104 protein-coding genes, 2 tRNA genes, 2 pseudogenes and 1 riboswitch (2 of these 109 running past the window's edge) are annotated in these 113784 nt (G+C 71.7%); of the genes and pseudogenes, 73 read left to right on the top strand and 35 right to left on the bottom strand.

Annotated elements, in window-relative coordinates; all coding sequences use genetic code 11:
- Both H295_RS0111170 and H295_RS44980 read left to right on the top strand, forming a co-directional pair.
- Nucleotides 1-789: the 3' portion of an amino acid permease gene (locus H295_RS0111170; RefSeq protein WP_020135447.1), read on the top strand. The gene continues 678 nt to the left of window position 1, outside the view; 789 of the gene's 1467 nt are visible here — the last part of the coding sequence; its start codon lies beyond the left edge, outside the window; it ends in the stop codon at nucleotides 787-789.
- Between the two features lie 86 nt (nucleotides 790-875).
- Nucleotides 876-1254: pseudogene (locus tag H295_RS44980) on the top strand (Appr-1-p processing protein).
- 181 nt (nucleotides 1255-1435) lie between these two features.
- Here H295_RS44980 and H295_RS0111160 read toward each other — a convergent pair.
- On the bottom strand, nucleotides 1436-2929 hold the full coding sequence (locus H295_RS0111160) for a M1 family metallopeptidase (RefSeq protein ID WP_020135445.1): 1494 nt from the start codon (nucleotides 2927-2929) through the stop codon (nucleotides 1436-1438).
- 161 nt (nucleotides 2930-3090) lie between these two features.
- Here H295_RS0111160 and H295_RS0111155 point away from each other — a divergent pair, with 161 nt between their 5' ends.
- The 4 genes from H295_RS0111155 (at nucleotide 3091) to abc-f (ending at nucleotide 9865) form a co-directional block, all read left to right on the top strand.
- Nucleotides 3091-5064, top strand: a complete 1974-nt coding sequence (locus H295_RS0111155) for a Xaa-Pro dipeptidyl-peptidase (protein WP_020135444.1) — start codon at nucleotides 3091-3093, stop codon at nucleotides 5062-5064.
- A 130-nt stretch (nucleotides 5065-5194) separates the two neighbouring features.
- Entirely contained in the window at nucleotides 5195-6895 is a 1701-nt protein-coding gene (locus H295_RS0111150) for a BCCT family transporter (RefSeq protein WP_043217353.1), read from the top strand.
- 211 nt (nucleotides 6896-7106) lie between these two features.
- On the top strand, nucleotides 7107-8129 hold the full coding sequence (locus H295_RS0111145; protein WP_020135442.1) for a hypothetical protein: 1023 nt from the start codon (nucleotides 7107-7109) through the stop codon (nucleotides 8127-8129).
- Between the two features lie 95 nt (nucleotides 8130-8224).
- Complete coding sequence (gene abc-f, locus H295_RS0111140) at nucleotides 8225-9865, top strand: ribosomal protection-like ABC-F family protein (protein WP_020135441.1); 1641 nt, start codon at nucleotides 8225-8227, stop codon at nucleotides 9863-9865.
- Here the strand turns inward: abc-f and H295_RS0111135 are convergent.
- From H295_RS0111135 to H295_RS0111120, 4 genes are all read right to left on the bottom strand, one after another.
- Nucleotides 9862-10452, bottom strand: a complete 591-nt coding sequence (locus tag H295_RS0111135; protein ID WP_020135440.1) for a putative glycolipid-binding domain-containing protein — start codon at nucleotides 10450-10452, stop codon at nucleotides 9862-9864. The genes abc-f and H295_RS0111135 overlap by 4 nt on opposite strands.
- 89 nt (nucleotides 10453-10541) lie before the next feature.
- Nucleotides 10542-12914 (bottom strand): Tex family protein, encoded by a 2373-nt coding sequence (locus H295_RS0111130; RefSeq protein WP_020135439.1) that lies wholly within the window; start codon nucleotides 12912-12914, stop codon nucleotides 10542-10544.
- A 95-nt stretch (nucleotides 12915-13009) separates the two neighbouring features.
- Nucleotides 13010-13141, bottom strand: coding sequence for an LPFR motif small protein (locus H295_RS48370; RefSeq protein ID WP_020129452.1), 132 nt, complete (start codon nucleotides 13139-13141; stop codon nucleotides 13010-13012).
- A 139-nt stretch (nucleotides 13142-13280) separates the two neighbouring features.
- Entirely contained in the window at nucleotides 13281-14150 is an 870-nt protein-coding gene (locus H295_RS0111120; RefSeq protein WP_020135438.1) for an SCO6745 family protein, read from the bottom strand.
- A gap of 113 nt (nucleotides 14151-14263) precedes the next feature.
- On the opposite strand from H295_RS0111120, the gene H295_RS0111115 reads away from it, so the two are divergent.
- The gene (locus tag H295_RS0111115) at nucleotides 14264-15217 is read left to right on the top strand and encodes a GlxA family transcriptional regulator (protein ID WP_020135437.1); all 954 of its coding nucleotides are present in this window, start codon (nucleotides 14264-14266) and stop codon (nucleotides 15215-15217) included.
- Nucleotides 15218-15228: 11 nt separating this feature from the next.
- Nucleotides 15229-15879: pseudogene (locus H295_RS43125) on the top strand (DJ-1/PfpI family protein).
- Here the strand turns inward: H295_RS43125 and H295_RS0111105 are convergent.
- Nucleotides 15851-16615 carry an enoyl-CoA hydratase/isomerase family protein gene (locus H295_RS0111105; protein WP_020135434.1) on the bottom strand — a complete coding sequence of 255 codons (765 nt, stop codon included), beginning with the start codon at nucleotides 16613-16615 and terminating at the stop codon, nucleotides 15851-15853. The pseudogene H295_RS43125 and the gene H295_RS0111105 sit on opposite strands and share 29 nt — an antisense overlap.
- A 69-nt stretch (nucleotides 16616-16684) precedes the next feature.
- On the opposite strand from H295_RS0111105, the gene H295_RS0111100 reads away from it, so the two are divergent.
- The gene (locus H295_RS0111100) at nucleotides 16685-17290 is read left to right on the top strand and encodes an HdeD family acid-resistance protein (protein ID WP_020135433.1); all 606 of its coding nucleotides are present in this window, start codon (nucleotides 16685-16687) and stop codon (nucleotides 17288-17290) included.
- A 126-nt stretch (nucleotides 17291-17416) separates the two neighbouring features.
- On the top strand, nucleotides 17417-18043 hold the full coding sequence (locus tag H295_RS0111095) for an ATP-binding protein (RefSeq protein ID WP_078616625.1): 627 nt from the start codon (nucleotides 17417-17419) through the stop codon (nucleotides 18041-18043).
- A gap of 111 nt (nucleotides 18044-18154) precedes the next feature.
- Here the strand turns inward: H295_RS0111095 and idi are convergent, their stop codons facing one another.
- The 3 genes from idi to galE all read right to left on the bottom strand — a co-directional run bounded on the left by idi (nucleotide 18155) and on the right by galE (nucleotide 21012).
- A complete protein-coding gene (gene idi, locus H295_RS0111090; protein ID WP_020135431.1) occupies nucleotides 18155-18748 on the bottom strand; it encodes an isopentenyl-diphosphate Delta-isomerase in 594 nt (197 codons plus the stop codon).
- Nucleotides 18749-18960: 212 nt separating this feature from the next.
- On the bottom strand, nucleotides 18961-19902 hold the full coding sequence (locus tag H295_RS0111085; protein ID WP_020135430.1) for a cation diffusion facilitator family transporter: 942 nt from the start codon (nucleotides 19900-19902) through the stop codon (nucleotides 18961-18963).
- Between the two features lie 141 nt (nucleotides 19903-20043).
- Entirely contained in the window at nucleotides 20044-21012 is a 969-nt protein-coding gene (gene galE / locus H295_RS0111080; RefSeq protein ID WP_028809253.1) for a UDP-glucose 4-epimerase GalE, read from the bottom strand.
- A gap of 447 nt (nucleotides 21013-21459) precedes the next feature.
- Between galE and H295_RS0111075 the strand changes: the two genes are divergently transcribed.
- The 20 genes from H295_RS0111075 (at nucleotide 21460) to H295_RS43120 (ending at nucleotide 42520) form a co-directional block, all read left to right on the top strand.
- Entirely contained in the window at nucleotides 21460-23247 is a 1788-nt protein-coding gene (locus tag H295_RS0111075; protein ID WP_020135428.1) for a DUF5941 domain-containing protein, read from the top strand.
- Entirely contained in the window at nucleotides 23244-23996 is a 753-nt protein-coding gene (locus H295_RS0111070) for a sugar phosphate nucleotidyltransferase (RefSeq protein WP_020135427.1), read from the top strand. The genes H295_RS0111075 and H295_RS0111070 overlap by 4 nt, the downstream gene beginning before the upstream one ends.
- Nucleotides 23984-25045, top strand: coding sequence for an iron-containing alcohol dehydrogenase family protein (locus tag H295_RS0111065; protein ID WP_028809252.1), 1062 nt, complete (start codon nucleotides 23984-23986; stop codon nucleotides 25043-25045). The genes H295_RS0111070 and H295_RS0111065 overlap by 13 nt, the downstream gene beginning before the upstream one ends.
- Complete coding sequence (locus tag H295_RS0111060) at nucleotides 25023-25802, top strand: CDP-alcohol phosphatidyltransferase family protein (protein WP_078616624.1); 780 nt, start codon at nucleotides 25023-25025, stop codon at nucleotides 25800-25802. The genes H295_RS0111065 and H295_RS0111060 overlap by 23 nt, the downstream gene beginning before the upstream one ends.
- A gap of 8 nt (nucleotides 25803-25810) precedes the next feature.
- Nucleotides 25811-26683 carry a glycosyltransferase gene (locus H295_RS0111055; protein WP_020135424.1) on the top strand — a complete coding sequence of 291 codons (873 nt, stop codon included), beginning with the start codon at nucleotides 25811-25813 and terminating at the stop codon, nucleotides 26681-26683.
- Between the two features lie 97 nt (nucleotides 26684-26780).
- Nucleotides 26781-27710 (top strand): ABC transporter permease, encoded by a 930-nt coding sequence (locus tag H295_RS0111050; RefSeq protein ID WP_020135423.1) that lies wholly within the window; start codon nucleotides 26781-26783, stop codon nucleotides 27708-27710.
- A gap of 19 nt (nucleotides 27711-27729) precedes the next feature.
- A complete protein-coding gene (locus tag H295_RS0111045; protein WP_028809250.1) occupies nucleotides 27730-28509 on the top strand; it encodes an ABC transporter ATP-binding protein in 780 nt (259 codons plus the stop codon).
- 387 nt (nucleotides 28510-28896) lie between these two features.
- A complete protein-coding gene (gene hpnC, locus H295_RS0111040; protein ID WP_020135421.1) occupies nucleotides 28897-29799 on the top strand; it encodes a squalene synthase HpnC in 903 nt (300 codons plus the stop codon).
- Nucleotides 29796-30746 carry a presqualene diphosphate synthase HpnD gene (gene hpnD, locus H295_RS0111035; RefSeq protein ID WP_020135420.1) on the top strand — a complete coding sequence of 317 codons (951 nt, stop codon included), beginning with the start codon at nucleotides 29796-29798 and terminating at the stop codon, nucleotides 30744-30746. The genes hpnC and hpnD overlap by 4 nt, the downstream gene beginning before the upstream one ends.
- Nucleotides 30746-30895, top strand: coding sequence for a DUF6380 family protein (locus tag H295_RS47875; RefSeq protein ID WP_234021591.1), 150 nt, complete (start codon nucleotides 30746-30748; stop codon nucleotides 30893-30895). Before hpnD ends, H295_RS47875 begins: the two co-directional genes overlap by 1 nt.
- Nucleotides 30892-32286, top strand: a complete 1395-nt coding sequence (hpnE, locus tag H295_RS0111030; RefSeq protein WP_020135419.1) for a hydroxysqualene dehydroxylase HpnE — start codon at nucleotides 30892-30894, stop codon at nucleotides 32284-32286. Before H295_RS47875 ends, hpnE begins: the two co-directional genes overlap by 4 nt.
- A 71-nt stretch (nucleotides 32287-32357) precedes the next feature.
- Nucleotides 32358-33422 (top strand): polyprenyl synthetase family protein, encoded by a 1065-nt coding sequence (locus tag H295_RS0111025; RefSeq protein WP_028809249.1) that lies wholly within the window; start codon nucleotides 32358-32360, stop codon nucleotides 33420-33422.
- A 121-nt stretch (nucleotides 33423-33543) separates the two neighbouring features.
- The gene (shc, locus tag H295_RS0111020; RefSeq protein WP_020135417.1) at nucleotides 33544-35535 is read left to right on the top strand and encodes a squalene--hopene cyclase; all 1992 of its coding nucleotides are present in this window, start codon (nucleotides 33544-33546) and stop codon (nucleotides 35533-35535) included.
- Nucleotides 35535-36176, top strand: coding sequence for a hypothetical protein (locus H295_RS0111015; protein WP_020135416.1), 642 nt, complete (start codon nucleotides 35535-35537; stop codon nucleotides 36174-36176). The genes shc and H295_RS0111015 overlap by 1 nt, the downstream gene beginning before the upstream one ends.
- 5 nt (nucleotides 36177-36181) lie before the next feature.
- Nucleotides 36182-37204 (top strand): adenosyl-hopene transferase HpnH, encoded by a 1023-nt coding sequence (gene hpnH, locus H295_RS0111010; protein WP_020116602.1) that lies wholly within the window; start codon nucleotides 36182-36184, stop codon nucleotides 37202-37204.
- Nucleotides 37205-37208: 4 nt separating this feature from the next.
- Nucleotides 37209-38363 carry a flavodoxin-dependent (E)-4-hydroxy-3-methylbut-2-enyl-diphosphate synthase gene (ispG, locus tag H295_RS0111005; RefSeq protein WP_020135415.1) on the top strand — a complete coding sequence of 385 codons (1155 nt, stop codon included), beginning with the start codon at nucleotides 37209-37211 and terminating at the stop codon, nucleotides 38361-38363.
- A gap of 27 nt (nucleotides 38364-38390) precedes the next feature.
- The gene (dxs, locus tag H295_RS0111000; RefSeq protein WP_020135414.1) at nucleotides 38391-40310 is read left to right on the top strand and encodes a 1-deoxy-D-xylulose-5-phosphate synthase; all 1920 of its coding nucleotides are present in this window, start codon (nucleotides 38391-38393) and stop codon (nucleotides 40308-40310) included.
- Nucleotides 40307-41692 (top strand): aspartate aminotransferase family protein, encoded by a 1386-nt coding sequence (locus H295_RS0110995; protein WP_020135413.1) that lies wholly within the window; start codon nucleotides 40307-40309, stop codon nucleotides 41690-41692. The genes dxs and H295_RS0110995 overlap by 4 nt, the downstream gene beginning before the upstream one ends.
- Before the next feature lie 103 nt (nucleotides 41693-41795).
- Nucleotides 41796-42401: a helix-turn-helix domain-containing protein gene (locus tag H295_RS0110990; protein WP_020135412.1), complete on the top strand. Its 606-nt coding sequence runs from the start codon at nucleotides 41796-41798 to the stop codon at nucleotides 42399-42401.
- Entirely contained in the window at nucleotides 42398-42520 is a 123-nt protein-coding gene (locus H295_RS43120; protein WP_020135411.1) for a DUF6126 family protein, read from the top strand. The genes H295_RS0110990 and H295_RS43120 overlap by 4 nt, the downstream gene beginning before the upstream one ends.
- Nucleotides 42521-42532: 12 nt before the next feature.
- On the opposite strand, the gene H295_RS0110980 is transcribed toward H295_RS43120, so the two are convergent.
- Entirely contained in the window at nucleotides 42533-43330 is a 798-nt protein-coding gene (locus H295_RS0110980; RefSeq protein ID WP_020135410.1) for a tyrosine-protein phosphatase, read from the bottom strand.
- A 209-nt stretch (nucleotides 43331-43539) separates the two neighbouring features.
- On the opposite strand from H295_RS0110980, the gene H295_RS0110975 reads away from it, so the two are divergent.
- From H295_RS0110975 to H295_RS0110965, 3 genes are all read left to right on the top strand, one after another.
- Nucleotides 43540-45615 carry an alpha-galactosidase gene (locus H295_RS0110975; protein ID WP_020135409.1) on the top strand — a complete coding sequence of 692 codons (2076 nt, stop codon included), beginning with the start codon at nucleotides 43540-43542 and terminating at the stop codon, nucleotides 45613-45615.
- Nucleotides 45616-45917: 302 nt separating this feature from the next.
- A riboswitch (cyclic di-AMP (ydaO/yuaA leader) is annotated at nucleotides 45918-46079 on the top strand.
- A gap of 4 nt (nucleotides 46080-46083) precedes the next feature.
- Nucleotides 46084-47019 (top strand): M23 family metallopeptidase, encoded by a 936-nt coding sequence (locus H295_RS0110970; RefSeq protein ID WP_020135408.1) that lies wholly within the window; start codon nucleotides 46084-46086, stop codon nucleotides 47017-47019.
- A gap of 249 nt (nucleotides 47020-47268) precedes the next feature.
- Nucleotides 47269-48054: an SGNH/GDSL hydrolase family protein gene (locus H295_RS0110965; protein WP_020135407.1), complete on the top strand. Its 786-nt coding sequence runs from the start codon at nucleotides 47269-47271 to the stop codon at nucleotides 48052-48054.
- 168 nt (nucleotides 48055-48222) lie between these two features.
- Here H295_RS0110965 and H295_RS0110960 read toward each other — a convergent pair whose 3' ends face one another.
- Nucleotides 48223-48834 (bottom strand): TetR/AcrR family transcriptional regulator, encoded by a 612-nt coding sequence (locus tag H295_RS0110960; RefSeq protein ID WP_028809248.1) that lies wholly within the window; start codon nucleotides 48832-48834, stop codon nucleotides 48223-48225.
- 51 nt (nucleotides 48835-48885) lie between these two features.
- The gene (locus H295_RS0110955; protein WP_020135405.1) at nucleotides 48886-50064 is read right to left on the bottom strand and encodes a glutamate dehydrogenase; all 1179 of its coding nucleotides are present in this window, start codon (nucleotides 50062-50064) and stop codon (nucleotides 48886-48888) included.
- A 199-nt stretch (nucleotides 50065-50263) separates the two neighbouring features.
- Between H295_RS0110955 and H295_RS0110950 the strand changes: the two genes are divergently transcribed.
- The 6 genes from H295_RS0110950 (at nucleotide 50264) to H295_RS0110925 (ending at nucleotide 57135) form a co-directional block, all read left to right on the top strand.
- Nucleotides 50264-51442: an MBL fold metallo-hydrolase gene (locus H295_RS0110950; protein WP_020135404.1), complete on the top strand. Its 1179-nt coding sequence runs from the start codon at nucleotides 50264-50266 to the stop codon at nucleotides 51440-51442.
- A gap of 726 nt (nucleotides 51443-52168) precedes the next feature.
- Nucleotides 52169-55003, top strand: coding sequence for an ATP-binding protein (locus H295_RS0110945; RefSeq protein WP_020135403.1), 2835 nt, complete (start codon nucleotides 52169-52171; stop codon nucleotides 55001-55003).
- A 68-nt stretch (nucleotides 55004-55071) separates the two neighbouring features.
- Nucleotides 55072-55506: a roadblock/LC7 domain-containing protein gene (locus tag H295_RS0110940; RefSeq protein WP_020135402.1), complete on the top strand. Its 435-nt coding sequence runs from the start codon at nucleotides 55072-55074 to the stop codon at nucleotides 55504-55506.
- A gap of 2 nt (nucleotides 55507-55508) precedes the next feature.
- Nucleotides 55509-55880, top strand: a complete 372-nt coding sequence (locus H295_RS0110935; RefSeq protein WP_020135401.1) for a DUF742 domain-containing protein — start codon at nucleotides 55509-55511, stop codon at nucleotides 55878-55880.
- Entirely contained in the window at nucleotides 55858-56457 is a 600-nt protein-coding gene (locus H295_RS0110930; RefSeq protein ID WP_007386183.1) for a GTP-binding protein, read from the top strand. The genes H295_RS0110935 and H295_RS0110930 overlap by 23 nt, the downstream gene beginning before the upstream one ends.
- A 96-nt stretch (nucleotides 56458-56553) precedes the next feature.
- Entirely contained in the window at nucleotides 56554-57135 is a 582-nt protein-coding gene (locus H295_RS0110925) for a GAF domain-containing protein (RefSeq protein ID WP_020135400.1), read from the top strand.
- A 36-nt stretch (nucleotides 57136-57171) separates the two neighbouring features.
- On the opposite strand, the gene H295_RS0110920 is transcribed toward H295_RS0110925, so the two are convergent.
- Nucleotides 57172-57780, bottom strand: a complete 609-nt coding sequence (locus H295_RS0110920; protein ID WP_020135399.1) for a GOLPH3/VPS74 family protein — start codon at nucleotides 57778-57780, stop codon at nucleotides 57172-57174.
- 549 nt (nucleotides 57781-58329) lie between these two features.
- On the opposite strand from H295_RS0110920, the gene tdh reads away from it, so the two are divergent.
- The 7 genes from tdh to H295_RS0110885 all read left to right on the top strand — a co-directional run bounded on the left by tdh (nucleotide 58330) and on the right by H295_RS0110885 (nucleotide 63394).
- Nucleotides 58330-59358, top strand: coding sequence for an L-threonine 3-dehydrogenase (gene tdh / locus H295_RS0110915; RefSeq protein WP_020135398.1), 1029 nt, complete (start codon nucleotides 58330-58332; stop codon nucleotides 59356-59358).
- A 14-nt stretch (nucleotides 59359-59372) separates the two neighbouring features.
- Nucleotides 59373-60566 carry a glycine C-acetyltransferase gene (locus H295_RS0110910; protein WP_020135397.1) on the top strand — a complete coding sequence of 398 codons (1194 nt, stop codon included), beginning with the start codon at nucleotides 59373-59375 and terminating at the stop codon, nucleotides 60564-60566.
- 54 nt (nucleotides 60567-60620) lie between these two features.
- Entirely contained in the window at nucleotides 60621-61523 is a 903-nt protein-coding gene (locus tag H295_RS0110905) for a LysR family transcriptional regulator (protein WP_020135396.1), read from the top strand.
- 71 nt (nucleotides 61524-61594) lie between these two features.
- Nucleotides 61595-62179 carry a helix-turn-helix domain-containing protein gene (locus tag H295_RS0110900; protein ID WP_028809247.1) on the top strand — a complete coding sequence of 195 codons (585 nt, stop codon included), beginning with the start codon at nucleotides 61595-61597 and terminating at the stop codon, nucleotides 62177-62179.
- Complete coding sequence (locus tag H295_RS0110895; protein ID WP_020135394.1) at nucleotides 62176-62709, top strand: GNAT family N-acetyltransferase; 534 nt, start codon at nucleotides 62176-62178, stop codon at nucleotides 62707-62709. Before H295_RS0110900 ends, H295_RS0110895 begins: the two co-directional genes overlap by 4 nt.
- Nucleotides 62710-62834: 125 nt before the next feature.
- Nucleotides 62835-63200: an MmcQ/YjbR family DNA-binding protein gene (locus H295_RS0110890; protein WP_020135393.1), complete on the top strand. Its 366-nt coding sequence runs from the start codon at nucleotides 62835-62837 to the stop codon at nucleotides 63198-63200.
- Nucleotides 63201-63317: 117 nt separating this feature from the next.
- Nucleotides 63318-63394, top strand: a tRNA-Pro gene (locus H295_RS0110885).
- 107 nt (nucleotides 63395-63501) lie between these two features.
- On the opposite strand, the gene glyA is transcribed toward H295_RS0110885, so the two are convergent.
- Nucleotides 63502-64803, bottom strand: coding sequence for a serine hydroxymethyltransferase (gene glyA / locus H295_RS0110880; RefSeq protein ID WP_020135392.1), 1302 nt, complete (start codon nucleotides 64801-64803; stop codon nucleotides 63502-63504).
- Between the two features lie 96 nt (nucleotides 64804-64899).
- On the opposite strand from glyA, the gene H295_RS0110875 reads away from it, so the two are divergent.
- Entirely contained in the window at nucleotides 64900-65556 is a 657-nt protein-coding gene (locus H295_RS0110875; RefSeq protein ID WP_020135391.1) for a GntR family transcriptional regulator, read from the top strand.
- 23 nt (nucleotides 65557-65579) lie between these two features.
- On the opposite strand, the gene H295_RS0110870 is transcribed toward H295_RS0110875, so the two are convergent.
- The 3 genes from H295_RS0110870 to H295_RS0110860 all read right to left on the bottom strand — a co-directional run bounded on the left by H295_RS0110870 (nucleotide 65580) and on the right by H295_RS0110860 (nucleotide 67638).
- The gene (locus H295_RS0110870) at nucleotides 65580-66575 is read right to left on the bottom strand and encodes a glycoside hydrolase family 43 protein (protein WP_078616629.1); all 996 of its coding nucleotides are present in this window, start codon (nucleotides 66573-66575) and stop codon (nucleotides 65580-65582) included.
- A gap of 76 nt (nucleotides 66576-66651) precedes the next feature.
- Nucleotides 66652-66954, bottom strand: a complete 303-nt coding sequence (locus H295_RS0110865) for a DUF1905 domain-containing protein (RefSeq protein WP_020135389.1) — start codon at nucleotides 66952-66954, stop codon at nucleotides 66652-66654.
- A gap of 24 nt (nucleotides 66955-66978) precedes the next feature.
- Nucleotides 66979-67638: a TetR/AcrR family transcriptional regulator gene (locus tag H295_RS0110860; protein ID WP_020135388.1), complete on the bottom strand. Its 660-nt coding sequence runs from the start codon at nucleotides 67636-67638 to the stop codon at nucleotides 66979-66981.
- A gap of 58 nt (nucleotides 67639-67696) precedes the next feature.
- Between H295_RS0110860 and H295_RS0110855 the strand changes: the two genes are divergently transcribed.
- The 3 genes from H295_RS0110855 (at nucleotide 67697) to H295_RS0110845 (ending at nucleotide 69727) form a co-directional block, all read left to right on the top strand.
- Nucleotides 67697-68374, top strand: coding sequence for a class II aldolase/adducin family protein (locus H295_RS0110855; RefSeq protein ID WP_020135387.1), 678 nt, complete (start codon nucleotides 67697-67699; stop codon nucleotides 68372-68374).
- Nucleotides 68371-69300: a carbohydrate kinase family protein gene (locus H295_RS0110850; protein ID WP_020135386.1), complete on the top strand. Its 930-nt coding sequence runs from the start codon at nucleotides 68371-68373 to the stop codon at nucleotides 69298-69300. The genes H295_RS0110855 and H295_RS0110850 overlap by 4 nt, the downstream gene beginning before the upstream one ends.
- A gap of 97 nt (nucleotides 69301-69397) precedes the next feature.
- Nucleotides 69398-69727 carry a DUF2218 domain-containing protein gene (locus H295_RS0110845; protein WP_020135385.1) on the top strand — a complete coding sequence of 110 codons (330 nt, stop codon included), beginning with the start codon at nucleotides 69398-69400 and terminating at the stop codon, nucleotides 69725-69727.
- Between the two features lie 5 nt (nucleotides 69728-69732).
- On the opposite strand, the gene H295_RS0110840 is transcribed toward H295_RS0110845, so the two are convergent.
- Genes H295_RS0110840 through H295_RS0110825 form a run of 4 tightly spaced genes read right to left on the bottom strand, consistent with a single transcriptional unit; the run spans nucleotide 69733 to nucleotide 73738 of the window.
- Complete coding sequence (locus tag H295_RS0110840; RefSeq protein ID WP_106960812.1) at nucleotides 69733-70269, bottom strand: NUDIX hydrolase family protein; 537 nt, start codon at nucleotides 70267-70269, stop codon at nucleotides 69733-69735.
- 2 nt (nucleotides 70270-70271) lie between these two features.
- Nucleotides 70272-71480: an amidohydrolase family protein gene (locus H295_RS43115; RefSeq protein ID WP_234021590.1), complete on the bottom strand. Its 1209-nt coding sequence runs from the start codon at nucleotides 71478-71480 to the stop codon at nucleotides 70272-70274.
- 2 nt (nucleotides 71481-71482) lie between these two features.
- Nucleotides 71483-72886, bottom strand: a complete 1404-nt coding sequence (locus H295_RS0110830; protein WP_020135382.1) for a glutamine synthetase family protein — start codon at nucleotides 72884-72886, stop codon at nucleotides 71483-71485.
- Nucleotides 72887-72925: 39 nt separating this feature from the next.
- Entirely contained in the window at nucleotides 72926-73738 is an 813-nt protein-coding gene (locus H295_RS0110825) for an SAM-dependent methyltransferase (RefSeq protein ID WP_020135381.1), read from the bottom strand.
- A 169-nt stretch (nucleotides 73739-73907) separates the two neighbouring features.
- Between H295_RS0110825 and H295_RS0110820 the strand changes: the two genes are divergently transcribed.
- Entirely contained in the window at nucleotides 73908-74363 is a 456-nt protein-coding gene (locus H295_RS0110820) for a potassium channel family protein (RefSeq protein ID WP_020135380.1), read from the top strand.
- Between the two features lie 23 nt (nucleotides 74364-74386).
- On the opposite strand, the gene H295_RS0110815 is transcribed toward H295_RS0110820, so the two are convergent.
- The 3 genes from H295_RS0110815 to H295_RS0110805 form a co-directional block, all read right to left on the bottom strand.
- Complete coding sequence (locus H295_RS0110815; RefSeq protein ID WP_020135379.1) at nucleotides 74387-75181, bottom strand: SAM-dependent methyltransferase; 795 nt, start codon at nucleotides 75179-75181, stop codon at nucleotides 74387-74389.
- 166 nt (nucleotides 75182-75347) lie between these two features.
- Nucleotides 75348-75680 carry a DUF3140 domain-containing protein gene (locus tag H295_RS0110810; RefSeq protein ID WP_020135378.1) on the bottom strand — a complete coding sequence of 111 codons (333 nt, stop codon included), beginning with the start codon at nucleotides 75678-75680 and terminating at the stop codon, nucleotides 75348-75350.
- Nucleotides 75681-75726: 46 nt separating this feature from the next.
- Complete coding sequence (locus tag H295_RS0110805; RefSeq protein ID WP_020135377.1) at nucleotides 75727-76206, bottom strand: Dps family protein; 480 nt, start codon at nucleotides 76204-76206, stop codon at nucleotides 75727-75729.
- Nucleotides 76207-76503: 297 nt separating this feature from the next.
- On the opposite strand from H295_RS0110805, the gene H295_RS0110800 reads away from it, so the two are divergent.
- A complete protein-coding gene (locus H295_RS0110800; RefSeq protein ID WP_028809246.1) occupies nucleotides 76504-77277 on the top strand; it encodes a sulfite exporter TauE/SafE family protein in 774 nt (257 codons plus the stop codon).
- A 35-nt stretch (nucleotides 77278-77312) separates the two neighbouring features.
- Entirely contained in the window at nucleotides 77313-78059 is a 747-nt protein-coding gene (locus H295_RS0110795) for a cobalt-precorrin-6A reductase (protein WP_020135375.1), read from the top strand.
- Here the strand turns inward: H295_RS0110795 and H295_RS0110790 are convergent.
- From H295_RS0110790 to H295_RS43110, 4 genes are all read right to left on the bottom strand, one after another.
- On the bottom strand, nucleotides 78046-78507 hold the full coding sequence (locus tag H295_RS0110790; RefSeq protein ID WP_020135374.1) for a hypothetical protein: 462 nt from the start codon (nucleotides 78505-78507) through the stop codon (nucleotides 78046-78048). The genes H295_RS0110795 and H295_RS0110790 overlap by 14 nt on opposite strands.
- A gap of 43 nt (nucleotides 78508-78550) precedes the next feature.
- Complete coding sequence (locus H295_RS0110785; protein ID WP_106960811.1) at nucleotides 78551-80683, bottom strand: MDR family MFS transporter; 2133 nt, start codon at nucleotides 80681-80683, stop codon at nucleotides 78551-78553.
- A 60-nt stretch (nucleotides 80684-80743) separates the two neighbouring features.
- The gene (gene cobF, locus H295_RS0110780) at nucleotides 80744-81517 is read right to left on the bottom strand and encodes a precorrin-6A synthase (deacetylating) (protein WP_020135372.1); all 774 of its coding nucleotides are present in this window, start codon (nucleotides 81515-81517) and stop codon (nucleotides 80744-80746) included.
- A 214-nt stretch (nucleotides 81518-81731) separates the two neighbouring features.
- Nucleotides 81732-82355 carry a DUF309 domain-containing protein gene (locus tag H295_RS43110; RefSeq protein WP_078616622.1) on the bottom strand — a complete coding sequence of 208 codons (624 nt, stop codon included), beginning with the start codon at nucleotides 82353-82355 and terminating at the stop codon, nucleotides 81732-81734.
- 99 nt (nucleotides 82356-82454) lie between these two features.
- Between H295_RS43110 and H295_RS0110770 the strand changes: the two genes are divergently transcribed.
- The 3 genes from H295_RS0110770 (at nucleotide 82455) to H295_RS0110760 (ending at nucleotide 84451) form a co-directional block, all read left to right on the top strand.
- Nucleotides 82455-82528, top strand: a tRNA-Pro gene (locus tag H295_RS0110770).
- A gap of 177 nt (nucleotides 82529-82705) precedes the next feature.
- Complete coding sequence (locus H295_RS0110765; RefSeq protein ID WP_020135370.1) at nucleotides 82706-83368, top strand: NUDIX domain-containing protein; 663 nt, start codon at nucleotides 82706-82708, stop codon at nucleotides 83366-83368.
- A 96-nt stretch (nucleotides 83369-83464) separates the two neighbouring features.
- Nucleotides 83465-84451: an aldo/keto reductase gene (locus H295_RS0110760; RefSeq protein WP_020135369.1), complete on the top strand. Its 987-nt coding sequence runs from the start codon at nucleotides 83465-83467 to the stop codon at nucleotides 84449-84451.
- A gap of 9 nt (nucleotides 84452-84460) precedes the next feature.
- Here H295_RS0110760 and H295_RS0110755 read toward each other — a convergent pair whose 3' ends face one another.
- The gene (locus H295_RS0110755) at nucleotides 84461-85201 is read right to left on the bottom strand and encodes a TetR/AcrR family transcriptional regulator (protein ID WP_020135368.1); all 741 of its coding nucleotides are present in this window, start codon (nucleotides 85199-85201) and stop codon (nucleotides 84461-84463) included.
- Nucleotides 85202-85371: 170 nt separating this feature from the next.
- Here H295_RS0110755 and H295_RS44730 point away from each other — a divergent pair, with 170 nt between their 5' ends.
- From H295_RS44730 to H295_RS0110725, 6 genes are all read left to right on the top strand, one after another.
- Nucleotides 85372-88104: a DegT/DnrJ/EryC1/StrS family aminotransferase gene (locus tag H295_RS44730; RefSeq protein ID WP_020135367.1), complete on the top strand. Its 2733-nt coding sequence runs from the start codon at nucleotides 85372-85374 to the stop codon at nucleotides 88102-88104.
- 44 nt (nucleotides 88105-88148) lie between these two features.
- A complete protein-coding gene (locus H295_RS0110745) occupies nucleotides 88149-89156 on the top strand; it encodes an LCP family protein (RefSeq protein ID WP_020135366.1) in 1008 nt (335 codons plus the stop codon).
- Between the two features lie 4 nt (nucleotides 89157-89160).
- Nucleotides 89161-90330 carry a hypothetical protein gene (locus H295_RS0110740; RefSeq protein WP_020135365.1) on the top strand — a complete coding sequence of 390 codons (1170 nt, stop codon included), beginning with the start codon at nucleotides 89161-89163 and terminating at the stop codon, nucleotides 90328-90330.
- The gene (locus H295_RS0110735; RefSeq protein WP_020135364.1) at nucleotides 90321-91799 is read left to right on the top strand and encodes a polysaccharide biosynthesis tyrosine autokinase; all 1479 of its coding nucleotides are present in this window, start codon (nucleotides 90321-90323) and stop codon (nucleotides 91797-91799) included. The genes H295_RS0110740 and H295_RS0110735 overlap by 10 nt, the downstream gene beginning before the upstream one ends.
- A gap of 79 nt (nucleotides 91800-91878) precedes the next feature.
- Nucleotides 91879-93108, top strand: coding sequence for an O-antigen ligase family protein (locus H295_RS0110730; protein WP_020135363.1), 1230 nt, complete (start codon nucleotides 91879-91881; stop codon nucleotides 93106-93108).
- Between the two features lie 4 nt (nucleotides 93109-93112).
- Nucleotides 93113-93871, top strand: a complete 759-nt coding sequence (locus H295_RS0110725; protein ID WP_020135362.1) for a TylF/MycF/NovP-related O-methyltransferase — start codon at nucleotides 93113-93115, stop codon at nucleotides 93869-93871.
- Between the two features lie 27 nt (nucleotides 93872-93898).
- Here H295_RS0110725 and H295_RS0110720 read toward each other — a convergent pair whose 3' ends face one another.
- Entirely contained in the window at nucleotides 93899-95392 is a 1494-nt protein-coding gene (locus tag H295_RS0110720; protein WP_020135361.1) for an oligosaccharide flippase family protein, read from the bottom strand.
- Nucleotides 95393-95399: 7 nt separating this feature from the next.
- Nucleotides 95400-96401, bottom strand: coding sequence for a hypothetical protein (locus tag H295_RS0110715; protein ID WP_020135360.1), 1002 nt, complete (start codon nucleotides 96399-96401; stop codon nucleotides 95400-95402).
- Between the two features lie 187 nt (nucleotides 96402-96588).
- On the opposite strand from H295_RS0110715, the gene H295_RS0110710 reads away from it, so the two are divergent.
- The 5 genes from H295_RS0110710 to H295_RS43085 all read left to right on the top strand — a co-directional run bounded on the left by H295_RS0110710 (nucleotide 96589) and on the right by H295_RS43085 (nucleotide 101593).
- Nucleotides 96589-97707: a right-handed parallel beta-helix repeat-containing protein gene (locus H295_RS0110710; protein ID WP_078616621.1), complete on the top strand. Its 1119-nt coding sequence runs from the start codon at nucleotides 96589-96591 to the stop codon at nucleotides 97705-97707.
- A gap of 107 nt (nucleotides 97708-97814) precedes the next feature.
- Nucleotides 97815-98879 carry a glycosyltransferase gene (locus tag H295_RS0110705; RefSeq protein WP_020135358.1) on the top strand — a complete coding sequence of 355 codons (1065 nt, stop codon included), beginning with the start codon at nucleotides 97815-97817 and terminating at the stop codon, nucleotides 98877-98879.
- A 17-nt stretch (nucleotides 98880-98896) separates the two neighbouring features.
- Nucleotides 98897-99937 (top strand): glycosyltransferase family 2 protein, encoded by a 1041-nt coding sequence (locus tag H295_RS43095; RefSeq protein ID WP_158691039.1) that lies wholly within the window; start codon nucleotides 98897-98899, stop codon nucleotides 99935-99937.
- Nucleotides 99924-100613, top strand: a complete 690-nt coding sequence (locus tag H295_RS43090; RefSeq protein WP_020135356.1) for a sugar transferase — start codon at nucleotides 99924-99926, stop codon at nucleotides 100611-100613. Before H295_RS43095 ends, H295_RS43090 begins: the two co-directional genes overlap by 14 nt.
- Entirely contained in the window at nucleotides 100613-101593 is a 981-nt protein-coding gene (locus tag H295_RS43085) for an NAD-dependent epimerase/dehydratase family protein (protein ID WP_020135355.1), read from the top strand. Before H295_RS43090 ends, H295_RS43085 begins: the two co-directional genes overlap by 1 nt.
- Here the strand turns inward: H295_RS43085 and H295_RS0110685 are convergent.
- Entirely contained in the window at nucleotides 101556-102557 is a 1002-nt protein-coding gene (locus H295_RS0110685; protein WP_020135354.1) for a class I SAM-dependent methyltransferase, read from the bottom strand. The two genes, H295_RS43085 and H295_RS0110685, sit on opposite strands and share 38 nt — an antisense overlap.
- A 162-nt stretch (nucleotides 102558-102719) precedes the next feature.
- Here H295_RS0110685 and H295_RS0110680 point away from each other — a divergent pair, with 162 nt between their 5' ends.
- The 4 genes from H295_RS0110680 (at nucleotide 102720) to H295_RS0110665 (ending at nucleotide 108370) form a co-directional block, all read left to right on the top strand.
- Nucleotides 102720-103985 carry a glycosyltransferase gene (locus H295_RS0110680; RefSeq protein ID WP_020135353.1) on the top strand — a complete coding sequence of 422 codons (1266 nt, stop codon included), beginning with the start codon at nucleotides 102720-102722 and terminating at the stop codon, nucleotides 103983-103985.
- A gap of 56 nt (nucleotides 103986-104041) precedes the next feature.
- Nucleotides 104042-105382, top strand: a complete 1341-nt coding sequence (locus H295_RS0110675; protein ID WP_028809243.1) for a UDP-glucose dehydrogenase family protein — start codon at nucleotides 104042-104044, stop codon at nucleotides 105380-105382.
- Between the two features lie 118 nt (nucleotides 105383-105500).
- Entirely contained in the window at nucleotides 105501-106520 is a 1020-nt protein-coding gene (locus H295_RS0110670) for a dTDP-glucose 4,6-dehydratase (protein WP_020135350.1), read from the top strand.
- An 8-nt stretch (nucleotides 106521-106528) separates the two neighbouring features.
- Nucleotides 106529-108370: a glycoside hydrolase family 15 protein gene (locus H295_RS0110665; protein WP_020135349.1), complete on the top strand. Its 1842-nt coding sequence runs from the start codon at nucleotides 106529-106531 to the stop codon at nucleotides 108368-108370.
- Here the strand turns inward: H295_RS0110665 and H295_RS0110660 are convergent.
- The 3 genes from H295_RS0110660 to H295_RS43080 are packed head-to-tail and all read right to left on the bottom strand — an operon-like array spanning nucleotide 108319 to nucleotide 111942.
- Complete coding sequence (locus H295_RS0110660) at nucleotides 108319-109104, bottom strand: GntR family transcriptional regulator (protein ID WP_020135348.1); 786 nt, start codon at nucleotides 109102-109104, stop codon at nucleotides 108319-108321. The genes H295_RS0110665 and H295_RS0110660 overlap by 52 nt on opposite strands.
- A 35-nt stretch (nucleotides 109105-109139) precedes the next feature.
- The gene (gene iolD, locus H295_RS0110655; protein WP_020135347.1) at nucleotides 109140-111014 is read right to left on the bottom strand and encodes a 3D-(3,5/4)-trihydroxycyclohexane-1,2-dione acylhydrolase (decyclizing); all 1875 of its coding nucleotides are present in this window, start codon (nucleotides 111012-111014) and stop codon (nucleotides 109140-109142) included.
- A gap of 58 nt (nucleotides 111015-111072) precedes the next feature.
- A complete protein-coding gene (locus tag H295_RS43080; protein WP_051135532.1) occupies nucleotides 111073-111942 on the bottom strand; it encodes a PfkB family carbohydrate kinase in 870 nt (289 codons plus the stop codon).
- Nucleotides 111943-112201: 259 nt separating this feature from the next.
- On the opposite strand from H295_RS43080, the gene H295_RS0110645 reads away from it, so the two are divergent.
- Together H295_RS0110645 and H295_RS0110640 are read left to right on the top strand one after the other, a co-directional pair.
- Nucleotides 112202-113221: a sugar ABC transporter substrate-binding protein gene (locus tag H295_RS0110645; RefSeq protein WP_028809242.1), complete on the top strand. Its 1020-nt coding sequence runs from the start codon at nucleotides 112202-112204 to the stop codon at nucleotides 113219-113221.
- Nucleotides 113221-113784, top strand: partial view of an ABC transporter permease gene (locus H295_RS0110640; RefSeq protein ID WP_028809241.1) — the 5' portion only. 516 nt of this gene lie beyond the right edge of the window; 564 of the gene's 1080 nt are visible here — the first part of the coding sequence; it begins with the start codon at nucleotides 113221-113223; its stop codon lies beyond the right edge, outside the window. The genes H295_RS0110645 and H295_RS0110640 overlap by 1 nt, the downstream gene beginning before the upstream one ends.

The following is a 113784-nucleotide window of genomic DNA, read 5'->3' as shown; positions in this document are numbered from 1 at the left end:
CTCGTCATGCAGGGCGTGATCTTCGCGTACGCCGCCCTCGAACTGGTCGGTGTCGCGGCGGGCGAGACCGCGGAGCCGGAGAAGGTCGTCCCGCGCGCGGTGAACTCGATCATGTGGCGGGTGGGCCTGTTCTACGTCGGCTCGGTCGTTCTCCTGGCCCTGCTCCTGCCGGGCTCGGTCTACTCCGCCGACGAGAGCCCCTTCGTCACGGTCCTGTCGAAGATCGGCGTCCCGGCGGCCGGTGACGTGATGAACCTGGTCGTCCTGACGGCCGCGATGTCCTCGCTGAACTCGGGCCTCTACTCGACCGGCCGCATCCTCCGCTCCATGGCGACGGCGGGCTCGGCCCCGAAGTTCACGGCCCGGATGAACCGCAGCCAGGTCCCCTACGGCGGCATCCTCCTCACCTGCGCGGTCTGCGTCCTGGGTGTGGTTCTCAACTACCTCATGCCGAGCCAGGCCTTCGAGATCGTGCTGAACGTCGCCTCCCTCGGCGTCATCAGCACCTGGGTGATCATCATGATCTGCCACCTGGTCTTCGTCCGCCGCGCACGCTCGGGCCTGGTCACCCGCCCCTCCTTCCGGCTCCCGTTCAGCCCGGTCACCGAGCTCACCACGGTCGCCTTCCTCCTGGCCTGCCTGGGGATGATGTGGAACGACCCCGAGGTCGGCCGCAAGACGCTCCTGCTGATCCCGCTGATCGCGGTCCTCCTGGTGGCCGGCTGGTTCGGCGTCCGCCGCAGGGTGCGGCGGACCACGGACCGGGAACTGACCGACCTCACGGACTGAGGAGGGGCCACTGTCAGTGGTGGCCTCTACGGTGGCGTCATGGGGGAGATCACGTACATCCGGGGGGCTGGGGCAAGGGCTTCGTCGTGGCGGTGTCACGGCGATGGCCGGAACCGGAAGCCGCCTACCGGGCCTGGCACCGGGGGCGCGCCTCGAACGACTTCGGGCTGGGCGCCGCGCAGTTCGTGCAGGTCGAGCGGTATGTCTGGGTGGCCAACCTGGTGGGACAGCGGGGCATCCGGACGGGCAGCAAAGGCGTCCCGGTCCGCTACGAGGCCATCGACGAGGCCCTGAGCCGGGGTGGCCGACAAGGCCGTGGAACTCGGCGCGTCCGTGCACATGCCGCGGATAGGGTGCGGTCTGGCCGGAGGCAGGTGGCCCCGTGTCGAGCCGCTGATCGTCGAGCGGCTGGTGCGGCGGGGCATCGAGGTCACCGTGTACGACCACGGGGAGGCCGGGAGCTGACCAAGAACCCCCTGCACCGCGACCACGGCATCTCGCTCACCGCCGTACCCCGGCCCGCCGGCACCCACGCCTCCACCGTGCCGTCGACCGAGACGGACGCGGTCACCAGGGACACACTCCGCACCCGCCCGGCCGCTCCCGCCCAACCACTCCCGCCGAGAGGCAGACCGCCGGACAGGCCCTATCCGCCGTGCACGTCGTTCGTCGCCGCGATCCTCTTCCACGACCTCGGCTGCGCCGGAGCCTCCGCGGACCGCGCGATCGCCGCACCCCGCGCCGCAGGCGTCCCCGGCTTCGACGGCTGGAACAGCCATGTGTCGAACAGCGCGGCCAGCGGCCGACCCGACACCTCCTCGGCGTACTTCTGGAAGTCGGCCACCGAGGCGTTGCCGTAGGCATGCTTCTGCGGCCACCCCTTCAGCACCGTGAAGAACGCCTCGTCACCGATCTCGTTCCGCAGCGCCTGGATGGCCAGCGCACCCCGGTCGTAGACCGCGATGTCGAACTGGTTCTCCGGCCCCGGATCACCCGGCCGCACGGTCCAGAACGCGTCGTCGGCCGGGTGCGAGGCGTACACGTAGTCGGCGAGTTCCTGTGCCGTGCCCTCGTCCTCGTGCTCGGACCACAGCCACTGCGCGTACCGCGCGAAGCCCTCGTTGATCCAGATGTCCTTCCAGCCGCTCACCGACACCAGGTCGCCGTACCACTGGTGGGCCAGCTCGTGCACGACCACCGAGGTGTTGGAGCCGTTCGCGAACTGGCGCGGGCTGTAGAAGGGCCGGGTCTGGGTCTCCAGCGCGTACCCGGTGTTCGTGTTCGGCACGTACCCGCCGAGCGCGTCGAAGGGATACGGCCCGAAGTACGAGCTCAGCCAGTCGGCGATCTCCCCGGTCCGCTCGACACTGGCCCGCGCGGCACCGTCGTTCGCCCCCAGGTCCTTGCTGTAGGCGTTGACGATCGGGATCCCGCCGTCGGTCGTGCCGGTCGTGAGGTCGAAGCGGCCGACGGCCAGCGTCGCCAGATACGTGGCCTGCGGTTTGTCGGAGCGCCAGTTCCAGCGCGTCCAGCCGAGGCGCGAACTCGTCGACTGGAGCGTGCCGTTGGAGATGGCCTGGCTGCCGTCCGGGACCAGCACCGACACGTCGTAGGTGGCCTTGTCGAGCGGATGATCATTGCTCGGGAACCACCACCAGGCGGCCTCGGGCTCGTTCGCCCCGACCCCGCCGTCCGGAGTGCGGTGCCAGCTGGTGAAGCCGTACGCCTGCTTCGACGAGGGCACTCCGCTGTAGCGGACCACGACCGTGATCGCGGTGCCCTTGGCCAGCGGCGACTTGGGCGTGATCTCCAGTTCGTGCTCGCCCGACGTGGTGAAGGACGCCTTCGTGCCGTTGACCCGCACCTCGCTCACATCGAGGAGGAAGTCCAGGTCGAAGCGGGACAGATCCTGCGTGGTGCGCGCGAGGAGGGTCGCCGTGCCCTCCAACTCGTCCGTCGACGGCTGGTACTTGAGCCGCAGGTCGTAGTGCGAGACGTCGTAGCCGCCGTTGCCGTAGTCCGGGTAGTAGGGGTCGCCGATGCCCGGCGCGCCGGGGGAGAAGCTCGCCGCCGACGCCGGGACCGCCAGCATCAGGGAGGCCGCCGCGAGGGCGCCCGGTGCGATGAGTCTGCGGTGCACGAGAACTCCAAGTCGTGGGGGGACCAAGTCGGTTCGCAGCCTATTCACCACCTGTGAGCTGGATGTGTCCACGACCACCCCTGTCACACGATCGCCATTCGGCCGACATGGTCTCAAGGGGCCCTCTTTTGCACGGGAGTTGACCGCAGTACCGTCCGCGCATGCCGAAAAGCACGCGCTTCATGATCTGGAGACCGCTCGCGACCGCCCTCGCGGCCACCGCCGCCCTGCTGGCGACCTTCCTCGCACCCGCGACCGCACAGGCGCAGACCCACCCGGCCCCGCGGGAGAGCCAACCGATCTACTCGTACGAGAACGCCGTCCGCGAGTCCGTCTGGGTGGACACCCGGCTCGACGGCGACGGTGACGGAAAGACCGACCGCGTCGCCGTCGACATCGTCCGGCCCCGCGAAGCAGCCCAGAGGGGCCGCAAGGTCCCGGTCATCATGGACGCGAGCCCCTACTACTCCTGCTGCGGGCGCGGCAACGAGAGCCAGTTGAAGACGTACGACGCGAACGGCCGTGTCGTCCAGATGCCGCTGTTCTACGACAACTACTTCGTGCCCCGCGGCTACGCCTTCGTCGGCGTCGACCTGGCCGGAACCAACCGCTCCGACGGCTGCGTGGATGTCGGCGGGCGCTCCGACATCCAGTCCGCGAAGGCCGTCGTCGACTGGCTGAACGGCCGGGCCACCGCCTACACGACCCGCACCGGAACCCAGCAGACCAAGGCCGGCTGGACCAACGGCCGCACCGGCATGATCGGCAAGAGCTGGGACGGCACCATCGCCAACGGCGTCGCCGCCACCGGCGTGAAGGGTCTGAAGACCATCGTCCCGATCAGCGCCATCTCCACCTGGTACGACTACTACTTCTCCCAGGGTGCCCCCCTCTACGACTCCGGGCCCGACTGGCTCTCGGACTACGTCGACAGCCCCGACGCCCGCGCCAAGTGCGCCGCCGTCCAGCAGAAGCTCGTCGACCAGGCGCCCCGCACCGGCGACCTGACCCCGCTGTGGACCGAGCGCGACTACGTGAAGGACGCGCGCAAGGTGAAGGCCAGCGTCTTCCTCGTGCACGGCATGCAGGACCTCAACGTCCGTCTCCAGCACGTCGGTCCGTGGTGGGACGCCCTCGCGAAGAACGGCGTCCAGCGCAAGATCTGGCTCTCCCAGACCGGCCACGTCGACCCCTTCGACTTCCGCCGCGCGCAGTGGGTCGACACCCTGCACCGCTGGTTCGACCACGAACTCCTCGGCTACGACAACGGCATCGACCGCGAGCCCATGGCCGACATCGAACGCCACCCCGACCAGTGGGTCACCTCCACGTCCTGGCCCCCGCGCGGCACGTCGGCCACCACTCTGCGTCCGGCGAAGGGCGCTCAGCCGGGCGTCGGAACCCTCGGCCTCACCAAGGACAAGGGCACCGAGACCTTCACCGACGACCCCGCGCTGAGCGAGACCGACTGGGCCGCCCGGATCGACACCTCGACGCCGGGAAAGGCCGGCTTCACCACCGGCACTCTCACCGGCGACCTCCGCCTGTCCGGCGCCTCGAAGGTGACCGTCACCGCGACCCCCACCACCTCGACGGCCCACCTCTCCGCCGTCCTCGTGGACCTGGGCCCCGACACCATCCGTGACTACGCGGCGAGCGGGGAAGGCATCAGCACCCTGGCCGACCGCACCTGCTGGGGCCTGAGCACCACCGGTGACAGCGCCTGCTTCAAGGAGACCCGGGCCAGGACCGCCGCCGTCGACTACACGGTAGTCAGCCGCGGCTGGGCCGACCTCGGCACCTACGCCGACGCCGGGAAGGGCGTCCCGCTCACCCCGGGCAAGGCCTACACCATCACCCTCGACCTCGGGGCCACCGACCACGTCGTACCGGCGGGCCACCGGCTCGCCCTGATCGTCGCGGGCACCGACAAGGACCTCATCGACCCGCCGTCCACCCGGCCCACCCTGACGATCGACCTGGCCCGCACCTCGGCCCGGGTCCCGCTGGTCGGCGGCGCCGCCGCCTTCGCGCACGCGACGAAGGCCGCCCGGACCGCCGTACCGCAGGAGGCCGGAGCGCTCGACGGGCTCCGGGCTCCGCGCACCGCCCACCGTGTCCCGGAGGGCGGATGAGCCGTCGCGCAGCCGGTGCGGGAGCCCGACACCGGCTGGTGAATCGGCTCTGATCTGCGGCATCTGTGGTAGGTCCTGGGGAACTGTGTGAAAACAGGCGTACCCGCCACCCCAGGGGAAGGTGCCGCAGATGACTGAAGACCTGAAGAAGAGAGGTGGCCGGGAAGGTCCCTTGGGCGTTCTCGGCCACCGCACCGACCGGGTGGTGTTCGGCGTCACCGCCGTCATCACTCTGGCCTTCGTGATCTGGGGCTGGGCGGCGACGGACTCCCTGGAGGACGTCTCCACCACCCTGCTGAACGGCCTGATCCACAACGGCGGCTGGGCCTTCATGCTGGCCGCCTCGTGCTTCGTGGTGTTCGCCCTGTGGCTCGCGATGAGCCGTTACGGCCGTATCCACCTGGGCGCCGAGGGCGAGGAGCCCGAGTTCAGGACCGTCTCCTGGGTCGCCATGATGTTCAGCGCCGGCATGGGCATCGGCCTGATGTTCTACGGCGTCAGCGAGCCGCTCTCCCACTACACGACCCCGCCGCCGGGCACGGATCCCGCCAACTCCGGGGAACGCATGGAGACGGCGATGGCCACCACCCTCTTCCACTGGACCCTGCACCCGTGGGCGATCTACGCGGTGGTCGGCCTCGGCATCGCCTACAGCACCTTCCGCAAGCGCAGGCGCCAGACCATCAGCGCCGTCTTCACCCCCCTCATCGGAGAGCGGCACGCCAACGGCGCCTTCGGCCGGGTGATCGACATCCTCGCGATCATCGCCACCGTGTTCGGCTCCGCCGCCTCCCTCGGCCTCGGCGCCCTCCAGATCGGCTCCGGCTTCCAGGAGCTGGACTGGATGAGCCACGTCAGCACCGGACTGCTCGTCGCGATCATCGCCGTACTGACCCTGGCCTTCGTGCTCTCGGCGGTCTCCGGCATCGAGCGGGGCATCCAGTGGCTGTCCAACACCAACATGGTGCTGGCCCTGGTCCTCGCGGTCTTCGTGTTCGTCGCGGGGCCCACGATCATCGTCCTCGACCTGCTGCCCACCTCGGTCTTCTCCTACCTCGGCGACCTGCCCCAGCTGGCCGGCCGCACCGAGGCGAGCGGCGGCAAGGGCGTCGCGGACTGGCTCGGCAGCTGGACCGTCTTCTACTGGGCCTGGTGGATCTCCTGGACGCCCTTCGTGGGCATGTTCATCGCCCGCATCAGCCGTGGCCGTACCGTCCGCCAGTTCGTCGGCGGGGTCATCCTGGTGCCCAGCACGGTCAGCCTGGTCTGGTTCGCGATCTTCGGCGGCACGGCCATGAAGCTGAAGGAGGGCGGCGCGCTCGGCGGCGAGGACACCCCCGAGGGCCAACTCTTCGCGGTGCTCCAGCAGTTCCCCATGGCCACCGTCACCAGCCTGCTCGTGATGATCCTGGTCGGCATCTTCTTCGTGTCGGGCGCCGACGCCGCGTCCATCGTGATGGGCACCCTCTCCCAGAAGGGCGCCCTCGAACCCGGCCGATTCGTCGTCGTGTTCTGGGGCGTGGTCACCGGAGCGGTCGCCGCCATCATGCTGCTCGTCGGCAGCGGCCAGGGCGACGCCCTCACCGGCCTCCAGAACCTCACCATCCTGGCCGCCGCCCCCTTCGTCCTCGTCATGATCGGCATGTGTGTCGCCCTCATGCGCGACCTGCGCCGCGACCCGGTCATCGTGCGCGGCGAGATGGGCTCCGAGGCCGTCGAACTCGCCGTGATCGAGGGTCACCGCAAGTACGACGGCGACTTCGGGATCCAGATCGGCCCCGGCCCCGGCACCGAGACGGAGGGCGACCCGCTGGGCCACGACCACGCCTGAGACCGGCCGACGCGCGGAGGGGAAGGGCACGACCGCCTCCTCCGCGCACCGATGTCAGGCCCTCTCCCTCCGCTCCCCCTTCGACCACGCGTACGCCGCCCGGGCCCGGTCGAGCCCCCGACTCCTCCTCGTCGGGCGGCCCGGCGGCCCGGCCGTAGCGGAATGCCCCATGCCGTGCGCAGACCTGCCCGAAGCCGGGAATACTCACACCATGTCTGCCGCCTACGCGACCTTCGGCCTGGCACCGGCGATGCGTGCCGGTGGAGTCCTCGCCAACGGTGACTTCCAACTGCACCGGGACTTCGTGGACTTCATCGTCGACAGCCGCCCGCTCCTCTTCCAGCTCTCCGACCTCGACGCCGTCTCCCCCCTTGCCTCCGACGTGCCGCCCGCGATCTTCACGGCTCACGTCCGCAGCCTCCTGGGCGAGACGGACGCCCCGCTGCCGGGCGGCCGTCACGTCATCTACGGCTGCCCCGAGTGCGCGGACCTGGCCTGCGGGGCCGTCACCGCCGTCATCGAGCGGGACGGCGACGACTTCATCTGGCGCGACTTCGCCTGGCAGACCGAGGAGACCGTGGACCTCCGCCTCAACGGCTACCACGGCATCGGCCCCTTCCGCTTCCAGGGCGCCGAGTACCGCGCGGAACTGGACTCCCTCCTCCAGGAGGAGACCCAGCGGGCCCGTCGCCGCGTCCTGCTCATCGGTGCCCGCGTCGCCGTTCTCGCCAAACTGGCCGCCGCCCTGCGCTCCATCGGCATCGGCGCCGACATCACCCACGGCGTGGGCGGGGTCCCCGCCGACGAACTGCGCGGCTACGGCGCCGTCGCCTTCGGCCGTGCGATCAGCGAGGAGGAACGTGCCGCCGTGCGCCGGTCCTTCGCCCGCGCGGGCATCGAGGTGGCCTACGTCGACGGCCTGGCCCCGATCGTCCCGCTGCTCGTGGCCCAGATAGAGCACGCCCTCGACCGCAGCCCCGTCGCACAGCGCCGGCTGATCAAGCTGGTCGCCGCCGACGGCGAGGCGGGCGTCGAGGTCACCTCGCCGTGCCGGGTGCGGCTGACGGCGTACCGCCTCGACCGGCTCTACCGCACCCACGCCCAGGAGGTCTTCGACGGCGTCCTGGAAGCGGGCCGGCACCGGATCGCCCTGGACGCCAGGGCAGTGAAGGGAGAGTCGTTCGTGGTGGCACGGACCTCGGGAAGCGTCCTGGTGGAGGCGATGGCCCGCTGAGGAGTGGGGGCCATGGCCCGGTGAGGAGGGGAGGCGGCGGGCGCTGAAAACCCGAGCACCGGCCGTCCCGTACGGCCATTAGGATCGGCGGTCTGATGACTGCCACCCTCGTCGCCAAGAACCTCGCCGCCGGCCACGGCGACCGCTCCCTGTTCAGCGGGCTCGACCTCGTCGTCGCGCCCGGAGACGTCATCGGCCTGGTCGGGGCCAACGGCGCGGGCAAGTCCACGCTTCTCAGGATGCTCGCGGGCCTGCTCGCACCCGAGGAGGGCGAGCTCAGGCTCTCCCCGCCGACGGCGACCGTCGGTCACCTCCCGCAGGAGCCGGAGCGCCGCCCGGGCGAGACCGTCCGGGAGTTCCTCGCCCGCCGCACCGGGGTCGCCGAGGCCCAGCAGGTGATGGACGACGCGACCCAGGCCCTGGTCGACGGGGCCCCGGGCGCGGACGACGCCTACGCCACCAGCCTGGAGCGCTGGCTCGACCTGGGCGGTGCCGACCTGGACGAACGCGCCGAGGAGGTCGCCGACTCGCTCGGCCTCGCGGTCGACCTGGACCAGCCGATGACCTCCCTCTCGGGCGGCCAGGCGGCCCGCGCCGGCCTCGCCTCCCTCCTGCTCTCCCGCTACGACGTCTTCCTCCTCGACGAACCGACCAACGACCTCGACCTGGACGGCCTGGAGCGTCTGGAGAAGTTCGTGAAGGGCCTGCGGGCCGGCACCGTCGTCGTCAGCCACGACCGCGAGTTCCTCACCCGCACGGTCACCAAGGTCCTCGAACTCGACCTGGCCCAGCAGCAGATCACCCTGTACGGCGGCGGCTACGAGGCCTACCTGGAGGAGCGCGAGGTCGCCCGCCGGCACGCCCGGGACGACTACGAGGAGTACGCCGACAAGCGGGCCTCCCTCCAGGACCGGGCGCAGATGCAGCGCTCCTGGATGGACAAGGGCGTCAAGAACGCCCGCCGCAAGGCGAACAACGACAACGACAAGATCGGCCGGAAGTTCCGCAGTGAGGCCAGCGAGAAGCAGGCCGCGAAGGCCCGCCAGACCCAGCGCATGATCGAACGGCTCGACGTCGTCGAGGAACCGCGCAAGGAGTGGGACCTGCGCATGGAGATCGCGGCGGCACCCCGCTCGGGCGCGGTGGTCGCCACGCTGCGGGACGCCGAGGTGCGCCAGGGCGACTTCGTGCTCGGCCCGGTCTCCCTCCAGATCGACTGGGCGGACCGGGTGGCGGTCACCGGAGCGAACGGCGCCGGCAAGTCGACGCTGCTGGCCGCCCTGCTCGGCCGGGCCGAGCTGTCCGCCGGCCAGGCCGCCCTCGGCTCCGGCGTCCTGATCGGCGAGGTCGACCAGGCCCGCCGGCTGTTCCACGGCGAGGAGTCGCTGCTCGACGCCTTCTGCGCGGCCGTCCCCGACACCGAGCCCGTGGAGATCCGGACCCTCCTGGCCAAGTTCGGCCTGAAGTCCGACCACGTCATGCGTTCGGCGGCGACCCTGTCACCGGGGGAGCGGACGCGCTCCGCGCTCGCGCTGTTGCAGGCCCGCGGGGTGAACCTGCTGGTCCTGGACGAGCCGACGAACCACCTCGACCTGCCGGCGATCGAGCAGCTGGAGTCGGCCCTGGACGCCTACGAGGGCACGCTGCTCCTCGTCACCCACGACCGCCGCATGCTGGACGCGGTGCGGGTGAACCGCCGCCTGGAGGTCACCGACGGCAAGGTGACCGAGCGCTAGTCCTGCCCGGCGGAGGTGCCCTGGGCCGTGATTCGCCGGGCGAGCGAGGGATAGTCGACGACGAGTCCGTCCTCGTCGAACAGGAGGTCGCTGCGGAAGTCGCCGGAGGCGAACCGCACCCGTCCGCCCGTGTCCGTCCGCTCCAGATGGGTGTAGACCTGCGGCGAGGGCCGTACGGACAGCTCGGGCACCGACACCCACGCCATCACGAACTCCCGCTCCCCGGGCGCCCGGTGGAGCCCGTGCCGCAGCACGGGCATGGTGTTGGTGAGCGGGCACAGCCCCAGATCGCAGTCGAGCGCCCCGTCGAGACCGGGCAGCGGCCGTCCGTCGGCGGCCCACCGGCCGTGTCCGTCGTGGGCCAGGTCCAGGGTGCGGGTCCCCGGCCCGGTCTCCGCCGTGACCACCAGCCGGCGGGTCACGAAGTCGTCGCCGGTCTCGAGCTCGTACGAGATCCAGTACGGCTCGGGCGCCACCCCGACCGCTCTGCCCCGCGCCCGCAGCGAGCCCTCGCCGAACTCCGCCCAGGCGGTCTCGTAGCCCCGGCTCTCGAACACTTCCCAGGTGACGGTGCGCGAAGTGACCATGCCCTTCACCCTAGGCGCCCTCGACCCTGGCGCCCTTCACCCTCGGCGTGCGGGAGGCGGTGTGCGCCTCCCGCACCTGCTGGTTCGGGTCAGCGGCGGCCGTTCTTCGGATCGACGATGCCGGCCCGGCGCAGGGCATCGGCCATCGCGCTGTTGGCCGGAGCGGGCGCCGACCGCTGCTGCTGGCGCGGCTGCTGCTGCCGCTGCTGGGGCGGCCGCCCGCCCCGCTGCTGACGGCGCTCCCCACCGGAGGGCTTCGCCGCCGCCTCGTCGTCGAGCCGCAGCGTCAACGAGATCCGCTTCCGCGGGATGTCGACCTCCAGCACCTTCACCCTGACGATGTCACCCGGCTTCACGACGTCCCGGGGATCCTTCACGAACGTCTTCGACAGCGCGGAGACATGCGCCAGACCGTCCTGGTGGACACCGACGTCGATGAACGCCCCGAAGGCCGCCACGTTGGTCACGACGCCCTCCAGCACCATCCCGGCCACCAGGTCGGAGATCTTCTCGACGCCCTCCTTGAAGGTCGCCGTCTTGAACGCGGGACGGGGGTCGCGCCCCGGCTTCTCCAGCTCCCTGAGAATGTCGGTCACGGTCGGCAGGCCGAACGTCTCGTCCACGAAGTCCTGCGGCCTGAGCGACCGCAGCACGCCGGTGTTCCCGACGAGGGACGCGACCTCCTGCCCCGCGGTCTTCACCATCCTGCGCACCACCGGGTACGCCTCGGGGTGCACGCTGGAAGAGTCCAGCGGGTCGGACCCACCGCGGATCCGCAGGAACCCCGCGCACTGCTCGTACGCCTTCGGGCCCAGCCGGGCCACCTTCTTCAGCTCGGTGCGGGAGGTGAACGGTCCGTTGGTGTCCCGGTGCGCCACGATGTTCTCGGCGAGCCCGGAGGTGATCCCGGAGACCCGGGCCAGCAGGGGAGCGGACGCGGTGTTGACGTCGACCCCGACGCCGTTCACACAGTCCTCCACCACCGCGTCCAGCGAGCGCGACAGCTTCACCTCGGACAGGTCGTGCTGGTACTGGCCGACGCCGATCGACTTCGGGTCGATCTTCACCAGCTCCGCGAGCGGGTCCTGGAGCCGGCGCGCGATGGAGACCGCGCCGCGCAGCGACACGTCCATGTCCGGCAGCTCCTGCGAGGCGAACGCGGAGGCCGAGTACACGGACGCGCCGGCCTCGGACACCATCACCTTGGTGAGCTTCAGCTCCGGGTGCCTGGTGATGAGTTCACCGGCGAGCTTGTCGGTCTCGCGGGACGCCGTGCCATTGCCGATCGCGATCAGCTCGACGGCGTGCTCCTTCGCCAGCCGGGCCAGCTTGGCGATCGCCTCGTCCCACCGGTTGGCCGGGACGTGCGGGTGGATGACGTCGGTGGCGACGACCTTGCCGGTGGCGTCGACCACGGCGACCTTCACGCCGGTACGGAAGCCCGGGTCCAGGCCGAGCGTCGCGCGCGTGCCGGCCGGGGCGGCGAGCAGCAGGTCGCGGAGGTTCTTCGCGAAGACGTCGACCGCCTCGTCCTCGGCGGCCGTGCGCAGCCGCAGCCGCAGGTCGATGCCGAGGTGTACGAGGACGCGGGTCCGCCAGGCCCAGCGGACGGTGTCCTTCAGCCACTTGTCGGCGGGGCGGCCACGGTCGGCGATGCCGAACCTGTGGGCGACGATCCCCTCGTACGACGAAGGACCCTCCGTGGGCTCCTCCGGCTCCAGGACGAGGTCGAGGACGTCCTCCTTCTCGCCGCGCAGCATCGCCAGGACGCGGTGCGAGGGGAGCTCCTTGAAGGGCTCGGAGAAGTCGAAGTAGTCGGCGAACTTGGCGCCCGCCTCCTCCTTGCCGTCCTTCACCTTCGCGACCAGGCGCCCGCGCACCCACATGCGCTCGCGGAGTTCACCGATCAGGTCGGCGTCCTCGGAGAAGCGCTCCGTGAGGATCGCGCGGGCGCCGTCGAGGGCGGCCTGCGGGTCGGCGACGCCCTTGTCGGCGTCGACGAACGCGGCGGCAGCGGCGACCGGGTCGACCGTCGGGTCACCGAGCAGGCCCTCCGCGAGCGGTTCGAGACCGGCCTCGCGCGCGATCTGCGCCTTGGTGCGCCGCTTCGGCTTGAACGGGAGGTAGATGTCCTCGAGACGCGCCTTGGTCTCCGCGCCCCGGATCTGCGCCTCCAGCTCGCCGGTGAGCTTGCCCTGCTCCCGCACCGAGTCGAGGATCGCGGTCCGCCGCTCCTCCAGCTCCCGCAGATAGCGCAGCCGCTCCTCGAGCGTGCGCAGCTGCGCGTCGTCGAGCATCTCGGTCGCTTCCTTGCGGTAGCGGGCGATGAAGGGAACCGTGGAACCGCCGTCGAGCAGTTCCACGGCCGCCTTGACCTGCCGCTCCCGTACGCCGAGTTCCTCGGCGATCCTGCCTTCGATGGATCCGAGGTGGGTGGACCCGCTGGACCCGGGTGTCGTCACGATCCCGTACCGCCTTCTCACTGAGGTTGCGCGGCAATTGTGGCAGGCGGCACCGACAGTCGGGGATCAGGGCGCGGCCGTCCCGGCCGCGGTCGTCAGGCCCTGCGGCTCCTCGTCGAGCCGGACGCACCGCCGAAGAGCCGGGCCAGCGCCCGGAAGGGCAGCGTCACGACGGTGGCGACGGCGCCACCGATCTGGCGCAGTACGTCTGCGATCGCGCGGAACATGTGCAATCCCCTTTCCTCTCCCGGCCACCGCGACCGGGAGAAGAACGGGTACCTCCGGGACGCTCCGGCAATCTTCGTCACCGGCAATCTTCGCCGTCCGGAAGTCCGGAAGTCCGGAAGTCTCCGGCACTCCGGAAGCTCAGCGTTTGCCGATCAGATCCGCCGGATACGCGCCCGCGGCCACCGCGGTCCGTGCGAACCCGCCCGCGAGCTCCGTCAGCCGCCGCACGCCCTCGGCCCCGAGGTGCTCGTACGGGGCCAGGTCCAGCCGGTCCGTCTCCGCCTCGATCTCCTCGCGCAGGGCGGCCCCCCGTTCCGTCAGCTCGCCGTCGGCGTCGAGGAGTCCGCGCTCCTGGAGCCGCCCGACGGCCGCGTCCCACTCCGCCCGGCTCCAGCCACGCGTGGTGAACACCCAGGACGGTGTCATGCCCCGGCCCGTCGCGGTGTGGGTGACCAGAGCCTCCAGGCCGTCGAGTTCCGCGGACATCAGGGCGGCGAGATGCCCGTCGCCCCGGTGCTCGCGCAGCAGCGTCGCCGCGTGCCAGAACGCCAGATGCGGTTCCTGGGGCACCGGCAGGTCGGCGTGCGCGGAGTACAGCGGACGGGCGGCCCGCGAGCAGCCCTCGGCGGCGCGCAGCGCGAGCCGTGCGGCCTCGGCCATCTCGTCGCAGGTCAGCGCCTCCTCGCCCAGCAGACGGCGCAGTGTCGTGTCGACGGCACGCGCGCGTGCGGCCAGGACCTGTTCCGGCGCGGCGGTCCGCCACACCGCGGGCACGTGCTCGGCGACCAGGTCGTGCTTGTAGTTGTAGAACGCCGCCGTCACCGCCCCCGCGCCGACCGGTCCCAGCGCGGCGGCCCGCACCGCGAAGTTCACGGCCCTCGGATGGGTGACGCCGACCGAGGCCAGCTCCTTTCCCAGGTCGGGGGAGAAGTAGTGCGTGGCGTGCACCGAGTTGAGCGCGTTGTGACAGCGGCGACCGGCACGGGGTTCCAGGGCGGCAGTAGTCATGCCCCGCAGGTTACCGACCGCTTGGTATCCGCCCGTCGGGGGAGTGGGGCATGGCAGGAAAGGTGGGCAACTCGTCATTGCGGCCATCAGGGGCCGCCCCAAGAATCGGAGGCATGGCCCAGCGATCCGTTCTCTTCGTCCTCTTCGACGGGGTGCAGAGCCTCGACGTCACCGGCCCCCTGGAGGTCTTCGCCGGTGCCGAGCAGCACACCCCGGGCAGCTACCGCATCCGCACGGCCTCCCTTGACGGCGCTGCCGTGCGCACCTCCAGCGGCCTGACCGTCGTACCGGACGAGGCGCTCGCACGAGCCGACACCCCGCACACCCTCGTCGTGCCCGGCGGCCAGGGCACCCGGCGGCCAGACGCGCGCCTCGCCGACTGGCTGCGGGAGCACGGGCCGCGGGCCGAGCGCCTGGTCTCGGTGTGCACCGGCGCGATCCGGCTGGCCGAGGCGGGACTGCTGGACGGCCGCCGCGTCACCACCCACTGGGCGTACTGCGACAAGCTCGCCCGCGACCACCCGGCCGTCGAGGTGGACCCCGATCCCATCTACGTGCGCGACGGGCACGTCTCGACGTCCGCCGGCGTCACCTCGGGCATCGACCTGGCCCTCGCCCTCGTCGAGGAGGACCTCGGCAGGGACGCCGCCCTCACCATCGCCCGCCACCTGGTCGTCTTCCTGCGCAGACCCGGCAACCAGGCCCAGTTCAGCGCCCAGCTCGCCGCGCAGACCGCGCAGCGCGAACCGCTGCGCGAGGTCCAGCAGTGGATCACCGAGCACCCGGACGGTGACCTGAGCGTCGAGAGCCTCGCCGCCCGGGCCCGCCTCTCGCCCCGCCACTTCGCCCGCGCCTTCCAGACCGAGACCGGCATGACCCCCGGCCGCTACGTCGACCGGGTCCGCCTCGAACACGCCCGCCGCCTGCTGGAGGACACCTCCGACGGCGTCGAGGAGATCTCCCGCGCCAGCGGCTACGGCACCCCCGAGGGCATGCGCCGCGCCTTCGTCAGAGCCCTCGGCACGGCCCCGTCCGAATACCGCCGCCGCTTCCACCCGGCCCAGTGAAAGGCCCCGCCATGCAGATCGCCATCGTCCTCTTCGACCGCTTCACCGCCCTGGACGCGATCGGCCCGTACGAGACCCTGGGCCGTCTTCCGGACTCCGAGGTCGTCTTCGTCGCCTAGGAGACCGGCCCCGTCCGCACCGACAACGGCAGGCTCGCCCTGGTCGCCGACAGGAGCCTGGCCGAGGTGCCGGACCCCGACATCGTGGTGGTCCCGGGCGGCCCCGGACAGACCCCGCAGATGACCAACGACGTGCTCCTGGACTGGATCCGCACGGCCGATGCCACCAGCACCTGGACCACGTCCGTCTGCACGGGCTCCCTGCTGCTCGCCGCGGCGGGCCTCCTTGAGGGCCGCCGGGCCACCTCGCACTGGCTGGCCCTCGACGAGCTGAGGACGTACGGCGTCGAACCGACCGGCGAGCGGGTCGTGGTGGACGGCAAGTACGTGACCGCGGCCGGTGTCTCGTCCGGCATCGACATGGGGCTCGACCTGATCGGACGAACGGCGGGAGACTTCGTCGCCCAGGCCGTGCAGCTGGGCATCGAGTACGACCCGCAGCCGCCCTACGACGCCGGGGCCCCGCAGAAGGCTCCCGCGGACGTCGTGGAACTGCTCCGCTCCAGCAGCCGTTTCATCCTCGGTCAGGAACCGGCCATGTGAACCGCGGTGCCCTGCGCTCCAGGAACGCGGCGACGCCCTCGGCGGTGTCGCCGCTGCCCCGCGCCTGTCCGGCCCAGTGCGCGTCCCGGTCCGTGCGCCCGGTCGCGAACTCCTTCGCCGCGGCCTGCGTCAGCTGCGACCGGGAGGCCAGGATCCGGGTGAACTCACCGACCCGCTTGGCGAGTTCGCCCTCCGGCAGCACCTCGTCGACGAGACCGGTGCGCAGTGCCCGTTCCGCGTCGATCAACTCACCCGAGAACAGCAGGTACTTGGCCGTCGCCGGACCGACCAGCGACACCAGCCGCCGTGTCGAGGAGGCCGTGTACACGATCCCGAGCTTCGCCGGCGTCACCCCGAACAGCGCGCCCTCCTCCGCGAAGCGCAGATCGCACGCCGCCGCCAGCTGTGCCCCGCCGCCCACGCAGTGTCCCCGGATCGCCGCCAGCGTGGGCTTGGGAAAGGCCGCCAGCGCCTCCTCGGCCCGCACCGCGAGCTCCTGCGCCTCCTCGGGCCCCTCGCGCAGCGTGGAGATGTCGGCGCCCGCACAGAACGTCCCGCCCTCCCCGGTCAGCACTAGCGCCCGCACCCCCGGATCGGCGGCCAGCGTGTCGAGCAGCGGCGGCAGCGCCCGCCACATCGCGGCCGTCATGGCGTTGCGCTTGGCCGGATGGTGGACCACGACGGTGGCTACCGCGTCGGTGACGGTGTGCAGCAGCTGCGGCTCCGGGTACTCCATACCTCGGATGCTAGCCGTACCCCCCGACCGTACGATCAAGCCGGGGGCCGCAGCGCGAGGAGGCCCCGGATGGCAGTGAAGAGGGTGGACAGGACCGAACCGGCACAGTTGAGCCGCGAGTTCGGATGGGTGGCGGCACTGGGCGTGATCCTGGTGATCGCGGGGCTGGTCGGGCTGGTCTACACCGGGGTGGCCACGCTCACCTCGATGTTCCTGTTCGGCTGGCTCCTGCTGATCGGCGGTGTGGTCGGGCTGCTCCACGCGGTCCAGGCCCGCGGCTCCAGTTTCTTCTGGCTCGGTGTGGTGGTCGCCGCCCTGAACATCGCGGCCGGCGTCGTCGTCATCGCCCGTCCGGAGGCGGCGGCCGCGGCCCTGACCATGTTCGCCGCGCTGCTCTTCCTGACCGGCGGGGTGTTCCGGCTGGTCGGCAGTCTCGTGGTGCGCGGACCGCAGTTCGGCTGGACGCTCGTGCAGGGCGCGTTCGGCCTGCTGCTCGGCATCCTGGTGCTGGCCTCGTGGCCGAGCAGCAGCAAGTACGTGATCGGCTGCTTCTTCTCGCTCGCCCTGCTCTTCGACGGCCTCGGTCTCGTCGCGACCGGCTTCGGCGGCCGCAAGATCGTCGGAATGGTCGCCGAGCGACAGGAAACGCCAACCGGTCCGACAGAAGCCGAGTAGTTCCGCGCGGAAACGGTCGCAGACACTCGATATGCGCTGACTTCTGTTCAGTACGGCGGGCCGGAGTGACGCCCTGCCAACACTCGACGTGTGGTGACAATCGAGCGCAAGGGTGGCGACCGAAGAATGGACGACCATGGGCGTGGGTCCGGCCCTCGTCCAACGGACAGCGGAGACGCCGGCAGAGAAGCGGACCACGGGGCGGACCCCCTCGCACCGGATCCCCACGGACCGGTCGGCGCGGGACCTGCCCCTCTCGGACCAGCCCCACTCGGACCGGGACCTCTCGGACCGGACCTCTTCGCACCGGCTCCTCCGGATCCGCTGCCGTACGAGGGCGTGTGGCGGTTCACCGCTCCCGCGGTCGACGCCTCCGTCCCGCAGGCGCGGCACGCCGTGCGGGACCTGCTGCACCGGCAGGGCGTACCCGTCTCGCAGGACCTCGTCCAGGGCCTCCTGCTGATCGTGTCCGAGCTCGTCACGAACGCCGTCCGGCACGCGGCGCTGCTCTCGCCGATGCTCGCCGTGGAGGTGGCCGTGGGCGCCGAGTGGGTGCGGGTGTCCGTCGAGGACAACCACCCCTACCGGCCGACCGCCCTGGAGGCCGCCCACAGCGAGACCGGGGGCCGCGGCCTGCTGCTGGTGCGCGAGATCACCCGGGAGGCGGGCGGTGCCTGCGACGTCGAGCACACGGCCGGCGGCGGCAAGGTGATCTGGGCCGCCCTGCCGCTCAAGACCGCACCGGTCTCCTGAGGCCGGTCCGGCGGACCGGGCCTGCGTCGCGAGGACCCCGCTCACCCCTGCCGGTCGGCACAGTGCCCCGCAGCCGGCCTGATCCTCGGTCCGGCCCCGGGGCGACGGCCGTCACCAGCCGGCCGACGGGCCCGTCAGCTCCCGCACCGCGGGCCGGGCCGCGTCGAGGACCGTCATGAACCACGACGAGAAGGTGTCCTTCGCGTGCCGCTCCGCCAGCTCGGCCGGGGTCACGAAGGCGGTCGCGCCGACCTCCTCGGCGTCCGGGTCGAGCGGCGACTGCACCAGGCCGACGAAGAGATGGTTGTACTCCTGCTCGACCAGGCCCGAGTCGGGGTCCGGGTGGTTGTAGCGGACCGTGCCCGCCTCCGCGAGCAGCGAAGGGGAGACCCCCAGCTCCTCGTACGTCCGCCGGGCCGCCGCCGCGAAGGGCGCCTCGCCGGGGTAGGGGTGGCCGCAGCAGGTGTTGGACCACACGCCGGGGGAGTGGTACTTGCCGAGCGCCCGCTGCTGGAGCAGCAGCCGGCCGCGCTCGTCGAAGAGGAACACCGAGAAGGCGCGGTGCAGCTGCCCAGGCGGTTGGTGGGCGGCGAGCTTCTCCGCGGTGCCGATCGTCACACCGTGCTCGTCGACCAGTTCCAGCAGGATCGCGTTCGCGGCGCCGTTCGACGGAGTGTGCGTCGTGGTCGCAGGTGTGGTCGGCATACCCATCCTTCACATCGGTCTTCGCGCCCCAAGTGTGCCGCACCGATCCGGCACTCCCGGCAGTTGATCGTGCCCGGCGCGGCGGGCGGGGAACCGCCCGGGCGGGGCTGTGGAGTGGAGGACGCAAAGGTGCACCGGATCGCTGCGTTCCGTCAGAACAGGCGTTTCATGCACCGTACACGTGTGTCAGTGGCAGAGGTGACGCACGCGGCTCAGTGGCACAGATGCGCCTCATGCTCCGCGTGCCCGACCGGCTCCAGCTGGAAGGTGCAGTGCTCCACGTCGAAGTGGTCGCCGAGGCAGTTCTGGAGCTCGTGCAGCATCTTCTCGTGGCCGATCGCGCTGAGCACGTCGGAACGCACCACCACGTGTGCGGACAGCACCGGCATGCCCGAGGTGATCGTCCAGGCGTGCAGGTCGTGGACGTCCTCCACGCCGTCCAGGGCCAGGATGTGCGTGCGCACCTCCGTCATGTCGACGTCCTTGGGCGCCGACTCCAGCAGGACGTCGAGGGTCTCGCGCAGCAGCTTGAAGGTGCGCGGCACGATCATCAGGCCAATGACGAGCGAGGCGATCGGGTCGGCGGCCTGCCAGCCCGTGGTCAGGATCACCACGGCCGAGACGATCACCGCGAACGAACCCAGCGCGTCCGCCGCGACCTCCAGGAACGCCCCGCGCACGTTGAGGCTCTCCTTCTGGCCGCGCATCAGCAGGGTCAGCGAGACCATGTTCGCGACCAGACCGATCGCACCGAACACGATGGTCAGCCCGCCCTCGGTGTCGGCCGGCGTGACGAACCGCTGGATCGCCTCGTACAGGACGTAGCCGCCGACGACGAGCAGCAGCAGGCAGTTCGCGAGGGCGGCGAGGATCTCCGCGCGGGCGTACCCGAAGGTGCGGTTGCCGGTCGGCGGGCGGTTCGCGAAGTGGATCGCGAGGAGGGCCATGCCGAGGCCCAGCCCGTCCGTCGCCATGTGCGCCGCGTCCGCGACCAGGGCGAGGGAGTCCGCGACGACACCGCCGACGATCTCGACCACCATGACGGTGAGCGTGATCGACAACGCCACCCGCAGCCTGCCGACGTACGCCGAGGTCGCCGTACCGCCGGCCGGCGCATGCGAGTGCGCGTGGCCGTGATCGTGCCCTGCCCCCATGGAAGCCGCCTCCCGTGTCGATCCCGGGCGATCCGCCCGGGATCACAGTGAACTACGGGCGGGGGGTATCGGGCAACGCGGCACTGAACACCGTTGTCATGTGCCCTGACCTGGGCAAACGATCCGCAGGTCAGGGGAGCCTCACTGGTGGTGCAGCTGCCAGCCGCGCCAGGCGGAATCGATCATCTCGTGCACCCCACGGCGGGCGCTCCAGCCCAGCGCCTCGGTGGCCCGGGCGGCGGAGGCCACCGACACGGGGGCGTCCCCGGGGCGCCTCGGCTCCACAAGGGCGGGCCGGCGGTCCCCGGTCACCTCGCCGATCACCGTGACCATCTCGCGCACGGAAACGCCCTCGCCGCGACCGATGTTGACCGTCAGGTCACCGCTCAGGTCCCCCTCGGACAACCGCCGGGCCGCCGCCAGATGGGCCTCGGCGAGGTCGGACACATGGATGTAGTCACGGATGCAGGTGCCGTCCGGGGTCGGGTAGTCGTCGCCGAAGATGCGCGGGGCCTCACCACGGGTGAGCCGGTCGAAGACCATCGGGACGATGTTGAACACCCCGGTGTCCGCGAGCTCCGGCGCGGCCGCCCCGGCGACGTTGAAGTAGCGCAGGCAGACCGTGGAGATCCCGTGCGCCTGTCCCGCCGCCCGCACCAGCCACTCCCCGGCGAGCTTCGTCTCGCCGTACGGGTTCACGGGGGCACAGGGCGTCTCCTCCGTGATCAGTCCCACAGCGGGGTTGCCGTAGACGGCCGCCGACGAGGAGAAGAGGAAGCGTTCGATCCCGGCCTCCGCGACCGCCTCCAGCAGCGTCGCGAGGCCCCCGACGTTCTCCTGGTAGTAGCGGGTGGGCTGCGCCACCGACTCGGCGACCTGCTTGCGCGCCGCGAGATGCACCACACCTGTCACCGCGTGCTCGGCCAGCACTCGCTTCAGCAGGTCCCCGTCCAGTGACGAGCCCCGGACCAGCGGCACCTCGGCGGGCAGCCGCGCGGGCACCCCGGCCGAAAGGTCGTCCAGGACGAGCACCCGCTCACCGGCCCCCGTCATGGCCCGCGCCACATGCGCTCCTATGTACCCGGCACCGCCGGTGATCAGCCACGTCATGGTCGCCCACCCTATGCCGACACCCCTGGGACCCGCCGCGCCCTCGGTGACCGTGACCTCCGTGGCCCCCGGCGTGAACTCCGTGACCGTGGCCGCCGTGGACCCGCGTACGCCCGGTGGCCATGGCCTCCGTGGACCCGCGTACAGCCGGTGGCCATGGCCTCTTGGGCCCGTGTGCCCCCGTCGGCCGTGGCCTCCGTCACCTGCGATGTCCCGGATGTCCGCTCTGGGGGGCGCGGTTTGTGGGCGGGGGCCCGGATCACCGATGATGATCGCGGCAAAGGCCGGGGGAGGCGGTGTTGATCGACCCGTTAACGGGCGGTGAACGCAGCCTTCTTGTCATCCGATAGCCTCTGCCGACATGCCGCCCGCCTGGTCCAGCCAAGGGGCGCCCCCATCGTGCACATGACCGGCGCCCGCGCGTCGGCACCCAGGGAGTGAGTTCGGTTGTCGACCGCCATCCTCACCGGTCAGCCGGTCCCCGGATCGTCGATCGAGGGTGATCTGCGGTCCCTCGGCTTCGACGTGCTGATCGCCGCGGACGCCGCCGACGCCGAGCGACTGGTCGCCGAAGCGCCGTGCGAGCAGCGCATCGCCCTCGTCGACGCCCGCTTCGTCGGCCACCTGCACGCGCTGCGCCTCGGCCTGACCGACCCCCGCTTCTCCCTCGCGGCCGTCCCCGGCGCCGTCACCGCGCAGCCCGACGGCATCGTGACGCTCACCCGGGCGCTGGCCCGCGAGAACTCCGTCGGCGGCGGTACGGCGATCGCGGTGGACAGCCTCCCCGACCGCATCGTGAGCGCCCTGGCCGAGGACGGCGCCGACGTGCACCGCCCCGAGCTCGGCAGCCTGGTCGCCGCCGTCCCGGCGGACCCGCAGGCCCGCAACGAGGCACGGCAGGCCGTCGCGGAGGTCGACGACGAGGCCGTGCGCCTGAAGTCGGCCGTGAAGTCCCGCGACGGCTTCTTCACCACGTACTTCATCAGCCCCTACTCCCGCTACATCGCGCGCTGGTGCGCCCGCCGGGGCCTGACCCCGAACCAGGTCACCACGGCGTCCCTGATCACCGCCCTGATCGCGGCGGCCTGCGCGGCCACGGGTACGCGCGGCGGGTTCATCGCGGCCGGCGTCCTGCTGATCGCCTCGTTCGTCCTGGACTGCACCGACGGCCAGCTCGCCCGCTACTCCCTCCAGTACTCCACGCTCGGCGCCTGGCTCGACGCCACCTTCGACCGCGCCAAGGAGTACGCCTACTACGCCGGCCTCGCCCTGGGCGCCGCCCGCGGCGGCGACGACGTCTGGGCTCTCGCCCTGGGCGCGATGATCCTCCAGACCTGCCGGCACGTCGTCGACTTCTCCTTCAACGAGGCGAACCACGACGCCACCGCCAACACCAGCCCCACGGCCGCCCTTTCGGGCCGGCTCGACAGCGTCGGCTGGACGGTGTGGGTCCGGCGGATGATCGTCCTGCCGATCGGCGAGCGCTGGGCGATGATCGCGGTGCTGACTGCGGTGACGACCCCCCGGATCACCTTCTACGTGCTGCTCATCGGCTGCGCGTTCGCGGCGACCTACACGACCGCGGGCCGGGTGCTGCGGTCGCTGACGCGGAAGGCACAGCGGACGGACCGGGCGGCGGGGGCGCTGGCGGACCTGGCGGACAACGGACCGCTGGCCTCCTTCGTGGCCCGCGTGAACCCCGGACGCTTCGGATCCCCGCTCGTCATTGCGCTCGCCGGTACCGCCGTTCTCGCGGTGTCCCTCTTCTCCGGGGTCACCTGGGCGCCCGTCGCCGGCGCCTTCGTCTACGCGATCGCCGCCGGTCAAGCTCTGTACCGCCCCCTCAAGGGCGCCCTCGACTGGCTCGTCCCCCCGCTCTTCCGCGCCGCCGAATACTGCACCGTCCTGATCCTGGCGGCCAAGGCGGACGTTAACGGAGCCCTACCGGCAGCTTTCGGGCTGGTGGGCGCCGTCGCCTACCATCACTACGACACGGTGTACCGCATCCGCGGCAACGCCGGAGCGCCCCCGGCCTGGCTGGTGCGTGCCGTCGGGGGGCAGGAAGGGCGGACGCTCCTCGTCACCGTGCTGGCCGCGGCCCTCACCGCCGCGCAGTTCACGGTCGCGCTCACGGTCCTGGCCGTGGCAGTGGCCCTGGTGGTGCTCCTGGAGAGCATCCGCTTCTGGGTGTCCGCAGGGGCACCCGCCGTACACGACGAAGGAGAACCCGCATGATCGGCCTCGTGCTGGCGGCCGGCGCCGGACGCCGACTGCGCCCCTACACCGACAGCCTCCCGAAGGCTCTGGTGCCGGTGGGCCCCGCGGGCATAGAGGGCGAACCGACGGTTCTCGACCTGACCCTCGCCAACTTCGCGGAGATCGGCCTGACCGAGGTCGCGGTCATCGTCGGCTACCGCAAGGAGGCCGTGTACGAGCGCAAGGCGGCCCTGGAGGCCAAGTACGGCCTCAAGCTCACCCTGATCGACAACGACAAGGCCGAGGAGTGGAACAACGCCTACTCCCTGTGGTGCGGCCGTGACGCCCTCAAGGACGGCGTGATCCTCGCCAACGGCGACACCGTGCACCCGGTCTCGGTCGAGAAGACGCTGCTCGCCGCGCGCGGTGAGGGCAAGCGGATCATCCTGGCCCTGGACACCGTGAAGTCCCTCGCGGACGAGGAGATGAAGGTCGTCGTCGACCCCGAGCGGGGCATGACGAAGATCACCAAGCTGATGGACCCCGCCGAGGCCACCGGCGAGTACATCGGCGTCACCCTGATCGAGGGCGACGCCGCCCCCGAACTGGCCGACGCGCTGAAGACGGTCTGGGAGACCGACCCGCAGCAGTTCTACGAGCACGGCTACCAGGAGCTCGTGAACCGCGGCTTCCGGATCGACGTGGCGCCGATCGGCGACGTCCAGTGGGTGGAGATCGACAACCACGACGATCTCGCCCGCGGACGGGAGATCGCGTGCCAGTACTGACGAGGCTGATTCCGTCACCCGTCGTCGTGGACATCCGCCCGGGTGCCCTCGACGACCTGGCCTGCGTGCTCGCCGACGAGCGGATCTCGCACTCCGGCAAGCTGGCCGTCGCGGTCAGCGGCGGCTCGGGCGCGAGGCTGCGCGAGCGGCTGGAACCCTCACTGCCCGGGGCCACCTGGTACGAGGTCGACGGCGGCACCCTGGACGACGCGATCCGGCTGGCCGGCGACATGAAGGCCGGTCACTACGACGCGGTCGTCGGACTCGGCGGCGGCAAGATCATCGACTGCGCCAAGTTCGCCGCCGCACGCGTCGGCCTGCCCCTGGTCGCCGTGCCGACCAACCTCGCGCACGACGGCCTGTGCTCGCCCGTCGCGACCCTCGACAACGACGCGGGCCGTGGCTCCTACGGCGTGCCCAACCCGATAGCGGCCGTCATCGACCTCGACGTCATCCGTGAGGCCCCGGTGCGCTTCGTGCGCGCGGGCATCGGCGACGCGGTCTCCAACATCAACGCGATCGCCGACTGGGAGCTGGCGAACCGCGTCAAGGGCGAGAAGATCGACGGACTCGCGGCCGCCATGGCCCGCCAGGCCGGCGAGGCCGTGCTGCGGCACCCGGGGGGCGTCGGGGACAACGACTTCCTCCAGGTGCTCGCCGAGGCCCTGGTCCTCACCGGCGTCGCGATGTCGATCTCGGGCGACTCACGTCCCGCGTCCGGCTCGTGCCACGAGATCAACCACGCGTTCGACCTGCTCTACCCCAAGCGTGCCGCCGCCCACGGCGAGCAGTGCGGCCTGGGCGCGGCCTTCGCGATGTACCTGCGCGGAGCCCATGAGGAAGCGGCCAACATGGCGCAGGTGCTGCGCCGGCACGGACTGCCGGTGCTGCCGGAGGAGATCGGCTTCACGCCCGCGGAGTTCGTGCGCGCCGTGGAGTTCGCTCCGCAGACCCGCCCCGGCCGCTACACCATCCTCGAACACCTCGACCTCAAGACCGACCAGATCAAGGACATCTACACCGACTATGTCAAGGCCATCGGTAGCTGAACTCCGTCCGGTCGTCCACCCCGCTGGGGTCAAGGACCGGCGCAGCGGTGAGCACTGGATGGGACGCCTCTACATGCGTGAGGTGTCCCTGCGGGTGGACCGCTACCTGGTGAACACCAGGGTCACGCCCAACCAGCTCACGTACCTGATGACCGTCTTCGGTGTCCTCGCGGCCCCGGCACTGCTGGTGCCGGGGATCCCGGGCGCCGTGCTCGGCGTGGTGTGCGTCCAGATGTACCTGCTGCTGGACTGCGTGGACGGCGAGATCGCGCGCTGGAAGAAGCAGTACTCGCTCAACGGCGTCTACATGGACCGCGTCGGCGCGTACCTGACGGACGCGGCCGTGCTCGTCGGCTTCGGTCTGCGCGCCTCCGACCTGTTCGGGAGCGGCCGTATCGACTGGCTGTGGGCCTTCCTCGGCACGCTCGCCGCACTCGGCGCGATCCTCATCAAGTCGGAGACCGACCTGGTGGCCGTTGCCCGGCACCAGACCGGAAAGCCGCCCGTGCAGGAGGCCGCCTCCGAGATGCGCTCCTCCGGCATGGCGCTGGCCCGCCGGGCCGCCTCCCTGCTGAAGTTCCACCGCCTGATCCTCGGCATCGAGGCGTCCCTGCTGATCCTGGTCCTCGCGATCGTCGACCAGGTGCGCGACGACCTGTTCTTCTCCCGGCTCGGTGTCGCCGTGCTGGCCGGCATCGCGCTGCTGCAGACCCTGCTGCACCTCGTGTCGATCCTCGCCTCCAGCAGGCTGAAGTGAGCACCGGCATGAAGGTCGGCGCGGTGATCATCACCATGGGCAACCGGCCCGATGAACTGCGCGCCCTGCTCGACTCGGTCGCCAAGCAGGACGGCGACCCGGTCGAGGTGGTCGTGGTCGGCAACGGCTCGCCCGTCCCGGACGTCCCCGAGGGCGTCCGCACGATCGAGCTGCCCGAGAACCTCGGCATCCCCGGTGGCCGCAACGTCGGCATCGAGGCCTTCGGACCCAGCGGTCGAGAAGTCGACATACTGATGTTCCTCGACGACGACGGCCTGCTGCCGAACCACGACACCGCGGCACTGTGCCGCGAGGCGTTCACCGAGGACCCGAAGCTCGGCATCGTCAGCTTCCGCATCGCCGACCCCGAGACCGGAGTCACCCAGCGCCGGCACGTCCCGCGGCTGCGCGCCTCCGACCCGATGCGTTCCTCCCGGGTCACGACCTTCCTCGGTGGCGCCAACGCCGTACGCACCCAGGTCCTCGCCGAGGTCGGCGGCCTGCCGGACGCGTTCTTCTACGCCCACGAGGAGACCGACCTCGCTTGGCGGGCCCTCGACGCGGGCTGGATGATCGACTACCGGTCCGACATGGTGCTGTACCACCCCACGACCGCGCCCTCCCGGCACGCGGTCTACCACCGCATGGTCGCCCGCAACCGCGTCTGGCTGGCCCGCCGGAACCTGCCCGCCCCGCTGGTCCCCGTCTACCTCGGTGTCTGGCTGCTGCTGACCCTGCTGCGCCGCCCGTCCCGGCCCGCCCTGAAGGCTTGGTTCGGCGGTTTCCGGGAAGGCTGGAGCACATCTTGCGGTCCGCGCCGGCCCATGAAGTGGCGTACGGTGTGGCGGCTCACCCGTCTGGGCCGTCCACCGGTCATCTGACAAGCTCGTATCCGAGAGCAGCCGGGCCGCACCGCGGCCCCACGCTCATGCCCTGCCTGTCCAGGCCGCGCATCTCGAAGACGAAAGTTACCCACCATTGAGTGAGACAACGCACGACGGCAAGGTCGCGACCAGCGCGCCCGTGTCGCCCGACCAGGGCCTCACGGCGGCACAGCTCGCCGCGAAGTACGACCTGGCGGTGAGCGGCGCTCGACCCTCGCTCGTCGAGTACGTACGCCAGCTCTGGGACCGGCGTCACTTCATCCTCGCGTTCTCGCGGGCGAAGCTGACCGCCCAGTACAGCCAGGCCAAGCTCGGCCAGCTGTGGCAGGTGGCGACCCCGCTGCTGAACGCCGGTGTGTACTTCGTCATCTTCGGCGTCATCCTCGACGCCAGCCGGGGCATGACGAAGGACGTCTACATCCCGTTCCTGGTCACGGGTGTCTTCGTGTTCACCTTCACGCAGAGCTCGGTCATGGCGGGAGTGCGTGCCATCTCCGGCAACCTCGGCCTGGTCCGCGCGCTGCACTTCCCGCGCGCCTCCCTGCCGATCTCCTTCGCGCTCCAGCAGCTCCAGCAGCTGCTGTTCTCGATGCTCGTGCTGTTCGCGGTGGCGGTCGGCTTCGGGCACTACCCGGACCTGTCCTGGGCGCTGATCGTGCCGGTGCTGGCTCTTCAGTTCCTGTTCAACACCGGCCTGGCGCTGATCATGGCCCGTGCCGGCGCCAAGACGCCCGACCTGGCCCAGCTGATGCCGTTCGTGATGCGCACCTGGATGTACGCGTCCGGCGTGATGTTCTCCATCCCGATCATGCTGGCCGACAAGCCCCAGTGGGTCGCCACGGTGCTCCAGTGGAACCCCGCGGCCCTCTACATGGACCTGATGCGCTTCGCGCTGATCGACGACTACGGCGCCGAGAACCTGCCCGACCACGTCTGGGCGGCGGCGGGCGGCTGGGCCGCGCTGTTCGCGCTCGGCGGCTTCGTGTACTTCTGGAAGGCGGAGGAAAGGTACGGCCGTGGCTGACGACATCCGGGACGAGCAGATGACCATGGCCGTCGCGGACGCGCAGACCCCGACGGTGATCGCCGACGAGCTGCACATCGTCTACCGCGTCAACGGCGCCAAGACCGGCAAGGGCAGCGCGACCGCGGCCCTGAGCCGCATCCTCAAGCGCGGCGAGGAGCGGGGCGTGCGCAAGGTGCACGCCGTGCGGGGCGTCTCCTTCGTCGCGTACAAGGGCGAGGCCATCGGCCTGATCGGCTCCAACGGCTCCGGCAAGTCGACCCTGCTGCGGGCCATCGCAGGTCTGCTGCCCGCCGAGAAGGGCCGCGTCTACACGCACGGCCAGCCCTCGCTGCTCGGCGTCAACGCGGCCCTGATGAACGACCTCACGGGGGAGCGGAACGTCATCCTGGGCGGTCTCGCCATGGGCATGTCCCGGGAGCAGATCAAGGAGCGCTACCAGGAGATCGTCGACTTCTCCGGGATCAACGAGAAGGGCGACTTCATCACCCTTCCGATGCGCACGTACTCCTCGGGCATGGCGGCCCGGCTGCGCTTCTCCATCGCCGCCGCCAAGGACCACGACGTCCTCATGATCGACGAGGCCCTGGCCACCGGTGACCGCAAGTTCCAGAAGCGCTCCGAGGAACGCATCCGGGAACTGCGCAAAGAGGCCGGCACGGTGTTTCTCGTCAGTCACAACAACAAGTCGATCCGTGACACCTGCGACCGGGTGCTGTGGCTGGAGCGCGGTGAGCTGCGCATGGACGGCCCGACCGAAGAGGTCATCAAGGAGTACGAGAAGTTCACGGGCAAGTAGTCCACCCCGCCCCGGACGAAAACGACCCCTCCGCTTGACCGGGCCCCGCCGGAACTGTTCCGGCGGGGCCCCGCGTCTGCAAAGGAAACGTCAACTTCCGGCCCCCTTAGGAATCTTGGGGCCAATCGGTGTGTTGTTGTGATGCGCAGGACACCCCGACGATCCTCGGCGCGTTGTACAACGTAAGCTGTACCGGTGCCCAATCGCGGCAAGTGGGGCGATAATGCGCGACACCCGCGCACAGGGACACCGTGCGGAAGGCCGGGCGGCGTGTCCGAAATAGTGTGTATTGGGTCGGCGGTGTAGAACGGGAGATGTGACGGCAATGGCTTCGGAAACTCCCCAGCTCAGCGCAGCACGTGCCGTCCCCGCCCCAGGCAGGCAGCGATGACGGAGACCGGCACGACGCGCCCCGGAGCGACGGAGCGCGGAACGCTCGACAAGGCCGCGGCGGAGAACTTCCCCGTGGCCCCCTTCTTCCTGCCCAGGGACTGGCGCGCCGACCTCATGGCGGTCTACGGCTTCGCGCGCCTCGTCGACGACATCGGTGACGGCGATCTCGCCCCCGGCGGCGCCGACGCCCGGCTGCTCGGCGTGTCGCCCGAGGAGGCCGAGGACCGGCTGCTCCTGCTCGACGCCTTCGAGGCCGACCTGAACCGGGTCTTCGACGGCACCCCGCACCACCCCCTGCTGCGCCGCCTCCAGCCCACGGTCCGCCGCTGCGCGCTGAGCCCCGAGCCCTTCCTCGGCCTGATCGCCGCCAACCGCCAGGACCAGCTCGTCACCCGCTACGAGACCTACGACGACCTGCTCGCCTACTGCGAGCTCTCCGCCAACCCCGTCGGCCGTCTCGTGCTCGCCGTCACCGGCACCTCGACCCCCGAGAGGGTCCGCCTCTCCGACGCGATCTGCACCGCCCTCCAGATCGTCGAACACCTCCAGGACGTCGCCGAGGACCTCGGCCGCGACCGGATCTATCTGCCCGCCGCGGACATGAAGCGCTTTCATGTCCAGGAGGCGGATCTCGCCCCGAAAAGCGCAGGCGCATCGGTGCGCGCTCTGGTTGCATACGAAGCACAACGCGCCCGCGAACTCCTGAATGAAGGCGCCCCCCTGGTGGGTAGCGTCCACGGCAGACTGAAGCTGCTGCTCGCAGGGTTCGTGGCGGGGGGAAGGGCGGCGCTCCGCGCGATCGCCGCCGCAGAACACGACGTACTTCCCGGCCCGCCCAAGCCCGGCAAGCTCCAGCTGCTGCGCGAGGTGGGCGTCGCTCTGCGAGGAGAGGGGTGATCCGGACCGTGGAGTCACCGTCGCACGTGTCCGCACCGGTACTCGCCGCCTACAGCTACTGCGAGGCAGTGACCGGACAGCAGGCGCGCAACTTCGCGTACGGCATCAGGCTGCTGCCGACGTCCAAGCGGCGCGCGATGTCGGCGCTCTACGCGTTCTCGCGGCGCGTCGACGACATCGGCGACGGCGCGCTGGCGCACGACGTCAAGGCCGCGAGACTCGAGGACACCCGGGCGATGCTGACCCGGGTGCGCGAGGGTTCGGTCGACGAGGACGACACCGACCCGGTGGCCGTCGCCCTCGCCCATGCCGCGGAGACCTTCCCGATCCCGCTCGGCGGCCTCGACGAACTGATCGACGGCGTCCTGATGGACGTACGCGGCGAGACCTACGAGACCTGGGACGACCTGAAGGTGTACTGCCGCTGTGTGGCGGGCGCCATCGGGCGGCTCTCGCTCGGCGTCTTCGGCACCGAACCCGGGGCGCGCGCCGCCGAACGCGCGCCGGAGTATGCCGACACGCTCGGTCTCGCGCTCCAGCTCACCAACATCCTCAGAGACGTCCGTGAGGACGCCGAGGGCGGCCGCACCTATCTCCCGGCCGACGACCTCGCGAAGTTCGGCTGCTCGGCCGGCTTCAAGGGGTCGCAACCACCCGAGGGAGCCGACTTCGCGGGCCTCGTGCACTTCGAAGTGCGTCGGGCCCGCGCCCTTTTCGCCGAGGGCTACCGGCTGCTCCCCATGCTGGACCGGCGCAGCGGTGCCTGTGTCGCCGCGATGGCCGGCATCTACCGCCGGCTGCTCGACCGCATCGAGCGCGACCCCGAGGCGGTGCTGCGCGGCCGGGTCTCGCTCCCCGGACGCGAGAAGGCGTTCGTCGCGGTTCGCGGCCTGTCGGGGCTGGACGCCCGGCACGTGACGCGACAGACCGTCAGGAGGCGCGCCTGATGGGAGATGTGGACAATCCGGTCCAAGGTGATGCCGCAGGAGGAAAGCGGCACGCAACCCTCCGCTCCAGGACGGCGTCCCTGACTGCGACGGTCGGCCGTGCGCCGTTCCCGCAGCACGGCGGCCGCGCAGGGGAGGGTGTGCGATGACCGACGGGCAGCAGCCGGCGCGGGACGCCGTCGTGATCGGCGGCGGGCTCGCCGGGATCACCGCCGCGCTCGCGCTCGCCGACGCCGGAGTCCGCGTCACCCTGCTCGAAGGACGGCCCCGCCTCGGCGGACTCGCCTTCTCCTTCCAGCGCGGCGACCTGACCGTCGACAACGGCCAGCATGTCTACCTGCGGTGCTGCACCGCCTACCGCTGGTTTCTCGACCGCATCGAGGGCACGGCGCTGGCACCCTTGCAGGATCGTCTCGACGTGCCCGTTCTCGACGCGGACCGGCCCGCGGGCCGACGGCTCGGCAGACTACGGCGCGACGCGCTGCCGGTGCCCCTGCATCTGGGGCGTAGCCTCGCCACGTACCCGCATCTCTCGCTCGCCGAGCGCGCCAAAGTGGGGCGTGCCGCGCTAGCGCTCAAGGGACTCGACCTCGCCGATCCGAGCCTGGACGCACAGGACTTCGGCAGCTGGCTGACCGCGCACGGTCAGTCGGCGCGTGCCGTCGAGGCCCTGTGGGACCTGGTCGGGGTCGCCACCCTCAACGCGGTCGCGGGCGACGCCTCGCTGGGGCTCGCCGCGATGGTGTTCAAGACCGGTCTGCTGTCCGACCCGGGCGCGGCCGACATCGGCTGGGCTCACGTCCCGCTGGGTGAACTGCACGACCGGCTGGCCCGCAAGGCGCTCGACTCCGCGGGCGTGCGTACCGAGGTCCGTACACGCGTCACCTCCATCTCCACTGACGACAACGGCACTTGGAGCGTCCAGGTTCCCGGGGAGACGCTCCGCGCGGACGCGGTCGTGCTCGCCGTGGCCCAGGGCGAGGCCGCTGACCTGCTGCCCGAGGGTGCGCTCGACGCCCCGGAAAATCTTCGGGCGATCGGCACCGCGCCGATCCTGAACGTCCATGTCGTCTATGACCGCAAGGTGCTCGACACACCGTTCTTCGCCGCCCTCGGCAGCCCCGTGCAGTGGGTCTTCGACCGCACAGACGCCTCCGGACTGCGTGCGGGCCAGTACCTCGCCCTGTCCCAGTCGGCCGCGCAGGACGAGATCGACTCACCGGTGGCCGAGCTGCGCGAGCGGTACCTGCCCGAGCTGGAGCGGCTGCTCCCGCTCACGCGCGGCGCCGAGGTCAAGGACTTCTTCGTGACCAGGGAGCGCACGGCCACGTTCGCCCCGACCCCCGGCGTCGGACGGCTCAGGCCCGGCGCCCGTACCAGAGCCCCCGGCCTCTACCTGGCCGGCGCGTGGACCGCCACAGGGTGGCCCGCGACCATGGAGAGTGCGGTCCGCAGCGGTGTGAGTGCGGCGGACGCCGTACTGAGCACCCTGGGCCGGCCCCGCCCCGCCCGCCTCTTCGACGTCGAGGAGGCCGCGTGATGCTCGACCAGCACGGCGTATCCGGCCCCAGCACCTCCGGTACCGCAACAAGAGGAGAGACTGTGCCCACTGTGCCCCCCGCCGAGACGGCTGCTCGGAGGACCGCGGTGGACGTGACCGCGCTCCTGGAGCGCGGCCGGACCCTGGCCACACCGGTGCTGAAGGCGGCCGTCGACCGTCTCGCGCCCCCGATGGACACCGTTTCCGCCTACCACTTCGGCTGGATCGACGCCCAGGGCAACCCCGCGGACGGCGACGGCGGCAAGGCCGTGCGCCCCGCCCTCGCCGTGCTCTCGGCCGAGGTCACCGGCGCGGCTCCGGAGACCGGCATCCCCGGCGCGGTCGCCGTCGAACTGGTCCACAACTTCTCGCTGCTGCACGACGACCTGATGGACGGCGACGAGCAGCGCCGCCACCGCGACACCGTGTGGAAGGTGCACGGACCCGCCCAGGCCATCCTGGTCGGCGACGCGCTGTTCGCCCTCGCCAACGAGGTCCTGCTGGAGCTCGGCACCGTCGAGGCCGGCCGCGCCACCCGCCGCCTCACCACCGCCACCCGCGCCCTCATCGACGGCCAGGCCCAGGACATCTCCTACGAGCACCGCGACCGCGTCAGCGTCGAGGAGTGCCTGGAGATGGAGGGCAACAAGACCGGCGCCCTGCTCGCCTGCGCCTGCTCCATCGGCGCTGTCCTCGGCGGCGCCGACGACCGCACCGCCGACGTCCTGGAGAAGTACGGCTACCACCTCGGCCTCGCCTTCCAGGCCGTCGACGACCTCCTCGGCATCTGGGGCGACCCGGTCTCCACCGGCAAGCAGACCTGGAGCGACCTGCGTCAGCGCAAGAAGTCCCTGCCGGTCGTGGCCGCGCTCGCGGCGGGCGGTGCCGCCTCCGAGCGGCTCGGCGAGATCCTCGCCGCCGACGCCAAGAGCAGCGACTTCGAGAACTTCTCCGAGGAGGAGTTCGCGGCCCGTGCCGCCCTCATCGAGGAAGCGGGCGGCCGCGAGTGGACGGCGGCGGAAGCCCGCCGTCAGCACACCATCGCCATCGAAGCCCTCGACGCCGTCGACATGCCCGAGCGGGTGCGGGCGCAGTTCACGGCGCTGGCCGACTTCGTCGTCGTACGAAAGAGATGATCATTATCGGCCGAATAGCCCTCGCGTAGTCGCCGGCCGGTGCTGCGAGGAAAGGAAAGGCACCGGCCGACGGCGGACCCACAGCAGAGCACCACATTGCACACTGCACGAAGGGGAAGCCATGACAGCGACGACCGACGGAAGCACCGGGGCCCTGCCGCCCCGGGCTGCCGCGGCCAGCGAAACCCGTCTCGACACTCCCGTGGCGGCCGGGGTACAAGAAGCCGCCGTGCGCGCCGTCCAGCGCGCCACCGACCACCTGCTCGCCCGGCAGGACGCCGAGGGCTGGTGGAAGGGCGACCTCGAGACCAACGTCACCATGGACGCCGAGGACCTGCTGCTCCGTCAGTTCCTCGGCATCCGCGACGAGTCGACCACCCGGGCCGCCGCGAAGTTCATCCGTGGCGAGCAGCGCGAGGACGGCACCTGGGCCAGTTTCTACGGCGGTCCCGGCGAACTCTCCACCACCGTCGAGGCGTACGTCGCCCTTCGCATGGACGGCGACGCTCCGGACGCCCCGCACATGGCGAAGGCCTCCGCGTGGATCCGCGCCCAGGGCGGGATCGCCTCCGCCCGGGTGTTCACGCGGATCTGGCTCGCCCTGTTCGGCTGGTGGAAGTGGGAGGACCTGCCCGAACTCCCGCCGGAGCTCATCTACTTCCCCAAGTGGGTTCCTCTCAACATCTACGACTTCGGCTGCTGGGCCCGCCAGACCATCGTCCCGCTGACGATCGTCTCCGCGAAGCGCCCGGTGCGGCCCGCGCCCTTCCCGCTCGACGAACTGCACGCCGACCCGGCCGACCCCAACCCGGCCAAGCCGCTCGCCCCGGTGGCGAGTTGGGACGGAGCCTTCCAGCGGCTCGACAAGGCCCTGCACCAGCTGCGCAAGGTCGCCCCGCGCAGACTCCGCAGAGCCGCGATGAACTCCGCGGCTCGCTGGATCATCGAGCGGCAGGAGAACGACGGCTGCTGGGGCGGCATCCAGCCCCCCGCCGTGTACTCGGTGATCGCCCTGCACCTGCTCGGCTACGACCTCGAACACCCGGTCATGCGGGCCGGGTTGGAGTCCCTGGACCGCTTCGCCATCTGGCGCGAGGACGGGTCCCGGATGATCGAAGCCTGTCAGTCGCCGGTGTGGGACACCTGCCTCGCCACCATCGCCCTCGTCGACGCGGGAGTGCCCGCCGACCATCCGCAGCTCCTCCGGGCGGCCGACTGGATGCTCGGCGAGGAGATCGTCCGGCCCGGCGACTGGGCCGTCAAGCGTCCCCAACTCCCGCCGGGAGGATGGGCGTTCGAGTTCCACAACGACAACTACCCCGACATCGACGACACCGCCGAGGTCGTCCTCGCGCTGCGCCGGGTCCGGCACCACGACCCCGAGCGGGTCGAGCGGGCCATCGGGCGCGGGGTGCGCTGGAACCTCGGGATGCAGTCGAAGAACGGCGCCTGGGGCGCCTTCGACGTCGACAACACCAGCCCGTTCCCCAACCGCCTGCCGTTCTGCGACTTCGGCGAGGTCATCGACCCGCCGTCCGCCGACGTCACCGCCCACGTGGTGGAGATGCTGGCAATCGAGGGCCTCTCGCACGACCCGCGCACGCGGCGCGGCATCGACTGGCTGCTCGCCGAACAGGAGCCGGACGGCTCGTGGTTCGGACGCTGGGGCGTCAACTACATCTACGGCACCGGGTCGGTGGTGCCCGCGCTCACGGCCGCCGGACTGCCCGCCGCGCACCCGGCGATCCGCCGGGCCGTCGCCTGGCTGGAGACGGTGCAGAACGACGACGGCGGCTGGGGCGAGGACCTGCGCTCCTACCGGTACGTCAAGGAGTGGAGCGGCCGCGGCGCCTCCACGGCCTCCCAGACCGCCTGGGCGCTGATGGCGCTGCTCGCGGCGGGGGAGAGGGAATCCAAGGCCGTCGAGCGCGGCATCGCATGGCTCGCGAGCACCCAGCGTGAGGACGGCTCCTGGGACGAACCCTACTTCACCGGAACCGGCTTCCCCTGGGACTTCTCCATCAACTACCACCTCTACCGGCAGGTCTTCCCGCTCACCGCGCTGGGCCGTTACGTCCATGGAGAACCGTTCTCCCGGACCGAGGCCCTCTGATGAGCGCCGGGCCCGCCACCGCCCCCCTGCTGATCGCCTGCGCCCTCGGCATCGAGCACCTCGCCCTGCGCACCGGTGACCGCGGCGGGGCCGGCGGGCCGGTCACCGTGCTCCGGACCGGCATGGGGCCGAGGGCGGCCGAACGGGCCGTCACCGAGGCCCTCGCGAACCCCGCGCTCGACGGGGCCGCCGTTCTCGCCACCGGCTTCTGTGCGGGCCTCGCCCCCGGGATGCACCCCGGCGACCTGGTGGTCGCCGAGGAGACCCGGGATCCGGACGGAACCGTTCCCTGTATGCAGACCGACCTACTCGTCAAGGAGCTCGTACAGGCCGTACCGGGACGTACGGTGCACACCGGACCTCTCACCGGCTCCGATCACGTCGTCCGCGGTCACGAGCGGTCGGAGCTGCTCGCGACCGGCGCGATCGCGGTCGACATGGAGTCCGCGGCCACGCTCCTGAGCGCCGTGCGCGCGGGCGAGCGCCCCGTTGCGGCCGTCCGGGTGGTCGTGGACGCTCCACAACATGAACTCGTCCGGATCGGCACGGTACGCGGTGGAATATCGGCCTTCCGCGTCCTTCGTTCCGTCCTTCCCGCTTTCTACGAATGGCACCGTTCCTTGCTGCTCCCCCGGAGGTGAGCCAGATGGCCATGCCGCTGCGTCAGTCCATCAAGGTCGCTACATACTTGGCCGAACAGAAGCTCCGCAAGCGGGACAAGTTCCCTCTGATCGTGGAGCTGGAACCTCTCTTCGCATGCAACCTGAAGTGTGAGGGCTGCGGCAAGATCCAGCATCCGGCGGGGGTGCTCAAGCAGCGCATGCCGGTGGCCCAGGCAGTCGGGGCGGTGTTGGAGTCCGGTGCGCCGATGGTGTCCATCGCCGGCGGTGAGCCGCTGATGCACCCTCAGATCGACGAGATCGTGCGGCAGTTGGTGGCGAAGAAGAAGTATGTCTTCCTCTGCACCAACGCGATGCTGCTGCGCAAGAAGATGGACAAGTTCACGCCCTCCCCCTATTTCGCCTTCGCGGTGCACATCGACGGGCTGCGCGAGCGGCACGACGAGTCCGTGGCGAAGGAGGGCGTGTTCGACGAGGCCGTGGAGGCGATCAAGGAGGCCAAGCGGCGCGGCTTCCGGGTCACCACCAACTCGACCTTCTTCAACACCGACACCCCGCAGACCATCATCGAGGTGCTCAACTTCCTCAACGACGACCTCAAGGTCGACGAGATGATGATCTCGCCCGCCTACGCCTACGAGAAGGCGCCCGACCAGGAGCACTTCCTGGGCGTGGAGCAGACCCGCGAGCTGTTCAAGAAGGCCTTCGCGGGCGGCAACCGCAAGAAGTGGCGGCTCAACCACTCCCCGCTCTTCCTGGACTTCCTGGAGGGCAAGGTCGACTTCCCGTGCACGGCCTGGGCGATCCCCAACTACTCCCTGTTCGGCTGGCAGCGCCCCTGCTACCTGATGAGCGACGGGTACGTGCCGACGTACCGCGAACTCATCGAGGAGACCGACTGGGACAAGTACGGCCGCGGCAAGGACCCGCGCTGCGCCAACTGCATGGCGCACTGCGGCTACGAGCCCACCGCCGTCCTCGCCACCATGGGCTCGCTCAAGGAGTCGCTGCGCGCCATGCGCGAGACGGTCTCCGGAAACCGCGAGTAGTGCCATGACCGCCATTCCCTTGGGCGTCCCCGAGGTACCGGTCCGGCCGATCGCCGAGCGGCGCGTGTCGCGGCAGATCATGGTCGGGCCGGTGGCGGTCGGGGGCGGGGCCCCGGTGTCGGTGCAGTCGATGACGACGACCCGTACGTCGGACATCGGCGCCACGCTCCAGCAGATCGCCGAACTCACCGCGTCCGGCTGCCAGATCGTCCGCGTCGCCTGTCCCACGCAGGACGACGCGGACGCGCTGGCGACCATCGCGCGCAAGTCGCAGATCCCCGTGATCGCGGACATCCACTTCCAGCCGAAGTACGTGTTCGCGGCGATCGAGGCCGGCTGCGCGGCCGTACGCGTCAATCCGGGCAACATCAAGCAGTTCGACGACAAGGTCAAGGAGATCGCGCGGGCCGCGAAGGACCACGGCACGCCGATCCGGATCGGGGTCAACGCCGGGTCGCTGGACCGCCGGCTGCTCCAGAAGTACGGCAGGGCGACGCCGGAGGCGCTGGTGGAGAGCGCGCTGTGGGAGGCGTCGCTCTTCGAGGAGCACGGGTTCCGGGACATCAAGATCTCGGTGAAGCACAACGACCCCGTGGTGATGGTCAGCGCGTACCAGCAGCTGGCCGAGCAGTGCGACTATCCGCTCCACCTGGGGGTCACGGAGGCCGGGCCCGCGTTCCAGGGGACGATCAAGTCGGCCGTGGCCTTCGGGGCGCTGCTGTCCCGGGGCATCGGCGACACCATCCGGGTGTCCCTGAGCGCCCCGCCCGCCGAGGAGGTCAAGGTCGGCATCCAGATCCTGGAGTCGCTGGGGCTCAGGCAGCGGCGCCTGGAGATCGTGTCGTGTCCGTCCTGCGGGCGGGCGCAGGTCGACGTCTACAAGCTGGCCGACGAGGTCACGGCGGGTCTGGAGGGCATGGAAGTGCCCTTGCGGGTCGCGGTGATGGGGTGTGTGGTCAACGGTCCCGGCGAGGCGCGGGAGGCGGACCTGGGGGTCGCCTCCGGCAACGGCAAGGGGCAGATCTTCGTGAAGGGCGAGGTCGTCAAGACCGTCCCGGAGTCGAAGATCGTGGAGACCCTCATCGAGGAGGCGATGAAGATCGCCGAACAGATGGAGAAGGACGGCGCCTCGGGGGAGCCCGCCGTCACCGTGAGCTGAACAGCACGGACCGAAGGGGGCCCGAGCGTGACCATTCTGGAGAACATCCGGGGACCACGCGACCTGAAGGCGCTGTCCGAATCGGATCTCGGTGAACTGTCCGAAGAGATCAGGGAGTTCCTGGTGCACGCGGTCGCCAGGACCGGCGGCCACCTCGGGCCCAACCTGGGGGTGGTGGAACTGACCATCGCGCTCCACCGGGTCTTCGAGTCGCCGGTCGACCGCATCGTCTGGGACACCGGCCATCAGAGCTATGTGCACAAGATCCTGACAGGGCGTCAGGACTTCTCCAAGCTGCGCGGCAAGGGCGGTCTGTCGGGCTACCCCTCGCGGGAGGAGTCCGAGCACGACATCGTCGAGAACAGCCACGCCTCCACCGCGCTCGGGTGGGCCGACGGGCTCGCCAAGGCCCGCCAGGTGCAGGGCGAGAAGGGGCATGTCGTCGCGGTCATCGGCGACGGGGCGCTGACCGGCGGCATGGCCTGGGAGGCGCTGAACAACATCGCGGCCGCCAAGGACCGGCCGCTGATCATCGTCGTCAACGACAACGAGCGCTCCTACTCGCCGACCATCGGCGGCCTCGCCAACCACCTGGCCACCCTGCGCACCACCGACGGCTACGAGAAGGTGCTGGCCTGGGGCAAGGACGTACTCCTGAGGACCCCGCTGGTGGGCGGCACCATCTACGAGTCCCTGCACGGGGCGAAGAAGGGCTTCAAGGACGCCTTCGCCCCGCAGGGCATGTTCGAGGACCTCGGGCTGAAGTACGTCGGCCCGATCGACGGACACGACATCGGGGCCGTGGAGTCGGCGCTCCGGCGGGCGAAGCGGTTCCACGGGCCAGTGCTCGTGCACTGCCTGACCGAGAAGGGTCGGGGCTACGAGCCCGCCCTCGCCCACGAGGAGGACCACTTCCACACCGTCGGTGTGATGGACCCCCTCACCTGCGAGCCGCTGGCGCCCTCGGGCGGGCCTTCCTGGACCTCGGTGTTCGGCGACGAGATCGTCGCGATCGGGGAGGAGCGCGAGGACGTCGTGGCGATCACGGCGGCCATGCTGCACCCGGTCGGCCTCGGCAAGTTCGCCGCCCGGTTCCCGGACCGGGTCTGGGACGTCGGCATCGCCGAGCAGCATGCGGCGGTCTCCGCGGCCGGCCTCGCGACGGGCGGACTGCACCCCGTCGTCGCCGTCTACGCGACCTTCCTGAACCGCGCCTTCGACCAGCTCCTGATGGATGTCGCCCTGCACCGCTGCGGGGTCACGTTCGTCCTGGACCGGGCCGGGGTCACGGGGGTCGACGGGGCCTCGCACAACGGCATGTGGGACATGTCGATCCTCCAGGTCGTGCCCGGCCTCAGGATCGCCGCGCCCCGCGACGCCGACCAGCTGCGGGCGCAGCTCAGGGAAGCGGTCGCCGTGGACGACGCGCCGACGCTGGTGCGGTTCCCGAAGGAGTCGGTGGGGCCCGCGGTCCCGGCCGTGGACCACGTGGGCGGCATGGACGTGCTCCGTCGCGGGGCACGGCCCGAGGTGCTTCTCGTCGCCGTCGGCGTCATGGCGCCCGTCTGCCTCCAGGCGGCCGAGCTGCTGGAGGGGCGCGGCATCGACTGCACGGTCGTGGACCCCCGGTGGGTCAAGCCCGTCGACCCCGCGCTGCCGGGCCTCGCTGCCGAGCACCGGCTGGTGGCCGTCGTCGAGGACAACAGCCGGGCCGCCGGGGTCGGAGCCGCGGTCGCGCTGGCTCTCGGGGACGCCGAAGTCGACGTGCCGGTACGGCGGTTCGGGATCCCGGAGCAGTTCCTCGCGCACGCCAAGCGCGGCGAGGTGCTCGCCGACATCGGGCTGACGCCGGTCGAGGTGGCGGGGCGGATCAGCGCGAGCCTTGCCGTCAAGGACCAGGTCGGAGCCGTCGGGCGGCAACAGGGCGAAGTCAAGGAGAAGGAATGAGCACGGAGTTCGACCTCGGCAGACTCCTGGCCGAGCGCGGAGCCGAGCGGTACGAGCTGCACGGGAAGTACCTGAACCACCAACTCCCTCGCATGCTGCACACCATCGGCTTCGACAAGGTCTACGAGCGCGGCGAGGGCGCGTACTTCTGGGACGCGGACGGCAACGAGTACCTCGACATGCTCGCCGGGTTCGGGGTGATGGGCCTCGGGCGTCACCACCCCGTCGTCCGCAAGGCACTGCACGACGTCCTCGACGCCCAGCTCGCCGACCTCACCCGCTTCGACTGCCAGCCGCTGCCCGGGCTGCTGGCCGAGAAGCTCCTCGCCCACAGCCCGCACCTGGACCGGGTGTTCTTCGGCAACAGCGGTACGGAGGCGGTGGAGACCGCGCTGAAGTTCGCCCGGTACGCCACCGGCAGGCCGCGGGTCCTGTACTGCGACCACGCCTTCCACGGACTGACCACCGGCTCGCTCTCGGTCAACGGCGAGTCCGGCTTCCGGGACGGCTTCGCACCCCTGCTGCCCGACACGGCGGTACCGCTCGGTGATCTCGACGCCCTGGCCCGGGAGTTGAAGAAGGGCGACGTGGCCGCCCTGGTCGTCGAGCCGATCCAGGGCAAGGGGGTGCACGAGGCCCCGCCCGGCTATCTGCGGTCCGCGCAGGAACTGCTGCGCCGGCACAAGGCGTTGCTCATCGCGGACGAGGTGCAGACCGGGCTCGGGCGCACCGGGGACTTCTACGCCTACCAGCACGAGGACGGGGTCGAGCCCGACCTGGTCTGCGTGGCCAAGGCGCTCTCCGGCGGCTATGTGCCGGTCGGGGCCACGCTCGGCAAGGACTGGATCTTCAAGAAGGTCTACTCGTCCATGGACCGGGTGCTGGTGCACTCGGCGAGCTTCGGCTCCAACGCACAGGCCATGGCGGCGGGGCTCGCGGTCCTGTCGGTCATGGAGAACGAGCAGATCGTCGCCAACGCCCGCGCGACGGGCGAACTGCTGAGGTCCCGGCTCGCGGCGCTCGTCGACAAGTACGAGCTGCTCGCCGACGTCCGCGGCCGGGGCCTGATGATCGGCATCGAGTTCGGCAAGCCCAGGTCGCTCAAGCTGCGCGGTCGCTGGACCATGCTCCAGGCCGCCCGCAAGGGCCTGTTCGCGCAGATGGTCGTCGTACCGCTGCTCCAGCGGCACCGCATCCTCACCCAGGTCTCCGGCGACCACCTGGAGGTCATCAAGCTGATCCCGCCGCTCGTCGTCGGCGAGAAGGAAGTGGACCGGTTCGTCGACGCTTTCACCGATGTCATGGACGACGCGCACAGCGGCAGCGGGCTGATGTGGGACTTCGGCAGGACACTGGTGAAGCAGGCGGTGGCCAACCGGTGACGCCGTAACAGGCGGTGGCCCTCCGCTGAGGCTGGACTGTGAACGTCTTTGCCTCTGAGGCAAGAAATTTGCCGCGGAGGCAAAGGTGCGGCTGAATGGAGACATGAGCTCCCCGGAAGCCTTCACGGAGCTGCCCTCGGTGGCTCCCCAGCTTCGCGCGCTGCGCCGCCGCGCCTCCCTCACCCTGGAGGCCGCGGCCGCCGCCGCGGGGCTGTCGGCCGCCCACCTCTCCCGCCTGGAGACCGGGCAGCGCCAGCCCTCGCTGCCGATGCTGCTCGCGCTCGCCCGCATCTACGGTACGACGGTGTCGGAACTCCTCGGCGAGACGGTCGTCGACCGGGACGCCGTGGTGCGCGCCGCAGACATGGAGCCCACCGCGGCCGGCGGCTGGACCTACTTCCAGGCCGGCGCCTCCGGACGCGGCATGCAGGCCCTGCGGGTGCGCGTACCGCACGGCTCCCAGGGCGACATCGTGCGGGTGCACCCCGGCGAGGAATGGCTGTACGTCCTGCGCGGACGGTTGCGCCTGCGCCTCGGCGACGCCACGCACGGACTCGGGCCCGGCGACAGCGCGCACTTCGACTCGCTGACCCCGCACCGCATCGCCGCCCAGGATCCCGAGGGAGTCGAGCTCCTGTTCGTCCACACCCTGTTGCAGAGTCCCACGGCCACCCTGTGCCTGGGCCCCACCCCTGGAGAGACACCATGAGCGACATGGAGGAGAAGTTTCCCCGCGCCCTGTGGGTACGCCTTCTCATCTACCTGGCGGCCGGACACGTCTTCGCCGCCTTCCTCTACCTGCTCTTCGAGGTCGGAGCCGGACAGTAGGGGCCGTACGACTCAGTCGAGCAGGCGCTCCCGCAGCCGCTCGCGGATCTCGGGGGTGAGGCCGAGACCTTCCTCCAGGTAGGTGTCGACATCGCCCCAGCTCTCCTCGATGGTCTCGAATGCGGCCTCCAGATATGCGGCGCGCGCTTCGAACAGCGGGCTGAGCAGCTCCATGACCTCGGGGGAGTACGCGTCGGCGGAGGTGCTGGTGCGGCGGACCTTGTAGCGGCGGTGCTTGGCGTTCGACTCCAGGTAGTCGGCCACGATCGCCTCGCGCTCCACGCCCAGGGCGAGCAGGGTCACCGCCACGGCCAGGCCCGCGCGGTCCTTGCCGGCCGCGCAGTGCATGAGGGCGGGGACGCTGTCCTCGGCGAGGGAGCGCACCACCTGGGAGTGCTCGGCGGTGCGCTCCTTGATCATCGTGCGGTAGGAGCCGGTCATCCGCGCCGCGGCCTTGCCGTCGCCGAGCAGCTCCCGCAGCTGCTCGATGTCCCCGTCCCGGACCATCTTCCAGAACCAGGTGCCCTCCGCCGGGTCGCTCAGCGGCAGATTCACATTGGTGACGCCCGGCAGCTCGACGTCGGGGCCCTCCAGCTTCTGGTCCGCCGCGTTGCGGAAGTCGAAGATCGTGTGCAGGCCGAGCGAGGACAGGAAGGCGGCGTCGTCCTCCGTCGCGTGCGCGAGGTGGCCACTGCGGAACAGCACCCCGTACCGCACCCGACGTCCGTCCACCGTCCGCAGTCCGCCCACGTCACGGAAGTTGCGGACTCCGGCGAGCTCGGGTTCGGTCGACGGGATCTGCTGCGTCACGGGGGCTCCTCCCAGCCGGGCACCGTCGGCGCTGCTCGTCGACGGGCACGCTCTCGACCATACGACATGGCTTCCTGGGGCAATGAGTTGTCCACAGGCCTGGCAATCGGGTTGTCCACAGGCGTTGCAGCAGGGGCCCCCGGCCATTGATGATGTTGCTGCCTGAGCGCACCTGTTGGCACCTGTTCGAATCTGTGAGGGGCACCACCATGCTGGAGATCGCCGAGAACGGCCGTACGTGGATTCTGTCCGGGCCGGCCAGCAGTTACGCCCTGCACCTCACCCCCGAGGACGAGCTGCTGCATCTGCACTGGGGGCCCCGGATCGCCCTCGCCGACGCCGAGGCGCTCGCGGTGCGCCCGCTGCCGGAGTACTGGCCCTTCGAGTCCCGGCTCGACGGGCGCGAGGAGTACCCGGTCGAGGGCGGCCCCCGCTTCACCCGCCCCGCGCTGTCCGTGCGCACCGCCGAGCGCCGCGGCACCGAATGGACCTTCGAGGCCCATGACACCGAGGGCGACGAGCTGCGGCTGCGGTTCCGCGACGGCGGCCTGGCCATCACCCTGCACTACCGGATGCGCCACGACGTCCTGGAGCGCTGGGTGACCCTGGTCAACCAGGGCCCGGACCCCGTCGAGCTGCTGCGCGCCGACTCCGCGACCTGGACCCTGCCCGACCGCGAGGACGGCTGGCGGCTCTCCCAGCTGCACGGCCGCTGGGCCGCCGAGTCCCTGCTCACCCAGACCCCGCTCACCTACGGCGAGAAGGTCATCGGCAGCCGCCGCGGCCACACCGGCCATCAGCACCTGCCCTGGGTCGCGCTCGACACCGACGCCACCGAGGAGCGCGGCGAGGTCTACGGGGCCGCCCTCGGCTGGTCGGGGTCCTGGCGCATCGCCGTCGCCCAACTCCCCGACGCGCGCGTGCAGATAACCGGCGGTGCCGGCTACGACGAGTCCGGCCTGCTCAGCCTGGGCGGGGGCGAGTCCTTCACGACGCCCGTCTTCGCCGGACTCTGGAGCGACGGCGGTTTCGGCGGCGCGAGCCGGGCCTGGCACGCCTACCAGCGGGCGTTCGTCATCCCGGACGCCGACCAGGACCGGCCGGTGCTGTTCAACTCCTGGGAGGCCACCAACTTCGACATCTCCGAGGAGCAGCAGGGCGCCCTGGCCCGCCGGGCCGCCGCGGCCGGGATCGAGCTGTTCGTGGTCGACGACGGCTGGTTCGGCACCCGCACCAGCGACCGGGCCGGGCTCGGCGACTGGAGCCCCAACCCCGACCGCTTCCCTGCCGGTCTCAAGCCCCTCGGCGACTCCGTGCACGCGCTCGGCATGCAGTTCGGCATCTGGGTCGAGCCGGAGATGGTCAACCCGGACAGCGAGCTGTACCGCGCCCACCCGGACTGGGTGCAGTACCAAGAGGGACGAAAGCGGACGGAGTTCCGCAATCAGCTCGTACTGAACCTCGCGCGCGAGGACGTCCAGGAGTACCTCTGGGAGCAGCTCGACACCCTGCTGTCGAGCGCCCCGATCGACTACGTCAAGTGGGACTTCAACCGCTGCTTCACCGACGCCGGCTGGCCCGGGGACCCCTACCCGCAGCGCCTGTGGGTGGACCATGTGCACGGCTTCTACGCCCTGCTGGACCGGCTGCGTGCCGCCCACCCCGGCGTCGCCTTCGAGTCCTGCTCGGGCGGCGGCGGCCGGATCGACCTCGGGGTGCTCAGCCGGACCGACCAGGTGTGGACCTCGGACAACACCGACCCGCTCGACCGTCTCGCCATCCAGCACGGCTTCAGCCAGATCCACCCCGCGCGCGTGATGGCCGCCTGGGTCACCGACAGCCCCAACACCCAGCTCAACGACCGTGTGAGCTCGCTGAGGTTCCGGTTCGTCAGCTCCATGGCCGGGGTGCTCGGGGTTGGGGGCGACCTCACGGAGTGGTCCGAGGAGGAGCTCGCCGAGGCCCGCCGCTGGGTGGACCTCTACAAGGAGATCCGGCCCGTGGTCCAGCGTGGCGACCAGTACCGGCTGCGTCCTCCGCGGGGCGGGCTGAGCGCGGTGCAGTACGTCCTCGGCGAGGAGACGGTCGTGCTCGCCTGGCTTCAGGCCCAGCACTACGGGGAACCCGTGCCGGCGGTGCGGCTGCGCGGGCTCGACCCGACGGCGTCGTACGAATGCCTCGAAACGGGCGAAGTTCACCGAGGGGCCGTATTGCTGCATCACGGACTTCGCACCGGTCTGCGGGGTGACCTCGATGCGGCAGTTTTCCGGCTGCGCCGCATCTAGGGCTTCTGTCCGAATTGCTGGGTTCTTTCCAACTCCTTCCGAAGTGCGGGATCTTGGGAATTCGTGACGTGAGGAGCGTCATATCCGTGACGGTGTGTCGCACGGCATGTTCACGTAATCCGCATAATTCCCAAGGGGGTTTGCGTGGGTGACGGGCTTCCGATTGACGCAGGGTGACCGGTAATCCCCATAAGGGATCAAGGGGAACGCATTCCCGCGGAACCCCTCACTTGTCCCTTTGCGTCTTGCTCGTTTACGTTCGCCACCGATCCGGTCGGACGCCCAATCCTGCCGCCGAACGGATTCCGCACACACTCACCCGTGACGGCAGGAGCGGGGGACCCACAGGCAGTACCGCCTGTTCCGGTCTCCGGAACAGGCTTGGGGTTTAGCCGCGTCCCGACGCGGCCGGGCATCTCCAGCTCGCACCCGACAGCTCACCTCGCAGGCGCCGGAGAGGAATTCGTCATGCCCGCGAAGGGTAAGCACCGCCGCCCGAAGTCCCAGCGCTTCACCCGCTCGATAGCCGTCGCCGGCACCGGAGGCGCCGCGCTCGCGCTGCCGCTGATGGGAGCCACCGGCGCCCACGCCGCCACCTCGCAGTCGGTGCCGGAAAAGGCAGTTCAGTCGCTTCCGGTCACGCAGAAGACCGCCGAGAAGTCGGCCGAGAGGACCGCCGCCAGGAAAGACACCGCGAAGGCCTCGACCGTGCGCACCTATTCGGTGCGCGTCGGCGACTGCCTCTCGGAGATCGCGGACGAGCAGAATGTCGCCGGTGGCTGGAAGAAGCTCTATGCCGACAACCGCGAGGCCGTCGGCGACGACCCCTCGCTGATCCACCCCGGCCTGAAGCTGTCGATCGGCAAGAAGGCGGCCCCGGGCGCGACGAAGACCGGATCCCCGGCCAAGTCGTCCGCCCCGAAGGCATCTTCCCCGAAGCCGGAGAAGGCGGAGGCGAAGCCGGCGGCCGCGACCCAGAGCTCCGGCAGCTCCAGCGGCTACACCCTGCCGGTCACCGGCGCCACCATCGGCACCGGGTACCACGTGGCGGGTGCCATGTGGTCCAGCGGCTACCACACCGGCGTCGACTTCGTCGTGCCCACCGGCACCCCGCTCAAGGCCGTCGCCGCGGGCACGGTCGTCTCCGCGGGCTGGGGCGGTGCCTACGGCAACCAGGTCGTCATCAAGCTGAACGACGGCTACTACGCCCAGTACGCCCACCTCTCGCAGCTCTCGGTGTCGGCCGGTCAGACCGTGTCCGAGGGGCAGCAGATCGGTCTCTCCGGCGCCACCGGCAACGTGACGGGACCGCACCTGCACTTCGAGATCCGCACCACGCCGGACTACGGCTCGGACGTGGACCCGGTCGCCTACCTCCGCTCGAAGGGCGTCGCCGTCGGCTGACCCCGCCCCTGTGCCACCGAAGGCCGGACCCCGATCCCCGGGTCCGGCCTTCGGTGTTCGGTAACGACTTCCGGGTGTGGCGGTCGCATCGCCAACAGTGGTGATCAGGGACCTATTCCTGGTTTGGCCAACACTTTAGGAGTGGCTTATCTCACCGCACGTCAAGGTCTTCCTACGGTCGCGTAGGTCACATTCGAAGGTGAATCATGAACCGCTGTGGCAGACGATTCGAAGAATGACAGCAGATCAGTGATCGGGTCGTACGTGGCGGTGGGGGACAGCTTCACCGAGGGCGTCGGCGACCCCGGCCCCGACGGGGCGTTCGTCGGCTGGGCCGACCGGTTCGCGGTGCTCCTCGCCGACCGGCGGCCCGAGGGCGAATTCAGGTACAGCAATCTCGCCGTGCGCGGAAAGCTGCTCGACCAGATCGTCGAGGACCAGCTTCCGCAGGCCGTCGAACTGGCACCGGACCTGGTGTCGTTCTGCGCCGGCGGCAACGACATCATCCGGCCCGGCACCGACCCCGACGAGGTCGCCGAGCGCTTCGAGCGGGCCGTCGCCCGGCTCACCGAGGCGTGCGGCACCGTCATGGTGACCACAGGCTTCGACACCCGTGGCGTGCCCGTGCTCAAGCACCTGCGCGGCAAGATCGCCACGTACAACGGCCATGTGCGGGCCGTCGCCGACCGGTACGGGTGCCCGGTGCTCGATCTGTGGTCCCTGAAGACGATCCAGGACCGGCGGGCCTGGGACCACGACCGGCTGCACCTGTCCGCGGAGGGGCACACGCGTGTGGCGCTCCGTGCGGGGCAGGTCCTCGGCCTGGAGGTCCCGGCCGACCCCGACCAGCCATGGCCACCGCTGCCGCCCCGCGGCCCACTGGACGTGCGGCGCGACGACGTCCACTGGGCACGGGAGTTCCTGGTGCCGTGGATCGGCCGCCGACTGCGCGGGGAGTCCTCCGGCGACCATGTGACGGCCAAGGGCGTGCTCTCCCCGGACGACATCAAGACACGGATCGCTTCGGTGGCCTGAGTGCAAGAGCACGGGGCGGGTTAGCTGGGACAACCGGGCTACGGCGTAGGGGCCGGGCGACGGGAGTTCCAGCGCTCCGTTGGCCGTCCGGCGCCGGGAGTTGTCCGGCGGCCGGGCCGGCCGGCGGCGGCGACGGGTGGTCCGCAGTGTGCGGGCTCGTGGCTACGGCTACGGCGTCAACGTCGTCCTGTCCAGGCCCAGTTCGCGGGCCAAGGCCTCGTCGACCCACTCCTGGGCGCGGGTCCGGGGGACCGCTCCGGCGTAGGACGTCAGCTGTACGGCGAGGCCGTCCAGGAGGGCCGTGAGGCGCAGGGCCGTGGCCTGTGGGTCCGGGCAGTGGAACTCGCCCGCCGTGACACCCTCGGCGATCACCTCCGCAAGGGCTGCCTTCCAGCGCCGGTCGAGATCACGGGTGACCTCCTGGAGGGCCGGTTCGCGCAGCGCCACCGCCCAGCCCTCGATCCACAGCCGCCACCCCTTGGCCTGGCCCGTCGGGGCGTACCAGCGCACGGCCGAGCGGAGCCGGCGCAGGGCGCTCGTGCGGCGGCCGAGGAGCTTGCGCAGATGCGCGAGATCGTCCTCGGCGGCGAAGGTGAACGCGGCGGCGACCAGCTTCTCCTTCGTCGAGAAGTGATAGAGCACCAGGGCGTTGCTCACCCCGAGCGCCGACGCCACGTCGGCGATCCTGACGGCCGCCACGCCCCGCGCCTCGATCTGCTCGATGGCCGCCCGCAGCAGCTCCTCGCGCCGCTCGGCCACTGTCAACCGCACTCTCGCCACGAGCTCACCCTAATCCGTCGGCCCGGAGCACACCGCCCGGCCGGGGCGAGGTCAGCGGTACCAGCCGAACCGCTCCGCGATCACCGGCAGCCGGTCCGCGACCAGCGCGTGAGCTGCGGCGCGCGGCGAGGTGCCGTCGGCCTCCGCGCGTGCCAGCATCTGCTCGACCAGGGCGCGCATGGAACGCCGTATGTGAGAGAAGGCCGCGTCCGCGTCGGCGTCGATGTCACCGAACAGGGTCCACCACCACCAGGCGTTCGTCCCGGAGTTGACCACCACGTCCGGCAGCACGGTGACCCCGCGCGCGGCCAGCATCGCCTCCGCCGCGGGCAGGACCGGCATGTTGGCGGCCTCGACGATCCAACGGGCCCGGATCCGCGCCTGGTTGCCGGTGTCGATCGCGTACGAGACCGCCGCGGGCACCAGCACCTCCGCGTCCGACGACAGCCAGGACTCGCCGGGCAGTTCACGGTCGGCGGGACGCAACACGGAGCGGTCCACGGTGCCGTAGGGATCCCGGGCGGCCAGCAGCGCCTCGACGTCGAGGCCGGCGGGATTGTGGATCGTGCCCTTGATGTCCGCGACGGCCACCACGGTGAGCCCCGCGCGGGTGAGGAAGCGGGCCGTGGCCCCGCCCATGGTGCCCAGCCCCTGCACGGCCACGCGCGTGCCCGCGTACGGCACCCCGGCCCGGTCCAGGGCCGCGAGCGCCGACTCGGCGACCCCACAGCCGCCCGCCAGCTCGTCGAGACCGATGCCGTCCACCTCGACGGCGAAGGCGTCCGCGAGCCGCCGTCGGGCCGCGGTCGCGTCGTCGAGCAGCGGGTAGACCGCCTGGATCGAGGAGACAAGGCCGGCCTCGGCGGCCGCCCGGTCCACCAGGTCCTGGCTGAGACCGAGATCCTCACCGGTCGTCCAGAGGCTCTCGACGTACGGGCGCATGGCGCGCAGGTAGCGCACGAGCAGTGCGTACGCCTCCGGGTCCCGGGGGTCGCAGTCGATGCCGCCCTTCGCGCCGCCCAGGGGGACGTACCGTGCGGCGGGGTCGTAGTGCAGCGCCTCCTTCATGGTCATGCCGCGGGCGAGGCCGGTGACCTCCTCCAGGGTGCAGCCCGGGCGCATCCGCAGACCGCCGCTGGCGACACCCCGCACCAGCCGGTCGACGACCAGGAAGCCATTGCGGCCGGTGACGTGGTCGGTCCAGGTGAGCGACAGCAGGGGGGTGGTCACGCGGGCTCCGGGGCGGCTGAAGGGTTACTGAACGGGGAGTCAGTATTGACATCGGGGTCCGTGCTGTCAACGTGAGGTCGGGTCCCCTGTCAACGTGAACCCCTCCTGCGGCGTCCTTACGCATGTGACCGGGCAGACCCCGGCACTGTCAGAGGGGCGGACCATAATGGATGCCTCAGCTTCTCCACCTGGAGGTACCGTGACCGGCTTCCGTTCCCTGAGCTCCGGGCTCCGCGCGGTGCAGCCCGCGGCCTTCGGTGCGGACCCGAGCGGCGAGCGCATGGCGCGCATCCGCAGATCCCCCCACTTCAAGGACGGCGTCTTCCAGAACCCGGGCGGGAACCCCACGCGGACCCGCCCCGACGCCTCGCCGCTGGACTTCGCCAAGGTCTTCTTCGACAGCGACAGCCGGCCCCGGCGCGCCCCCGAAGGCCGGATCCCGGTGCACCCCACGACCCTCGCCGACCTCTCCAGGCCGCCCGCCACCGGGCTGCGGCTGACCTGGATGGGCCACTCCAGCGTCCTCGCCGAGATCGACGGACGCCGGGTGCTGTTCGACCCCGTCTGGGGCGAGCGCTGCTCCCCGTTCCCCTTCGTCGGGCCCAAGCGGCTCCACCCGGTGCCGCTGCCGCTCGCCGCGCTCGGCCCGGTCGACGTGGTCGTGATCTCCCACGACCACTACGACCATCTGGACATGCCCACGATCAAGGCACTCGCCGGGACGGACACGGTGTTCGCCGTGCCGCTCGGGGTGGGGGCGCATCTCGAGCACTGGGGCGTGTCCGCGGACCGGCTGCGCGAGCTGGACTGGCACGAGTCGACCCAGGTCGCCGGGCTGACGCTGACGGCCACGCCGGCCCGGCACTTCTGCGGACGCGGGCTGCGGAACACCCAGCACACGCTGTGGGCCTCCTGGGTGGTCTCCGGCGAGGAGCACCGGGTCTACCACAGCGGTGACACCGGCTATTTCGACGGCTTCAAGGACATCGGCGCGGCCTTCGGGCCCTTCGACGCCACGATGATCCAGCTCGGCGCGTACTCCGACCTGTGGCCGGACATCCACATGACCCCCGACGAGGCACTGCGGTCCCATCTGGATCTCCAGGGCGGGGACGCGGCGCAGGGGGTACTGCTGCCGATCCACTGGGGGACGTTCAATCTCGCGGCCCATGCGTGGGCGGAGCCGGCCGAGCGGACGATGCTTCTGGCGCACAAGGCCGGGGTCGCGATGGCTTCGCCGCGGCCGGGGGAGCCGTTCGAGCCGGGCGCGGTGCCGGTGGTCGACCCGTGGTGGCGGGCGGTGGCCAAGGCGCCTGTCGGGGGATGGGACGCGTTGCCCACGGCGGCGGGGGAGCCGGAGGCCGTGCTGGAGGGCTGAGGGCTCTGCCGGCCGGGCTCCGTTGCGAGGCTGAGGGCCGGGGCCTGAGGGCTGGGGCCTGAGTTCGGGTGGTGTGGGGTGTCGGGTGCTTGCGGCGGTGATGATTCCGCCGGGGGCGCGCGGCACCCCTTTGTGATGCGCACTTTCGGGCGTGGCGGGGGCGGCGGCGTTGTCCCTCATGGACACGCTCAGTGACGTTCGGGAAGGCTTGGGCCAATGGTCTGGCAGGGCTTTGCCGGGCGGTCGTCCTCGAAAAGGCGGCTGATGTGATGACCGGGGTGCGCGTACGTCCCAAGGTCTCGTCGTGCGCTTCTGAACACCTTTGACCAGGGCTGATCGGTAATCACTCGTTCGAGCGCGGCTGTCCGATCGGCTTGTCGGTCTGTCGTGCGAAGCCTCATACCAGAGTGGGACGCCTACCGGAGGACTTTGTCAACTGCCGCTCGCACATGATGCCTTGGCGACTACTGTGAGTGTCCGCCGGGCGACGAGAGGTTGAAGTATTCGGTTCTCTCGACCGGTACGCCACGACGCATGCCCACGGTGGACCGCCGCGGGGGCGGGGAGGAGGGAGGGGCGCAGGTGACCGACGAACGCGCCGCCTCACCCGTCCCCACGCCCCCCGACCGGCAGCCCGCCGGGGCGCACGCCGCGGCCCGCCGGACCGGGCGGGGCAGCCCGGGGACCTCCGGCCGCCAGGACCCACGGACCAGTACAAGGACACCGATGTCTCACCTCCGTGCACCGGCCGCGCGCGCAGACCGCCGTGAAGGCGGGCGGCACGGGCGGCAGGTCGCCCGCCCCGCACCCTCGCTGCCGGAGACGCACATACGGCCGCAGTTGTTGCGCCTGGCCGTGCTCCCGCCGATCGCGGTGGCCCTCAGCGGCTGTGCGGCGGTGCTGTTCACCGTCCGCACCACGGGGACACGGCCCGGACTCGTCCTGTGGGGTGTCCTCGGCGGCGCGCTCTCGGTGACGCTCGCGGGCATCCTGATCGCCGCGGTGGCGGCCGACCGTGCCGCCGCCACGGTGAGCGACCGGGTCGGCGCACTGCGCCGGAGCAGCGCGCGCCGCGAAGCCGAACTGCGGGCGCTGGTCGAGGGGTTGCGGCGCGGGGAGGCCCCGCCGGGACGTGCTCCGCGCAGCGGTCCGGCCGAGGGCGCCGACGACTTCGAGCTGCTCGCGGCCGATCTGACGCGGGCGCACGACGGGGCCGTCACGGCCGTCGTCCAGGCAGCCCAGCTCTCCAGCCAGGCCGGCAGCGAACAGAAGCTGGAGGTGTTCGTCAACCTCGCCCGGCGGCTTCAGTCGCTGGTGCACCGGGAGATCTCGATTCTCGACGAGCTGGAGAACGAGATCGAGGATCCCGACCTGCTCAAGGGGCTCTTCCACGTCGACCACCTCGCCACCCGGATCCGGAGGCACGCCGAGAACCTCGCGGTGCTCGGCGGTGCGGTCTCGCGGCGGCAGTGGAGCAACCCCGTCTCGATGACCGAGGTGCTGCGTTCGGCCATCGCCGAGGTCGAGCAGTACTCGCGGGTCAAGCTGGTGCCGCCGATCGACGGCACGCTGCGGGGGCATGCCGTCGCCGACGTCATCCATCTGCTGGCCGAACTCGTGGAGAACGCGACGGTGTTCTCGGCGCCGCACACCCAAGTGCTGTTGCGGGCCAACCTGGTGACCTCGGGGCTCGCGATCGAGGTCGAGGACCGCGGACTCGGTATGCCGGTCGCCGAACAGCAGCGGATGAACGCGCTGTTGACGGACCCCGATCAGGTGAATGTGGCCAGCCTGTTGGCGGACGGCCGGATCGGCTTGTTCGTGGTGTCCCAGCTCGCCAAGCGGCACGGGATCCATGTGCGGCTCCAGAGCAACATCTACGGCGGGGTGCAGGCCGTTCTCGTCGTCCCGCAGGCGCTGTTGGGCTCGGCGCCGGGGGTGGTGGGTGCGCAGCCGCCCGAGGGCGCGGTGTCCGGCGTCGGGGCGCCGCGGAGTCCCGGCCCACTGCGGCCCGGCACGCAGGCACGACACCGGGGAGCGCCGGCGGAGCCGCGTCCCGGGGACGATCCGAACCGGCGGCAGTCCCAGGGCACCGCGGGAGCGAACCTCAACGGCCACGCGACCCCCACGGGGAAGGGCGGGGCGATGGGGACGCGGGGCCCGGACGGCGGACGGACGGCGCCTGCCGAGGGGGAGGGCGACGGTGGCGGGCGTGGGCGGGGTGGAGCTGCGTCGCCGCGTGGCAGTGGGCGCGGGTCGGACGGGGACGGGCGCGGGCCTGGGGCTGGTGAGCGGGCGTCGTCGGACCCGGGGCGTGGGGCTTCGGGGGTGGCCGGCGGGGGCGAGGTCCCGACCGGAGAGGCCGGTCGAGCGCAGGCCGGGGGCGAGTTCGTGCCGGGCGTCGGTGGGCCTGAGCCGGGAGCCGGTGGGCTTGAGCCGGGCGTCGGTGGGCCTGAGCCGGGTGCCGGTGGGCTTGAGCCAGGTGCCGGCGGGCGGGGAAGTGACGGTGCCGGGTCGATCGCGAACGGTGCGTCCCCTTCCGGAGGGAGCCGGACTTCGACGGAAGGCGATGCGCGTGTGTCCCACGGCCGTGGGCCGGGTTTCGGCGGCAGCGATCCCCTGTCGAGCGGTGGACCCTCGCTGACCGGCGCTGCGGGAGTGTCGGCCCGGGGGACTGGGCCGTCGGCTGGTGGGGACGGTGCGAGTGCCAGTGGGATCGGGCCGTTGGCCGTCGGGTACAGAGCGGGGTCCCACGGGAACGGGTCGCCCGCCGACGGGAATGGGGTCCGGGCCCACGGGAACGAATCGTTCGTCGATGGGAATGGGGTCGGGGCCCGCGAGCACGGATCCTCCGCCGACGGGAACGGGGTCGGCGCCCACGGGAACGGGCGAGCTGTCGGTGAGGGAAAGGGCGGCCGGCCCGCGCCGTTGCCTGTGCGCGGAGCGCGTGCCGGGCGGCCCAATCCTGCCGAGGCCGTCCCCGGGATCAGGCCCGCCGATCGACGGCTGGTCGAGGAGCACGTGGTCGCGCCTCCCACCCCGCGTGCCGGGACCGTGCGGGGCACCATGGGCAAGCCGCAACTGCCCCGGCGCCGCGCCCAGGAGCACATCGTGCCCCAACTGCGCGGCGGGCCCGCGCCCAGGCAGGACGCCGAGTCCGTGGCAGGCCACGACCCGGGACTGATGGCCGCCTTCCAACGCGGGATCAGTCTCGCCGAGGCCCAGCAGCACCTGGAGTCGGACCCCGGCGAACCGGGACCGTCCGTGCCCGTCGCTCCGCCCCACATGGCGCCCGACCACATGGGCCCCGCACACACGGCCGCCGCCCTGATGGACCCCTTCTCGAACATGCCTCCCGCATCAGTGGAGTCAACCCGGTTGCCGTCCCCCGACCCCTCCGCCGCGTTCGGATTCGACGTCGTGACCCCCATACACGGCACCCCCGTAGACGGCACCCCCATAGACGTGACCCCCATGGAGCGGCCCCACATATCCGACCCGCACGGTCTCGGTCCTGACCACACCACCCCCCGGCACGACGGGAGCGCACCCGCCGGATGACCAACCCCGCTTTCACCTCACCCCCCAGCGCTCCCGCAGACCTTCGTACCTCAAGGAGTCGATCCACCATGGCGAGCGAAGCGCCGACCGGCCATGTATCCGACCTCGACTGGCTGATGAGCGGCCTCGTGCAGCGCGTGCCGCACACCATGAGCGCGGTCCTGCTGTCCTGCGACGGGCTCGTGAAGTCGGTCCACGGCCTCGATGTCGACAGCGCCGACCACATGGCCGCCCTGGCCTCCGGCCTCTACTCCCTCGGCCGCAGCGCGGGCGCCCGCTTCGGCGACGGCGGCGAGGTCCGGCAGGTCGTCGTCGAACTCGACTCGACGCTGCTGTTCGTGACCACTGCGGGCTCCGGCACCTGTCTCGCCGTCCTGGCGGGACGCGAGGCCGACGCCGCCGTGCTCGGCTACGAGATGGCGATGCTCGTCAAGAGCGTCCGCCCCTACCTGGTCACCGCGCCCCGGCAGCACGCCGTCGAATCCCCGGCGATGAGGCCTTGAGCGTGGCGGCGGCCGGCGACGGGCCCTGGCTCGACGACGCGGCCGGGCGGCTGGTGCGGCCCTTCACGGTCAGCAATGGCCGCACCCGGCCGTCCATCGCGTTCGACCTGCTGTCGCACGTGCGGGCCACCGGGGTCACCCCCATCGGCTACCTCGGCCCCGAGCACGCGCAGGCGCTCGACCTGTGCCGCGCGACCGTCTCGGTCGCCGAGGTCGCGGCCCATCTGAAGCTGCCGGCGGTGGTCACCAAGGTGCTGCTGTCCGACCTCGTCGACTGCGGGGCGCTGACCACCAAGCCCCCCGAGTTCACCCACAACCCGACTGACCGGGCTCTTCTGGAGGCAGTGCTCGATGGACTACGACGACAGCTCTGATCCCTTCCCCACCGCACTGAAGATCCTGGTGGCGGGAGGGTTCGGGGTCGGCAAGACGACCTTCGTGGGCGCGGTCAGCGAGATCGCCCCGCTCAGCACGGAGGAACTGCTCACCACGGTCAGCGCCGCGACCGACTCTCTCGACGGCATCGAGAACAAGGTCGAGACGACGGTCGCCATGGACTTCGGACGCATCACGCTCGACCCGGAACATGTGCTCTATCTGTTCGGCACGCCCGGGCAGGAGCGGTTCTGGTTCATGTGGGACGAGCTCTCCGAGGGCGCGCTCGGCGCGGTGATCCTCGCGGACACCCGCCGGCTGGAGGACTGCTTCGCGGCGGTCGACTTCTTCGAACAGCGCGGACTCGGGTTCATCGTCGCGATCAACGAGTTCGACGGCGGCTACCGCTACGACCCCGAGGAGGTGCGCGCCGCCATCGACCTCCCGCCGGAGATCCCGATCGTGCGCTGCGACGCCCGGATCTCCAGTTCCGGTGTGCAGACCCTGCTCACCCTCGTACGGCATCTCATCGCCCACAGCCCGGCGCCCGCGCCGAGCCATGGTGCCCACATGTGAGCACCCCGCGCCACGCCTACGGCGCCCACATGTGACACCCGCACACACCGCCACGGAGCCGCATATGACCGACGTCCACAGCGACGGAAGCCGCCCATGAGCTACGACCCACCACGCCCGGCCGGTCGGCTGCTGCTCACCCCGGAGGACAAGGAGGCCCCGGACCGGGCGCGACGGCTGCGCCTGCTGGGGCTCGGGGAGCAGCCGGAGCCCGCCCTCGACGCCTTCGCCGAGCGGCTCGCCGAGCGCACGGGGACGCCGTACGCGATGGTCAACTTCATCGGCGAGCAACGGCAGTTCTACGCCGGGCTCAGGATTCCGGCCGCCCGCCCTCCGGCCCCCGCTGACGGCGCCGAGGCCAAGCCGGAAGTGGGCCGTTATATGGAGCGCGACCATGGGTTCTGCCCCCATGTGGTCGTCCGGCGCAAGGCGTTGGCCCTGGAGGACGTCCGTGACTACCCACGCTTCGCCGGCAACCCGGTGGTCGACGAGTTCGGCATCCGGTCCTATCTGGGCGCACCGCTCATCGACTCCACCGGGATGGTCCTCGGCACGGTGTGCGTCGCGGACGTGGAGCCGCGTACCTGGGGCAAGCCCGGCCTGGAGACCATCAAGTCGTCGGCGTCGGAACTCATGGCACGGCTGGAGCCGGGGGTGCCCCAGGGGCTCCCGCTGTGAACGGCAGCCGCCTGTGTCCCGCAACGCCGGTGAACGTCACACGCCTCCGCGCCAGATGTTGTCGAAGGCCGCCTTCTCGATCGCCCGCCGCTGCCGTACGGCCTCCAGCTCCATCACCGCGTCCCCGACGGCGGCCAGCACGGTCGTGACCGTCTCCCCGACGAGGTCCTCCTCGAACTCCGCGCCCTTGTCCTCGATCCCGGCGGCGGAAGCCAGGGCGGCGAAGACCGGTTCGCCCGAGGCCCGGCGCTCCTGTGCGGCGCTGCGGGCCGGGGAGTCGACCGGCACCGTGCGGGCGGAGAGCAGCGGAAAGCGGCGGCCGCGCGGGCGGGTGGTCAGTCCGGTCTTCTCCAGGTCGTCGACGTAGGCCGTGGCGAGTTCGCGGCCCCGTCGCCACAGCCAGTCCTCCACCGTCTCGTAGGGCTCTTGCCGGACGAGCGCGGCGGTCGCCTCGTCGAGCAGCCGGTCTCCCGTCGCCGTCTCCGGTGCCGGCACGATCCGGTCGTCCTCCACGGTGATCGCCCCGGCCGCCACGAGGTCCAGCACCTCGGCCGCCGCGAGCGCGAGCGACAGGTCGCCCTGCTCCACGGACCGGCCGGGCGGCACGTCCAGGGCGACGATCGCGAGGTCCCGTGCGGTGGTCATGAGCGGCTCCACGTCTGTCGGCCGAGTGCGGGGCGAGGGTGCCAGGACCGCGGGGGTCCTTCCGCCCTCGGTCGATTCTCTCCGTGATCGGCCCGCGATGACCATGGGATGCGGGAATCCGCCTCGAAGGAGGAGGGGGCACGGCGGTCGAGGCGAGCACCGTGACGGCGGCCGGGACGAGTGCAGTCCGGCGTTGTCATGGCCAACGCGACCTGGGGCGCCCGTGGGTGCGACTGTTCGACCGCGACCGGCGCCGGGACCCCCGCCCCCGCTCCGTCCGGTGCCGCGAAGCCTCGGACATCCGTGGGGCGCGCAGCGCACGTGCAGGCACCCCGGGTCGCCGGGCGCCCGGACCCGGTCGTGTGCCGAGCGCCGACCGAGGTTCTCAAGACGCCGTCGGCCACCTCGGCCTCGACACCCCGGCCGCCCGGCTGCCGCAGGCGTGAAGCCGAGCTGTGGTGCCGCTTAAGAAATCCTCGATGGACCAGGACGGCGCCGTACGGCAGATTGCTGGGCGTTCCCACCCCTCGTACCCACAGGAGCCGTAGCGTGAAGGCGCTGGTCAAGGAGAGGGCCGAGCCCGGGCTCTGGCTCGCGGACGTCCCGGAGCCCGCCGTCGGACCCGGCGATGTGCTGATCAAGGTGCTGCGCACCGGTATCTGCGGCACCGATCTGCACATCCGGAACTGGGACGGCTGGGCGCAGCAGGCGATCCGCACCCCGCTCGTCCTCGGGCACGAGTTCGTCGGCGAGGTCGTCGAGACCGGGCGCGACGTCCAGGAGATCCAGGTCGGGGACCGGGTGAGCGGCGAGGGGCACCTCGTCTGCGGGAAGTGCCGCAACTGCCTCGCCGGGCGGCGCCACCTGTGCCGGGCCACGGTCGGCCTCGGCGTCGGCCGGGACGGGGCCTTCGCGGAGTACGTCGCCCTGCCCGCGGCCAATGTGTGGGTGCACCGGGTTCCCGTGGAACTCGACGTGGCCGCGATCTTCGACCCGTTCGGCAACGCCGTGCACACCGCGTTGTCCTTCCCGCTGGTCGGCGAGGACGTGCTGATCACCGGGGCGGGGCCGATCGGCCTGATGGCGGCGGCGGTCGCCCGGCACGCGGGGGCCCGCAACGTCGTGATCACCGACGTCAGCGAGGAGCGCCTGGAGCTGGCCCGTAAGATCGGGGTGAGCCTGGCGCTCAATGTGTCGGAGGCTCAGATCGTGGACGGGCAGCGGGAGTTGGGGCTGCGTGAGGGCTTCGACATCGGCCTGGAGATGTCCGGCCGCCCGGAGGCGCTGCGCGACATGATCGCCAACATGACCCACGGCGGCCGGATCGCGATGCTGGGGCTGCCGGCCGCGGAGTTCCCCGTCGACTGGGCCCGGATCGTCACCTCGATGATCACCATCAAGGGCATCTACGGCCGTGAGATGTTCGAGACCTGGTACGCGATGTCGGTCCTCCTGGAGGGCGGCCTCGACCTCGCCCCCGTGATCACCGGCCGGTACGGCCACCGCGACTTCGAGGCGGCGTTCGCCGACGCGGCGAGCGGCCGCGGCGGCAAGGTCATCCTCGACTGGACCAACTGACCTAGGGACTGACGATGTTCGACTCCGTGCGCGACGACCTGCGCGCCACCCTCGACGAGATCCGCGCCGCCGGCCTGCACAAGCCCGAGCGGGTGATCGACACCCCGCAGTCGGCGACCGTGAACGTCTCCGCGGGCGGCCGCCCCGGCGAGGTCCTCAACTTCTGCGCCAACAACTACCTCGGCCTCGCCGATCATCCCGAGGTGGTCGCCGCCGCGCACGCCGCCCTGGACCGCTGGGGCTACGGCATGGCCTCGGTCCGCTTCATCTGCGGCACCCAGGAGGTCCACAAGGAGCTGGAGGCCCGCCTGTCCGCCTTCCTCGGGCAGGAGGACACGATCCTGTACTCCTCCTGCTTCGACGCCAACGGCGGTGTCTTCGAAACCCTGTTGGGCCCCGAGGACGCGGTGATCTCGGACGCCCTGAACCACGCTTCCATCATCGACGGCATCCGCCTGTCCAAGGCCCGCCGCTTCCGCTACGCCAACCGTGATCTGGCCGACCTGGAACGGCAGTTGAAGGACGCGTCGGACGCGCGTCGGCGTCTGGTCGTCACCGACGGCGTCTTCTCCATGGACGGTTACGTGGCGCCCCTGCGCGAGATCTGCGACCTCGCCGAGCGCTACGACGCCATGGTCATGGTCGACGACTCGCACGCCGTCGGCTTCGTCGGCCCGGGCGGGCGCGGCACCCCCGAGCTGCACGGCGTGATGGACCGCGTCGACATCATCACCGGCACCCTCGGCAAGGCCCTCGGCGGTGCGTCGGGCGGGTACGTCGCCGCCCGCGCCGAGATCGTCGCCCTGCTGCGTCAGCGCTCCCGGCCGTACCTCTTCTCCAACACGCTGGCCCCGGTGATCGCCGCGGCCTCCCTGAAGGTCCTGGACCTGCTGGAGTCGGCCGACGACTTGCGGGTGCGGCTGCGCGAGAACACGGCCCTGTTCCGCCGCCGCATGACGGAGGAGGGCTTCGAGATCCTCCCCGGCGACCACGCCATCGCGCCCGTGATGATCGGCGACGCCTCCCGGGCGGGCCGGCTGGCGGAGCTGCTGCTGGAGCGCGGGGTGTACGTGATCGGGTTCTCCTACCCGGTGGTGCCGCAGGGTCAGGCGCGGATCCGCGTCCAGCTGTCGGCCGGGCACTCCACCGAGGACGTGAACCGCGCGGTGGAGGCCTTCGTCGCGGCCCGCGCGGAGCTCGACGGCTGAGCCGGGCCGGGTGCCGAGCGGGAGCACACGGGTGCATTTGAGACAATCGGTTGCATGATCGAAGCGCGGCGGCTCCACATCCTGCGTGCGGTGGCCGACCACCGTACGGTGACGGCGGCTGCCGCCGCGCTGTATCTCACGCCCTCCGCGGTCTCCCAGCAGCTGACCGCGCTGGAGCAGGAGACCGGCCACCGGCTCGTCGAGCGGGGCGCAAAAGGCGTACGGCTGACCGCCGCCGGCGAGATCCTGCTCAGCCACACCAACGCGGTCCTCGCCCAGCTGGAGCGGGCGGAGGCCGAACTCGCCGCGTACGGCGCGGGGGAGGCCGGCACGGTCACCGTCGCGTCCTTCGCGACCGGCATCGCCCTGGTCGTGGCGCCCGCGGTGACCCGGCTCGCGAGGACCGCCCCCGGTATCCGCCTGCGGGTCCAGGACGCCGAGGGCGACGCCAGCCTGCCGATGGTGCTGGACCGGCAGGTCGACGTGGCGGTCGCGGTGGAGTACCGCGGGGCGCCGCCGGCCGACGACCCCCGCCTGGCCCACGTGCCCCTGTACGCCGAGCCCTTCGACGCGGTCGTCCCGGCCGGCCACCGGCTCGCCGACGCGGGCGAGGTGCCGCTGGCGGAACTGGCCAAGGACCCCTGGATCGGCCCCTACCCGGGCAACCCCTGCCATGATGTGGTGGTCCTGGCCTGCGAGAACGCCGGTTTCCAGCCCTGCCTGGAGCACTCCTCGGACGACTTCCGCGCGGTGGTGGCCCTCGCCTCGGCGGGCGCCGGGGTGGCGCTGGTACCGCGCTCGGCGCTGCGCGGGATGGACCTCGCGGGAGTGGTCGTACGACCGGTGGACGGACCGGCACCGACACGGCGGGTGTTCGCGGCGGTGCGGCGGGGGGCGGAGGACCATCCGCTGATCCGTCCGGTGCTGGAGGCGCTGGGCGAGGCGGCCGGGGCGTAGCCGCCGACTGCGAGCTCGACTGAGAGCTGACGGAAACCTGCGCGTTTCATATCAGGGATACCGTCCCGAATATGAAACGCGAAGTGACCCGGCCCGAAGTGGACTCCGTCGATGTCCGACTCGCCGCCCGGCTCGCCGTTCTGCGGGCCGAACGCGGCTGGTCCCTGGGCGAGTTGGCCGAACGCAGCGGAGTCAGCAAGTCGACTCTCTCGCGTGCCGAGCGGGCCGAGATCAGTCCGACCGCCTCGCTGCTGAACCGGCTGTGCGGGGTGTACGGGCGGACCATGTCGCAGCTGCTCAGCGAGGTCGAGGCCGAGCCCGCTCCGCTGGTGCGCGGCGCCGAGCAGACGGTGTGGGAGGACGCCGCCTCCGGGTTCGTACGGCGTTCCGTGTCCCCGCCGCATCCCGGCCTGCGCGGCGAACTCGTCGAGGGGCGTCTCGCCGCCGGTGCCGACATCTCCTACGACCGTCCGCCCGTGCCCGGTCTCGAACAGCACATCTGGGTCCTGGCGGGCGCGCTCGACATCACGGCACAGGGGGCCGACCACCACCTCGACACCGGGGACTGCCTGCGGCTGCGGGTGTGGGGACCGACCCGGTTCCGCTGCCCGGGCCCCGACGCGGTGCGGTACGCGCTGGTGGTGGTGCTGCCGTGAGCGCGACCCGCCTGGACGAGGCCCAACTGGCGGACCAGGTCGAGGAGTTGGCCGAGCTGCTGGTCGACGTTGTGGACGGCGGCGCCTCTGTCGGATTCCTCGCGCCGCTCGACCGGGCCGCGGCCGTCGGCTGGTGGAAGGAGCGCGCCGCCGAGGTGGCCGCCGGTCGACTGGCCGTGTGGGCGGCCGGTGACGGCCACCGCGTGGTCGGCACGGTCAGCCTGGCCTTCCCCGACAAGCCCAACTCCGGGCACCGCGCAGAGCTGGTCAAGCTGATGGTGCACCGGAGCGCCCGCGGGCGCGGTCTCGGCCGCACGCTCCTCGGGGTCGCGGAAGAGGCCGCAGCCGCGGCCGGCATCACCCTGCTCCACCTCGACACCGAGACCGACAGCCCCGCCGAACGCCTCTACGACTCGGCCGGCTGGACCCGTGCCGGGGTCATCCCCGACTACGCGGCCGATCCCGGCGGGGAGCTGCGACCGACGACGCTGTACTACAAGCGGCTGGGGACGACCGCTTCCCGCGACTGATCGGCGACGGCCTTCGCGGCAGGTGATCGACGGCGGCCGTCCCGACCGGTGACAGCCGATCCCACCAGTGATCGGCGACCGCTCCCACCAGGTGATTGTCAGTGCGGGCCGCTACCGTGCCTGTCATGCCGGACGCCGATGACGTACGCCGTATCGCCCTGTCCCTGCCGGACACCACGGAGAAGATCGCCTGGAGCATGCCCACGTTCCGGGTCGCGGGCAAGATGTTCGCCACCCTGCCCGAGGACGAGACCTCCCTCGCCGTGCGCTGCCCCAAGGAGGAGCGCGACGAGCTGGTGCTGGCGGAACCGGGGAAGTTCTGGATCGCCGACCACGAGGCGCAGTTCGCGTGGGTGCGGGCCTACCTGTCCGCGATCGAGGACGAGGCGGAGCTGCGGGACATCCTCGCCGACTCCTGGCGTCAGGCGGCCCCCTCGCGGCTGCTCGACGCGTATCCGGCGCTCGGGCTGCCGGAGGAGCCCAGAGGGTGAGACCCCGCGCCCGGCCGAGCCCGAGGGGGGCGGGAAACGGGTGCGCGACCATCGACCCGAGTGCGGTATGGTTTCTTTGCGCGTTCGGCCAGGGGAAACCCCAGGTCAGACGGGCACCGGGACGTGGCGCAGCTTGGTAGCGCACTTGACTGGGGGTCAAGGGGTCGCAGGTTCAAATCCTGTCGTCCCGACCAGCTTCACGCAGGTCGGAGGCCGTTTTCCCATCGATGGGAGAACGGCCTTTTCCGTGCCCCTTTTCATGACCCTTTCCGTGGCCTTTTTCGTGGGCCCCTTTGATGTCTCAGTCCCGTCGGGAGCCGTCCGTGTAGAGCGGGAACGTCGCGGCGAGCTTCTCGACCCGTGTGCGCAGCTCGTCCGCGGGGCGTTCGCCCTTCAGGGACTCCGCGATGATGTCGGCGACCTCACGGAACTCCGTCTCGCCGAAGCCGCGGGTGGCCAGGGCGGGGGTGCCGATCCGCAGCCCCGAGGAGACCATCGGCGGGCGTGGGTCGAACGGCACGGCGTTGCGGTTGACCGTGATGCCGATGCGGTGCAGCCGGTCCTCGGCCTGCTTGCCGTCGAGCTCGGAGTTCCTCAAGTCGACCAGGATCAGGTGCACTTCGGTGCCGCCGGTCAGGACGGTGATGCCGGCCTCGGCGACGTCGTCGGCGAGCAGCCGGCCGGCGAGGATCTTCGCGCCCCGCAGGGTGCGCCGCTGGCGCTCCCGGAACTCCTCCGAGGCGGCCACCTTGAAGGCCACCGCCTTCGCCGCGACGACATGCTCCAGGGGGCCGCCCTGCTGCCCCGGGAAGACCGCCGAGTTGATCTTCTTGGCCAGGTCGGCACGGCTCAGGATCACACCGCCGCGCGGGCCGCCGAGGGTCTTGTGGGTGGTGGTCGTGACGACGTCGGCGTACGGCACCGGGTTCGGATGCAGCCCCGCGGCCACCAGGCCGGCGAAGTGCGCCATGTCCACCATCAGATACGCGCCCACCGCGTCGGCGATCCGGCGGAACTCCGCGAAGTCCAGCTGCCGGGGGTAGGCCGACCAGCCCGCGACGATCATCTTGGGCCGGTGTTCGAGGGCGAGCCGTTCGACCTCCTCCATGTCGATGCGGAGGTCGGACTCGCGCACGTGGTACGGCACGACGTCGTACAGCTTGCCCGAGTAGTTGAGGCGCATGCCGTGGGTCAGATGCCCGCCGTGCGCCAGGTCGAGCCCGAGGATGGTGTCGCCGGGCTGCAACAGGGCGAACATCGCGGCCGCGTTGGCCTGGGCGCCCGAGTGCGGCTGGACGTTGGCGGCCTCGGCGCCGAAGAGCTCCCTGACGCGGGCGATGGCCAACCGCTCGATGACATCGACGTGTTCGCAGCCGCCGTAGTAGCGGCGGCCCGGGTAGCCCTCGGCGTACTTGTTGGTCAGGACCGAGCCCTGGGCCTCCATGACCGCGGCCGGGGCGAAGTTCTCCGAGGCGATCATCTCGAGGGTGGACTGCTGGCGGTGCAGCTCGGCGCCGACCGCGGCGGCGACCTCCGGGTCGAGTTCGGCGAGCGGGAGGGAGAGGGAGGCGGTGGGCGTGGTGAGCGACGTACTCGTTGCCATCTGTGCACCATCCTGAGAGCCAACTCATGGGCAACTGATATATCAACCTGTGCGGTAAAGTATGGGAGCTTGCGGGGACTGGTCAAGGGGGCATCCATGCAGCAGGTCGCGGCCGAGGTCGAGGAGCTGTCGCTCGCCGAGCGGGCGTACCGTGCCATCCGCGACCGGCTCGTCATGCTGGAGATCCGCCCCGGGGCGCCGATCAACGAGGAGCAGCTGGGCCAGTCGCTCGGCGTCGGCCGCACACCGGTGCGCGAGGCGCTCAAGCGGCTCCAGTACGAGCGCCTGATCACGACCTACCCCCGGCGCGGCACCTTCGCCACCGAGGTCAACATCACCGACCTGGCGCACATCTCCGAGGTGCGCCTGGAGCTGGAGCCCCTGGCCGCCGCCCAGGCGGCGCGGCGCGCCACGGCCGCCGACCGGGCGAACCTGACGGCACTCCGCGCGGAGCTGGACGACGGAGGCCTCGGCCGGGACCCCGCCGAGCTGATGCGGCTGGACCTCCGGGTGCACCGGGCCGTCTACACCGCCACGCACAACCCGTACCTGGAGGACACCCTCGTCCGCCACGACAACCTGGCCACCCGCATCTGGTGCCTGTTCGTGGACCGGCTGTCCGGCATGGCGGGACATGTCGAGGAGCACGGCCCGCTGATCGCGGCGATCGTGGCCGGGGACGCCGACCGCGCGGCACGGCTCGCCCGCAGCCATGTGGAGGGCTTCGAGCGCGCCGTGCGCGAGGCCATCTGAATCCGGACCGCTCGCGCGCGCCCTCAGGCGCCGCCCCCGTCGCCGTCGAGGTCGGTGCACTGCCGCACCACCCGCAGCTCATCGCCCTCGAAGCGCATCTCGTACAGCTTCCCGCGCGCGTTCTCGAAGGGGCGGTGCAGGATCATCAGCAGCCGTCCGTCGAAGGCCCGGAACAGCATGCCGTGCCCGCTGTCGTCCCGGACCAGCGGCCGCCGCTGCTCCCAAGGCCCGTGCAGCTCACCGGACTTGGAGACGGCGTAGGTCTGCACGTAACCACCGCTGACGGTGCCGTCCGCACCCGCCGTGTTCTTCTCGTACGTCGACCACAGCATGACGAGGTCGCCGTCAGGGTTGCGGTGGAGCTGGGGGCCGTCGGTGACGTAGGGCGCGAGCTGGTGCGGCACGCCCGCGGGGATCTGCTCACCGAGCCAGGACGCGTCCGAGCCCTTGAACAGGAAGACGGGGTCACCGATCGTCGTGGTGAGATCCGGGGCCAACCGGACGGCCTCCATGGTCCCGTCCACGGTCTGGAGCCACTCGTGCGCGTACACCATCCAGGGCTGCCCGGCCGGATCGACGTGGAGCGTGCCGTCGAGGGTCATGAGGTGCGCCGGCGGCGTGGGTCCGGTCGGGTCGACGACGGTGAAGGGGCCCAGCAGCGAGTCGGACACGGCGGTGACGGTGCCGCGTGCATGGTTCGGCAGCGGGAAGGGTGTGCCCCACCTCCCGGCGGGCGGCACCGGCAGCGGACGGCTCTCGTCGTGCAGGGTGGTGAACAGGTAGTACCGGCCGCCCCAGGCGTGCACCTCCGGCGCCCATCCGCCCTCCCGCGCCCAGAGCCCCTCCTGCTCGCCGGTCCGGAACACCACCACGGGCCGTGTCCAGTCCCGCAGATCACGACTGCGGTAGACCATCGTCCCGACCCCCTCCACCCCCGACACCGACGGCTCGTTGGCGGTGTAGAGGTAGTACGTCCGCGTCCCCTCGTCGGCGACGACGAACGGATCGTGCAACGGCATGTCGGGCAGCCGCAGGGGCTCGGTGTCGGTCACGGTCGCACGATACGGGGGCGTCGTGTCGGTGCACCCGGGCGCTTCAGCCGACGGGACGCCCGAGGCGGACCGTCAGTTCCACCCGTACCTCGTCCCCCGCGTCGAGTCCCTCCGGCCTGCGTACGGCGTTCTTGAGGGGGAGCAGGTAGCCGCCGTCCTTCGGGAAGAGGGAGGTCGTGAAGGTGGTCTCGCCGATGCGGGCCTCGACCGGGATCACGCCCCAGCCGTAGGTGGCCGCCCTCGCCACCTCGCCGATGTCGGCGGACTCCTGGTCGGGCACCGGGACGAAGTAGTAGGGGGCCGGGCCGCGCCATTCGATCACCCGGCCGGTGAAGGTGAGCCGCATGGGTCCCCCGTCGGTTCGAAGACGTCAGGAGACGTTGTACCGCGCCGCGACGTCCGTGAGGTAACCCCGCAGCATGGTCTTCGCCTCCTCCAGCAGCGCCGCGTCCCCCTTGACGTCCCGGCGGAACGCCTCCTGCGCGAGGGCGTCGGCGGCGAGCACCGCCGCGTGGCAGACGCGGGCGAGGCTGTCGTCGTCCTCCGCGAGACGCAGAGCGAGCAGGATGCGGCGGATCCCGTCGGCCATCCGGCGCTTGTGCTCCCGGTCCGCGGCCCGGGTCCGCTCGGTCAGTCCGCTGCCGAACCACAGGGCGCGGAAGCCGTGCTCGGTGCGGTAGATCTCCGCGTACGCGTCGATGAGGACGCCGACCGGGTCCTCCCAGCGCTCGGTGGCCGCGGCCGCCGCCAGCGCGTCCATCGCCCCTTCCAGCTTCGCGAAGTAACCGGCCGCCAGCGCCTCGATGATCGCGCCGCGGTCCGGCAGGTACTGGTACAGCGAGCCGACCGACACCCGCGCCTCGGACGCGATCCGGGTCGTGGTGAGCGCCTCCACGCCCTCCTCGACCAGGATGCGCTCGGCGGCGTCCAGCACCCTGGCCAACCGGGCCCGGCTGCGGGCCTGCTGCGGAGTGCGGCGCAGGGAGGCGATCCAGGCGGCGGGGTCGGCGCCCGGGACGGACTCGGCCACGGAACCACCTCCGAACGTGAACGTGACTTTGTTTCACGTTTAGGTTAGCGTCGCGCGCATGACCGACTCAAGCCCGGTGCTGAGCGAGGAACGGGTCGCCGTGGCGGCCGCCTGCCGCCGTCTGGGGGCCGAGGGCCTGCTCATCGGTACGGCGGGCAACGTCAGCGTGCGGGTCGAGGACCGGGTCGCCATCACCGCGACCGGAGCCGTCCTCGCGGAGCTCACCCCTGACCAGGTGACCGTCGTGGACCTCGACGGCGAGATCGTGGCCGGAGACCTGCTGCCCACCTCGGAGCTCGACCTCCACCTCGGTGTCTACCGGCGCTACGGCACCACGGCCGTCGTGCACACCCACGCCCCGATGGCCACCGCCCTCTCCCTCGTCCTCGACGAACTGCCCTGCATCCACTACCAGTTGCTCGCACTCGGCGGCACCGTCCGGGTCGCGCCCTACGCCACCTTCGGCACCCCGGACCTCGCCGAGTCGGTCCTCACCGCGCTGGAGGGGAGAAGTGCCGCGCTGATGGCCAACCACGGTGCGGTCACCCACGCCCCGACCCTCGACAAGGCCGTCGAGCACGCACTGCTCCTCGAATGGGCCTGCGGTGTGTACCAGCGCGCGGCCGTCCTCGGGACGCCGCGCGCCCTCGACGAACAGCAGCAGATCGCGGTGATCGAGGCCGCCCTCGCCCGCAACTACGGCACCACGCAATCCGCTCAGGAGGGGAACAGATGAACGTCGTCACCATGGGTGTGCACGTACTCGACGTGCTGGTCCGGCCGGTCGAGGAGATACCCGAGGGGCAGGGCGCGACCCTCGTCGAGGACATCCGGATGACCGCCGCCGGCACGGCCGCCGGCACCGCCCTCACCCTCGCCAAGCTGGGCGCCTCGGTCCGCACCACCGGAGCGATCGGCACCGACCCCACAGGCGACCTGCTGATCCAGCTGCTGCGGACGGCCGGCATCGACACCGAGTTGCTGGTGCGGCGCCGGGACACCGCCACCTCCGCGAGCGTCCTGCCGATCCGCCCCAACGGCGACCGCCCCTCCCTCCACCTGCTCGGCGCCAACATCACCTACGGCCTCGACGACATCCCCTGGGACGCGGTCGCCGAAGCGAGCCATCTGCACCTCGGCGGACCCGAACTCATCGGCGCCGACGTCGCCGTCCGCGTCCTGGCGCACGCCAGGGACCACGGCGTCGTCACCTCGGTCGACCTCCTCGCCCCGGGCTACCTCGGCACCTTCGACCAGATCGAGCCGCTGCTCCCGTACATCGACTTCCTGCTCCCCAACGAGGACCAGGTCGTCGGCTTCAGCGAGGAGGACGACCTCGTGACCGGCGCCAGGAAGTTCCTGGCCGGCGGGGTGGGCCTGGTCGCGGTCACCCGCGGTGGCGAAGGCGCCCTCCTGGTCACGGCCGAGGACACCGAGACGGTCCCCGCCTTCGAGGTCGAGGTCGTCGACACCACCGGCTGCGGCGACGCCTTCTCGGCGGGCTTCCTGCGCGGGCTGAGCCTGGGCCGTACGCCCCGCGAGGCAGCCGTCCTCGGCAGTGCCGCGGCCGCGCTGGTCGCCCAGGGACTGGGCAGCGACCACGGGGAGTTCGACCTCGCGGAGGCCGACGAGTTCGCCATGACGACCAAGATCCGCGCCTGACCGGCGCGGTGGGGGAGGGGTGCGGAATGGGCGTGGGGCGCCCGGTGTTGCCGCAGCAACGAGTTCCGTCAGCACCGCCGCACTCCTGGGAGTACCCATGCCCCGCTCCGAAGCCCGCGTCGCCACCGACCGCCCGCACCGCTACGCCAAGCAGCTCGCCTCACACCTCGGGCGTCGCGCCACGGCCGACTGGGACGAGGAGAGCGGTGAGGGCAGCCTGCTCTTCCAGAACGGAGGCCGGGGCTCCCTCACCGCCACCGAGGGCGCGCTGCTGCTGACGCTGGAGACGGAGTCCGAGCACCTCGACCTCCTGGAGGGCGTGGTCGGCAGCCACCTGGTCCGCTTCGGCACCAAGGACGAACTCGTCGTCGCATGGACACGGGACGGCGGCGAGCCGGGCACCACCCAGCGCAGGGAATCCGACTGAGCGGGTCAGATCACGCAGCCGACATGGGCCAGCGCCTGCTTGAGCAGCACCCCGTGACCGCCGGGCATCTCGCTCTCCACCGCCGGTGACAAGGCCTCCTGCGGGCTGAACCACACCAGGTCCAGGGCGTCCTGGCGCGGCTGGCAGTCACCGCTCACCGGGACGACGTACACGAGGGACACCGCGTGCTGGCGCGGGTCGTGGTACGGGGTGATCCCCTGAGTGGGGAAGTACTCCGCCACGGTGAACGGCTGCAGGGAGGGCGGGATCCGGGGCAGCGCCACGGGTCCCAGGTCCTTCTCCAGATGACGCAGCAGGGCGTCCCGGACCCGCTCGTGGTGCAGAACGCGGCCGGAGACCAGGGTCCGGCTGACCGTTCCGTCGGGTCCGATGCGCAGCAGCAGGCCGACGCTGGTGACTTCGCCGCTGTCGTCGACGCGCACGGGCACGGCCTCGACATACAGGATGGGCATCCGGGCGCGCGCCTGCTCGAGGTCGTCGGCGCTCAGCCAGCCGGGCGTGGTATCGGTCAAGTCAGACATTGCTAGATCATACTTTCCGGGGAGGGCGGGCGCTCAGTCGCGCCCGTCTGGTGGGACGGGGCCGGGGCAGGAAGTCCGTAGAGGCGGCGGGCGTTGTCCCCGCTCGTCCAGGCCGCGACGCGCAACGCGTCCGGCAGGCTCAGCTCGTCGGCGTCCACCCGCTCCTGGAGCAGCGCGCCCAGCCCCTGCCGGAAGGACAGCGCGCCGAGCAGATGGAACTCGGCCAGCCCGTACGCGTCCGAGCTGTACAGGAGCTTGCGGAACGGGGTGATCTCCAGCGCCTCCGCCAGGATCGCCCGGGACCGCGCCGGGCCGACGTGGTGGAGGGTGAGACCGACGTCCAGGTACACCTGCTCGAACACCGCGGCCAGATAGGCGGCCTGCCGCTGATACGGCCAGCAGTGCAGCAGCAGGACCGGGACGGTGCCCGCGGTCAGGTGCAGCCAGTCCGTGAGCAGAGTCGGGTCGACGCGGTGCATCCGGATGTCGCTGTCGCCGAACCCGGTGTGCAGCTGGAGCGGCAGGCCCAGGTCCACGGCGGTCCACAGCAGATGCCGTACGAGGACGGGATCGTCCAGGCGGCCACCGCGGGCCAGCCAGTCCCCGGCGGCGCGGGTGACCTCCTGCCCGGTGGGCCGGGCCGGGTCAAGGCCGAAGCCGGTGCGGTAGGCGGCGACCGACTTCACGGCCACCACGCCGGGCCGTCCCACCGCCTCATGGGCCGCCGCGCGGAACACGTCGGCGTACGACCGTGCCGTCACTCCCCGCGCCGCGACCGCCTCGGCGACGCTCTCCAGCCGGACGACCTCGTACGCCGTCCCGCCCGCCGCCTCCGCCAGCTGAGCCGGGGTGCTGAGACGTTCCGGCAGATATCCGGTGTCCACGCAGAGAACGTCGGTGCCCGCGGCGGTCAGGAAGCGGCGGTCGACCTCCCGCACGCCGAGTTCGGCGCGCCGGGCCAGGTAGTCCTCGGGCGAGGTGTGGCGGGGCAGGTCGAGGACGGGCGCGCAGTGGCGGCGCACCGCCACGCCGACCGGGCTGTCGAACGGGGAGATCCCGGGCCAGGCCGCGCCCTCGGTGAGCAGCGACTCGAAGCCCTGGCGGTCGAGAGGGTCGGTGACGACCCCGTGGCAGTGGTGGTCCACGAGGCGGGTGGCGGCGAGGGCCTCGTGGACGGGACGCGTGTCCGCACCCATCGGCGGTCCGCTCATGATCAGTACTTCCAGCGGTACGCCGCCGCGATCTGCTCGTCGTCCAGGTCGGCCACGGCATCGCTCTCCCCGAACCGCACGGCGACCACGGCGTCGGCGAGGGCGGGGCCCAGCGCGGCCCGCAGCCGTTCGTCGGCGCGGAACGCCCGTACCGCCTGGGACAGCGAGGTCGGCAGCCGGCGCACGCCCGCCGCGGCGGCCTGGTCGGCGGGGAGCAGGGCCGGATCGCCGGTGATCTCCCTGGGCAGCGGCATGGCCGAGGTCAGCCCGTCGAGACCGGCGGCGATCAGGCCGGTGAAGGCGAGATACGGGTTGGCGGCCAGGTCGACCGGCTTCAGCTCCAGATTCGCGGACCGGTCGGTCAGGCCCGCGGTGCCGGTGACGATCCGGACGGCGGCCTCCCGGGCCTCCCGGCCCCAGACGCTGAACACCCCCGCCCATTGGGACGGCTTGAGCCGCAGATAACTGGCGGGGCTCGGCGCGGTCAGGGCGGTGAGGGCGTGCAGATGGGCGAGCACACCCGCGATGAACGACTCCGCGTCCGCCGTCATGCCGTACCGGCCCGTGCCGCCGGAGTGCAGGTTCACGCCGTCGCGCCAGGCGGAGAGGTGGAGATGGCCGCCGTTGCCGACGCCTTCGGCGAACACCGCCGGGGCGAAGGAGACGACGAACCCGTGCCGTTGGGCCACCGCCCGGATCGTCTGGCGGACGAGCACACTGACGTCGGCCGCCGCCACCGGGTCCAGCGCGCTCGTCGAGATCTCGAACTGCCCGGCCGCGTACTCGGGATGGAGCTGCTCCACCTCGATGCCCTGCTGGGCGCAGGCCGCCAGCAGGTCGGCGGTGTAGTCGCCGAGTTCGACCTGACGGACGGCGCCGTACGCGGGGCCCCACGCGGCGGGCCTGAACTCGCCGTCGGCCACCGGGCCCTGGCCCACCGCCCACTCGATCTCGACGCCCGCTCTGAAGGTGATCCGGTGCCGCTCGGCGGCCTCGGTGACGATCCGCCGCAGCACCGTACGGGAGCAGCCCGGATGCGGCTCGCCCTCCTGGGTGATCCGGTCGACCGGTGCCCAGGCCCAGCCGGGCTGCCCGGCCAGGGCCACCAGCCGGTCGAGATCGGGGTAGAGGCGCAGATCGCCGTCGGGGGAGCCCAGGGTGTCGGTGGTGACGATGGAGTCGTTCGCCAGGAAGGTGTCGAACACCGGTGACATGCCCACGCCCCAGGCCGCCGCGGAGGGCAGCTTGGCCGTCGGAACGGTCTTCACCCGGCAGACGCCCGCGGTGTCGACGTACGCCAGGACCACACCGTGGACGCCTTTTCCGGCCAGCTCTTCGCCCAGGACGGTCGCCCGCTCCACGTCACCGGGGCGTCCGCCGGGGACCGGGTCGGCAAGGGTGGTCATACGTCCTCCACGACGGGCTCGGCCTGATCGGATCCCGCGTCAGGGTTTCACGGCCACCGCGCCGAACTGCGGTACCACGGCCGGGGAGTCCGACTCGGCGCGCCACCGGGAGCAGGAGACCAGGCCCGGTTCGAGGAGCTGAAGGCCCTCGAAGAAGGAGGCGATGTCCTCGCCGCTGCGGGCCGTGATCGGCGGAGTGGCGTTCTCGTTCCAGAACTTCATGGCCGGGATCTGGCCCTCGCCGCCCAGCTCGGCGTCGAACGTCGGGTGCGTCAGGGCGAGATGGCTGCCCGAGGGCAGCGCGGCCATGACCTCGCGGGCGATCCGGCGGGCCTCGTCGGTGTCGAGCACGAAGTTGAGGATGCCCAGCATCATCACCGCGACCGGCTTGTCGAAGTCCAGGGTCCGGGAGGCGCGTTCCAGGATGGCCGCCGGGTCGTGGACGTCGGCGTCGATGTAGTCGGTGACGCCCTCATGGGTGCTGGTCAGCAGGGTGCGCGCGTGGACGAGCACGATGGGGTCGTTGTCGACGTAGACGATCCGCGCGTCGGGCGCGACGCGCTGCGCGATCTCGTGGGTGTTGTCCACCGTCGGCAGCCCGGTGCCGATGTCGAGGAACTGCCGGATGCCCTGCTCCTCGGCGAGGAAGCGCACCGAGCGGCCCAGGAACCAGCGGTCCGCGCGGGCGATCTCCCGGATGATCGGGAACATCCCGGCGACATGCTCGCCGACGCGCTGGTCGACCTCGTAGTTGTCCTTGCCGCCGATCCAGTAGTTCCACACGCGCGCGTTGTGCGCCACACCTGTGTTCAGCCTCGCCGATACGCCCGACGGGGTGTGGCTCTCGCTCACGACAGTGCTCCTTCTCGTGCGGCCGTTGCCGCCATTGTGCCGCCCGATGATCAGCTTGTCCCGGAAACCGCGACCTGAACGCCCCGTCCGAACGCCCCGTCCGGGATGCCCGCGGATCCGGTGGCGGCGACACTGGCCGGGTACGGACCCCTTGGCGCGAGGAGTGCGCATGCTGCCCGGATTCCTCACCAGGGCGTTCGGGGTGCTGCTCGGCCGGGAGGGACGCTCGCTCCATCTCAGGGCGGCGGGCGGTGCCACGGCCGTCCTGCTCGTCGTGATGCTCCTCGGTTCCTGGGCGGTCGTCGCCGCCGAGGACGGGGCGCGGGGCGCCAATCTGACCTCGTACCCGAAGGCCCTGTGGTGGTCGGTCGAGACGGCGACCACCGTCGGATACGGCGACTTCTTCCCGGTGACCTGGTGGGGCCGGGTCGTCGGCACGGTCGTCATGGTCGTCGGGATCACGACCTACGGCATGGTCACCGCGGCCCTCGCGACCTGGTTCGTGGCACGGGAGCAGAAGCGGCGGCACGGCCCGCACCAGCTCGGCGCGGAGACCCTGCACGCCGTCCACGAGCGCTTCGACCGGCTGGAGGAACTGCTGGGAACGGCGAGGAGGAAGGACTGAACCGGACCCGGCCGTCAGGGGGGTCAGCGCTTGATGCCGACCGCCCCGTACAGCGACACCGGCTCCCCGTCCTCCCGCTCGTCCGGGCGCCACTGCGACAGGGACACGATCCCCGGCTCCAGCACCTCGAGTCCCTTGAAGAGCCGGCTCACTTCGTCGTGCGAGCGCGCCACCAGGGTCACGCCCTTCGCCGTGTACGCCGCGATCCCCGCGTTCACCTTCTCCGGGTCGAAGTCCGCGGTCATCGCCGACAGCACCAGACAACTGCCCGGCGCCAGCGCGTCGACCAGCGTGGCCACCAGTTCCTCGGCGCCGTCCTCGGCGGAGACGAAGTGCAGCAGCGCGATCAGCGACAGCGCGACGGGCTCGTCGAAGTCGATCACGGCCGAGGCCCCTTGGAGGATCCGCTCCGGTTCCCGGGCGTCGGCCTGGAGGTAGTGCGTCGCCCCCTCCGGCGTGCCGTGCAGCAGGGCCGCCGCGTGGGCCAGGACGATCGGGTCGTTGTCGACGTACACGATCCGTGCGTCCGGTACGGCGGACTGGGCGATCTGGTGCAGGTTGGGCTCGGTGGGGATGCCGGAGCCGATGTCGAGGAACTGCCGGATCCCCGCTTCCCGTACGACGGCCCGGGTGGCCCGTTCCATGAACCGGCGGTTGGCGCGGGCCTGCCGGGGGGCGTCGCCCTGGGCGGTGATCTGCCGTCCGAGTTCCTCGTCGACGGGGTAGTTGTCCTTGCCGCCGAGGAACCAGTCGTACACCCGGGCCGGATGCGGCCTGCTCGTGTCGATCCGCCGTCGGGCCGACTCGGTCCCGGTCACACACAGCTCCTCTGCTCGACAGAATGTGCGAGCAGTGTGCCACGCCGGCCCGGCTGCCCGGGACCGACTTCGGCCATGTCGACGCCGACCGCGGAACGGGTCAACCCGGCGGCGTGAACGGCGGGTTGGAGTTCGCGCGCGGTTCTTCACCGCGTCCGAGGTGGCGTCACGCCCTGAGGGGATCGTGTCCCACGGACATCAGCCGGTGCCTGCGCGGGCTGTCCTCGGCCTCGGGCTCGTTCTCCACGTCGACCTCGGCCTCGACAGTCTCCACGACCTGGTACATCACCTCGAGGTCCTCGTCGGTCAGGTCCGTCCGCCGCTTCTGGAGGATCGCCAGGACATGCTGCCCGGTCGGCTCACCGGCGTGCTCCGGCAGCGGTTCCGTGGACTCGTCGGCGTCGCTCACCCGCAGCCAGGCGGCGATTTCCTGCGAGGTCATGTTCACCGCGCGGTGGAAGTCCTCCCACAGCGCTTCGAGTTCGAGGGCGTCGGTCATCGCGGTGCGCCTTTCCGTGGGTGGGTGCGCCTCGGCTCGCGGCTGGTCAGTCCCGGGGCCAGTTCTCGGCCTCGAACATCCAGCGCTGCTTCTCCAGCTCGGCCGTGATGCCGATCAGCAGGTCCTGAGTGACCGGGTCGGCCTTCTCGGTGGCCTCGATGCGCTCGCGCAGCCGGCCGATCGCCGCCTCCAGCGTCTCGGCCACCAGCTGCACGACCTCGTCGTCCTTGATCCAGCCGTTCTTCGAGCCGGGCAGCGTGTACGCGGACGCGATCGTCTCCGGACGGCCGTCGGGCGGCAGCCCCAGGGCGGCGGAGCGCTCCGCCACGGTGTCGGAGAACGTGCGCGCCGTAGCCACCACCTCGTCCAGTTGCAGATGGATGGACCGGAAACGCGGGCCCACGATGTTCCAGTGCGCCTGCTTGCCGATCAGCGACAGGCCGATCAGATCCACCAGGGTGCTCTGAAGGGCCTCCCCGGCCGTCTCGCGGGCCGAGTCGGACAGAGTGCTCTTCACCACAGTCATACCGTGCTCCTCCTTCGGGCATGGTCAGTGCCGGTACGGAGCAGTGCGTCGCGTTGAGGAACAGCTCGGGGTCCTCGCCCACGCAGGCCGCTGGACGCAACCACTCCATGCAGGCGCGGGTGCCCCGGGCGTACTGGTGCAAACAGTGCTGTCCCGGAGTGTGAGCACGTCGCCGGGGACATCCGTCACCTCCGCGAAGGCCTGCGCGCGCCCGGCGGCGGGGAGTGCCGCCAACAGGACCACTCGGCGAGACGGCACTTACCGCGGCGGTTACCTGCACTTAGCATCGGTCTCCGCATGGACACGATGACGCTCTGGCACATTTCCGGCTGGGAGTTCGCCGCGCTCGCCGCCGCGGCCCTGCTCGTCGGCTTCTCCAAGACGGCCGTCAGCGGGGCCAACACGGTCAGCCTCGCGATCTTCGCCGCCGTACTGCCCGCCCGCGCCTCCACCGGCGCGCTGCTGCCGATCCTGATCGCCGGTGACGTGCTCGCGGTGCTCACCTACCGACGGCACGCCCACTGGCCGACGCTCTGGCGGCTGTTCCCGGCGGTCGCGGTCGGCGTGGTCGCGGGCACCGTGTTCCTGGAGTGGGCGGACGACGGGATCGTACGGACCTCGATCGGCGCGATCCTGCTGCTGATGGCCGGGGTGACGGTCTGGCGCCGCCGCACGGCCGACGCGGAGGAGGAACCCGACTCGGTCGCCACCCGTGCCGGCCGCGTCAAGGCCCGCTCCTACGGCGTCCTCGGCGGTTTCACCACCATGGTCGCCAACGCCGGCGGGCCGGTGATGTCGATGTACCTGCTGTCGGCGGGCTTCCGGAAACTCGGCTTCCTCGGCACCTCGGCGTTCTTCTTCCTCATCGTCAACGTCTCCAAGGTGCCCTTCAGCGTCGGCCTCGGCCTCATCGACGGCCACTCGCTGCTGCTCGACCTCGCCCTCGTCGCGTTCGTCGTGCCGGGCGCGTTCATCGGCAAATGGGCGGTGAACCGCATCAACCAGCGGCTCTTCGAGCGGTTGGTGATCGCGGCGACGGTGGTGGGGGCCGTGCAGCTGCTGGTGCGGTGACACGCGCGGGTGTCCGGCCTCGTACGCTGGCCGTCATGTCCCCCCACGTCCTGATTCTCGGCGGTACCACCGAGGCACGTGAGCTGGCCGCCGTGCTCGCGGGACGGCCGGGGGTCCGTGTCACCACCTCCCTCGCGGGGCGGGTGGCGAGGCCGGGGGCGGTCGCGGGGGAGGTGCGCGTCGGGGGCTTCGGCGGGGCGGAGGGGCTCGCCGAGTGGTTGCGGGAGGAGCACGTCGACGCCCTGGTCGACGCCACGCATCCCTTCGCCCGCGGCATCACCGGCAACGCGGCCCGGGCGGCCGCGGCGACCGGCGTCCCCTCGCTGGTGCTGCGCCGCCCCGGCTGGCACCCCGGCCCACGGGACCGCTGGCACCTGGTCGACTCCCTCGACGAGGCCGCGGCGGCGCTGCCCGGTCTCGGCCGACGCGTGTTCCTGACCACCGGCCGGATGGAGCTGGCCGCGTTCGCCCCTCTCGCCGGACTCCACTTCGTCGTACGGTCGGTGGAGCCGCCCGAGCCGCCGATGCCGCCGCACACCGAAGTCCTCCTGGCCCGCGGCCCGTTCACGGTGCAGGACGAGTCGGCGCTGCTACGGGCCCACCGCATCGACGTCCTGGTGACCAAGGACAGCGGGGGAGCGGCCACGGCCGCCAAGCTCACCGCCGCCCGCGAACTGGCCCTGCCCGTCGTGGTCGTACGTCGGCCGCCGCTGCCGGACGGGGTCACGGAAGTACCGGACCCCGCGGGAGCACTGCGGTGGCTGGAGCTCAACCCGCCGTGACCGAGGCCCGCATGCGGTCGATCGTGCGGAGCACCTCGTCGCGGTTCCTCGCGCGCTTGACCCACACGGGCAGCCGGGCGACGCAGGTCATCTTCCGGCCGTGCTCGTACCAGGGGTCCCGCTCGCGCAGCGAGGCGGCCACGAACCGCCGGATCAGGTCCAGATGCGCGAGGTCGTACGCCCACAGCTCCCCGTGCCGCGTTCCGGCACGCAGCCAGAGCGGGGGCCAGGAGCAGCCGTTCACGGTCCGGGACAGCCCGCACGAGCGGCAGATCACGCGCGACTCCGGCCGAGTACCCGTCCGTTCCCGGGGCGCGCTCGCCTCCACGCGAGCGGTCCGCTCGAAGTGGGCGATCCGGTCGCAGCGCGGGCACCGGACGAGGGCCGAGTGACAGAAGTCGTAGGCCGTCGAACCGGGGTCGTGGAAACGGACGGGGGCGGGGGACATGCCGTGAGTATGCCGTCCGCGCGTTCCGTCGGGCACCCGGTTTTCAGGTGGTCGAGCTTCCCTCCAACTCCCTGATGCGCTGCGGGAGTCCGGTGCTGAGGTCCTCCACCAGGAGGCGCTTGGCGATCGTGTCCACGGCGGCGCGCAGGTCCGTGCCCGAGGGGCGGCCGATGTCCTGCTGCACCCGGTCCGCCAGCCAGTTGCCCCACGCGGTGCCGATGACCCGGGCCTCGCGCGCGCCTCCCTCGGTGTGCGAGAGGAGATGGCCCGCCCGGGTCAGATAACCCTCCTCGACCATCCGGTCGAAGACCGGCAGCAGCACCTCGGGCGGCAGATGCCGGCGCGCGGCGATCATGCCGAGGCTGGCGTGGCCGACCATCCGCGTGTGCAGCTCCACCTGCATCACCGCCCAGGCCCCGGCGACGTCCAGCCGGGTGTCGGAGTCCGCGATGATCCGGCGCGCGGTGTCGAGGTCGGTACTGCCGATGATCTTCCCCACGGTGGCCTCCAGCACCCGCTGCGAGTCCGCCCCGGACGGTGACGCGAACCCCTCGCCCAGGTCGGTCGACCCGGCCCGTGCGCTGTCCCGCAGCTGGACCTGCCGGAGGAACAGGGCGACGACGAAACCCAGCCCGGCCACCGGCACGGTCCACAGGAAGACGGTCTGGAGGGTCTCGGCGTAGGCGTCGATGACCGGTGCGGCGACGGGCGACGGCAGCCGGTGCAGGCCCTCCGGGCTGGTCGCGGCTCTGGTGATCGTGGCCGGGTCCAGGAGGCCGCCGCCCGCCCGGACAGCGGAGGCGATGCCGTCCTCGAGGTTCGGGGTCAGGGTGTTGGTGTAGATCGTGCCGAAGACCGCGGTGCCGAAGGAACTGCCCAACGTACGGAAGAAGGTGACGCCGGAGGTCGCGGTGCCGAGGTCGGCGTACTCGACGGTGTTCTGCACGGCGATGGTCAGGACCTGCATGCACAGCCCGATGCCGGTGCCCAGCACGAACATGTACAGGGACTCCAGCCAGGCGCCCGTGGACGGCCCCATGAGGGACATCAGGAACAGTCCGAGTGCCGTCACCAGCGAGCCGACGATCGGGAAGATCCGGTAGTGACCGGTCTTGCTCACCACGTTGCCGCTCGCCACCGACGCGATCAGCAGGCCGATCACCATGGGCAGCGTCCGTACGCCGGAGATCGTGGCCGAGTCGCCGTCGACGTACTGGAGGTAGGTCGGCAGATACGTCATCGCGCCCAGCATCGCGAAGCCGACGATGAAGCTGAGGACCGAGCAGACCGTGAACACCGGGTTGCCGAACAGCCGCATCGGCAGCATGGGTTCGGCGGCCCGGGTCTCCACCCAGCAGAACAGCCCGAGCGCGAGGGCGCCGCCGACGAACAGACCGATGATGACGCCGGAGCCCCAGGCGTACTCGTTGCCGCCCCAGCTCGTCGCCAGGATCAGGGCGCTGGCGCCCACCGCGACGAACGCGATGCCCAGGTAGTCGATCACCGGCCGCACGGCCGACTTGACGACGGGGATGGTGCGGGCGGCCGCGAAGACCACGACGATCGCGATCGGGACGTTGACATAGAACGCCCAGCGCCAGGTCAGATGGTCGGTGAACAGCCCGCCCAGCAAGGGGCCGATGACGGTGGCCACCCCGAACACGGCCCCGATCGCGCCCTGGTACTTGCCGCGCTCGCGCAGCGGGATGACGTCGGCGATCAGCGCCATCGCCGTCACCATCAGACCGCCGGCCCCGACTCCCTGCATCGCCCGCCATGTGATCAGCAACGACATGTTGGCGGCGAGACCGCACAGGAACGAGCCGGTGATGAACACGATCGCCGAGACCTGGAAGACCACCTTGCGCCCGAACAGGTCACCGAACTTGCCGACCAGCACGGTCGAGACGGTCTCCGCGAGGAGGTACGACGTGACGACCCACGACATGTGCTCGGCGCCGCCGAGGTCCGAGACGATCGTCGGCAGCGCCGTGCCCACGATGGTCTGGTCGAGGGCGGCGAGCAGCATCCCCAGCATGATCGTCACGAAGACGACGTTGCGCCGACGCGTGTCCAGGACGGGGGGCTGGTCGGCGGGGGCGGTGGCGGCGGGCGGTGCGGACTCCGCGGGGTGCTCGGCGACTGTCACAAGGGCACGATCACACCGCTGGGCCATCCGTGCATGCCGGGCGGTCCGGGTGGGTGCCTGCCGTACGCCTGGGGCGTTCTCCCGTGCCTACCCCTGCTGCGGGTTACGGCGAAGCAGATACGTGTCCATGATCCAGCCCTTGCGCTCCCGGGCCTCGGCGCGCAGCCGCTCGATCCGGGGGGCGGCCTCGGCGATCGGTCCTGACGCGAGGATCTCGTCCGGCGTGCCTATGTAGGCGCCCCAGTAGATGTCGATGTCCTGGTCGGCGTAGGCGCGGAAGGACTGGTGGGCGTCGAGCATCACCACCACGTCGTCCACGCCCTCCGGGAACCCCTCCGCGAGACGCCGGCCGGTGGTGATCTGGACGGGGCGGGCGACGCGGTTCAGGCCGGTGCGGTGGCGGGCGACGAGCGCCGAGACGCTGCTGATGCCGGGCACGACGTCGTAGTCGAAGTCCACCGAGCCGCGCTCCAGGATCTCCTCCAGGATGCCGAGCGTGCTGTCGTACAGCGCGGGGTCGCCCCACACCAGGAACGCGCCGCTCTCCTCCTCGCCCAGCTCCTCGGAGATCAGCCGCTCGTAGATGTCGGCGCGGGCGCTGCGCCAGTCCCCGACGGCGGGGGAGTACGCGGAGCCGCCCGCACGACGGTCCCGCTCCGGGTCCTGGGCCTCGACCACCCGGTAGGTGCCCTCGGGTATGTGCGTGTCCAGCATGTCCCGGCGCAGCTGCGTCAGGTCGCTCTTCACCTCGCCCTTGTCCAGGACGAAGAACACGTCCGTGCTCCGCAGCGCCCTGACCGCCTGGAGGGTCAGCTGCTCGGGGTCGCCCGCGCCGATACCGATGACATGAATCTTTCGCACCCCCCGAGTCTGCCGCACCCCACTGACAGCGAGGTCACCGCGTCGGGGCTTACGGCTGCGCGGGGCTTCCCGCGGACGGGGAGCGGCGTCCCGCCGGTGCGCCGGGCACTGGTGGCACCGGGTCTGTGGCTGCGCCGGGCGCTGTGGGACCGGTTGGGCCGTGGCCGGGTGCCCAGTGCACGCGGTCCAGCCGCCGGGACACAGGGCCCGTACGTCACCCCCGCAGCCGCGGGCGGCGGGTCCGTGCGTCCACCGGTGCCGCTGTCCGTTCCACCTCTTCCGCCAGCCCCCGCGCCCACAGCGCGAGCCCGGCCAGGTCCATCTCGTACGGCCGCTGCCGCCCTGCCCCCGACGCGGCCCACTCCGTCACCGCGCCGGCGCCGCGCCGCAGCAGCCTCGCGCCGCCGGTGACGTTGCCGCGGGCCGCGTGCGTGAGGCCGACGGCGAGCTGGGCCAGCCCCCGCCACAGGCCGCGTTCCTCCTCGGGGCCCGACTTCCAGGCATCCTCGAAGACCTCGTGGGCGTGGAAGGGGCGCCCGGCGTCCAGCAGGTCCTGGGCCTCGGTCACCGTCTGCCGCGGTGTGCGGACCACGCCCTCCGACTGCCGGGCGACGCCCTCGGATCCGTAGGGCAGCGGCCGCCCGAGCCCGTCCCGCGGCCGAGCGTTGCGTGCGCGCCCTTCTTTGTCCCGATCCCGCGCGCTGGGCGCCTGCCCCTTGTCCCGATCCCGCGCGTTGTGCGCCCGCCCCTCGTCGTCCCGGTCCCGCGCGCCGCGTGCCCGCCCCTCGTCGTCCCCGCCCCGTGCGTTCGCCTGGCGTCCTGAGGATGTACTGGCCATACGCCGATTGTGCCGCGCCCGGTGCCTGCTTCGGACGAGCCCCCGACGTGGGGTAAAGTTCTGTACGCGCGTTCCCGCGGTCACCGCGGGGCGGCACACCGGGACGTGGCGCAGCTTGGTAGCGCACTTGACTGGGGGTCAAGGGGTCGCAGGTTCAAATCCTGTCGTCCCGACGGTGCGAAGGGTCTTCGCGGGCGAGAGTCCGTGGGGGCCCTTTTCGTATGGGTGCCTGGACCCGTACCGGGGTGCCTCCGCCCGTACCCGGGTGCCGGAGCCCGTACCGGAGTGGTAGAAGCGGTCATGACCAACTCGCACTTCCCCCGCTGCTCCCGATGCCCGGCCGGTGTCCGATGACCGAGGGCATCGACATCCCCGACCGCCGGGGCCGCACCGGACTCGACCGCACCGGCCTGGACCTGACCGGCAATCCACGTGTCAGGGTCCGGGAGGTGACCCTGCTGTCCAGCCACTGGTACGTCGAGCGGGCCACGACCTTCGACATCCAGCACGCCGACGGCAGTTGGAGCACCCAGCAGCGCGAGACCCACGACCGCGGCAACGGGGCCACCATGCTCCTGTACGACACGGCCCGCGAGACCGTCCTGCTCACCCGGCAGTTCCGCTACCCGGTCTACGTCAACGGCCACCCGGACGGACTGCTGATCGAGACCCCCGGCGGCCTGCTCGACGATGACGACGAGCACCCGGAGATCGCGGTGCGGCGCGAGGTCGTCGAGGAGACCGGGCACACCATCGGCGAGGTCCGGCACGTCTTCGACGTCTACATGAGCCCCGGTTCGGTCACCGAGCGCGTCAGCTTCTACGCCGCCGAGTACGCCCCGTCGACCCGGACCCACGAGGGCGGCGGTCTCGACGAGGAGGGCGAGGACATCGAGATCCTCGAACTGCCCTTCCGCCAGGCCCTGGAGATGATCCGCACCGGGGAGATCGCCGACGCCAAGACGATCATGCTGCTCCAATGGGCGACGCTGGAGGGCCCGTTCGCCAAGTGAGCGCAAGTGAGCGCGCGGGCCCTTGACTTGAAGTGCGCTTCAGGATGAAGACTCCCGTGTGCGCCCCGAGACGGGCACACACGGGAGGGAATCACCATGAAGTACCGCACTATCGGCACCGATCCGGCGACCCGCCGCGAGGTCAGCGTCCTCGCGCTCGGCGCGATGCTGTTCGGCTCACGGACCGACGAGGAGACGTCGTTCGCCGTTCTCGACCGCTATGTCGAGGCCGGCGGCACCTTCATCGACACCTCCGACAACTACGCCTACTGGGAGGACGGTGGCCAGGGCGGCCAGAGCGAGGAACTGCTCGGCAGGTGGCGGCGCAGCCGCGGCATCGGCGGCGAGATCGTCATCGCCACCAAGCTCGGCGCCCGCCCGCTGGCCTCCGGCACGGGCTACGCTGACAACGCCGAGGGCCTGTCGGCGAAGGTGATCCGGGAGTCCGCGGAGCGCAGCCGGGAACGCCTCGGCGTCGACAAACTGGACCTGCTGTACGCGCACATCGAGGACCACGGCGTGCCGCTCCAGGAGACGGTCGAGGGGTTCGCCGGGCTGGTGGCCGAGGGCACGGTGGGCCTGCTGGGGGTGAGCAACCACGCCACCTGGCGTGTGGAGCGGGCGCGGGCGCTCGCGGCGGCGGCCGGGCTCCCCGGGTACGAGGTGCTCCAGTACGCCCACACCCATCTGCGCCCCCGCACCGATGTCCCCGACCCGCCCCTGTTCCCCGACGGCAGCCTCGGGCACGCGGGCCCGGACCTGCTGAGCTATCTGCGCGCGGAACCCGGACTCACCCTGGTCGCCTACTCACCGCTCCTGAAGGGCGCCTACGCCCACCCGGACCGCCTCCCCACGGACTTCGACCACCCGGGCACCGCGTCCCGCCTGAAGGTCCTGGCCGAGGTGGCGAAGGAGACCGGCGCGACCGTGAACCAGGTCGTCCTGGCCTGGCAGATCGGCGGTGACCTGCCGATCGTCCCGCTGGCGGGGGTGTCGTCGGTGGCCCAGCTGGAGGAGAACCTGGCGGCGGTGGACCTGCAGCTCACGCCGGAGCAGCGGGCCCGGCTGGACGGGGTCCACTGAGCGGTCGGCTCACGGCTGTGTGCCGGTGAAGCGGTCGAGCAGTGCGTCCAGCCCCTCCGTCAGGCCCGCCACCCCGCCCCGCTCGGCGAGGGCGGGGGCGGTCTCCCGCAGGACGGGCAGTTCCCGGGCCGGCATGTGGTGCAGGCCCAGCCGGAACGCCGGATCCGACTCCTCGGGGTTGTCCACCATCGGCCGCAGCTCCACTGCCACATAGCCGAGCAGCCAGCCTGTGAACGCCCGGAAGGCCGCGGCCACCCCGGCGTCGTCCAGGTCGCTCTCCCTCAGCAGCGTGAGCACTCTCTCGTGATCCCTCAGCACGGCGAGCGGCCGGCGGGCCAGCGGGACGGCGAGCATACGGGTGGCGAGCAGCGGGACGGCCTGGGGATGGGCGAGGCAGACGTCGTACGTCGCCCGGGCCACGCGGTGCAGTCCGGCGCGCCAGGAAGGCGCCGCGGGCTCGCGGGCGACCCGCTCCTCCAGTTCCAGGTACAGGGCTTCCACCAGCCCGTCCAGCAGGGCGTCCTTGCTGTCGGCGTAGCGGTACAGCGCCATCGCCTCGACGCCGAGCTCGGCGCCGAGACGGCGCATGCTCAGCGCCGACAGGCCCTCGCGGTCGACGAGTTCCAGGGCGCTGGCCAGTACACGCTCCCGGCTCAGCCGGCCGTAGCGGCCGCGGTCGCCGGCGCGGCGAGCCGGGCCCGCCGCCGCCCGGGCACCGCCGCTGCGCTCCTCAGCCCGCTCACCCGCCATGCCTCGCCTCCGGTCGGTCGCTCCACGCGGTGCATTCCGCCTGTGTTGACTCTACGCATGACCGGGGGCAGGGTGTACGTATACGGCGTAAATATACGCTTTTAGGACATGAGGGTGCGTCTGTCCGCGGGGAGCAGCGTCCCCGGGAGAGCCAGAAGTGGGAGCGCGAGATGACCGTCCATCGGCTGCGGTCCCGGCAGGAGCCGCCAGACCACCGCAGGCCTCCCCAGGACCGCCTCGACCCCGTCGGGCGCGGCACCGACGGGCCGGCGGGACCGGACCGGCGGGACGTCCCGTTCGCCACGACCTGGATCAGTCCGGAGGCCCGGCGGGCCGCGCAGAGGGTGCTCGCCTCCGGCTGGGTCACCACCGGCCGCGAGACCGAACACTTCGAGGACGACTTCGCGGCGTACGTCTCGGCCCCGCACGCCGTCGCGGTGAGCTCCTGCACGGCCGCCCTCGAACTGGCGCTGCGCGCCCTCGCGTTGCCGGCCGGGGCGCCCGTCCTGGTCCCGGCGCTGACCTTCTGCGGAGCGGCCCAGGCCATCCTCCACGCCGGACTGCGACCCGTCCTCGTCGACGTCGACCCCGGCACCGGGATGCCGACGCCCGCCACCGTCACTGCGGCGGCCGCCGCGTGCGGCCGGCCCGCGGCGATGATGGTCCTGCACTACACCGGCGCCCCCGCACCCGTCGCCGACCTCGCCGAGGCCGCCGGACTGCCCCTCAGCCGCGTCGTCGAGGACGCCGCACACGCCCTGGGTGCCACGGTGGGGGAGCGCCCCGTGGGCGGCGTGTCGCGGGCGACCTGCTTCAGCTTCTACGCCACCAAGAACCTGCCGATCGGCGAGGGCGGCATGGTCACCACCGCCGATCCGCTGCTCGCCGACCGGATCCGCCGCGCCCGGCTGCACGGCATGTCCGCCGACGCCTGGCGGCGCGCCCTGCCCGGCGGCACCTGGCGCTACACCGTCGAGGAGCCGGGGCTGAAGGCCAACATGACAGACGTGCAGGCCGCCATCGGACGGGCCCAGCTCCTCCATCTGGCCGAGTGGCAGGACCGCCGGGACACCCTCGCCGAGCAGTACGCGGCGGCGCTGGCGGCCGTACCGGGGATCGAGCCGCTGCGCTCTCCCGCTCCCGGCCGACATGCCCGCCACCTCCAGGTCGTCCGGGTCCTCGAGTCGTACGGGACCAGCCGTGACGAACTCGTCGAGCGGCTGGCCGAGCACGGCATCGGCACCTCGGTCCACTTCATCCCGCTGCACCACATGCCGTACTTCCGGCAGGCCGCGATCATCCCGCCGGGCGGCCTGCCGGGCGCCGACGAGCTGTTCCCGCAGCTGCTGTCCCTGCCCCTGTACCCGCACCTGTCCGAGCGCGCGGTCGACCGCGTCTGCGCCCACCTCCTGCGGTACGCCGCCGGCACCCGCCGCCCCACCGGCCTGCGCACCCTGGTCATCGGCGCGGGCGAGGCCGGACGGGCGCTGGCCCGGGACCTCGCGCACACCCCGCAGTACGGCCTGGAACCCGTCGGCTTCCTGGACGACGACCCGGTCAAGCGCCGGGCGGGCTTCGTCGGGGGCCTGCCCGTCCTCGGCACCCTGGAGGACACCGGCAGCGTGGTCCCGCTGCACCGGGCCGAGGCGGTGGTGGTGGCCATCCCGGGCCTGGCCCCGGCCCTCTTCCGCCGGGTGGCGCGGGCCGCCGAGGCCGCCGGGGCCAGCGTGCGCTACCTGCCGTCCTTCATCGCCGCTCTCCGGCGGGACGTGGTGGGCGACGACATGCGGGAACTGGACGTGCGCGCGCTGATCGGCCGCGCCGAGATGCATGTCGTCAGCCCCGAGGCCGGCGCCACGATCGCCGGACGGCGGGTCCTGGTCACCGGCGCCGGCGGCTCGATCGGCAGCGAACTGTGCCACCAGGTCCGCGCCTTCGGCCCCAGCCGCCTGTTTCTCCTGGACCACGACGAGTCGAACCTGCACCGGCTCCAGCTGGAACTGCACGGCGACGCGCTGCACTCCGACGACATCGTGATCTCGGACATCCGCGACCGCCCCCGCATCGACCAGATCTTCCGCAGGCTGCGCCCCGAGGTGGTCTTCCACGCGGCCGCGCACAAACACCTGCCGCTGCTCGAACTGCACCCCTGCGAAGGCGTGAAGTCGAACGTGCGCGGCACCGAGAACCTGGTCCGGGCCGCCGCGGCGGCCGGCACCGCGCGGTTCGTGCTGATCTCCACCGACAAGGCGGCCGACCCGGTGTCGGTGCTCGGCGCCACCAAACGGCTGGCCGAGCTGATCGTGCACCGCGCCCAGCGCAGCGCCCCGCCGGGGACCGTGTTCGCCGCCGTCCGCTTCGGCAACGTGCTCGGCAGCCGCGGGTCCCTGCTGTCCGTCGTGGCCCAGCAACTGGGCGCCGGCTCCCCGGTGACCGTCACCCATCCCGACGCGACCCGCTTCTTCATGACGGTGGAGGAGGCCGTGGGCCTGGTCCTGGAAGCGGCGCGCACGGCCCGCGGCGGCGAGGTGCTGGTGCTCGACATGGAGCGCCCGGTGCGGATCGTGGACCTCGTCCGCGGGTACGCCCGCTCCCTGCACGTCCCCGACGTCGACATCCGCTACACCGGCCTGCGCCCCGGCGAGAAGCTCAACGAGACGCTGTTCGCCAGCGAGGAGCAGCACACCCGCACCGCCCACCCCCGCATCCTCGCCGTCACCTCCCCGGACGAGCACACCGCCGACCTCGTCCAGCGCCTGCCCGAGCTGTACGCCGCCGCCGACAGCAACGACACCGACGAGGTGCGCCGCGTCCTCACCGACCTGCTGCCCGGCTTCCCCGCCCCGGCACCGGCCCCCGGGCCGCACGCCGGGCTGGCCGACCCGTACCCGGACGACTTCTGATGCCCGCGCCCCGCCGGTGGCCGAGCTGGGAGCCGAGACCGCGGGTGCGGCGCCCCCGCCATCTGCTGCGCCGCTTCCTGGTGGTCGCCCTGGTCACCGTCCTCGCCCTGCTGGGCCTCGGGGCGGGCGGCTTCTGGTGGGCCACGGAGCACTACGGCGACCAGGTCACCCGCATTCCCGACGCCTTCCCCAAGGGCCCCCGCCCGCCCAAGCCCCCCGGCCACGACGGCGGTACGACCTTCCTGCTCGCCGGCGTCGACAGCCGCTCCCGGCGCCCGACCACCGGCAGCGACGCCACCGGCCCGCTGTGGAGGTACGGCGCACAGCGCAGCGACACGCTCATGCTGGTGCACCTCAGCGGCGACGAACGCAGCGCCTCCACCCTGTCCCTGCCCAGGGACAGCTGGGTCCCGATCCCCGGTCACGGCTCGGCGAAGATCAACGCCGCGTTCTCCTGGGGCGGGCCGCCCCTGCTCATCCGGACCGTGGAGCAGCTGACCGGCACCCGCGTCGACCACTTCGGCGTCATCGACTGGCACGGCTTCCGCGCCCTCACCGACGCCGTCGGCGGCGTCCCCGTCACCATCGACCGCGACACCTACGACCCCGAGCAGCACCGGCACTTCATGGCCGGCACCCACGTCCTGAACGGCGAACAGGCGCTGGCCTACGTCCGCCAGCGGCACGGCCTGCCCGGCGGCGAACTGGATCGCATCAAACGCCAGCAGCAGTTCCTGCACAGCCTCGTCGGCCAGGTCCGCGCCGACATCAGCGTCACCGACCCGCTCGCCACCGGCCGCATGCTCGACGCGATCACGCGCGCGGTGAGCGTCGACGACCGGATGTCCAACGGGGACCTGCGCGACCTGGCCCTCGGGCTGCGTCACCTGAACTCGGCGAACACCCGGTTCGCCACCGCGCCGGTCATCCGGTCGGAGATGATCCGCGGCCAGTACGCGCTGATCCTCGACCGGCCGGCGCTGCGCGCACAGGTCCGCGCCCTCGAAGCCGGGGACCGCCCGGGAAAGGAACCCGCCACCGCGAGGAGGTAGTCCGTTGACCAGCGTGCCCACGAGGGCGACAGCAACCAGGCGCGTCCTCGTCATCTGCCAGCTCGACGCCTACGCCAACGGCGTGAAGCCCGTCGAGATCCAGCGCTTCCTGCGGCAACGCGGGCACGACGTGCGGCTCGTCGACACCTACCACCTCAGCAGGTCACGGCGCGCCCCGGCACGGCTCGCGGGCAGGCTCCCCGCGCCCGGCCTCCGCAAGACGGCGCTGTGGGCGACCGAGGCGACCTCGGCCGTGCTGACCCGGCGCTGGCGTTTCGGACGACGGCACCTGTCCTACTACCTGCTCGTGGCCGACCACCGGCTGCGGCGCGCGATCCTCAGACGGGAGCTGCCCCTGGACGACTTCGACCTGGTGATCTGCGAGACCGTCTACGACGCCGGGGTGCTGACCGAGGCCACCTCGGCCCGCACGCTCTACGACGCCCCGGCCCCGTGGGCTGACGAGGTGTACTTCGACGGCCGGGTGACCGAACGGCAGCACCACAAGCTGCGACGGCTGGAGACGGCCGTCTTCGAGGGCGTCGACCACCTGGCCCTGCACTGGGACTCGTACGCGCGCTACGCGGTCGAGCACTACGGGATCAGCGGGCGCAACCTGATGTCACTCAACTTCGGCTGCGCTCCCTCGCCCCGGCGGGCGGAGTTCGCCGCCCCGCCGCGCATCGTCTACCTCGGCAATGTGACCGCCGGCTTCAACAACCCGGCCCTGCTCGCGCGCCTGTCCGCGCTGTACCCCCGCATCGACGTCTACGGCGGCCCCCCGCCCGACCCCGCGCTCGGCCTCCACTACCTCGGCTACGCCCCCTCGACCGACGTACTGCGGAACTACCAGCTGGGACTGGTCACGTGCAGCGAGGACCAGCTGCGCCGCGAGGGGTTCTCCTCCAAACACGTCCAGTACCTGTCGTACGGCCTGCCCGTGCTGGTCCCCGCCTGGCGGCGCCATCTGGACCTGCTGCGCGGCTCGGTGGTCTACACCGAGGACACCTTCCGTGCCGTCGTCGGGGACCTGGGCGAGGAGCGCCGGTGGCGGTCGGTCAGCGACGAGGCGTACGCCCAGGCCGAGCGTCTGAGCTGGGACGAGACCCTGCGTCCGCTGGAACACCTGCTCGGCGACGACCCCCATCCCTCCAGGGACTCGACATGGACCTGAACGCCTATCGCCGTCTGCTGCGCTTCCACTGGGTGGCGATCCTCCTGCTGACGCTCCTGGGCGCGGCCGCCGGGGCCGCCGTGGCCCAGTCGCAGTCGCCGGTCTACGCGGCCAAGGCCCAGATGCTGGTGACCGTCTCCGCCCCGGGGGAGGACTCCAGCCAGGCCTACCAGGGCGCGCTCCTGTCCCAGCAGCGCGCCAAGTCGTACACGACCCTGCTGACCGGGCAGTCCGTGCTGCGGCAGCTCACCGACCAACTGGGGCTGCCGTACTCGGTGGAGCACATGAAGAGCCACATCACCGCGGACAATCCGACCGACACCGCGGTCATCGACGTCACGGTGAAGGACCGTTCGGCCCAGCGGGCCCGGGAGATCGCGCAGGCGCTGGGACCGGCGTTCTCCAGGATCGTCTCGTCCGCGGAGAACTCCGGGCAGCAGGGCGACGGAAAGGCACCCGTGATCAACGTCAGGACGCTGGAGCCGGTGCAGCTCCTCGACGGACCGGTCTCCCCGCACAAGAGCTTCGACATCCTCCTCGGACTCGCCGTGGGCCTGTTCCTCGGGCTGGTGTGGGCGGTCGGCCGTGAGGTCACGGACACCCGGATCCGGGACGTGCAGGACCTGGAGCAGAACACGGACGTCGACGTCCTGGGCGTCCTGCCCCGGGGCGGGCGGAACCGGGACCGGGAGTTCCGGACGGGGCTGCCCGACGGGCCGCTCCGGGCCCAGGCCTTCCGGTGGCTGGCCCTGACGACCGAGATCCCCGCCCGCGGACCCGGGGCCAGGGCATATGTGGTGACCTCGCCCCTCGGCGGGGACGAGCCGGCCGGCGTCGCCGCCGGGCTGGCGATCGCCCTTGCCGAGAACGGCACGCGGACGATCCTGGTCGACGCCCAGGGCTCCCGCCCCCAACTGGCCGACCTGCTCGGCGTGTCGTCCTCCTGGGCGTCGGCGGACGTCCTGGACGGCCGGGTCTCCCTCGACGAGGCCCTGCGGACCTGGCGCGACGACGTGCCGCTGCGGGTCCTCGCCGGACGCGTCGCGGAACCCGGCTCCGAGGCCCCGCCGCTGCGCCAGGCGGAGGTCGCCGACCTGCGCGGCCGGCTCACCGCACGGGCCGACGCCGTGGTCTTCCTCGCACCTCCCGTGCTGACCCGGAGCGACGCGACGGTCGTGGCCCGGGCCGTGGGACAGGTGATCCTCGTGGCGGAGGCCAGGGCCACCCGCGTACCGGACTTCGTCCAGTCGGTCCAGCGCCTGCGCTCGGTCGGCGTCGGCGTGCTGGGCGCCGTGCTCAGCGGGGAGCGGGGGCGGCGCAGCAGGCCGTACGTGCCGGCGGTCTCCCCGCCCGCCCGTCTGAACGGGCGTGATGTGCGCCGTGAGGACCGCGGCAGGTCCCACACGGCGGAATGGTCCCCGGGAAACGGCGCCGGGCCCCGGCGCACCCCGAAGGCGGAACCCCGGTGAGGACGCCCGGGACCCGGAGCGGGGCCGGCTCATGACGACCGCGCGCGCACCCGCCCGCCCGGACCCGGGACCAGGTTCCGTGGCACGCCCCCGCGTCCTGCTGGCGCTGGTCCTGATCGCGGCCGCGATGCCGGTGCGCGTGTTCAGGGCCGTGCCGGGGATCGACTCGGTCTCCGTGCTGGACGTCCTGCTGGCCGTCGCCGCCCTGACCCTCTTCCTCGACCTGGCCTGCAAGCCGCTGGACCTCGGCTACCCGGGGCTCTTCGCCCTGCTGAGCGTCCCGGCCGTCGTCTGCGGCCTGTCGATGCTGTGGACGCAGGACCCGAGCACGACCTTCCGCGCCACGCTCGTCTACCTGGAGGGCCTCGTCGCCTACCTCTTCGTCGTGCGGGAACTCCGCGGCGCCTCACCGGGCCGTGTCATGACGTACATCAGGCGCTACGCCTGTCTGCTCGTCGTGCCCGCCGTGCTGCTCCTGCTGCGCGTGCCCGGGTTCGGTCCCGAGGAGCCCGGGCTGCCCACCGACTCCGACCGGTATCTCTCGTACTACACGAGGCTCTCCCACCCCGCCCTGGGCCCCTCGAACAATCTCGCCACGGTACTGGCCTTCTTCGTCCCGCTGCTCCTGTACTGGGGCCATGTGCGGCACGAGCGGTGGTTCACCGTGGCCGGATGCGTCACGCTCGCCGCGGTCCTCGCGACGCTCTCCCGCGGGGTCGTCCTCGGACTCCTGACGGCGGCGGTCCTCGCGGCGCTGGGAAGCCTGCTGCGGAGCCGGCAGGTGGGCGGCCGGGTGTTCGGAAAGGCCGTCGCCGCCCTGGCGGTGGCCGTGATCGCCGTCGTGCTGCTGTACCGGCTGCTCCCGCACGCCCTGGTGGCCAGCCGGTTCAGCCCGGCCAACGTCCTCATCCGTTCGGAGTTCGCCGTCGAGGCCGTCGAGAAGATCGCCGAGCGGCCGTTCCTCGGCTACGGCGGGGGAGCGGCTCCCGACGGCATGGCGAACCTGGCGCGGGTCCACAACACCTATCTCCAGCAGATGGTGTACTTCGGGGTCCTGCTGGGCGGCCTCGTCTCGCTCGTCCTGGTCGGGACGGCCGTGTTCTTCTTCTCCCGGTGGCGCACCAGCGGGGCCGCCCGGGTCGTCGGGTTCACGCTCGTCGCCCAACTCGTCGTCTTCGCGGTCGAGTCGAGCTTCGAGGGCACGGTCCTCCGGGTGCTCTTCTACCTCTCCGTCGGGCTCGCCACCGCGTGGGTCCGCGCGTCCGAGACCGACCCGGGCGGGCTGTCGCCCTCCGGCACGAGGAGCTGACGCCATGTCATGGAAGCGAAGGGCCAACGCGGGACTGCGGCGCGTCACGGGATGCGAGGTCCGGCGGGTGCCCCGGTCGGCCGCGGCCGCCTACCCCGCCGACTACGACGAGGAGGCGAAAGCGGTGATCGCGGCGGTCCGGCCCTACTCCATGACGCCTGCCGAGCGGGTCAACGCGCTGATCCTGGCGACCCGTTACGTCGTGCGCCACCGCGTCCCGGGCACGGTGGTGGAGTGCGGGGTCTGGCGGGGCGGCAGCATGCACGCCGTGGCCCGCACTCTTCTCTCGCTCGGCGCAGCCGACCGCGAGCTGTTCCTCTTCGACACCTTCGAGGGCATGCCGCCGCCGACCCGGCACGACCGCAGACACGACGGGGAACCGGCCGACCGCCTGCTCGCCGACGCCGACCCGGACAGTCTGATCAGGGCCGTGGCGAGCCTCGAGGACGTCAAGTCGGGCTTCGCGCCGATCCCCTACCCGAAGGAGCGGATCCACTATGTGCGGGGCCTGGTCGAGGAGACCGTGCCCGAACACGCGCCCGAGCAGATCGCGATCCTGCGCCTCGACACGGACTGGTACGCCTCCACCCGGCACGAACTGGAGCACCTGTACCCGCGTCTGGTCCCCGGCGGAGTCCTGCTGATCGACGACTACGGCACCTGGCAGGGATCACGCCGGGCGGTGGACGAGTTCCTGGAACGGACCGGTGAGCGGCTGTTGCTGCTGCGGATGGACGAAGGGCGGATCGCGGTCAAGCCCTGAGAGCCGGCGGCTCGTCGAGCAACCGGCTCACCCCCCTTCCGCCGCCCCGTGGGACAGTGCCGCGCGGACCGAGCTCGCGGCGAACCCGCACGTGCGCCGCACCAGCTGCCGGTCGGCCACCGTCATGGCGACCGCGAAGAGGGCCGCGGCGCAGCCGCCGCCCGCGAGACCGGACCACAGGGTGCCGCCACCCCGTGCGGACACCGTCCAGCCCAGCGCGGACGCGCCCACGCCGGCGAGGACGGGAGCGATGAGCGGGCGGGCCAGCCGCACGGGAATGCTGCGTGTGGTCGCCCGGCCGATCACCAGCGCCTCCACCACCCCCGCCGCGCACCAGCCGAGGCCCACGGACGCCACCCCGAGCGGCACGAGCAGCGGCACGGTGACCGCGAACCAGGTCACCGCCTGGAGGATGCCCGCCCGCAGCACGGTCCGTGCGTCACCGAGCGCGTACAGATAGCCCTGGGCGGCCACCGAGACCGACCCGCCCACGGCCAGCCCCAGACAGGCGCCGGGCACGGCCGCGGCCGCGTCCCGCCACTGGGGCCCGAAGAGACCGGGCACCAGCCCCGGCGCGGAACCGGCGAGCGTGGTCAGGACGAAGCCCATGCCGACCGAGGTGATCTCGACGGCCTGCTGCACCAGGCGTGTGCTGCGGTCCCGGTCGGAGACCAGCCGGGACATCGTGGGGAACGAGACCCGCCACAGCGACTGGAGGATCAGGTACGGCACCTCCATCAGCCGTTTGGCCAGGGCCCACAGGCCCAGCTGGGCGACCCCGCCGAGAGCCGCGACGCACACGTTGAGGAGCTGGTCGCGCAGCAGCCAGGTCGCGTTGACCGCCTGGAACCGCAGGCCGAACCCGACGAGCGGTCGGATGAGCCGGAACGTCGGCCGGGGCCGCACCAGCCCGTCGGGGCACACGAACGCCATCACCACCGCCCCGGTCAGGGCCCGGACCACGGTCGCGGTGGCGAGCCCCCACACCCCGAACCCGGCCGCCACGGTGCCGATCGCCCACGCCTGGTAGCACAGCACCTGGGACATCTCCACGGCCACCAGCCGCCGGTACAGCAGGGCTCGCTCCAGCAGGATCCGGCCGGGGAACTGGAGGGCGACGAACGGCATGGAGGCGACCATGACGGCGGTCACCCAGGCGACCCGGCCGAGCGGGACCGCCACCGCCGCGGCGAGCGCCGTCATCGCCAGCGTCAGGCCCAGTTGCAGCGCGCTCAGGGCGCCGAGCTCCTCGCCGCTCGGGGGCTGCTCCCGTCGGATGAGCCCGGCGCCCAGACCGCCGTCGGAGACGAGCCCGGCGAACAGCACGAAGGACATGCCGACGGCGACCACGCCGAGGTCCCGGGGTTCGAGCAGCCGGGCCACGACCACGTTCCCGGCGAACCCCAGCAGGAGGATCACCAGTCCGCGGGTGCTGACGACGAAGACGCCCGCCTTGGCGCGCCGTTTCAGCTCGCTGCCCGTGAGGACCTCGTCCTCGCCGTGCGGTCGCCCGGCACCCATGCCGAGGTCAGCCGGCGTTCCGCCGTGCGCGCCGGCGGGCCAGCCGGGTCCTGATGCCGAACCGGCCGAGCTGGTGCCGGCCCTGGTCGTGGACGAGGGTCACCGCGTCGGCCCGGCGCCGGTCGAGAGCGGCGGCCCGCCCCTCGCGCAGCCGCAGCGGCAAGGCCGGCGGGTCCAGCCGCAGCGGGACATCGGGCGCCAGGAGCAGCCGGGTCATGAGCGTGGAGTAGACGGTGTCCCGGGTCGCCCTGAGCCACGGTTTGGCCAGCACGTGATGGAGGAGGAAGGGCTCGGTTCCGTCGGCGTACCGGCACGTCAGACGGTCCCGGTCGACCAGCTCGAGGCCGGGGAACGGCGGGTGGGGGGCCAGCCGGTGGTCGAGGACGAGGAGCTCGTCGTGCTCGAACCGGGCGGCGAGCACCGCGTTGAGCACGTCCTGGTCGGCGAAGTAGAAGGGGTCGTCCAGGGTCGCGCTGCCGTATCTGCTGTGCGCGACGCCGACGGTCCGCTGCCCCTCGGTCCACGGCGGCAGGAGCCGTTCCGTCAGGGCGTGCGGGTAGGCGAGGAAACCGGCGTTCAGATAGCGCCGGCGACGCAGGGGGCCGAGGCCGAGGGTGGTCTCCCACTCGGGATGGAAGCGGTGGCTGTTGGGCAGGCAGTCGACGAAGGCCACGATGCGCCCCTGACGGGCCGCCTCGGTGAGTTCCGTCAGCGGCCGGGTGACGATGATGTCCGCGTCGATGAGGACCGCGACCTCCGCGGGGCGGCGCAAGGGACCGTAGGGGGCGACGAACACGGCGGGCATGTCGGGCGAGGGCGGCTCCACGAGGACGACGTGGTCCGCGAGCAGCACCCGCTGCTCGGACGACAGGCCGATGTCCACGACGACCAGGGGCTCCTCGTGGCCCGTCAACCGCAGGGAGTTGAGCAGCGCCACCAGCCCGGGGAAGAACCGCCGGTCGGCGACCGTGTAGAACGCCGTGCCCGGCAGTACGGGGGAGTCGTCCACTGTTTGATTCTATGGCGGTATGAACCAACTGTCCTGTATGCATAGAATTACATGATCCTCATGCGGCGGCCCGGGCCTGTGGCCGATGCCACATGCGGGGCCAATCCGCCGTCTGCGTGCGGCGATTCAGGCGGATGTGCGCTTCCGTGCCGAGTTCCGTCAGTTCCGGTAATCGGTTTGTCGACATATGCTCCGGGACCCGTCGGCCGCATGGTGTTCAGGAGGTTTGTCCGTGGGCGTTTTTTCCGGGTCGGGATCGCTGTCCCGCAGATCGATGCTGGGACTGATGTCCCTGCCGTTGCTCGCGGCGAAGCCGCCGCGTCCCGCCAAGGGCGCGACGAGTACCGACGTCGTCCTCGTCACGGACTACGCGACGCCCCAGCTCGCCGCGAATGCGGCCGCCGGCAAGCGGCTGCGTTTCCCGGCCGGCCGGACGTACCTCGTCGAGGATCTGCTGATTCCGGCCGGCTGTTATGTCGAGGGCAACGGTGCGGTCCTCAGGACCGCGAACGCGACCACCACGGACAGCAGCGACGACGGCATCCTTCGCGTCGGCGGAAACGGTGTCACCGTCGACGACCTGAAGTTCGACGGGAACATACAGAACCAGAACGGTGTCTGGAACCAGCACCGCCACCAGATCAGGGTGCACGGCGATATCAGCAATGTCCTGGTCATGAACTGCGACTTCTACAACATCATCGGCGACGGCGTGTACATCAACGTCGGCTCCGCCGGGGCCACCGGGCACACCATCGAGGTCCGCGACTGCACGTTCACCGGGGCCAACAGCAACCGCAACGGCGTCAGTGTCACCTCGGGAACGAACGTGCACATCCACCACAACACGTTCACCGACATGGCCCGGCCCGATATGCCGGGTGCGATCGACGTCGAGCGGAACGCCGTCACGGACGTGATCTCCGACATTCTGGTCGAGTACAACACGATCACGCGGGCGGCTCTTTCCGGCACCGGTTCCCGGTACGGAATTCTCGCGGCCATGTTCAATTGCGTCGGCACGAACATCGTGTTCCGGAACAACGATATCAGCGGCGCCGGGCTGAGCGCCGGCTGCCTGATCATCGGCGACAACAGCGGAACGCTGAACACGAGCACGATCTCCGTCACGGCGAACGAGATCCATGACGCCGGGGGTGCGGGGGTCGAGCTGAACTACGGCATCAGGCCCGACATCACGAACAACCGGTTCACGAATCTCTCCCCGGCGATCCTGAACTACTTCTCCTATCTCGGGGACACCTCGGGGAACACGTTCACCGACGTCGGTACGCAGATTTCCTAGAAGGATCTTCCCGTCCGAGCGGTTGTGGCGCTCCGTATCCCGTGGTTAGGGTGTACGTATACATCGTAAATATACAGACTCGACCCACTGTTTCGGGGTGAGCATCTGTGGATCACGGCTCGGACTGTTTCGCGATCACCCCCTACGGCCGGGGTGCCGGAAGCTCGCGGGTCCGTGTCTTCGAGTGGCTCGACCGCATCGGCACGGACTTCGCCGTCGGCAGCTATCTCTCCCTGTCCGACGCCGCCCCGTCCCGCCTCCTGCGGCACCCGGTGTCGCTGGCCCGGGCGGAGCTGCGGCTCGCGGACGTCGTACGCGCCGGACCCCGGCGTCTGCTGCTGCACCGTGAGGCCTCCCCGCTCAGCCGCGGCTGGTGGGAGCGGCGGCTCCTGAGGAGCGCGGAGTTCGCCGTCTACGACTTCGACGACGCCCTGCAGTGGGACCGGGGCGAGGGCGGTCTCGTCCGCGGACTCGCCCCCAAGGCGGTCAAGGCCCAGGTGGCCGTGGAGCACGCGGACCGGGTCATCGCGGGCAACGCCGTGCTGGCCGACTGGGCCTGCGCACGCCACCGCGACGTCGTGGTGATACCGAGCTGTGTGGCCCTCGGGGACTACGTGCCCAAGAGGTCGTACACGCTGCACGACCCGCCGCGGCTCGGCTGGATCGGCTCACCGCACAACGAGGCGTCTCTGCTGCTGATCTCCGGGGCGCTCAGGGAGGTCCACCGCCGGACCGGGGCCCGGGTCACGGTCGTCGGCACCACCACGCCCTCCCTCGGCGACCTGGAACCTTTCATCGACCGGATCGCCTGGAGCCCGGACAGCCAGCGGGAGGCCCTGTCCGCGATGGACATCGGGCTGATGCCGCTCGCGCACACCGCCTACAGCCTCGGCAAGTGCGGCTACAAACTCCTCCAGTACGCCGCCGCCGGGCTCCCCGCCGTGGCGACCCCGCTCGGCGTCAACACCGAGCTGCTGTCCGCGTTCGGCATGCCCGCGCCCCGCGACCGGGACGAGTGGACCGCCGCGCTCCTCGGTCTGATCGACTCGTCCGCGACCGTCCGGGCGGGCCTCGGCCGGAACGCGCGGGAGATCACCGGGCGCAGGTACTCGTACGACGCGTGGCTGCCCCGCTGGGCCGCCGCCCTGGAACTCGGGCCGGTGACCCCGTGACCGGCGGGGACCGGCCCGTGCCGACCGCCGACATCGTGATCGTCAACTGGAACACGGGCCGCTGCCTGGCCGACTGTCTGCGGTCGATCGCCGCGACCGACACGTCGCTGTTGCGTCCGACGCGGATCGTCGTCGTCGACAACGCCTCCACGGACGACTCCCTGCACCACCTCACCACCGGCGACACCGTCGCCGGCGTTCCGCTCGACGTGGTGCGCAACGCGCGCAACCGCGGGTTCGCCGCCGCCTGCAACCAGGGTGCGGACCGGGGGACGGGCGACTTCGTGCTCTTCCTCAATCCGGACGCGCAGCTGTACCCCGACACCCTCCGGGCCGTCGGCCGGTTCCTCGGGACGCCGGACGCGGACGGCTTCGGGATCTTCGGCGGGCTCATGGTGGACGAGCTGGGCCGTCCGCGGATCTCCTGCTCGCGCTTTCCCACCCTGCGGGTCTGGGTCGGGAAGATGACCGGCCTGGACCGGCTGGCCCCCGCGCTCTTCCCCCCGCACCACCTCGGACCGCGGGAGCTGGCCCGCTCGGGACCGGTGGACCAGGTGATCGGAGCGTTCTTCCTGGTGCGCCGCCCCTTGTACACCGAGCTGAACGGCTTCGACGAGCGCTACTTCCTCTACCTGGAGGACGTCGACCTCGCCTTCCGCGCCCGCGAGGCCGGCTGGCCCTCGTACTACCTCCGGCAGGCCCGCGTGCACCACGCGGAGAACGTGAGCTCCTCCCAACTCGGGCCATGGCGCCACTACTTGATGCTGTGCAGCCGCACCACCTACGCCTGCCTGCACTGGCCCAGGTCCCGGGCACGGCTGCTCACGGCACTGACCCTGTCCCTGGAGCCGGCCGCGCGGCTGACGGCCGCCGCCGTGCACGGCCGGTGGGCGGACCTGCGGACCACCGCGGCCGTCTACCGGCGGTACCTGCACTGGCTCCGCACCGGCCGCCGCAGCGACCCGTCGGCACCGGTGCCGCCCGACCCGCGCGAGGCCGGCCCGGCGTCGGGCGGCACGACCAGGAAAAGAGGCGGTCCGTCCCATGCGCACCGTTGACGAGACTCCCCCTGCCACCCTGCCCGCGACCGGTACGGTGCGGCTCCCGGCGTCGCGCCGGGTCCTCGACGTCGTCGTCGCGCTGACCCTCCTCGTGGTGCTCGCGCCCCTGCTGGCGCTGCTGTCCCTGCTGGTCGCCGTGACGAGCGGCCGACCGGTGCTCTTCCGGCAGCCGCGGACGGGGCAGGGGTGGCAGGAGTTCACCCTGTACAAGTTCCGCAGCATGCGCAGCGGCAGCGCGGGCCCCCAGGTCGCAGGCGGCGCCGACCCGAGGATCACGGCCACCGGCCGACTGCTGCGCCGGCTCGGCCTCGACGAACTTCCGCAGCTGTGGAACGTCCTGCGCGGCGACATGACCCTGGTCGGCCCCCGCCCCGAGGTCCCGGACCTGGCCCGCCGCTATCCGCCCGAGCACCAGTGGGTGTTCCGGCACCGCCCCGGCCTCACCGGCCCCTGCCAGCTCCGCTCCCGCGCCTACGCCGACCAGCTCGACGGCCACCCGGACCCCGAGGCGTACTACCTGAGGGTCCTCGTGCCCCGGCGCACCGCCCTGGACGCGGAGTTCCTGGACCGGGCCACGGCCCGGAACGTCGTGCGGTACCTCGCCCGGACCGCCCTGTATGTCCTGCGCACCCCGTGGGACGAGGCCCGGGAGCGCCGAGGGGGCGGGTCCTGATGCGGGCCGTGGTGACCGGCGCGGCCGGGTTCATCGGCTCCCACCTGAGCGCTCACCTGCTGTCCCACGGGGACGAGGTCGTCGGGGTCGACGCCCTCACCGATTTCTACGACCCCGCCCGCAAACGGCACAACCTCGACCGGCTGTTGCGCCGCAAGGGCTTCCGTTTCCACCGCGGCGACCTGCTCGACCTGCCCCTGCGGCAGCTGTTCGCGCACGCCGACGCCGTCTACCACCTCGCGGGCCAGCCCGGCGTCCGTGGCTCCTGGGGGCCCGAGTTCGCCGTCTACCTGGAACGCAACGTCCTGGTGACCCAGCGGGTCCTGGAAGCGGCGCGGGACACCGGACTGCGGCGCCTGGTCTTCGCGTCCAGCTCGTCCGTGTACGGCGACGCCGAGGCCTACCCGACGCCGGAGACCGTGCGCCCCCGTCCGGTGTCCCCGTACGGCGTCACCAAGCTCGCCGCGGAGCAGCTGTGCGAGACCTACCGCACCGTCTTCGGCGTCCCGGCCGCCTCGCTGCGGCTCTTCAGCGTCTACGGCCCCGGACAGCGGCCCGACATGGCCTTCGCCCGCCTGGTCGCGGCCGCCCGCGCCGACCGTCCCTTCCCGCTGTACGGCGACGGAGGCCAGAGCCGTGACTTCACCTACGTCCAGGACGTGGTCGCCGCGATGCGTGCGGCCGCGCTCTCCTCCTGGTCCGGCGTCGCCAACCTCGGCGGCGGCAGCGAGGTGACCCTGCGTCAGGTCATCGGCCTGCTGGGCGACCTGGACGCACCGGTACGGGTCGTACCGGGCCCCGCCCGTCCCGGGGACGCCCGCCGCACCGCCGCCGACATCACCCTGGCCCGCAACGCCTTCGCCTACCGCCCGGCCACGGGTCTGCGGGCCGGGCTCGCCGCGATGCTGCGTGCCGAGTCGTCGCCGGGGGTCGCGTCACCGGTCACGACGACCCCTGCGCCCCCCGGTAGTAGGCGATGATCTCCTCCTCCGTCATCTCCCGGTCCCGCCGACGCCCCAGGAAGTAGACCGCCGACGCGTCGTCCTGGGCGAAGTCCGGCGGTACGAGGTGGTCCAGGCCGCGCAGCCAGAACAGCGCGGCCCGGGTCGCGCGGCCCGCGAGGGCGCTGCGGGTCAGGCCCCGCACCAGGTGGTCGACGCTCCACAGCATCTGGGTGCCGGGGCCGGCGACGGGCCCCGCGGCGAGTTCCTCGAACCTCCGGAACAGATAGCGGTGGCCGCTCGCGGTGAAGCGCGTGAAGTCGTGGGCGCCCGCGTGGACCTGCTGAAGGAACGGTGTCTCGGCATAGACCAGCCCGTCGTCCCGCAGCACCCGGTGGATCTCGGCGACCACCTGCGCGGGGTCCAGCACATGCTCCAGCACGGCCTGCACCAGCACCGCGTCGACGCTGGACGTGCGCAGCGGGATGCGGTGGGCGTCGGCGACGAACTGGGTGGCCGGGCTGGTGACGATGTCGAACCCGATCACCCGCACGCGCGTGTCCCGGTAGACCGCCTCCACCCCGTTCCCGACCGTCGCCCCGCCCACGACGAGCAAGGTCGGCGCCGGGCCCGGCAGAGCGCGCAGCAGCAGGTCGATGTTGACGGCCGCAACCTGGTTCGGCGGCTTGGCGATCCGCCGCAGCGGGGTCGGCAGCGCGTCGGCCCCCCGGTGCACGTGCGCGGGGGACGCGAGGGCGGCGACGGCCTCCCGGCACACCACGCTGTGCTCGAAGTCGACGAGCACGGGGGCTCCCGCCACGTCGGGAAACGCCGGGGAGGCGTGATAGGCGCAGTCCGGCGCGGAGCACCGCAGCGCACCGGCCCCTGCACCGGCGCCGGCTCCCGCTCCGGTGCCGGTCCCGGCCGGGTCGGCCTCCAGTCCGGCGCGGCAGCGCGGACATACCAACAGCGGCCTGATGACGTCCAGTTCGGCCAGGACCATGCGCGCTCCTCAGACCCCGGGATCACCGACGGCCTGTTCCGGCGCCGGGCTCGCCATCTGACATCCTCGCCCGGATTGACCCGGATCGCCTGCCGGGAGAAGATGTACGTATACGCCGTAAATATACGGTTTAGGGCGATAGTGGACGAGTGGTGGTGGACGATGCGGCACGGGACACTGGCCCCCGGTTCGGGGCGTCCGGCCGGTGACGCCGACTGGCCGGGCACGCCCCCGCGGGTCGCGTCGGCGGCGGAGCTGCCGCCCCCGCCGTCGCTGCCCCGCGTCAAGGTCCTCCATGTCATCACCCGCCTGGAGGCCGGCGCCGGCGGCAACACCCTGCTGTCGGCCCAGGGCATGGACCCCGCCCGCTACGAGGTCTGGATCGCCGGAGTCCCCGGCGGCTCCCTCTGGGGCCGGGCCCGGGCCGCCGGTCTGCGCACGGTCGAGATACCCGGGTTCCGGCACACGCTGACCCCGGCGGACGTGGCGGTGCTGTGGCGGCTGACCCGGCTGATCAGGCGCGAGCGGTTCACCATCGTGCACACCCACTCCGCCAAGGGCGGCTTCCTCGGGCGGGTGGCCGCCCGGCTGTGCCGCACACCGGTGGTCGTGCACACCTTCCACGGCGTCAGCTTCCACCCGTACCAGTCCCGCGGCCGGCGACTGCTCTACCGCCGCCTGGAGCGCGTCACCCGGCGCTTCACCCACCGCTTCCTCGCCGTCGCGCCCCGCCTGGCCGAGCAGGTCGTCGAGGAGCGCCTCGCCCCACCGGGAGGCGTCCGGGTCGTCCCGTCGGCGGTCGACCTGGCACACATCCCCGAACGCTTCGACCCGCTCGCCCGCCGCGTGCTCGGGACGCCGCGCACGACGGCCCTCGTCGGCACCGTCGGCCGGCTCGACAGCCAGAAGGCCCCCCTCGACTTCGTCCGGATGGCCGCCGCGCTGCACGCCGAGCGTCCGGACACCGCCTTCGTGATGATCGGCGAGGGGCCGCTGGAGGGGGACGTGCGACGGCTCGCCGCGGAACTCGGCGTCGACCTCACCCTCACCGGGCACCGGACGGACGCCGCCTGGCTGGTCGCCGGGCTGGACGTCTTCGTGATCACGTCCCTGTACGAGGGACTCGGCCGGGCGCTCACCGAGGCCCTCGCCACGGCCCGCCCGGTCGTCGCCACAGCCGTCAACGGCGTGCCCGACCTGGTGGAGCACGGCGCCACCGGGCTGCTCGTCCCGCCGGCCGACCCGGACCGGGCCGCGCGGGCCGTGCGCTGGCTGCTCGACCATCCGCACCAGGCGGCCGACATGGGCCGTCAGGGCCGGCGCCGGGCCCGCCGGGGCTTCACCCCGCAGGCCATGTGCGCCGCCGTCGACGCCTGCTACCGCGAGCTGCTCGGCCTCCCGCCGCCCGGCCCGGCCCCCGACCGCTGACCCGGCCGGCCGCCCACCGCACGGCCCCCCCGCACGCCCGCCCCCGGGAGATCGACATGCGCCTCACCGTCATCGGCACCGGATACGTGGGAGCCGTCCACGCCGCCTGCATGGCGGACCTCGGTCACCGGGTCCTCGGCGCGGACGTCGACCCGGAGCGGATCGCGGCGCTCACCGCGGGCCGGCCGCCGTTCTTCGAGCCCGGTCTGGGCGGGATGCTCAAACGCGCCGTGGACAGCGGCCGGCTGCGCTTCACCACCTCGACGGCCGAGGCCGCCCGATTCGCCGCCACCCACTTCGTCTGCGTCGGAACACCGCCCCTGCCCGGTTCCGGCGCCGCGGACCTGCGGTACGTCGAAGCGGCCGTGGACGAGCTGGTCGCACACCTGCCCGAGGAGCGGGACGAACGGGTCCTCGTCGTCGGCAGGTCCACCGTGCCGGTGGGGACGGCCCAGCGCCTGGCCGGGCGGCTCGGCACCGCCGCCGAGGTCGCCTGGAACCCGGAGTTCCTGCGCGAGGGCTGTGCGGTCCAGGACGCCACGCGGCCGGTACGCATCGTGGCGGGCGTCCGGACCGCGTGGGCGGAAGCCCGGCTGCGGGAGGTCTACGCGCCCCTGACGAGGCTCGGCACTCCCTTCGTCGCCACCGACCCCGCCACCGCCGAACTGGTCAAACTCGCCTCCAACTCCTTCCTCGCCACCAAGGTCTCCTTCATCAACGCCATGGCGGAGATCTGCGACGTCACCGGCGCCGACGTCCTGGCCCTGGCCGGGGCGATGGGCGCCGACCCCCGTATCGGGCCGGGCTCCCTCGTCCCCGGGCTGGGGTTCGGCGGCAGCTGCCTGCCCAAGGACATCCGGGCCTTCGCGGCCGCGGTGGAGGAACTGGGCCTCGGTGAGTCGGTGGCCTTCCTCCGCCAGATCGACGCGATCAACTCCCGGCAGCGGCTGCGGACCGTCGAACTCGCCGCGCACCTGGTCGGCGGGTCCTGCACGGGCCGCCGGATCGGCGTCCTCGGCGCCGCGTTCAAACCCGGCAGCGACGACGTCCGGGACTCGCCCGCGCTCGCCGTCGCCGAGGCGCTGCGACGGCGGGGAGCGCAGGTGCGCGTCCACGACCCCGAGGCGGCCGACAACGCGCGCGCCGTACGTCCGGACCTCCTGTTCGCGCCGGACGTCACCAAGGCGTGCGACCGGGCGGATCTGGTGCTGCACCTGACCGACTGGCCCCAGTACCGGGACCTCGACCCCGCCGAGCTCGCCACGGTGGTGCGCACCCCGACGATCGTCGACGCCCGCCACACCCTCGACGCGGCGGCCTGGCGCGCGGCGGGATGGACCCTGCACGCCCCGGGCCGGCCCCGGCAGGCCGTGCGACGACAAGGGGGAACACCATGAACGAGCCCACGGCGGCCACGAACCAGGGCCCGCACGGCCCCCACGGCGCAGCCCGACCCTCCCCACGTGCGGCGGCCCCGCCGGTGTGCCGCCGTCACAGCAGGGCGCCGGTCCCGTCATGACGCGCACCCGCATCCTGGTCACCGGAGGAGCCGGGTTCGTCGGCTCGCACTACGTCCGCGCCCTGCTCGGCCCCGACGGCCCCGCCGACGTCACGGTGACCGTCCTCGACGCGCTCACCCACGCCGGCCGCCCGGCCGATCTCGACGACCTGCGCCGTACGGATCACTTCGCCTTCGTCCGGGGCGACATCTGCGACCAGGAACTCGTCGACGAACTGCTCACGGCACACGACCAGGTCGTGCACTTCGCCGCCGAGACCCGCGCCGACCGGCCGGGCCACGAGGCCGAGGCCTGCGTGCGCACCAATGTGCTCGGCACCCAGACCCTCGTCGACGCGGCCCTGCGCCACGGGCCGAAGCGGTTCGTGCACATCTCCTCCGACGAGGTGTACGGCTCGATCCGCGCCGGATCCTGGCCGGAGACCGACCCGCTGCGGCCCAACTCGCCCCGCGCCGCCACCAAGGCCGCCTCGGACCTGATCGCGCTGGCCTGGCACCGCACCCACGGCCTCGACGTCCGGGTCGCCCGGGGCTGCACCACCTACGGCCCCCGGCAGTTCCCCGCGCGGCTCGTGCCCCGCTTCATCTGCCTGCTGCTGGAGGGCCGCCCGGTCCTCCTGCACGGCGGCGGACACGACGTCCGCGACTGGATCCACGTCGACGACCACGTCCGGGGCATCGAACTCGTCCGCACCCGCGGCCGCCCCGGTGAGGTCTACAACATCGGCGCCGGGAACGAGCGGTCCGTACGGGATGTGACCGCCCTGCTGCTGCACGCCTGCGACGCCGACTGGAGCCGGGTCGGCATCGTGACCGACCACACGGTCCACGACCGGCGCTACGCGGTCGACACCAAGAAGATCCGCGACGAACTCGGCTTCGACCCGCGCCGGGACCTGGCCGCCGGTCTCACGGAGACCGTCGACTGGTACCGCACCCACCGGTCCTGGTGGGAGCCGCTGCTGCACCTGGCCGAACGCGACGAGGGCAGGGCGGGGGTGTACCTCAGGTCATGAACACACCGATGAGCGCGCCCATCGAGGACTACGCCCTCGTCGGCGACCAGGAGACCGCCGCCATGGTCGGCAGGGACGGTTCCGTCGACTGGCTCTGCCTGCCCCGCTTCGACTCCCCGGCCTGTCTCGCCGCCCTGCTGGGCACCGAGGACAACGGGTTCTGGCGTCTGGCGCCGACGAGCGGCGGCCGCTGCACGAGCCGTGCCTATCGGCCGGGCACGCTGGTCCTGGACACGCTGTGGGAGACACCGGCCGGCACGGTCCGCGTCACCGACTTCATGCCGCCCCGTGCCCGGCTGCCCAGCCTCGTGCGGGTGGTCGAGGGCCTCTCGGGCAGCGTGACCGTGCGCAGCGCGCTGCGGCTGCGGTTCCACCAGGGGCGGGTCGTGCCGTGGGTGCGGGACCTCGGCCACTGCACCGTCGCGGTCGCCGGGCCGGACGCCGTCTGGCTGGGCGCCGACGGCATCGTCCGGGTCGTACCCGGCCCGGACACGGTCGACTGGGAGATGACCCTGACCGCCGGACACCGGCTCACGCTGACGCTGGTCTGGGCCCCCTCGCACCGGCCCGAGCCGCCCGCGCCGCTGCCCCTGCCCGCGGAGACCGTGCTCAAGGAGACCGTCGACCACTGGCACCGCTGGACCGCCCGCTGCCGGTACCAGGGGCCGTGGCGGGACGCGGTGGTGCGGTCCCTCGTCACCCTCAAGGCCCTCACCTACGCTCCCACCGGCGGCATCGTCGCGGCCGCGACCACGTCACTGCCCGGCAGCATCGGAGGCGAGCGCAACTGGGACCACCGGTTCTGCTGGCTGCGCGACTCGACCCTCGCCCTGTCCTGCCTCCTGCGCAGCGGATACCGCGACGAGGCCAGGGCCTGGCTGGACTGGCTGGTGCGGGCCATCGCGGGCGACCCCGCCGACCTCCAGACCGTCTACGGCGTCGGCGGCCAGCGGCTCCTGCCGGAGACGGAGGCCCCCTGGCTGCCCGGGTACGCCGGCTCACGCCCGGTCCGGTTCGGGAACTCCACGGCACACCAGTTCCAACTCGACGTCTACGGCGAGGTCCTGGACACGCTCTGGCTGGCCCTGCGCGCGGGCATCCCGATCCCCGCCCATGTATGGACCCTCGTCGAGGCGTTCATGGACCACCTCCTACGGCACTGGCGCGAACCGGACCACGGACTGTGGCAGATGCCCGGCCCCGGCCGGCGGTTCGTGCACTCCAAGGTCATGGCGTGGGTGGCCGCCGACCGCGCCCTGCGCATGGGGGAGGCACTGGGCCGGACCGGCTCCTCGGCCCGCTGGCGGTCACTGCGCGACGAGGTCCACCGCGAGGTCTGCCGGGAGGGCTGGGACGCCGGGCAGCGATCCTTCGTTCAGTCCTACGGCTCGCCGGCGCTGGACGCCTCGGCCCTGCTGATCCCACGTCTCGGCTTCCTGCCCGTCACCGACCCGCGCGTGCTCGGCACCGTGCGCGCGATGCGCCGTCTGGAGCACGGCGGGTTCCTGCGCCGCTACGGCCAGGGCAGTACCGGCGACGGCGGGCAGGACCTCGACGGCCTGGGCGGCACCGAGGGCACCTTCGTCGCGTGCTCCCTCTGGTACGCCGAAGCCCTCGCCGCCACCGGGCAGCCGGAGCGCGCCCGGGAGCTCTTCGAACGGGTCCTGGACATACGCAACGACGTCGGACTGCTGGCGGAGCAGTGGGACCCGGACGCCGGACGGCACCTCGGCAACACCCCGCAGGCGTCCAGCCACATCGCCCTCGTCGAGACGGCGTTCGCCCTCACCCCGGAAACTCAGGGCCTGACGAGCAGCTGGAAGTCGAAGGCGTACCGCGAGGCCCGGTAGATGTGGGTGCCGTACTCGACCGGGCGGCCCGTGTCGTCGAAGGCCGTGCGCTGCATGGTCAGGACCGCAGCGCCCTCCTGTTCGTCGAGCCGGGCGGCCTCCTTCCCGGTGGCGCGGCGGGCACCGATGGTCTGGCGGGCGCTGTGCAGGGTGATGCCCGCCGTGCGGAGCATGCGGTAGAGGCCGGTGGACTCGAGGCGGTCGCTGTCCAGGGCGAGCAGCCCGGCGGGGAGGTAGTTGCAGAGCAGCGCCACCGGCTGGCCGTGGGTCAGGCGCAGCCGTTCCAGGAGCATGACCTCGCCGCCCTCCGGCACGGACAGCGCGGCGGCCACGTCGGCGGGCGCCGGCACCGTCTCGTTGCGGACCACCCGTGTCGCCGGACCCTGGCCGGCCGCCTCCAGGTCGTCGTAGAGGCTGCTGAGCTCCAGGGGGCGCTTGACCTGGCTGTGCACCACCTGGGTGCCCACCCCGCGCCGCCGGACCAGCAGACCCTTCTCCACCAGGGTCTGGATGGCCTGGCGGACGGTCGGGCGGGACAGACCGAGGCGGATCGAGAGGTCGATCTCGTTGCCCAGGAGGTTCCCCGGGGCCAGCACGCCGTGCTCGATCGCCTCCTCCAGCTGCCGGGCGAGCTGGTAGTACAGCGGCACCGGACTGCCCCGGTCCAGGGCGAAGTCCAGCGAGTCGAGCGCGGGCGCGGTCGCGGCACGGGACATGGCACCGGGCTTCGCCATGGAGGTACCTCCCTCAGCGGGTCGGGGACGGGGGGTCAGAGGTGGGTGCGGCGGGCGGCCGTCTGCCGGTCGTACTCCGTCCGCGCCGCCACCGCGGCCTCGCGCGAGGCCGTCTCGGCCACCGGCACGTCCCACCAGGCCTCGGCCGGGGGAGCGGCCGGGTTCGCGGTGTCCGTCTCGACGTACACGCAGGTCGGGCGGTCCGAGGCGCGGGCCGCGGCCAGGGCCTCGCGCAGCTCCCGCACGGTCTTGGCGCGCAGCACGTCCATGCCGAGGCTCGCCGCGTTGGCGGCCAGGTCGACCGGGAGCGGGGCCCCGCTGAAGGTGCCGTCGGCGGCCCGGTAGCGGTAGGCCGTGCCGAACCGCTCGCCGCCCACCGACTCCGACAGGCCGCCGATCGAGGCGTAGCCGTGGTTCTGGATCAGGACCAGGTTGATCGGCAGGCCCTCCTGGACGGCGGTGACCAGCTCGGTCGGCATCATCAGGTAGGTGCCGTCGCCGACCAGCGCCCACACGGGGGTGTCGGGAGTGGCCTGCTGGACACCGATCGCCGCCGGGATCTCGTAGCCCATGCAGGAGTAGCCGTACTCCAGGTGGTACTGGCGCGGGCTGCGGGCCCGCCACAGCTTGTGCAGGTCGCCGGGGAGCGAGCCGGCCGCGTTGATCACCACGTCCTCGTCGCCGACGACCGCGTCCAGCGCGCCGAGCAGCTGGGTCTGGGTGGGGACGGCGTGCTCGTCGGCGGCCTCGAAGGCCCGCGCCACGACCCGCTCCCAGCGCTCCTTGCCGGTGCCGTACTCGGCCTCGTACGCCGCGTCCACACGGTGGCCCGCCAGCGCCGACGTCAGTGCTTCCAGACCCGCCCGCGCATCGCACACGAGCGTCCGCGCGGCCAGCTTGTGGGCGTCGAAGGCGGTGATGTTGAGGTTGAGGAAGCGCACGTCCGGGTTCTGGAAGAGGGTGCCGGAGGCGGTGGTGAAGTCGGAGTAGCGGGTGCCGACGCCGATGACCAGGTCCGCGGTGCGGGCGAGGTCGTCGGCGACGGCGGTGCCGGTGTGGCCGATGCCGCCCAGGTCGGCGGGGTGGTCGTGGCGCAGGGAGCCCTTGCCCGCCTGGGTGGACGTGACGGGGATGCCGGTGGTGTCCACGAGGTCCTTCAGGGCCTGCTCGGCCTCGCTGTGGTGGACGCCGCCGCCCGCCACGATCACCGGGCGGGCCGCCGCGCGGATCACCCGGACCGCCTCCGCCAGTTCCACCGGGTCGGGCGCGGGACGCCGTACCCGCCACACCCGCTCGGCGAGGAACTCCTCGGGCCAGTCGTAGGCCTCCGCCTGGACGTCCTGGGGGAGTGCGAGGGTGACCGCGCCGGTCTCGGCCGGGTCCGACAGGACGCGCATGGCCTGGAGGGCGGACGGGATCAGGGCCTCGGGGCGGTGGATCCGGTCGAAGTACCGGGAGACCGGGCGCAGGGTGTCGTTCACCGACACGTCCGCCTCGGTGGGGTGCTCCAGCTGCTGGAGCAGCGGGTCGGCGGGGCGCGCGGCGAAGTAGTCGCCGGGCAGCAGCAGGACCGGCAGGCGGTTGATGGTGGCCAGGGCCGCGCCGGTGACCAGGTTCGTGGCGCCCGGGCCGATCGACGTGGTGACCGCCTGGGCCGACAGCCGGTTCAGCTGGCGGGCGTGGCCGACCGCCGCGTGCACCATGGCCTGCTCGTTGCGGCCCTGGTGGAACGGCATGGCGTCCTCGCCGGCCTCCAGGAGGGCCTGTCCGATCCCCGCCACGTTCCCGTGACCGAAGATGCCCCAGGTCCCGGCGATCAGCCGGTGCCGTACGCCGTCCCGCTCCGTGTACTGGACGGACAGGAACCGCACCAGGGCTTGGGCGACGGTCAGGCGGGTGGTGGTGCTCATCAGGACTTCTCCGGTGCCGTGTCGAGAGGGGGAGGGAGGACGGGGGGAAGCGGGCCGGTCACCGCAGGGCGCCGTCGAGAGAGGTGCGGGCCGTGAGGGCGTAGCGGACGGTCCTCTCCAGCTCCCAGCCGGAGAGCAGGCCGTGGCACAGCGCGCCGCCGAACCCGTCGCCCGTGCCGTAGGCGGCCACGGGGGCCTCCACGGGGGCGGACGGCACGTCGGCGGTGGTGCCGTCGCGGTGCACGGCCAGGACGCCCTTCGGGCCCCGCCTCACCACGGCCAGCTCCACGCCCGCCGCGAGCAACGCCTCGGCGCAGGCGTGCGGCTCACGCACTCCGGTGGCGACCTCGCACGCGTCGAGATCGCCGACCGCGACGGTCGCGTGCCGCAGGGCCTCGGCGTAGTGGGGCCGGATCTCCTCGGGACCCGTCCCGGCTGTGCCGTCGTCCCCGAGCGCGGGCCGCCAGTCCAGCTCGATCACCGTGGTGGCCGCCCGGTCCCGGCACTTGAGGGCGGCGAACGTGGCCGACCGGCTCGGCTCCGCGCTCAGACCGGTCCCGGTGATCCAGAAGACACGGGCCGCCCGGATGGCGAAGCAGTCGAGCTCGTCCGTGTGTATCCCCAGGTCGGGAGCGCCGGCGACCGGCGTCGCCGAGTCCGCCGTCCGGGTCACCCAGCGGTTGTCGACGCCGGACTCCGTGAGGGTCTGGTGGAGATACGCGCCGAAGGAATCGGCTCCGGTGCGGGTGATGACGGCGGCGGAGCGGCCGAGCCGGGCGGCGGTGACCGCGACATCCACGGCAGGACCCCCGAGGACCCTCCCGGAGGACCCGTGCCGGGGCCCTGGCACGCCAGGTCGGTGCGGGTGGAGATCAACTCCGATACGGCCCATACTGATCACGTCGAACTGCTGCACTGGCTCGACCATGCGCGACGCTCCTCGGTCCGGACTGGGGGTGCGAGGCCCTCCGGGCCCGTTGCATCCCCAGGTGTAGGACTCGAAGGGCGAGCCTGTCAATAGTTTGTACTTACATTCGGACCTGTTCGTGAAATGATGTCTTAACAAAGTATTGACAGCGGCAGCGCCAGGGGAGTTGGATCCCGTCCCAACACAAGTTGGCGCGTTTTCACAGATCCCACCCCCTTTCCCGACGTACTCCCCGTCGCACAGTGAGGTGCAAGGAAAGATGGACCGCTCTTCTCTCTCCCGTTCGCGGAGATTCGCCCCCGTCGTGGCCCTCGCCGCGGCCGCGGCCCTGACGCTCGCCGGCTGCTCCAGCAGCTCGGGCGGCAAGAAGTCCGAGGAGAGCGCGGACGGCGCCTCCGCGGGCAAGGCCACCACGCCCCGGATGACCATCGCCCTGGTCACCCACCAGTCGCCGGGCGACACCTTCTGGGACATCGTCCGCAAGGGCGCCCAGGCCGCCGCGAACAAGGACAACGTCAAGCTGGTCTACTCGGCGGACCCGAGCGCGGGCGGCCAGGCCAACCTGGTGCAGAACGCCATCGACCAGAAGGTCGACGGCATCGCGATCACCCTCGCCAAGCCCGACGCCCTCAAGGACGTCGTCGCCAAGGCGAAGGCGGCCGGGATACCCGTCGTCGGCCTCAACTCCGGTGTCAGCGAGTGGCAGAAGCTCGGCCTGATGGAGTTCTTCGGCCAGGACGAGACGGTCGCCGGTGAGGCGCTCGGCAAGCGGCTGAACCAGGAGGGCGCCAAGAGCGCCGTCTGTGTCATCCAGGAGCAGGGCAACATCGGCCTCACCCAGCGCTGCGACGGCGTGAAGAAGACCTTCACCGGCAAGTTCCAGACGCTGAACGTCAACGGCGCCGACATGCCCTCGGTGAAGTCGACCATCACCGCCAAGCTCAGCCAGGACAAGTCCATCGACTACGTCGTGGCCCTCGGCGCGCCCATCGCCCTGACCGCCTCGCAGGCGGGCTCCGACGCGGGCAGCAAGGCGAAGGTCGCCACCTTCGACCTCAACAAGGACCTGACGACGGCCATCAGCAAGGGCACCATCGCCTTCGCCGTCGACCAGCAGCCCTACCTCCAGGGCTACCTGGCGATCGACTCGCTGTGGCTCTACAAGAACAACGGCAACTACATGGGCGGCGGCGAGCAGCCGGTGCTCACCGGCCCGGCCTTCGTGGACAAGTCGAACGTGGACGCCGTGGCGAAGTTCGCCGCGAAGGGCACCAGGTGATGGGTATGACCCAGCACGCCGAGCCGGCGGTGACCACACCGCCGGCCCCCGGCCCCGGCCAGGCGAAGGACGGCCGGACCGCGGAACGACCGCTCGCCCTGCGGCTGTTGGCGCGCCCCGAGGTAGGGGTGTTCCTGGGTGCGGTGGCGGTGTGGGTGTTCTTCCTGATCGCCGCCCCGCCGGTGCGCGAGGGCAGCGCGATGGCGAACATCCTCTACCAGTCGTCCACGATCGGGATCATGGCGCTGCCGGTCGCGCTGCTGATGATCGGCGGCGAGTTCGACCTGTCGTCCGGTGTCGCGGTGATCACCTCGGCGCTGACCGCGAGCATGTTCGCCTTCCAGCTCACCCTGAACGTGTGGGTGGGCGTCTTCGTGGCGCTGCTGGTGGCGCTGGGCATCGGGTTCCTCAACGGCTGGCTGGTCGTCAAGACCGGGCTGCCGAGCTTCCTGATCACCCTGGGCACGTTCCTGATCCTCCAGGGCGTCAACCTCGCGGTGACCAAGCTGGTCACCGGGAACGTGGCCACCGACGACATCAGTGACATGGACGGCTTCGACCAG

This window comes from Streptomyces sp. 351MFTsu5.1 (genome assembly GCF_000383655.1).
In the GTDB taxonomy this organism is placed as follows: domain Bacteria; phylum Actinomycetota; class Actinomycetes; order Streptomycetales; family Streptomycetaceae; genus Streptomyces; species Streptomyces griseorubiginosus.
This window is presented reverse-complemented; position numbering and strand designations above follow the sequence as displayed.

Bases quoted from the DNA above. Each gene is read 5' to 3' on its own strand.
- H295_RS0111155 (WP_020135444.1), top strand. From the start codon at position 3,091: ATGCCGAAAAGCACGCGCTTCATGATCTGGAGACCGCTCGCGACCGCC.
- H295_RS0111150 (WP_043217353.1), top strand. From the start codon at position 5,195: ATGACTGAAGACCTGAAGAAGAGAGGTGGCCGGGAAGGTCCCTTGGGC.
- H295_RS0111145 (WP_020135442.1), top strand. From the start codon at position 7,107: ATGTCTGCCGCCTACGCGACCTTCGGCCTGGCACCGGCGATGCGTGCC.
- abc-f (WP_020135441.1), top strand. From the start codon at position 8,225: ATGACTGCCACCCTCGTCGCCAAGAACCTCGCCGCCGGCCACGGCGAC.
- H295_RS0111135 (WP_020135440.1), bottom strand. From the start codon at position 10,452: ATGGTCACTTCGCGCACCGTCACCTGGGAAGTGTTCGAGAGCCGGGGC.
- H295_RS48370 (WP_020129452.1), bottom strand. From the start codon at position 13,141: ATGTTCCGCGCGATCGCAGACGTACTGCGCCAGATCGGTGGCGCCGTC.
- H295_RS0111120 (WP_020135438.1), bottom strand. From the start codon at position 14,150: ATGACTACTGCCGCCCTGGAACCCCGTGCCGGTCGCCGCTGTCACAAC.
- H295_RS0111115 (WP_020135437.1), top strand. From the start codon at position 14,264: ATGGCCCAGCGATCCGTTCTCTTCGTCCTCTTCGACGGGGTGCAGAGC.
- H295_RS0111105 (WP_020135434.1), bottom strand. From the start codon at position 16,615: ATGGAGTACCCGGAGCCGCAGCTGCTGCACACCGTCACCGACGCGGTA.
- H295_RS0111100 (WP_020135433.1), top strand. From the start codon at position 16,685: ATGGCAGTGAAGAGGGTGGACAGGACCGAACCGGCACAGTTGAGCCGC.
- H295_RS0111095 (WP_078616625.1), top strand. From the start codon at position 17,417: ATGGACGACCATGGGCGTGGGTCCGGCCCTCGTCCAACGGACAGCGGA.
- idi (WP_020135431.1), bottom strand. From the start codon at position 18,748: ATGCCGACCACACCTGCGACCACGACGCACACTCCGTCGAACGGCGCC.
- H295_RS0111085 (WP_020135430.1), bottom strand. From the start codon at position 19,902: ATGGGGGCAGGGCACGATCACGGCCACGCGCACTCGCATGCGCCGGCC.
- galE (WP_028809253.1), bottom strand. From the start codon at position 21,012: ATGACGTGGCTGATCACCGGCGGTGCCGGGTACATAGGAGCGCATGTG.
- H295_RS0111070 (WP_020135427.1), top strand. From the start codon at position 23,244: ATGATCGGCCTCGTGCTGGCGGCCGGCGCCGGACGCCGACTGCGCCCC.
- H295_RS0111060 (WP_078616624.1), top strand. From the start codon at position 25,023: ATGTCAAGGCCATCGGTAGCTGAACTCCGTCCGGTCGTCCACCCCGCT.
- H295_RS0111055 (WP_020135424.1), top strand. From the start codon at position 25,811: ATGAAGGTCGGCGCGGTGATCATCACCATGGGCAACCGGCCCGATGAA.
- H295_RS0111045 (WP_028809250.1), top strand. From the start codon at position 27,730: ATGACCATGGCCGTCGCGGACGCGCAGACCCCGACGGTGATCGCCGAC.
- hpnC (WP_020135421.1), top strand. From the start codon at position 28,897: ATGACGGAGACCGGCACGACGCGCCCCGGAGCGACGGAGCGCGGAACG.
- H295_RS47875 (WP_234021591.1), top strand. From the start codon at position 30,746: ATGGGAGATGTGGACAATCCGGTCCAAGGTGATGCCGCAGGAGGAAAG.
- hpnE (WP_020135419.1), top strand. From the start codon at position 30,892: ATGACCGACGGGCAGCAGCCGGCGCGGGACGCCGTCGTGATCGGCGGC.
- shc (WP_020135417.1), top strand. From the start codon at position 33,544: ATGACAGCGACGACCGACGGAAGCACCGGGGCCCTGCCGCCCCGGGCT.
- H295_RS0111015 (WP_020135416.1), top strand. From the start codon at position 35,535: ATGAGCGCCGGGCCCGCCACCGCCCCCCTGCTGATCGCCTGCGCCCTC.
- hpnH (WP_020116602.1), top strand. From the start codon at position 36,182: ATGGCCATGCCGCTGCGTCAGTCCATCAAGGTCGCTACATACTTGGCC.
- ispG (WP_020135415.1), top strand. From the start codon at position 37,209: ATGACCGCCATTCCCTTGGGCGTCCCCGAGGTACCGGTCCGGCCGATC.
- H295_RS0110995 (WP_020135413.1), top strand. From the start codon at position 40,307: ATGAGCACGGAGTTCGACCTCGGCAGACTCCTGGCCGAGCGCGGAGCC.
- H295_RS0110990 (WP_020135412.1), top strand. From the start codon at position 41,796: ATGAGCTCCCCGGAAGCCTTCACGGAGCTGCCCTCGGTGGCTCCCCAG.
- H295_RS43120 (WP_020135411.1), top strand. From the start codon at position 42,398: ATGAGCGACATGGAGGAGAAGTTTCCCCGCGCCCTGTGGGTACGCCTT.
- H295_RS0110975 (WP_020135409.1), top strand. From the start codon at position 43,540: ATGCTGGAGATCGCCGAGAACGGCCGTACGTGGATTCTGTCCGGGCCG.
- H295_RS0110970 (WP_020135408.1), top strand. From the start codon at position 46,084: ATGCCCGCGAAGGGTAAGCACCGCCGCCCGAAGTCCCAGCGCTTCACC.
- H295_RS0110945 (WP_020135403.1), top strand. From the start codon at position 52,169: ATGTCTCACCTCCGTGCACCGGCCGCGCGCGCAGACCGCCGTGAAGGC.
- H295_RS0110940 (WP_020135402.1), top strand. From the start codon at position 55,072: ATGGCGAGCGAAGCGCCGACCGGCCATGTATCCGACCTCGACTGGCTG.
- H295_RS0110930 (WP_007386183.1), top strand. From the start codon at position 55,858: ATGGACTACGACGACAGCTCTGATCCCTTCCCCACCGCACTGAAGATC.
- H295_RS0110925 (WP_020135400.1), top strand. From the start codon at position 56,554: ATGAGCTACGACCCACCACGCCCGGCCGGTCGGCTGCTGCTCACCCCG.
- H295_RS0110920 (WP_020135399.1), bottom strand. From the start codon at position 57,780: ATGACCACCGCACGGGACCTCGCGATCGTCGCCCTGGACGTGCCGCCC.
- H295_RS0110910 (WP_020135397.1), top strand. From the start codon at position 59,373: ATGTTCGACTCCGTGCGCGACGACCTGCGCGCCACCCTCGACGAGATC.
- H295_RS0110905 (WP_020135396.1), top strand. From the start codon at position 60,621: ATGATCGAAGCGCGGCGGCTCCACATCCTGCGTGCGGTGGCCGACCAC.
- H295_RS0110900 (WP_028809247.1), top strand. From the start codon at position 61,595: ATGAAACGCGAAGTGACCCGGCCCGAAGTGGACTCCGTCGATGTCCGA.
- H295_RS0110890 (WP_020135393.1), top strand. From the start codon at position 62,835: ATGCCGGACGCCGATGACGTACGCCGTATCGCCCTGTCCCTGCCGGAC.
- glyA (WP_020135392.1), bottom strand. From the start codon at position 64,803: ATGGCAACGAGTACGTCGCTCACCACGCCCACCGCCTCCCTCTCCCTC.
- H295_RS0110875 (WP_020135391.1), top strand. From the start codon at position 64,900: ATGCAGCAGGTCGCGGCCGAGGTCGAGGAGCTGTCGCTCGCCGAGCGG.
- H295_RS0110870 (WP_078616629.1), bottom strand. From the start codon at position 66,575: ATGCCGTTGCACGATCCGTTCGTCGTCGCCGACGAGGGGACGCGGACG.
- H295_RS0110865 (WP_020135389.1), bottom strand. From the start codon at position 66,954: ATGCGGCTCACCTTCACCGGCCGGGTGATCGAATGGCGCGGCCCGGCC.
- H295_RS0110855 (WP_020135387.1), top strand. From the start codon at position 67,697: ATGACCGACTCAAGCCCGGTGCTGAGCGAGGAACGGGTCGCCGTGGCG.
- H295_RS0110850 (WP_020135386.1), top strand. From the start codon at position 68,371: ATGAACGTCGTCACCATGGGTGTGCACGTACTCGACGTGCTGGTCCGG.
- H295_RS0110845 (WP_020135385.1), top strand. From the start codon at position 69,398: ATGCCCCGCTCCGAAGCCCGCGTCGCCACCGACCGCCCGCACCGCTAC.
- H295_RS0110840 (WP_106960812.1), bottom strand. From the start codon at position 70,269: ATGTCTGACTTGACCGATACCACGCCCGGCTGGCTGAGCGCCGACGAC.
- H295_RS43115 (WP_234021590.1), bottom strand. From the start codon at position 71,480: ATGAGCGGACCGCCGATGGGTGCGGACACGCGTCCCGTCCACGAGGCC.
- H295_RS0110830 (WP_020135382.1), bottom strand. From the start codon at position 72,886: ATGACCACCCTTGCCGACCCGGTCCCCGGCGGACGCCCCGGTGACGTG.
- H295_RS0110820 (WP_020135380.1), top strand. From the start codon at position 73,908: ATGCTGCCCGGATTCCTCACCAGGGCGTTCGGGGTGCTGCTCGGCCGG.
- H295_RS0110810 (WP_020135378.1), bottom strand. From the start codon at position 75,680: ATGACCGACGCCCTCGAACTCGAAGCGCTGTGGGAGGACTTCCACCGC.
- H295_RS0110805 (WP_020135377.1), bottom strand. From the start codon at position 76,206: ATGACTGTGGTGAAGAGCACTCTGTCCGACTCGGCCCGCGAGACGGCC.
- H295_RS0110800 (WP_028809246.1), top strand. From the start codon at position 76,504: ATGGACACGATGACGCTCTGGCACATTTCCGGCTGGGAGTTCGCCGCG.
- H295_RS0110795 (WP_020135375.1), top strand. From the start codon at position 77,313: ATGTCCCCCCACGTCCTGATTCTCGGCGGTACCACCGAGGCACGTGAG.
- H295_RS0110790 (WP_020135374.1), bottom strand. From the start codon at position 78,507: ATGTCCCCCGCCCCCGTCCGTTTCCACGACCCCGGTTCGACGGCCTAC.
- H295_RS0110785 (WP_106960811.1), bottom strand. From the start codon at position 80,683: ATGGCCCAGCGGTGTGATCGTGCCCTTGTGACAGTCGCCGAGCACCCC.
- H295_RS43110 (WP_078616622.1), bottom strand. From the start codon at position 82,355: ATGGCCAGTACATCCTCAGGACGCCAGGCGAACGCACGGGGCGGGGAC.
- H295_RS0110765 (WP_020135370.1), top strand. From the start codon at position 82,706: ATGACCGAGGGCATCGACATCCCCGACCGCCGGGGCCGCACCGGACTC.
- H295_RS0110760 (WP_020135369.1), top strand. From the start codon at position 83,465: ATGAAGTACCGCACTATCGGCACCGATCCGGCGACCCGCCGCGAGGTC.
- H295_RS0110755 (WP_020135368.1), bottom strand. From the start codon at position 85,201: ATGGCGGGTGAGCGGGCTGAGGAGCGCAGCGGCGGTGCCCGGGCGGCG.
- H295_RS44730 (WP_020135367.1), top strand. From the start codon at position 85,372: ATGACCGTCCATCGGCTGCGGTCCCGGCAGGAGCCGCCAGACCACCGC.
- H295_RS0110735 (WP_020135364.1), top strand. From the start codon at position 90,321: ATGGACCTGAACGCCTATCGCCGTCTGCTGCGCTTCCACTGGGTGGCG.
- H295_RS0110725 (WP_020135362.1), top strand. From the start codon at position 93,113: ATGTCATGGAAGCGAAGGGCCAACGCGGGACTGCGGCGCGTCACGGGA.
- H295_RS0110720 (WP_020135361.1), bottom strand. From the start codon at position 95,392: ATGGGTGCCGGGCGACCGCACGGCGAGGACGAGGTCCTCACGGGCAGC.
- H295_RS0110710 (WP_078616621.1), top strand. From the start codon at position 96,589: ATGCTCCGGGACCCGTCGGCCGCATGGTGTTCAGGAGGTTTGTCCGTG.
- H295_RS43090 (WP_020135356.1), top strand. From the start codon at position 99,924: ATGCGCACCGTTGACGAGACTCCCCCTGCCACCCTGCCCGCGACCGGT.
- H295_RS43085 (WP_020135355.1), top strand. From the start codon at position 100,613: ATGCGGGCCGTGGTGACCGGCGCGGCCGGGTTCATCGGCTCCCACCTG.
- H295_RS0110685 (WP_020135354.1), bottom strand. From the start codon at position 102,557: ATGGTCCTGGCCGAACTGGACGTCATCAGGCCGCTGTTGGTATGTCCG.
- H295_RS0110680 (WP_020135353.1), top strand. From the start codon at position 102,720: ATGCGGCACGGGACACTGGCCCCCGGTTCGGGGCGTCCGGCCGGTGAC.
- H295_RS0110675 (WP_028809243.1), top strand. From the start codon at position 104,042: ATGCGCCTCACCGTCATCGGCACCGGATACGTGGGAGCCGTCCACGCC.
- H295_RS0110670 (WP_020135350.1), top strand. From the start codon at position 105,501: ATGACGCGCACCCGCATCCTGGTCACCGGAGGAGCCGGGTTCGTCGGC.
- H295_RS0110665 (WP_020135349.1), top strand. From the start codon at position 106,529: ATGAGCGCGCCCATCGAGGACTACGCCCTCGTCGGCGACCAGGAGACC.
- H295_RS0110660 (WP_020135348.1), bottom strand. From the start codon at position 109,104: ATGGCGAAGCCCGGTGCCATGTCCCGTGCCGCGACCGCGCCCGCGCTC.
- iolD (WP_020135347.1), bottom strand. From the start codon at position 111,014: ATGAGCACCACCACCCGCCTGACCGTCGCCCAAGCCCTGGTGCGGTTC.
- H295_RS43080 (WP_051135532.1), bottom strand. From the start codon at position 111,942: ATGGTCGAGCCAGTGCAGCAGTTCGACGTGATCAGTATGGGCCGTATC.
- H295_RS0110645 (WP_028809242.1), top strand. From the start codon at position 112,202: ATGGACCGCTCTTCTCTCTCCCGTTCGCGGAGATTCGCCCCCGTCGTG.